At 70.1% G+C, this 112,144-nt stretch carries 112 protein-coding genes, 3 tRNA genes and 6 pseudogenes; 62 read left to right on the top strand and 59 right to left on the bottom strand.

The features are described from left to right. Positions 1-6 precede the first annotated feature (6 nt). Positions 7-129 carry a hypothetical protein gene (locus tag IEX31_RS19275; protein ID WP_268236975.1) on the top strand — a complete coding sequence of 41 codons (123 nt, stop codon included), beginning with the start codon at positions 7-9 and terminating at the stop codon, positions 127-129. A gap of 42 nt (positions 130-171) precedes the next feature. Here IEX31_RS19275 and IEX31_RS09635 read toward each other — a convergent pair whose 3' ends face one another. The 5 genes from IEX31_RS09635 to IEX31_RS09615 form a co-directional block, all read right to left on the bottom strand. Further along, entirely contained in the window at positions 172-2,292 is a 2,121-nt protein-coding gene (locus IEX31_RS09635) for a multicopper oxidase family protein (protein ID WP_229662235.1), read from the bottom strand. A gap of 198 nt (positions 2,293-2,490) precedes the next feature. Then, the gene (locus tag IEX31_RS09630; protein WP_188743208.1) at positions 2,491-3,399 is read right to left on the bottom strand and encodes a serine hydrolase; all 909 of its coding nucleotides are present in this window, start codon (positions 3,397-3,399) and stop codon (positions 2,491-2,493) included. A gap of 252 nt (positions 3,400-3,651) precedes the next feature. Further along, complete coding sequence (locus IEX31_RS09625) at positions 3,652-5,613, bottom strand: M13 family metallopeptidase (RefSeq protein ID WP_188743207.1); 1,962 nt, start codon at positions 5,611-5,613, stop codon at positions 3,652-3,654. A gap of 126 nt (positions 5,614-5,739) precedes the next feature. After that, positions 5,740-6,438: a potassium channel family protein gene (locus IEX31_RS09620; protein ID WP_229662234.1), complete on the bottom strand. Its 699-nt coding sequence runs from the start codon at positions 6,436-6,438 to the stop codon at positions 5,740-5,742. Beyond that, a complete protein-coding gene (locus IEX31_RS09615; protein WP_188743229.1) occupies positions 6,431-7,771 on the bottom strand; it encodes a TrkH family potassium uptake protein in 1,341 nt (446 codons plus the stop codon). Before IEX31_RS09615 ends, IEX31_RS09620 begins: the two co-directional genes overlap by 8 nt. A gap of 89 nt (positions 7,772-7,860) precedes the next feature. Here IEX31_RS09615 and IEX31_RS09610 point away from each other — a divergent pair, with 89 nt between their 5' ends. Both IEX31_RS09610 and IEX31_RS09605 read left to right on the top strand, forming a co-directional pair. Next, positions 7,861-8,235, top strand: coding sequence for a YccF domain-containing protein (locus IEX31_RS09610; protein ID WP_188743205.1), 375 nt, complete (start codon positions 7,861-7,863; stop codon positions 8,233-8,235). A 22-nt stretch (positions 8,236-8,257) separates the two neighbouring features. Further along, positions 8,258-9,595: an MATE family efflux transporter gene (locus IEX31_RS09605; protein ID WP_188743204.1), complete on the top strand. Its 1,338-nt coding sequence runs from the start codon at positions 8,258-8,260 to the stop codon at positions 9,593-9,595. A 20-nt stretch (positions 9,596-9,615) separates the two neighbouring features. Here IEX31_RS09605 and IEX31_RS09600 read toward each other — a convergent pair whose 3' ends face one another. The 4 genes and pseudogenes from IEX31_RS09600 to tdh all read right to left on the bottom strand — a co-directional run bounded on the left by IEX31_RS09600 (position 9,616) and on the right by tdh (position 14,331). Further along, entirely contained in the window at positions 9,616-10,836 is a 1,221-nt protein-coding gene (locus IEX31_RS09600; RefSeq protein ID WP_188743203.1) for an amidohydrolase, read from the bottom strand. A 35-nt stretch (positions 10,837-10,871) separates the two neighbouring features. Beyond that, complete coding sequence (locus tag IEX31_RS09595; protein WP_188743228.1) at positions 10,872-11,912, bottom strand: LacI family DNA-binding transcriptional regulator; 1,041 nt, start codon at positions 11,910-11,912, stop codon at positions 10,872-10,874. A gap of 194 nt (positions 11,913-12,106) precedes the next feature. Next, positions 12,107-13,285: a glycine C-acetyltransferase gene (locus IEX31_RS09590; protein WP_188743202.1), complete on the bottom strand. Its 1,179-nt coding sequence runs from the start codon at positions 13,283-13,285 to the stop codon at positions 12,107-12,109. Positions 13,286-13,288: 3 nt separating this feature from the next. Beyond that, a pseudogene (gene tdh / locus IEX31_RS09585) lies at positions 13,289-14,331 on the bottom strand (L-threonine 3-dehydrogenase). 352 nt (positions 14,332-14,683) lie between these two features. Here tdh and IEX31_RS09580 point away from each other — a divergent pair. From IEX31_RS09580 to IEX31_RS09570, 3 genes are all read left to right on the top strand, one after another. Continuing rightward, entirely contained in the window at positions 14,684-15,961 is a 1,278-nt protein-coding gene (locus tag IEX31_RS09580) for an MFS transporter (protein WP_229662233.1), read from the top strand. Positions 15,962-16,039: 78 nt separating this feature from the next. Then, positions 16,040-16,735 carry an endonuclease NucS gene (gene nucS / locus IEX31_RS09575; RefSeq protein WP_188743201.1) on the top strand — a complete coding sequence of 232 codons (696 nt, stop codon included), beginning with the start codon at positions 16,040-16,042 and terminating at the stop codon, positions 16,733-16,735. 83 nt (positions 16,736-16,818) lie between these two features. Continuing rightward, positions 16,819-17,505: an HAD hydrolase-like protein gene (locus IEX31_RS09570; RefSeq protein WP_188743200.1), complete on the top strand. Its 687-nt coding sequence runs from the start codon at positions 16,819-16,821 to the stop codon at positions 17,503-17,505. A 107-nt stretch (positions 17,506-17,612) separates the two neighbouring features. On the opposite strand, the gene IEX31_RS09565 is transcribed toward IEX31_RS09570, so the two are convergent. Beyond that, entirely contained in the window at positions 17,613-17,840 is a 228-nt protein-coding gene (locus IEX31_RS09565; protein WP_188743199.1) for an alpha/beta fold hydrolase, read from the bottom strand. Between the two features lie 22 nt (positions 17,841-17,862). On the opposite strand from IEX31_RS09565, the gene IEX31_RS09560 reads away from it, so the two are divergent. Further along, entirely contained in the window at positions 17,863-20,475 is a 2,613-nt protein-coding gene (locus IEX31_RS09560) for an immune inhibitor A domain-containing protein (protein ID WP_188743198.1), read from the top strand. A 124-nt stretch (positions 20,476-20,599) separates the two neighbouring features. On the opposite strand, the gene IEX31_RS09555 is transcribed toward IEX31_RS09560, so the two are convergent. Next, complete coding sequence (locus IEX31_RS09555; protein WP_188743197.1) at positions 20,600-21,361, bottom strand: TetR/AcrR family transcriptional regulator; 762 nt, start codon at positions 21,359-21,361, stop codon at positions 20,600-20,602. Between the two features lie 150 nt (positions 21,362-21,511). On the opposite strand from IEX31_RS09555, the pseudogene IEX31_RS19570 reads away from it, so the two are divergent. Beyond that, positions 21,512-21,772 (top strand): annotated as a pseudogene (locus IEX31_RS19570) (DUF2804 family protein); the annotation flags it as partial. 29 nt (positions 21,773-21,801) lie between these two features. On the opposite strand, the pseudogene IEX31_RS09545 reads toward IEX31_RS19570, so the two are convergent. Continuing rightward, positions 21,802-21,981: pseudogene (locus tag IEX31_RS09545) on the bottom strand (sugar ABC transporter ATP-binding protein); the annotation flags it as partial. A 168-nt stretch (positions 21,982-22,149) separates the two neighbouring features. On the opposite strand from IEX31_RS09545, the gene IEX31_RS09540 reads away from it, so the two are divergent. Further along, on the top strand, positions 22,150-23,259 hold the full coding sequence (locus IEX31_RS09540; protein WP_188743196.1) for a DUF998 domain-containing protein: 1,110 nt from the start codon (positions 22,150-22,152) through the stop codon (positions 23,257-23,259). Here the strand turns inward: IEX31_RS09540 and IEX31_RS09535 are convergent. From IEX31_RS09535 to IEX31_RS09520, 4 genes are all read right to left on the bottom strand, one after another. Next, positions 23,195-24,067, bottom strand: a complete 873-nt coding sequence (locus IEX31_RS09535; RefSeq protein ID WP_188743195.1) for a threonine/serine exporter family protein — start codon at positions 24,065-24,067, stop codon at positions 23,195-23,197. The two genes, IEX31_RS09540 and IEX31_RS09535, sit on opposite strands and share 65 nt — an antisense overlap. Before the next feature lie 417 nt (positions 24,068-24,484). Then, positions 24,485-27,490, bottom strand: coding sequence for a helix-turn-helix transcriptional regulator (locus tag IEX31_RS09530; protein ID WP_188743194.1), 3,006 nt, complete (start codon positions 27,488-27,490; stop codon positions 24,485-24,487). Between the two features lie 62 nt (positions 27,491-27,552). Next, positions 27,553-27,738 (bottom strand): hypothetical protein, encoded by a 186-nt coding sequence (locus IEX31_RS09525; RefSeq protein ID WP_188743193.1) that lies wholly within the window; start codon positions 27,736-27,738, stop codon positions 27,553-27,555. Positions 27,739-28,076: 338 nt separating this feature from the next. After that, entirely contained in the window at positions 28,077-28,811 is a 735-nt protein-coding gene (locus IEX31_RS09520; RefSeq protein ID WP_188743192.1) for a pyridoxamine 5'-phosphate oxidase family protein, read from the bottom strand. Between the two features lie 87 nt (positions 28,812-28,898). On the opposite strand from IEX31_RS09520, the gene pdxR reads away from it, so the two are divergent. The 4 genes from pdxR (at position 28,899) to IEX31_RS09500 (ending at position 33,548) form a co-directional block, all read left to right on the top strand. Next, the gene (pdxR, locus tag IEX31_RS09515) at positions 28,899-30,347 is read left to right on the top strand and encodes a MocR-like pyridoxine biosynthesis transcription factor PdxR (protein WP_188743191.1); all 1,449 of its coding nucleotides are present in this window, start codon (positions 28,899-28,901) and stop codon (positions 30,345-30,347) included. A 106-nt stretch (positions 30,348-30,453) separates the two neighbouring features. Next, complete coding sequence (locus IEX31_RS09510) at positions 30,454-30,909, top strand: LysM peptidoglycan-binding domain-containing protein (RefSeq protein WP_188743190.1); 456 nt, start codon at positions 30,454-30,456, stop codon at positions 30,907-30,909. 4 nt (positions 30,910-30,913) lie between these two features. Continuing rightward, positions 30,914-31,312 (top strand): hypothetical protein, encoded by a 399-nt coding sequence (locus IEX31_RS09505; protein ID WP_188743189.1) that lies wholly within the window; start codon positions 30,914-30,916, stop codon positions 31,310-31,312. 43 nt (positions 31,313-31,355) lie between these two features. Then, the gene (locus IEX31_RS09500; protein WP_188743188.1) at positions 31,356-33,548 is read left to right on the top strand and encodes a S9 family peptidase; all 2,193 of its coding nucleotides are present in this window, start codon (positions 31,356-31,358) and stop codon (positions 33,546-33,548) included. A 358-nt stretch (positions 33,549-33,906) separates the two neighbouring features. Here the strand turns inward: IEX31_RS09500 and IEX31_RS09495 are convergent, their stop codons facing one another. Next, positions 33,907-34,278 (bottom strand): ArsR/SmtB family transcription factor, encoded by a 372-nt coding sequence (locus tag IEX31_RS09495; RefSeq protein WP_373285514.1) that lies wholly within the window; start codon positions 34,276-34,278, stop codon positions 33,907-33,909. 129 nt (positions 34,279-34,407) lie between these two features. On the opposite strand from IEX31_RS09495, the gene IEX31_RS09490 reads away from it, so the two are divergent. Then, positions 34,408-35,745, top strand: a complete 1,338-nt coding sequence (locus IEX31_RS09490) for an NAD(P)-binding domain-containing protein (protein ID WP_188743187.1) — start codon at positions 34,408-34,410, stop codon at positions 35,743-35,745. A 335-nt stretch (positions 35,746-36,080) separates the two neighbouring features. Here IEX31_RS09490 and IEX31_RS09485 read toward each other — a convergent pair whose 3' ends face one another. Further along, complete coding sequence (locus tag IEX31_RS09485) at positions 36,081-37,508, bottom strand: FAD-dependent oxidoreductase (RefSeq protein WP_188743186.1); 1,428 nt, start codon at positions 37,506-37,508, stop codon at positions 36,081-36,083. 56 nt (positions 37,509-37,564) lie between these two features. On the opposite strand from IEX31_RS09485, the gene IEX31_RS09480 reads away from it, so the two are divergent. The 3 genes from IEX31_RS09480 (at position 37,565) to IEX31_RS09470 (ending at position 39,652) form a co-directional block, all read left to right on the top strand. Beyond that, entirely contained in the window at positions 37,565-38,485 is a 921-nt protein-coding gene (locus IEX31_RS09480) for a metalloregulator ArsR/SmtB family transcription factor (RefSeq protein WP_188743185.1), read from the top strand. A gap of 79 nt (positions 38,486-38,564) precedes the next feature. Then, the gene (locus tag IEX31_RS09475) at positions 38,565-38,978 is read left to right on the top strand and encodes an arsenate reductase ArsC (RefSeq protein WP_188743184.1); all 414 of its coding nucleotides are present in this window, start codon (positions 38,565-38,567) and stop codon (positions 38,976-38,978) included. A gap of 2 nt (positions 38,979-38,980) precedes the next feature. After that, complete coding sequence (locus IEX31_RS09470; protein ID WP_188743183.1) at positions 38,981-39,652, top strand: arsenate reductase ArsC; 672 nt, start codon at positions 38,981-38,983, stop codon at positions 39,650-39,652. Positions 39,653-39,681: 29 nt separating this feature from the next. Here IEX31_RS09470 and IEX31_RS09465 read toward each other — a convergent pair whose 3' ends face one another. Genes IEX31_RS09465 through IEX31_RS09455 form a run of 3 tightly spaced genes read right to left on the bottom strand, consistent with a single transcriptional unit; the run spans position 39,682 to position 40,874 of the window. Further along, positions 39,682-40,440 carry an MIP/aquaporin family protein gene (locus tag IEX31_RS09465; protein ID WP_188743182.1) on the bottom strand — a complete coding sequence of 253 codons (759 nt, stop codon included), beginning with the start codon at positions 40,438-40,440 and terminating at the stop codon, positions 39,682-39,684. Between the two features lie 50 nt (positions 40,441-40,490). Next, complete coding sequence (locus IEX31_RS09460; protein WP_188743181.1) at positions 40,491-40,688, bottom strand: hypothetical protein; 198 nt, start codon at positions 40,686-40,688, stop codon at positions 40,491-40,493. 30 nt (positions 40,689-40,718) lie between these two features. Further along, on the bottom strand, positions 40,719-40,874 hold the full coding sequence (locus IEX31_RS09455) for a hypothetical protein (protein ID WP_188743180.1): 156 nt from the start codon (positions 40,872-40,874) through the stop codon (positions 40,719-40,721). 179 nt (positions 40,875-41,053) lie between these two features. Here IEX31_RS09455 and IEX31_RS09450 point away from each other — a divergent pair, with 179 nt between their 5' ends. The 6 genes from IEX31_RS09450 (at position 41,054) to IEX31_RS09425 (ending at position 46,195) form a co-directional block, all read left to right on the top strand. Then, entirely contained in the window at positions 41,054-42,022 is a 969-nt protein-coding gene (locus IEX31_RS09450; protein WP_188743179.1) for a PstS family phosphate ABC transporter substrate-binding protein, read from the top strand. A gap of 101 nt (positions 42,023-42,123) precedes the next feature. Further along, positions 42,124-43,017, top strand: coding sequence for a phosphate ABC transporter permease subunit PstC (gene pstC, locus IEX31_RS09445; RefSeq protein WP_229662231.1), 894 nt, complete (start codon positions 42,124-42,126; stop codon positions 43,015-43,017). A 41-nt stretch (positions 43,018-43,058) separates the two neighbouring features. After that, positions 43,059-43,931 (top strand): phosphate ABC transporter permease PstA, encoded by an 873-nt coding sequence (gene pstA / locus IEX31_RS09440; protein ID WP_229662230.1) that lies wholly within the window; start codon positions 43,059-43,061, stop codon positions 43,929-43,931. A gap of 77 nt (positions 43,932-44,008) precedes the next feature. Next, positions 44,009-44,791, top strand: a complete 783-nt coding sequence (gene pstB, locus IEX31_RS09435) for a phosphate ABC transporter ATP-binding protein PstB (RefSeq protein ID WP_229662240.1) — start codon at positions 44,009-44,011, stop codon at positions 44,789-44,791. Then, positions 44,788-45,561, top strand: coding sequence for a winged helix-turn-helix transcriptional regulator (locus IEX31_RS09430; RefSeq protein ID WP_188743175.1), 774 nt, complete (start codon positions 44,788-44,790; stop codon positions 45,559-45,561). The genes pstB and IEX31_RS09430 overlap by 4 nt, the downstream gene beginning before the upstream one ends. A gap of 94 nt (positions 45,562-45,655) precedes the next feature. Continuing rightward, complete coding sequence (locus IEX31_RS09425) at positions 45,656-46,195, top strand: cation efflux transmembrane domain-containing protein (protein WP_229662229.1); 540 nt, start codon at positions 45,656-45,658, stop codon at positions 46,193-46,195. A gap of 3 nt (positions 46,196-46,198) precedes the next feature. On the opposite strand, the gene IEX31_RS09420 is transcribed toward IEX31_RS09425, so the two are convergent. The 3 genes from IEX31_RS09420 to IEX31_RS09410 all read right to left on the bottom strand — a co-directional run bounded on the left by IEX31_RS09420 (position 46,199) and on the right by IEX31_RS09410 (position 48,303). Further along, positions 46,199-47,188 carry an arsenate reductase/protein-tyrosine-phosphatase family protein gene (locus IEX31_RS09420; protein ID WP_229662228.1) on the bottom strand — a complete coding sequence of 330 codons (990 nt, stop codon included), beginning with the start codon at positions 47,186-47,188 and terminating at the stop codon, positions 46,199-46,201. A gap of 3 nt (positions 47,189-47,191) precedes the next feature. After that, entirely contained in the window at positions 47,192-47,524 is a 333-nt protein-coding gene (locus IEX31_RS09415) for an ArsR/SmtB family transcription factor (protein WP_188743174.1), read from the bottom strand. Between the two features lie 119 nt (positions 47,525-47,643). Next, a complete protein-coding gene (locus IEX31_RS09410; protein WP_188743173.1) occupies positions 47,644-48,303 on the bottom strand; it encodes a hypothetical protein in 660 nt (219 codons plus the stop codon). A gap of 119 nt (positions 48,304-48,422) precedes the next feature. On the opposite strand from IEX31_RS09410, the gene IEX31_RS09405 reads away from it, so the two are divergent. After that, a complete protein-coding gene (locus IEX31_RS09405; RefSeq protein WP_188743172.1) occupies positions 48,423-49,007 on the top strand; it encodes a GIY-YIG nuclease family protein in 585 nt (194 codons plus the stop codon). Between the two features lie 45 nt (positions 49,008-49,052). Here IEX31_RS09405 and IEX31_RS09400 read toward each other — a convergent pair whose 3' ends face one another. The 3 genes from IEX31_RS09400 to IEX31_RS09390 form a co-directional block, all read right to left on the bottom strand. Next, a complete protein-coding gene (locus IEX31_RS09400; protein ID WP_188743171.1) occupies positions 49,053-49,655 on the bottom strand; it encodes a DM13 domain-containing protein in 603 nt (200 codons plus the stop codon). Between the two features lie 9 nt (positions 49,656-49,664). Then, positions 49,665-50,582 (bottom strand): NAD(P)-dependent oxidoreductase, encoded by a 918-nt coding sequence (locus IEX31_RS09395; RefSeq protein ID WP_188743170.1) that lies wholly within the window; start codon positions 50,580-50,582, stop codon positions 49,665-49,667. Positions 50,583-50,729: 147 nt separating this feature from the next. Next, the gene (locus IEX31_RS09390) at positions 50,730-51,161 is read right to left on the bottom strand and encodes an MDR/zinc-dependent alcohol dehydrogenase-like family protein (protein WP_188743169.1); all 432 of its coding nucleotides are present in this window, start codon (positions 51,159-51,161) and stop codon (positions 50,730-50,732) included. Positions 51,162-51,479: 318 nt separating this feature from the next. Here IEX31_RS09390 and IEX31_RS09385 point away from each other — a divergent pair, with 318 nt between their 5' ends. Continuing rightward, a complete protein-coding gene (locus IEX31_RS09385) occupies positions 51,480-51,863 on the top strand; it encodes a YciI family protein (protein WP_188743168.1) in 384 nt (127 codons plus the stop codon). 40 nt (positions 51,864-51,903) lie between these two features. On the opposite strand, the gene IEX31_RS09380 is transcribed toward IEX31_RS09385, so the two are convergent. From IEX31_RS09380 to IEX31_RS19565, 3 genes are read right to left on the bottom strand one after another with little or no spacing between them, the layout of a single operon-like run. Next, complete coding sequence (locus IEX31_RS09380) at positions 51,904-52,662, bottom strand: EamA family transporter (RefSeq protein ID WP_229662227.1); 759 nt, start codon at positions 52,660-52,662, stop codon at positions 51,904-51,906. After that, entirely contained in the window at positions 52,659-53,780 is a 1,122-nt protein-coding gene (locus IEX31_RS18845; protein ID WP_229662226.1) for an FAD-dependent monooxygenase, read from the bottom strand. The genes IEX31_RS09380 and IEX31_RS18845 overlap by 4 nt, the downstream gene beginning before the upstream one ends. Then, positions 53,734-53,961 (bottom strand): FAD-dependent monooxygenase, encoded by a 228-nt coding sequence (locus IEX31_RS19565; protein ID WP_373285517.1) that lies wholly within the window; start codon positions 53,959-53,961, stop codon positions 53,734-53,736. The genes IEX31_RS18845 and IEX31_RS19565 overlap by 47 nt, the downstream gene beginning before the upstream one ends. Before the next feature lie 121 nt (positions 53,962-54,082). On the opposite strand from IEX31_RS19565, the gene IEX31_RS09370 reads away from it, so the two are divergent. Continuing rightward, positions 54,083-55,306: an AI-2E family transporter gene (locus tag IEX31_RS09370; protein ID WP_188743166.1), complete on the top strand. Its 1,224-nt coding sequence runs from the start codon at positions 54,083-54,085 to the stop codon at positions 55,304-55,306. Positions 55,307-55,329: 23 nt separating this feature from the next. Here IEX31_RS09370 and IEX31_RS09365 read toward each other — a convergent pair whose 3' ends face one another. Next, positions 55,330-56,190, bottom strand: coding sequence for a DNA/RNA non-specific endonuclease (locus IEX31_RS09365; RefSeq protein ID WP_229662225.1), 861 nt, complete (start codon positions 56,188-56,190; stop codon positions 55,330-55,332). A 275-nt stretch (positions 56,191-56,465) separates the two neighbouring features. Between IEX31_RS09365 and IEX31_RS09360 the strand changes: the two genes are divergently transcribed. From IEX31_RS09360 to IEX31_RS09350, 3 genes are all read left to right on the top strand, one after another. After that, complete coding sequence (locus IEX31_RS09360) at positions 56,466-57,845, top strand: pyridoxal phosphate-dependent decarboxylase family protein (RefSeq protein WP_188743165.1); 1,380 nt, start codon at positions 56,466-56,468, stop codon at positions 57,843-57,845. A gap of 183 nt (positions 57,846-58,028) precedes the next feature. Next, a complete protein-coding gene (locus IEX31_RS09355) occupies positions 58,029-58,373 on the top strand; it encodes an ArsR/SmtB family transcription factor (protein WP_188743164.1) in 345 nt (114 codons plus the stop codon). Beyond that, on the top strand, positions 58,370-58,846 hold the full coding sequence (locus IEX31_RS09350; RefSeq protein WP_188743163.1) for an SRPBCC family protein: 477 nt from the start codon (positions 58,370-58,372) through the stop codon (positions 58,844-58,846). Before IEX31_RS09355 ends, IEX31_RS09350 begins: the two co-directional genes overlap by 4 nt. Positions 58,847-58,978: 132 nt before the next feature. Here IEX31_RS09350 and IEX31_RS09345 read toward each other — a convergent pair whose 3' ends face one another. Next, a complete protein-coding gene (locus IEX31_RS09345) occupies positions 58,979-59,116 on the bottom strand; it encodes an acetylxylan esterase (RefSeq protein ID WP_188743162.1) in 138 nt (45 codons plus the stop codon). A gap of 166 nt (positions 59,117-59,282) precedes the next feature. After that, the gene (locus tag IEX31_RS09340; protein ID WP_188743161.1) at positions 59,283-59,444 is read right to left on the bottom strand and encodes a hypothetical protein; all 162 of its coding nucleotides are present in this window, start codon (positions 59,442-59,444) and stop codon (positions 59,283-59,285) included. Between the two features lie 198 nt (positions 59,445-59,642). On the opposite strand from IEX31_RS09340, the gene IEX31_RS09335 reads away from it, so the two are divergent. The 3 genes and pseudogenes from IEX31_RS09335 to IEX31_RS19445 all read left to right on the top strand — a co-directional run. Further along, entirely contained in the window at positions 59,643-60,194 is a 552-nt protein-coding gene (locus tag IEX31_RS09335; RefSeq protein ID WP_188743160.1) for a hypothetical protein, read from the top strand. Further along, on the top strand, positions 60,191-60,376 hold the full coding sequence (locus tag IEX31_RS09330; RefSeq protein WP_188743159.1) for a hypothetical protein: 186 nt from the start codon (positions 60,191-60,193) through the stop codon (positions 60,374-60,376). The genes IEX31_RS09335 and IEX31_RS09330 overlap by 4 nt, the downstream gene beginning before the upstream one ends. Before the next feature lie 88 nt (positions 60,377-60,464). After that, positions 60,465-60,767: pseudogene (locus tag IEX31_RS19445) on the top strand (hypothetical protein); the annotation flags it as partial. A 194-nt stretch (positions 60,768-60,961) separates the two neighbouring features. Here IEX31_RS19445 and IEX31_RS09320 read toward each other — a convergent pair. Beyond that, positions 60,962-63,247, bottom strand: a complete 2,286-nt coding sequence (locus IEX31_RS09320) for an LLM class flavin-dependent oxidoreductase (protein WP_188743158.1) — start codon at positions 63,245-63,247, stop codon at positions 60,962-60,964. Positions 63,248-63,461: 214 nt separating this feature from the next. Between IEX31_RS09320 and IEX31_RS09315 the strand changes: the two genes are divergently transcribed. The 3 genes and pseudogenes from IEX31_RS09315 to IEX31_RS18835 all read left to right on the top strand — a co-directional run bounded on the left by IEX31_RS09315 (position 63,462) and on the right by IEX31_RS18835 (position 64,775). Beyond that, positions 63,462-63,857, top strand: a complete 396-nt coding sequence (locus IEX31_RS09315) for an SHOCT domain-containing protein (protein WP_188743157.1) — start codon at positions 63,462-63,464, stop codon at positions 63,855-63,857. A 78-nt stretch (positions 63,858-63,935) separates the two neighbouring features. After that, positions 63,936-64,175 (top strand): annotated as a pseudogene (locus tag IEX31_RS19560) (FAD-binding protein); the annotation flags it as partial. Between the two features lie 330 nt (positions 64,176-64,505). Beyond that, entirely contained in the window at positions 64,506-64,775 is a 270-nt protein-coding gene (locus IEX31_RS18835; protein WP_229662224.1) for a BBE domain-containing protein, read from the top strand. Positions 64,776-64,835: 60 nt separating this feature from the next. Here the strand turns inward: IEX31_RS18835 and IEX31_RS09305 are convergent, their stop codons facing one another. The 3 genes from IEX31_RS09305 to IEX31_RS09295 all read right to left on the bottom strand — a co-directional run bounded on the left by IEX31_RS09305 (position 64,836) and on the right by IEX31_RS09295 (position 67,437). After that, positions 64,836-65,753, bottom strand: a complete 918-nt coding sequence (locus IEX31_RS09305) for a DNA-3-methyladenine glycosylase family protein (protein WP_188743155.1) — start codon at positions 65,751-65,753, stop codon at positions 64,836-64,838. Between the two features lie 58 nt (positions 65,754-65,811). Beyond that, on the bottom strand, positions 65,812-66,276 hold the full coding sequence (locus IEX31_RS09300; RefSeq protein ID WP_188743154.1) for a hypothetical protein: 465 nt from the start codon (positions 66,274-66,276) through the stop codon (positions 65,812-65,814). Between the two features lie 339 nt (positions 66,277-66,615). Further along, positions 66,616-67,437, bottom strand: coding sequence for a universal stress protein (locus IEX31_RS09295; protein WP_188743153.1), 822 nt, complete (start codon positions 67,435-67,437; stop codon positions 66,616-66,618). 191 nt (positions 67,438-67,628) lie between these two features. Between IEX31_RS09295 and IEX31_RS09290 the strand changes: the two genes are divergently transcribed. Together IEX31_RS09290 and IEX31_RS09285 are read left to right on the top strand one after the other, a co-directional pair. After that, positions 67,629-69,347 (top strand): sensor histidine kinase, encoded by a 1,719-nt coding sequence (locus tag IEX31_RS09290; protein ID WP_229662223.1) that lies wholly within the window; start codon positions 67,629-67,631, stop codon positions 69,345-69,347. Next, the gene (locus IEX31_RS09285) at positions 69,344-69,982 is read left to right on the top strand and encodes a response regulator (RefSeq protein ID WP_188743152.1); all 639 of its coding nucleotides are present in this window, start codon (positions 69,344-69,346) and stop codon (positions 69,980-69,982) included. Before IEX31_RS09290 ends, IEX31_RS09285 begins: the two co-directional genes overlap by 4 nt. Positions 69,983-70,032: 50 nt before the next feature. On the opposite strand, the gene IEX31_RS09280 is transcribed toward IEX31_RS09285, so the two are convergent. Beyond that, positions 70,033-70,479, bottom strand: a complete 447-nt coding sequence (locus tag IEX31_RS09280; RefSeq protein WP_188743151.1) for a pyridoxamine 5'-phosphate oxidase family protein — start codon at positions 70,477-70,479, stop codon at positions 70,033-70,035. A gap of 94 nt (positions 70,480-70,573) precedes the next feature. Beyond that, positions 70,574-71,029 (bottom strand): Hsp20/alpha crystallin family protein, encoded by a 456-nt coding sequence (locus IEX31_RS09275; protein WP_188743150.1) that lies wholly within the window; start codon positions 71,027-71,029, stop codon positions 70,574-70,576. Between the two features lie 159 nt (positions 71,030-71,188). Here IEX31_RS09275 and IEX31_RS09270 point away from each other — a divergent pair, with 159 nt between their 5' ends. After that, entirely contained in the window at positions 71,189-72,025 is an 837-nt protein-coding gene (locus IEX31_RS09270; protein WP_188743149.1) for a universal stress protein, read from the top strand. 8 nt (positions 72,026-72,033) lie between these two features. Here IEX31_RS09270 and IEX31_RS09265 read toward each other — a convergent pair whose 3' ends face one another. From IEX31_RS09265 to IEX31_RS09255, 3 genes are read right to left on the bottom strand one after another with little or no spacing between them, the layout of a single operon-like run. Further along, positions 72,034-72,864 carry a universal stress protein gene (locus tag IEX31_RS09265; RefSeq protein ID WP_188743148.1) on the bottom strand — a complete coding sequence of 277 codons (831 nt, stop codon included), beginning with the start codon at positions 72,862-72,864 and terminating at the stop codon, positions 72,034-72,036. Continuing rightward, on the bottom strand, positions 72,861-74,252 hold the full coding sequence (locus IEX31_RS09260) for an MBL fold metallo-hydrolase RNA specificity domain-containing protein (protein WP_188743147.1): 1,392 nt from the start codon (positions 74,250-74,252) through the stop codon (positions 72,861-72,863). Before IEX31_RS09260 ends, IEX31_RS09265 begins: the two co-directional genes overlap by 4 nt. Positions 74,253-74,257: 5 nt before the next feature. Then, positions 74,258-74,737: a universal stress protein gene (locus IEX31_RS09255; RefSeq protein ID WP_188743146.1), complete on the bottom strand. Its 480-nt coding sequence runs from the start codon at positions 74,735-74,737 to the stop codon at positions 74,258-74,260. A gap of 106 nt (positions 74,738-74,843) precedes the next feature. On the opposite strand from IEX31_RS09255, the gene IEX31_RS18830 reads away from it, so the two are divergent. The 4 genes from IEX31_RS18830 (at position 74,844) to IEX31_RS09240 (ending at position 76,743) form a co-directional block, all read left to right on the top strand. Then, positions 74,844-75,290 carry a hypothetical protein gene (locus IEX31_RS18830; RefSeq protein WP_229662242.1) on the top strand — a complete coding sequence of 149 codons (447 nt, stop codon included), beginning with the start codon at positions 74,844-74,846 and terminating at the stop codon, positions 75,288-75,290. Continuing rightward, a complete protein-coding gene (locus IEX31_RS18825) occupies positions 75,206-75,568 on the top strand; it encodes an iron-containing redox enzyme family protein (protein ID WP_229662239.1) in 363 nt (120 codons plus the stop codon). The genes IEX31_RS18830 and IEX31_RS18825 overlap by 85 nt, the downstream gene beginning before the upstream one ends. 272 nt (positions 75,569-75,840) lie before the next feature. Continuing rightward, a complete protein-coding gene (locus tag IEX31_RS09245; protein WP_188743145.1) occupies positions 75,841-75,993 on the top strand; it encodes a hypothetical protein in 153 nt (50 codons plus the stop codon). Positions 75,994-76,038: 45 nt separating this feature from the next. Next, a complete protein-coding gene (locus IEX31_RS09240) occupies positions 76,039-76,743 on the top strand; it encodes an SOS response-associated peptidase (RefSeq protein ID WP_188743144.1) in 705 nt (234 codons plus the stop codon). A gap of 451 nt (positions 76,744-77,194) precedes the next feature. Here IEX31_RS09240 and IEX31_RS09235 read toward each other — a convergent pair. Then, positions 77,195-77,281 (bottom strand) — tRNA-Leu (locus IEX31_RS09235). A gap of 348 nt (positions 77,282-77,629) precedes the next feature. Between IEX31_RS09235 and IEX31_RS09230 the strand changes: the two genes are divergently transcribed. From IEX31_RS09230 to pknB, 9 genes are all read left to right on the top strand, one after another. Continuing rightward, positions 77,630-78,493, top strand: coding sequence for an HAD family hydrolase (locus IEX31_RS09230; RefSeq protein WP_188743143.1), 864 nt, complete (start codon positions 77,630-77,632; stop codon positions 78,491-78,493). A gap of 41 nt (positions 78,494-78,534) precedes the next feature. Next, complete coding sequence (locus IEX31_RS09225; RefSeq protein WP_188743220.1) at positions 78,535-81,000, top strand: glycoside hydrolase family 65 protein; 2,466 nt, start codon at positions 78,535-78,537, stop codon at positions 80,998-81,000. Between the two features lie 66 nt (positions 81,001-81,066). Continuing rightward, entirely contained in the window at positions 81,067-81,810 is a 744-nt protein-coding gene (locus IEX31_RS09220; RefSeq protein WP_188743142.1) for an FHA domain-containing protein, read from the top strand. Continuing rightward, positions 81,807-82,358 carry an FHA domain-containing protein FhaB/FipA gene (locus IEX31_RS09215; protein WP_188743141.1) on the top strand — a complete coding sequence of 184 codons (552 nt, stop codon included), beginning with the start codon at positions 81,807-81,809 and terminating at the stop codon, positions 82,356-82,358. Before IEX31_RS09220 ends, IEX31_RS09215 begins: the two co-directional genes overlap by 4 nt. 3 nt (positions 82,359-82,361) lie before the next feature. Next, positions 82,362-83,594 (top strand): PP2C family protein-serine/threonine phosphatase, encoded by a 1,233-nt coding sequence (locus tag IEX31_RS09210; RefSeq protein ID WP_188743140.1) that lies wholly within the window; start codon positions 82,362-82,364, stop codon positions 83,592-83,594. Beyond that, positions 83,587-84,990 carry an FtsW/RodA/SpoVE family cell cycle protein gene (locus IEX31_RS09205; RefSeq protein ID WP_188743139.1) on the top strand — a complete coding sequence of 468 codons (1,404 nt, stop codon included), beginning with the start codon at positions 83,587-83,589 and terminating at the stop codon, positions 84,988-84,990. The genes IEX31_RS09210 and IEX31_RS09205 overlap by 8 nt, the downstream gene beginning before the upstream one ends. Beyond that, positions 84,987-86,441: a peptidoglycan D,D-transpeptidase FtsI family protein gene (locus IEX31_RS09200; protein WP_188743138.1), complete on the top strand. Its 1,455-nt coding sequence runs from the start codon at positions 84,987-84,989 to the stop codon at positions 86,439-86,441. The genes IEX31_RS09205 and IEX31_RS09200 overlap by 4 nt, the downstream gene beginning before the upstream one ends. Next, positions 86,438-88,153, top strand: a complete 1,716-nt coding sequence (locus tag IEX31_RS09195; protein ID WP_188743137.1) for a protein kinase domain-containing protein — start codon at positions 86,438-86,440, stop codon at positions 88,151-88,153. Before IEX31_RS09200 ends, IEX31_RS09195 begins: the two co-directional genes overlap by 4 nt. A gap of 28 nt (positions 88,154-88,181) precedes the next feature. Next, on the top strand, positions 88,182-89,876 hold the full coding sequence (pknB, locus tag IEX31_RS09190; protein ID WP_188743136.1) for a Stk1 family PASTA domain-containing Ser/Thr kinase: 1,695 nt from the start codon (positions 88,182-88,184) through the stop codon (positions 89,874-89,876). Positions 89,877-89,948: 72 nt separating this feature from the next. On the opposite strand, the gene IEX31_RS09185 is transcribed toward pknB, so the two are convergent. Genes IEX31_RS09185 through IEX31_RS09175 form a run of 3 tightly spaced genes read right to left on the bottom strand, consistent with a single transcriptional unit; the run spans position 89,949 to position 91,539 of the window. Then, a complete protein-coding gene (locus IEX31_RS09185) occupies positions 89,949-90,587 on the bottom strand; it encodes an anthranilate synthase component II (RefSeq protein WP_188743135.1) in 639 nt (212 codons plus the stop codon). Then, positions 90,588-90,743, bottom strand: a complete 156-nt coding sequence (locus IEX31_RS09180) for a hypothetical protein (protein ID WP_188743134.1) — start codon at positions 90,741-90,743, stop codon at positions 90,588-90,590. It abuts the gene before it with no gap. Between the two features lies 1 nt (position 90,744). Beyond that, on the bottom strand, positions 90,745-91,539 hold the full coding sequence (locus IEX31_RS09175) for a class E sortase (RefSeq protein WP_188743133.1): 795 nt from the start codon (positions 91,537-91,539) through the stop codon (positions 90,745-90,747). 71 nt (positions 91,540-91,610) lie between these two features. On the opposite strand from IEX31_RS09175, the gene IEX31_RS09170 reads away from it, so the two are divergent. Next, positions 91,611-91,850 (top strand): cell division protein CrgA, encoded by a 240-nt coding sequence (locus IEX31_RS09170; protein WP_188743132.1) that lies wholly within the window; start codon positions 91,611-91,613, stop codon positions 91,848-91,850. A gap of 186 nt (positions 91,851-92,036) precedes the next feature. On the opposite strand, the gene IEX31_RS09165 is transcribed toward IEX31_RS09170, so the two are convergent. Next, the gene (locus IEX31_RS09165) at positions 92,037-92,894 is read right to left on the bottom strand and encodes a rhomboid family intramembrane serine protease (protein WP_188743131.1); all 858 of its coding nucleotides are present in this window, start codon (positions 92,892-92,894) and stop codon (positions 92,037-92,039) included. A 7-nt stretch (positions 92,895-92,901) separates the two neighbouring features. Beyond that, on the bottom strand, positions 92,902-93,441 hold the full coding sequence (locus IEX31_RS09160; RefSeq protein ID WP_188743130.1) for a peptidylprolyl isomerase: 540 nt from the start codon (positions 93,439-93,441) through the stop codon (positions 92,902-92,904). A gap of 119 nt (positions 93,442-93,560) precedes the next feature. On the opposite strand from IEX31_RS09160, the gene IEX31_RS09155 reads away from it, so the two are divergent. Next, positions 93,561-94,073, top strand: a complete 513-nt coding sequence (locus IEX31_RS09155; RefSeq protein WP_188743129.1) for a DNA helicase — start codon at positions 93,561-93,563, stop codon at positions 94,071-94,073. A gap of 131 nt (positions 94,074-94,204) precedes the next feature. Here the strand turns inward: IEX31_RS09155 and IEX31_RS09150 are convergent, their stop codons facing one another. Beyond that, on the bottom strand, positions 94,205-94,939 hold the full coding sequence (locus tag IEX31_RS09150; RefSeq protein WP_188743219.1) for a helix-turn-helix transcriptional regulator: 735 nt from the start codon (positions 94,937-94,939) through the stop codon (positions 94,205-94,207). A gap of 62 nt (positions 94,940-95,001) precedes the next feature. On the opposite strand from IEX31_RS09150, the gene IEX31_RS09145 reads away from it, so the two are divergent. Both IEX31_RS09145 and IEX31_RS09140 read left to right on the top strand, forming a co-directional pair. Then, a complete protein-coding gene (locus tag IEX31_RS09145) occupies positions 95,002-95,295 on the top strand; it encodes a hypothetical protein (RefSeq protein ID WP_188743128.1) in 294 nt (97 codons plus the stop codon). Positions 95,296-95,958: 663 nt separating this feature from the next. Next, positions 95,959-96,210 carry a hypothetical protein gene (locus IEX31_RS09140; RefSeq protein ID WP_188743127.1) on the top strand — a complete coding sequence of 84 codons (252 nt, stop codon included), beginning with the start codon at positions 95,959-95,961 and terminating at the stop codon, positions 96,208-96,210. Positions 96,211-96,371: 161 nt separating this feature from the next. Here the strand turns inward: IEX31_RS09140 and IEX31_RS09135 are convergent, their stop codons facing one another. From IEX31_RS09135 to dnaA, 10 genes are all read right to left on the bottom strand, one after another. Then, positions 96,372-96,818 carry an NUDIX hydrolase gene (locus tag IEX31_RS09135; protein WP_188743126.1) on the bottom strand — a complete coding sequence of 149 codons (447 nt, stop codon included), beginning with the start codon at positions 96,816-96,818 and terminating at the stop codon, positions 96,372-96,374. Between the two features lie 113 nt (positions 96,819-96,931). After that, positions 96,932-97,004: transfer RNA gene (locus IEX31_RS09130), tRNA-Ala, on the bottom strand. Positions 97,005-97,048: 44 nt separating this feature from the next. Further along, positions 97,049-97,122, bottom strand: a tRNA-Ile gene (locus tag IEX31_RS09125). A 64-nt stretch (positions 97,123-97,186) separates the two neighbouring features. Next, a complete protein-coding gene (locus IEX31_RS09120) occupies positions 97,187-97,591 on the bottom strand; it encodes a DUF3566 domain-containing protein (RefSeq protein WP_188743125.1) in 405 nt (134 codons plus the stop codon). Between the two features lie 6 nt (positions 97,592-97,597). After that, entirely contained in the window at positions 97,598-100,120 is a 2,523-nt protein-coding gene (gyrA, locus tag IEX31_RS09115) for a DNA gyrase subunit A (RefSeq protein ID WP_373285516.1), read from the bottom strand. Positions 100,121-100,202: 82 nt separating this feature from the next. Then, a complete protein-coding gene (gene gyrB / locus IEX31_RS09110) occupies positions 100,203-102,215 on the bottom strand; it encodes a DNA topoisomerase (ATP-hydrolyzing) subunit B (protein WP_188743123.1) in 2,013 nt (670 codons plus the stop codon). Positions 102,216-102,338: 123 nt separating this feature from the next. Continuing rightward, positions 102,339-102,815 carry a DciA family protein gene (locus IEX31_RS09105; protein ID WP_188743122.1) on the bottom strand — a complete coding sequence of 159 codons (477 nt, stop codon included), beginning with the start codon at positions 102,813-102,815 and terminating at the stop codon, positions 102,339-102,341. Further along, the gene (recF, locus tag IEX31_RS09100) at positions 102,808-104,001 is read right to left on the bottom strand and encodes a DNA replication/repair protein RecF (protein ID WP_188743121.1); all 1,194 of its coding nucleotides are present in this window, start codon (positions 103,999-104,001) and stop codon (positions 102,808-102,810) included. The genes IEX31_RS09105 and recF overlap by 8 nt, the downstream gene beginning before the upstream one ends. 109 nt (positions 104,002-104,110) lie before the next feature. Beyond that, on the bottom strand, positions 104,111-105,259 hold the full coding sequence (gene dnaN / locus IEX31_RS09095; RefSeq protein ID WP_188743120.1) for a DNA polymerase III subunit beta: 1,149 nt from the start codon (positions 105,257-105,259) through the stop codon (positions 104,111-104,113). Between the two features lie 468 nt (positions 105,260-105,727). Then, entirely contained in the window at positions 105,728-107,074 is a 1,347-nt protein-coding gene (gene dnaA / locus IEX31_RS09090) for a chromosomal replication initiator protein DnaA (protein WP_373285515.1), read from the bottom strand. Positions 107,075-107,575: 501 nt separating this feature from the next. On the opposite strand from dnaA, the gene rpmH reads away from it, so the two are divergent. The 7 genes and pseudogenes from rpmH (at position 107,576) to IEX31_RS09055 (ending at position 112,063) form a co-directional block, all read left to right on the top strand. Further along, positions 107,576-107,713 (top strand): 50S ribosomal protein L34, encoded by a 138-nt coding sequence (gene rpmH / locus IEX31_RS09085; RefSeq protein ID WP_022889115.1) that lies wholly within the window; start codon positions 107,576-107,578, stop codon positions 107,711-107,713. Between the two features lie 7 nt (positions 107,714-107,720). Next, positions 107,721-108,092, top strand: coding sequence for a ribonuclease P protein component (gene rnpA, locus IEX31_RS09080; protein ID WP_188743118.1), 372 nt, complete (start codon positions 107,721-107,723; stop codon positions 108,090-108,092). Between the two features lies 1 nt (position 108,093). Next, positions 108,094-108,384: pseudogene (gene yidD, locus IEX31_RS09075) on the top strand (membrane protein insertion efficiency factor YidD); the annotation flags it as partial. Between the two features lie 156 nt (positions 108,385-108,540). Continuing rightward, positions 108,541-109,497 carry a membrane protein insertase YidC gene (gene yidC, locus IEX31_RS09070; protein ID WP_188743116.1) on the top strand — a complete coding sequence of 319 codons (957 nt, stop codon included), beginning with the start codon at positions 108,541-108,543 and terminating at the stop codon, positions 109,495-109,497. A 3-nt stretch (positions 109,498-109,500) separates the two neighbouring features. After that, positions 109,501-109,995 carry a Jag family protein gene (locus IEX31_RS09065; protein ID WP_188743115.1) on the top strand — a complete coding sequence of 165 codons (495 nt, stop codon included), beginning with the start codon at positions 109,501-109,503 and terminating at the stop codon, positions 109,993-109,995. Positions 109,996-110,011: 16 nt separating this feature from the next. Further along, a complete protein-coding gene (gene rsmG, locus IEX31_RS09060; protein WP_188743114.1) occupies positions 110,012-110,641 on the top strand; it encodes a 16S rRNA (guanine(527)-N(7))-methyltransferase RsmG in 630 nt (209 codons plus the stop codon). Positions 110,642-111,031: 390 nt separating this feature from the next. Next, positions 111,032-112,063: a transposase gene (locus tag IEX31_RS09055; protein WP_188743113.1), complete on the top strand. Its 1,032-nt coding sequence runs from the start codon at positions 111,032-111,034 to the stop codon at positions 112,061-112,063. The last annotated feature ends 81 nt before the right edge of the window (positions 112,064-112,144 follow it).

The raw sequence follows: 112,144 nt of genomic DNA, 5'->3' as shown, positions 1-112,144 counted from the left end.
GCTGATGTGGATCCACTCGTCACTCGCGAGATCTTCCCGCTCTTCGAGGCGATCGAGGAGGTCCGGCGGCGCTTCATCGAGCATCGGTTGCAGGCCGAGGCCATCACCGAGTGGTTCCCGTGCGCGTGACCGCGACGGCGGCGATCGCCCGCGGACGGTGTGAGCCACGCCTCAGGTCGGCTGACCGGGCTGCCCCGGTTGCTCGGGACCGATGCGATACGGCCGCATCATCTCGTTGTCCTCGTGCTCGACGATGTGGCAGTGCCAGACGAACTGGCCCGGACGCGCGAACGTGAGCCGCACGCGCGTGACCTCGCCCGGGTAGGAGATCACCGAGTCCTTCACCCCGGTCTCCCACGGCTCCGGGGGCCGGACCGACCCGTCGGGCAGCACGGGCACGGCGACCTCGCCCTCGTCGTCGAGGACGAGCCCTTCCCGCCCGACCACCTCGAACGCGGCCTCATGAATGTGCATCGGATGCGCGTCGCCGGTGGTGTTCACGAACTCCCACACCTCGGTGTCGCCGACCTGCGGGTTGTCGGTGACATCGTCGTCCCAGTCGCGTGGCACCGGCACGCCGTCGTCGACGATGCCGAGCACCGCCTCGGACGGACCCTCGACGGGCTGGCCGTCCGCGTCGAATCCGATCGCGGACTTCTCGATGAGGGCGAGCGGCCTGGTGAACGTCTCGGCCGGCAGCGGCGTCCGCGCCGGGAGGACGAGATACTGCGGCGGCGTCGTCGGATCCGGTTCGACGGCGGGGACGACCCGGAACTCCATGACCTGTCCCGTAGAGGCGGCATCCGAAGGCTCGAAGTCGACGCCGGGAACCCCGCCGCCGAACGGCTCATCCGGGCCGACATTGCCGAGGATGTACGACCCGACCGGGACGCCCGTGAAGTCGACGATCAGGTCGGCGCGCTCCGAGAGACCCATCAGCAGCCGGCCGCCGTGATCGGCGGTCAGGTTCACCGGCGCGGCGAGGTACCCACCCTCGTTGCCGATCTGCCAGACCTCTGCGCCGGGGATCGCGGAGAAGTCGAGGATCAGGAACCTCGACTGGCATCCGTTCAGGAACCGCAACCGGTACCGGCGCTGCTCGACGACCTGGAACGGCCAGGTGTTCCCGTTGGCCATGATCATGTTCCCGAAGAACTCCGGATTCCAGATGGGCGAGAACTCGCCGAGTGGGATGTAGTCGCCGACGATGCCGTCGAAGAACACCCGCGTGTCGGGATAGAAGAGCGACCCATCGGCGTTGAACGAGCGGTCCTGCACGGCGATCGGGATCTCGTAGTACGTCTTGTTCGGCGGGAACTTGTCATCCTCCTTCGGGGCGGGACCCGGGAGTACGGCCGTCGCACCCGAGCGGCTGTCGAGCACGGCATCCGAGCCCTCGGGACCACCGCGCACGAGGAAGAACCCTGCTGGGCCGGCGTACACGTTGAGCCGGGTCATCCCCAGCGTGTGGTCGTGGTACCAGAGGGTCGACTCGCGCTGATCATTCGGATAGTGGAAGACCGCATAACCAGGCCCCCAGTCCACCGCGTGCTCGGCGCTCGCCTTGCCGGCGAAGAACTCGTACCACGTGCCCTCGGTCGCGAAGCCGGCCGGGATGTCGCCGGTGGCCGGCAGGTACCACGCTTCGGGGTACCCATCGCTCTCGTCGCCGACGCCGGCCGCGCCATGCAGGTGGGTGACGATCGGCACCGGACCGTCGTAGGCATCCGGGGTCGAATCGAACGTGGGCCGTGAGTCCCGCCCGTCCACACCGCCGGGCGGGTTCGCCCAGTGCAGCGTGGGGTCGACCGGCAGGAGGTGCTGCAGGTGGTTCCCGTGCTCATCCACGAGATCGTTGATCCACTTGATCCGGACCGGGCGATTCCACCTCGACTCGATCGTGAGCGACGGCGCGTTGTGGAGGAGCAGTCCGCGCTTCTTCGCCGCGGCCACCGCACCGTAGCCCCACACGGTCGTTGCGGGCAGGCCCGCGGGCAGGATCTGCTGCGGGAACTGCCGCACCGAGATCTCGTAGTAATCGACGTTCTTGCCGCCGCGCGCGACGATCGTGCCGGCCTTCGGCATGACGGGCGGAATGAGCAGCGGCGTCTGGAACTTCGGCACCGCCTCGGGCAGCAGCGTGCCGCCCGGGATGTCGGCCACGGCGACCCGTTCCCCGCCGGGGAGCACGGCGTAGAGCACGAATCCCGCGCCGGCGGCTCCCGCGGCCGCGATGAACGCGCGGCGACTGATCGGCCGGTGCGCGCCCGCTTCATTGCGAATCTCTGTCACGGCTCTCACCCATCCGCTCGCGACGCCGAGCGCCCCCTTGCGTTCGGCCGCCGTATTCCTGAGGCGTGCTCAGTTTGACGTGGATCCGGTGCCGCCTCAAGTACCATTCCGGGTGACACCGCCGACGGATGCCACGGCGCCGGATGCCACGGCCGCGGGCCGCCACGCACGGCACGACCGCACGCCGCCGGGCGTGGCTCAGTGCACGTACTCCAGCAAGTCCAACCCGACCTGGTGCATGCCGTCGAGCACCGCGAGCCGCGACGACAGCATGGTGTCGGCGAAGTACATCGACACCGCGTAGGCCACGCTCGAGCGCGGTCCGCGGAGGACCCCCACCTCGCTGCGCACGCCACCGTCGGTGCCGGTCTTGTTCATGAGCAGCACGTTGTGGTCGGGCATGCGGTGCGCGAGCGGGTCGAGTCCGAACGCGCTCGCGACGAGCGACAGGTCGGAATTGAGCGAGAGCCAGCCGACCACGCGCTGCGACACCTCGGGGCTCACGATCTCGCCGCGCGCGATCGAGGCGAACAGCCACGTGAGCTCCTTCGCCGAGCCGATCGACAACTGCGGAGCGTCGTCGGGTCCGCGGTGGTCCCGCACGAGGTCGAGGAGCGCAGTGCGGGTGAGGCCCAGCGCCTCGGTGCGGGCGCGCACCGCCTCGAGTCCGATGTAGCGGATGAGCACGTTGGTGGCGAGGTTGTCGCTCGTCGCGCCGATGAGTGCGGCGAGATCGGCGATCGGCAGCGACGGCGACTGCAGGTGCTGCCAGATGCCGGAGTCGCCCACGGCATCGCGCGGCGCACGATCGAGCACCGTGAACGACTCGGGCGTCGTGCCCGACAGGCGGGAGGCCACCTCGACGAGCAGCAGCACCTTGCCGATGGAGGCCGTCGGCATCACGACGTGGTCGTCGACGGAGAAGAGCACCTTGCCGGTCGCGAGGTCGGTGGCCCGAGCCGACACCTGCACGCCCGCGAGCGCGAGTTCGCCGAGGACGTTGAACCCTCGCGTGAAGTTCTCGTTCGGCTCCTCGGTGCGATGCCGACCGCGCCGAACCGAAGCGTGGCGCGCGCGTCGCTCCGATTCCTGCGACGACGTCACCACGGTGGTTGCACGCTCTTCCTCGGACGGTCGGCGCTCCCCCACCGCGGTCTGCGGCGCGCTCGAGACGGGTGGACTCTACGGTTGCGGCGGGTGGGCTCCCAGACCGTCACCCGCTCGACCGGATCGAGCCGGAGGGCGTCGTCGGAAGTCACTCCGAAGCCAGTGTAGAACGCACGGATGCCGCTCCGAACGCACGGGCGGAGCGTGGCGCGGGCCGGCCCCCGGCCGCGCGTGCACGGAGGCACGCCCGTGCTACCAGATGGTGACGCGCTGGGCCTGATCGAGCCACAGCGCGTCGCGCTCGGTCACCTCGAACGCTCCGTAGAACTCGTCGATGTTGCGCACGATCTGGTTGCACCGGAACTCGTTCGGCGAGTGCGGATCGATTGCGAGGAGGCGGATGACCTCCTCGTCGCGACCCTTCATCTGCCACGCCTGCGCCCACGACAGGAAGAACCGCCGCGCGCCGGTCAGGCCGTCGATCACGGGTGGCTTCGCCGTGCCGAGCGAGAGCTGGTAGGCCTTCCAGGCGATCGCGAGCCCGCCGAGGTCGCCGATGTTCTCGCCGATGGTGAGTGCGCCGTTCACGTGGTGGTCGTCGCCGTCGAGCTGTTCCGGCTTCAGGGCGTCGTACTGGGCGATGAGTGCCTTCGTGCGCTCCTCGAACGCGGCCCGGTCGGCCTCGGTCCACCAGTCGACGAGCCGGCCGTGGCCGTCGTACTTCGAACCCTGGTCGTCGAACCCGTGCCCGATCTCGTGCCCGATGACGGCGCCGATCGCGCCGTAGTTCGCCGCGGCATCCCGCGTGGCGTCGAAGAACGGGTGCTGCAGGATCGCGGCCGGGAACACGATCTCGTTGAACCCCGGGTTGTAGTACGCGTTGATGGTCTGCGGCGTCATGAACCACTCGTCGCGGTCGATGGGCTTGCCGATCTTGCCGAGCTCGCGATTGAACTCGAACTCCGCCGTCGCCCGCACGTTGCCGATGAGGTTCGAGGGGTCGATCTCGAGCGATGAGTAGTCGCGCCACTTCACCGGGTAGCCGATCTTCGGCGTGAACTTCGCGAGCTTCTCGAGGGCCTTGGCGCGCGTCTCGTCGCCCATCCACTCGAGCGCCGAGATCGACCGCCGGTACGCCTCGACGAGGTTCGCGACCAGGTCGTCCATCGCAGCCTTGGCGGCGGGCGGGAAGTGCCGCTCGACGTAGATGCGGCCCACGGCCTCGCCCATGGCGCCCTCCACGAGCGAGACGCCGCGCTTCCACCGCTCGCGCAGCTGCGGCGTGCCGCTCAGGGTGCGGCCGTAGAAGTCGAAGTTCGCCTCGACGAAGTCGTTCGAGAGGTAGGCGGCGCTCGAGCGGATCACCTGCCAGGCGAGCCAGTCCCTCCACGCCGGAAGCCGCTCCTCAGTGAGCAGCGCGCCGAGCCCCTCGACGAACGAGGGCTCGCGCAGCACGAGCTCGTCGAACGCGCCTTCGGGCACACCCATCGAGTCCCGCCACACCAGCAGGTCGACGGATGCCGCGGCCGCGGCATCCGGCCATTGATACAGGTTGTACGTCTTGTGGCTGTCGCGCGTGTCGACGTTGGTCCAGTGCGCCTTCGCGAGGTCGGCTTCGAGCTCGTGCACCCGGGCGGCGCGCGCGGCCGGATCGTCGAGCTGCGCGAGGCCGAACATGCGCTCGAGATGCGCCCGGTAGGCCTCGCGGATGGCCTCAAAGCGCTCCTCGCGGAAGTAGCTCTCGTCGGGTAGGCCGATGCCGCCCTGCTCGACGAACACCAGGTAGCGCTCGGGGTCGCCCGGGTCGTTGTCGACGTACAGCTGCACGAACCCCGAGACGCCCTGCCGTTCGAGCCGGCCCAGGGTGCCGAGGAACGACTCGATCGAGCCGATCAGCGCCACGTCGACGAGTTGTCCGGCGATGGGCGTCGCGCCGAGCAGGTTCACGTGCTGCTCGTCCATGAAGCTCGCGTAGAGATCGCCGACCTTGCGGGCCTCCGTGCCGGGCTCGGCCTGCTGCGCCTCCTCGATGATCTCGCGCACGGCGTGCTCGGCCTCCTCGTGCAGCACGAGGAACGAGCCGTAGCGGGCCTTGTCGGCGGGGATCTCGGTGCGCTCGATCCACTTGCCGTTGACATGCCGGAAGAGGTCGTCCTGCGGACGCACCCCCTCGTCGAGTTCATCCAGCGCGATGCCTGAGGGGAGCTTCGTCATTCCCACAGCCTACGTGGGCGAGGGCTCGAGGCGGATGCCGCGACGGCGCGCCTCTGGGCCGACTCGCAGCGTCGGGGTCGGGGTCGGGGACGTCGCGGGCACGCGACGAGACCGCGGCGGAATCCCCTACCGCAGCTGCGCGAAGTTCTCGGCCGAGGAGGTGGGCCCGACCACGAGGATCTTGTCGCCCGCGGCCAGCACGGTGTCGGCATCGGCGTTCGTCCAGCCCTGGTCGTCGCGCTTGAAGGCGGCGATCGTGACCCCGTAGGCGTGGCGGAGCCCGGTGTCGCCGAGGCGCTTGCCGAGCAGCACCGCCGGAGCCGACGCCTTCACGAGCGCATAGCCGGGGTCGACCTCGATGTAGTCGAGCGCCGCGCCGCGCACGAGGTGCGCGACACGTTTTCCCATGTCCTTCTCGGGGTAGATCACGTGCTGCACGCCGAGCTGCTCGAGGATGAGACCGTGGCGGTCGTCGAGCGCCTTCGCCCAGATGACGGGCACCCCCATGCCGAGCAGCACCGAACACGTGAGGATCGACGCGGAGATGTCGTCGCCGATGGCGACGACGACGCGGTCGAACTCGTCGACCGCGAGCTGACGGAGCGCCTCCTCCTTGGTGGAGTCGGCGCGGACCACCTGCGTGAGCACGCCGTTCAGCGCCTGCACGATCTCCTCGTCGGCGTCGATGCCGAGCACGTCGGTGCCCTTGGCCATGAGCTCGAGCGCGAGCGAACGGCCGAACCGGCCGAGGCCGATGACGGCGACCGAGTCGGCTTCGGCGATGCGGCGCGACACGTCGCCGCCGAAGATCGGGAATCTAGCCAATTGCGGGCCTTTCCTTCGGGTACTCATACAGGATGCGGCGCTCGCGGAGCGCGATCGCCGAGCCGAGGGTCAGCGGGCCGAGCCGGCCCAGGAACATGAGGACGACGAGCACGAGCTTCGCGGCATCGGGGAGCTGCGCGGTGATGCCCGTCGACAAGCCGACCGTGCCGAACGCCGACACCGCCTCGAAGAGCACACGGTCGAGGTCGAGGCCCGTGATGAACATCAGCGCGACGACGCCGGTCATGACCGCGCCCAACGCGATGAGCGCGACCGTGATCGCCTGGCGGTGCACCGCGCGCGACAGCCTCTTGCCGAAGATGTTCACCGCGCCCTCGCCGCGCAGTTCCGTCAGGATGATGAAGAAGAGCACCGCGAAGGTCGTGACCTTGATGCCCCCGGCGGTGCCGGCCGGGCCGCCGCCGATGAACATGAGCACATCCATGCCGAGCCACGTCTCATCGTGCATCGCGCCGATGTCCAGGGAGTTGAAGCCTGCGGTGCGCGCCTGCACGGAATGGAAGAAGCCGGCGAGCAGGCGCGCCCCGGGGTCCAAGGCGCCGAGCGTGTCGGGGTTCTCCCACTCGATCGCGGTGATGTAGACGGTGCCGCCGACCAGCAGCACGAACGTCGCCCAGAGCACGAGCTTCGTGTTCATCGACCAGTGCAGCGGCTGGCGGAACTCGCGGCGCAGTTGCATGATCACGGGGAACCCGAGCCCGCCCAGGATGACCGCGGCCGCGATGGGCAGGCAGATGAACGGGTCGTCGACGAAGCCCATGAGGTTGTCGGTGTACAGCGCGAAGCCGGCGTTGTTGAACGACGAGACCGCGTGGAACATCCCGTGCCAGGCCGCTTCGCCGAGGTCGTAGCCATAGCCGAACAGGAACCTCGGGAAGAGCAGGAGGAAGGTCGCGGCCTCGATCGTCAGCGAGATGAGCACGATGCCCCGCACGAGGCCCCGCACGTCGTCGAATCCCACCGCCTTCGCCTCGGCGGCGGTATTGAGCCTCGAGCGCACGCTCATCTTGCGCGCCAGAACGAGGCCGATGAGCGATGCGAAGATCATGATGCCGAGGCCGCCGAGCTGGATCAGCAGCATGATGACCACCTGGCCGAACGGGCTCCAATCCGACGGTGTGTCGAGCACCGTGAGGCCGGTGACGCAGACGGCGGAGGTCGCGGTGAAGAGGGCGTCCACGAGGGACGGCGAGCGACCGTCCGTCGAGGAGACCGGCAGCCACAGGAGGATCGTGCCGGCCAGGATCGCGCCGGCGAAGCCGACCACGACGGCCTGCGCCGGGTGCAACGAGAGCGACCGGCGGCGGAGCATCCGTCGACCCGATCGCAGGCCCTCGCGAATGGTCACGGAGACACACTAGACCTCGGATGCCGGTGCGACGTGATTGGATGGAAGCCGACATGAACACCGTGCTGAACATCATCTGGTTCGTGCTCGCGGGCGTCTGGCTGTTCATCGGCTACGTCGTCGCCGGGCTCATCATGTGCGTGCTCATCGTCACGATCCCGTGGGGGCTCGCGTCGTTCCGAATCGCCTACTACGCCGCGTGGCCGTTCGGTCGCGAGGTCGTCTCGAAGCCCACGTCGGGCGCGTGGTCGTTCCTCGGCAACGTGGCGTGGGTGATCCTCGCCGGCTGGTGGCTCGCGCTCGAGCACCTGTTCACCGGCATCCTGCTGTGCCTCACGATCATCGGCATCCCGCTCGGCATCGCGAACTTCAAGCTCATCCCCGTCTCGCTCGCGCCGCTCGGCAAGGAGATCGTCGACAAGGGCTGAGCGGATGCCCCGCCCGCGCACCATGAGCACCACCGCCGCCCGCCGCGCGGTCGACCGCGACATCCTGCGCCTCGCCGTGCCCGCGCTGGGCGCGCTCGTCGCGGAACCGCTCTTCCTGCTCGCCGACACGGCCATGGTCGGCCACCTCGGCGCGACGCCGCTCGCCGGGCTCGGGCTCGCGAGCGCGATCCTGCAGACGATCATCGGGCTCATGGTGTTCCTCGCCTACGCGACGACGCCGGCCGTCGCGCGACGGCTCGGCACGGGTGACGAGCGCGGGGCGGTCGCATCCGGCATCGACGGCGTGTGGCTCGCACTCGGTCTCGGCGTGGTGCTCGCGGTCGCCGGATGGTTCGCCGCGCCCGTGCTGGTGGGCGCGTTCGGGGCGCCCCCCGACGTCGCGGCCGAGGCATCCGCGTACCTCGCGATCTCGATGGCGGGCCTGCCGGCCATGCTCGTGGTGTTCGCGGCGACCGGCCTCCTGCGCGGGCTGCAGGACACCCGCACGCCGCTCCGGGTGGCCGGCATCGGGTTCGCGGCGAACGTCGCCCTCAACTACGTCTTCATCTACGTCGCCGGGTGGGGCATCGCGGGGTCGGCGATCGGCACGGTCGTCGCGCAGTGGGGCATGGTGTTCGTCTATGTCGTCGTGATCACCCGGCACGGCGCTCGGGTCGGGGCGAGCCCATGGCCGCACCACGCGGGCGTGCTGCGCGGTGCGACGTCGGGCGGGTGGCTGTTCCTGCGCACCGTGAGCCTGCGCGCCGCGCTGCTCATCGCGACCTGGGCGGCGACGTCGCTCGGCTCGAACGAGCTCGCGGCCTTCCAGGTGGCCATGACGCTGTACTTCACCATCGGGTTCGCACTCGACGCGCTCGCGATCGCCGCGCAGGCCCTCATCGGTCTCGGCCTGGGCGCGGGCGACCTGGCGTCGGTGCGCGCGGTGCTGCGTCGCTGCCTGCAGTGGGGCACGGCGAGCGGGGCGGTGCTCGGAGCGATCGTCATCGCCACCGCGTGGGTGGTGCCCGCGGTGTTCACGAGCTCGTCCGAGGTGGCGGCGCTGCTGCCGCCCACGCTCGTCGTGCTCGGCATCTCGGCGCCGCTCGGTGGCGTCGTGTTCGTGCTCGACGGCGTGCTGATCGGCGCGGGCGACGCGCGATACCTCGCGTGGACGGGCCTCGTGAACCTCGCCGCGTTCGTGCCCCTCGCGCTGTGGGTCGTGGCGGTCGCCCCCGCCGGCGCGGCCGGTCCGGCGTGGCTCATGGCCGCGTTCGCCCTCGGCTACCTCGCGGCGCGGGCGGCGACCCTGTCGTGGCGCGCCCGCGGCAGCGCGTGGATGGTGACGGGCGCGCCGGCCTGAGCCGGCCGCCCGCCCGCCGCTCAGTCCGTCGCGAGCCACTCCCTCGCGGCCGCCACCAGGGCGGCGACACCCGTGGACAGCGTGGGCTCGATGAGCGGCGCGAAGTGCGGCGAGTGGTTCGAGGGGATGTCGTCCGGCATGCGCCCCGTCTGCAGCGCGTCGCCGAAGAACGACGGATCCATTCCGCCGAGCAACCAGTAGACCAGCGGAACACCGGCTGCCGACGCCAGCACTCCCACGTCCTCGCTGCCCGAGACGGGGCCCGGGTCGATGACACGCTCCGCGCCGAGTGCGGCGCGCAGCGCGCCGGCCGTGCGCTCGGTCGCGGCCGGGTCGTTGACGGTGACCGGGAATCGCTCGTCGTACACGATCTCGGGCTCCTTCGGGGCTCCGGATGCTGCGGCCTCGGCCCTGACGATCCGCTCGATCGACGCCAGCACCTTCTCGCGCACGACCTCGTCGAAGCTTCGTACGCTGAGGCCGAGCATCGCCTCCGACGGGATGATGTTGTGCTTCGTGCCCACGTGCAGTTGGCCGACCGTGACGACCGCGGCATCCGTCGCCGCCACCTCTCGCGCGACGATGCCCTGCAGGCGCACCGTCGTGGATGCCGCCAGGTAGACCGGGTCGACCGTGGTCTCGGGCCGCGAGCCGTGGCCGCCCGTGCCGTACAGGCGGATCGTGAGCGAGTCGGCCCCCGCCATGGCGGGCCCGGAGCGGACGCCGGCGAACCCGGCGGGGAAGGGCGCGACGTGCTGGCCGAGCACGATGTCGGGCTTCGGCACGCGGTCGAACAGCCGGTCGGCGATCATCGCCTCCGCCCCGCCGCCCCATTCCTCCGCGGGTTGGAACAGCGCGACGAGGGTGCCCGACCAGGACGCACTCTCGGCGACGAGGCGCTCGGTCGCCCCGAGGAGGCAGGTGACGTGCACGTCGTGGCCGCAGGCGTGCATGACCGGCACGTCGTTGCCATCGGGGTCGGTGCCGCGCGCGGTGCTCGCGTAGGTCAGGCCGGTCGCCTCCTCGACGGGCAGCCCGTCCATGTCGGCGCGCAACAGTACGGTCGGTCCATCGCCGTTCTCGAGCACGCCGACGACGCCCGTGCCGGCGATGCCGGACATGACGGCCAGCCCGAGCTGGTCGAGCGCGCCGGCGACGATGCCAGCGGTGCGGTGCTCCTGGAACGAGAGCTCGGGATGAGCGTGCAGGTCGCGGTAGACCGCGGCGAGGTCGAGGGTCATCCCGCCAGCCTACGAGCGAGCCCCGACCTGCGCCGTCATCTCGGCGGAGCCGTCGTGTCGCCCACGTGCAGCGTGCTCGTGAAGCACCGCGACGCGGGCGGCTCCCCGGCGAGCATGCTCACGACCGCCTCGCCGGCCGCGCGCCCCTTGTCGACCGACGGCTGCTCGAGGGTGGTGAGGTCGTGCTGCAGTCCGTCGACCCGGATGCCGTCGAAGCCGAGCACGCTGAGGTCGCCGGGCACCGAAAGCCCCAGCTCCTCGGCGGCGAGCACGACGCCCGTCGCCAGCAGGTCGCTCTGCGCGATGATGGCGGTCGGCCGGTGCGCCGGAACGGTGAGCAGGACCTTCCCCGCCTCGCGGCCCTCCTCGATGGAACTCGTCGCGGCGACGCGGCCGCTGATCTCGGGGAACACGTCGCGCGCACCGCGCAGCCGCTCGCTCGCGGTGTCGGCCGTGCTGCCGCGCTCGAGCTCGGGCGTGAGCGGCCCGCGGGTCCGGGCGGCGTCGAACGGAAGCGTGACGATCGCGACGTCCGTGTGACCGAGGTCCCGCAGGTACTCCGCACCGCGCCGTGTCGCCTCGCGGTTGTCGATGGAGATCTCGGGGATGTCCTCGCCGACGGCGCCCTCGATCGCCACCGACGGGATGCCGCGGCGCCGCAGCACCTCCACGGAGCGGCCGACGCGGGGGCTGCAGCCGATGAGCACGACGGCGTCGACCGGCGCGCTCTCGATGCCGACGGCGTTGCCGCCCTCCTCGCCCGTGTCGGTGAGGAGCAGGAGGCCCGCGCCGAGCGGCGCGATGCCCTCGGTGATGCCGTCGAGCATCTGGATGTTCACGGGGTCGAGGAATGCGGCCCGCACGCGTTCTGCCAGGACGACGGCCACGATGCCCGAGCGACCGCGGCGCAGCGAGCGGGCGCGCGGGTCGGGCCCGCCGTAGCCGAGCTCGGCGGCCGCGGCGAGCACGCGCTCCTTCGTGGCATCCGACACCGGACCCGAGCCGCTGAAGGCGAGCGACGCGGTCGACGCGGACACGCCGGCCTTGGCGGCGACGTCGGCGAGCGTCGGGCGCATGATGGCACTGGTCGTGGTGGCGGGTTCGCGGGTCACGCCTTCGATTCTACGGTCGAATCGATTCGAGCCGCCCCCGGCGCCGACGCACTCACGTTCACCCGCGCCCCTTCACCGGTTGAAGGACGATTCGGACGACACGCCGGCGCCCCTCGGGGCGGCGCGACGATGCTCCTGCGACTCGCGAACCCCGGACGTCACAGCACCGCGTCGCGCGCCCCGACGAACGCCGCGACGCAACGCCGGATCTCGTCCTCCGAGTGCGCCGCCGAGAGCTGCACGCGGATCCGCGCCGCGCCCGTCGGCACCACGGGGTAGCTGAACGCGGTCACGTACACGCCGCGCTCCAGCAGGGCGTCGGCGACGCGCGCCGTGAGCGCCGCGTCGCCGAACATGACCGGCACGATCGGGTGTAGGCCGGGCAGCAGGTCGAACCCCTCCGCGTCCATGAGCGAGCGGAACAGCGCCGCGTTCGCGGTGAGCCTCGACCGCAGCTCCCCTGAGCCCTCGACGAGCCGCAGCGCCTCGATCGTTCCCGCGACGATCATCGGTGCGAGCGTGTTCGAGAACAGGTACGGGCGCGCGCGCTGGCGCAGCAGGTCGACGATCTCCTGCCGGGCCGCGACGTAGCCGCCGGATGCCCCGCCGAGCGCCTTGCCGAAGGTGCCGGTCGTGATGTCCACCCGGCCCTCGACGCCGCAGTACTCGGGCGTGCCCCGGCCGTGCTCGCCGACGAAGCCGACGGCGTGCGAGTCGTCGACGAACACGAGCGCGTCGTACGTGTCGGCGAGGTCGCAGATCTCCCGCAGCGGCGCGATGTAACCGTCCATCGAGAACACGCCGTCGGTCACGATCACGCGGCGTCGGGCGCCGGATGCCGCGACGAGCTGCGCCTCGAGGTCGGCCAGGTCGCGGTTCTGATAGCGGAGGCGCTGCGCCTTCGAGAGCCGGATGCCATCGATGATCGACGCGTGGTTGAGCTCGTCGGAGATGATCGCGTCATCTTCGCCGAAGAGCACCTCGAAGACGCCGCCGTTCGCGTCGAAGCACGACGAGAACAGGATGGTGTCGTCGTAGCCCAGGAACTCCGAGACCCGTCGCTCGAGTTCGAGGTGCAGTTCCTGCGTGCCGCAGATGAAACGCACGCTCGCGAGGCCGTATCCCCACTCGTCGAGGCCGCGGTGCGCGGCTGCGACGATGCGCGGGTCGTTCGCGAGGCCCAGGTAGTTGTTGGCGCAGAAGTTCAGCACCTCGCGGCCGCCGACCTCGATCTCCGAGGACTGCGGCCCGTGGATGCCGCGCTCGCGTTTCGTGAGCCCCGCCGCCTCGATCTCGTCGAGTTCGGCGCGCAGCCCGTCCTTCACCGATCCGTACATTTCCTACAGCTCCGTCCAGTCGAGGATGACCTCGCCGACGCCGCCCGACCCGGCGGCATCGAAGGCGGCGCGCCACTGGCGCGTAGCGTAGCGGTTGCTGATGATCGACGCGATGCTCGCGCGCAGCGTCTCGCTGTTCTGCAGCATGGCGCGCATCGAGTTCCACGTCTCGAACATCTCGCGACCGTAGATGCCCTTCAGGGTCAGCATGTGCGTGACGACCTTTGCCCAGTCGACGGCATGGGGCTCGCTCGGAAGCCCGAGCAGGGCGATGCGGCCGCCGTGGTTCATGTTCTCGATCATCTCGGGCGGTGCCTTCGCAGACCCCGACATCTGGAAGCCGACGTCGAATCCCTCGCGCATGCCGAGGCGAGGCTGCACGTCGGCGATCCGCTCGCGAGACACGTCGACCGTGGCATCCGCCCCCATCTTCGCCGCCAGCTCGAGGCGCGCCGGACTCACGTCGCTCGCGACGATGAACCGGGCGCCGACGTGGCGAGCGACCGCGATCGACATGAGGCCGATCGGCCCGCAGCCGGTGACGAGCACGTCCTCGCCGACGACCGAGAAGGCGAGCGCGGTGTGCACGGCGTTGCCGAACGGGTCGAAGATGGCGCCCACGTCGGGATCGACGCCCGCGTGATGCACCCAGACGTTCTCGCCGGGGATGATGACGTACTCCGCGAAGGCGCCGTCGCGATGCAGGCCCACGCCCTTGGTGCGGATGCACATCTGGCGCCGGCCGGCACGGCAGTTGCGGCACATGCCGCAGACGATGTTGCCCTCGCCCGAGACGCGATCGCCGACGGCGACGTCGTGCACCGGTTCGCCGACCTCGACGACCTCGCCGGAGAACTCGTGGCCGGGGATGAGCGGCGCCCGGATCCCGGCGGCGGCCCAGTCGTCCCACCGCTCGATGTGCAGGTCGGTGCCGCAGATGCCGGTGCGGAGCACCGGATCCTCACCTCGGCCGGACCGGGCTCCGGCTCGGGACGGGCGACGTACTCCAGGCCGGCGCGGGGCGCGGGTTTGTACAGGGCCTTCATCGGCGGGTCCGTTTCGTCCGGGCACCGCGGGGTCTGCGGCGCCGAGCTCGCACACCGCGGTCACGGCGCGCGCGAGGTGACCCGAACATCGTAGTCACGAGCCCGAGCGGATGCCGCGTCGCGACGCACCGGGCGAGCGGATGCCGCGCGCCCGTGACGCGCGAACGGCCGGTCCGGGATCCCGGGCGAGCGGATACCGCGCACGCGCGCTGCGGGCTGGACCGTCCCGGCGGCATCCGCCGCTTGCAGGACGGGGCCACCCTCAGTATCATGGTCGAATCGATTCGAGTCGAATCGATTCGACCATCCGACCCCGCCACTCCCCGGGCCCGACTTCGACGACGAGGCAGCAATGTCGCAGTACGGAGACACCGCACCCGCCATGGCCGAGCGCCAGACCACCGAGCCCCGCACGCGGCGCGAACTCGTCGCGTGGCGGAACGCGATCTTCGCGGTCTTCTTCGTCTCGGGCTTCAGCATGGCGAGCTGGATGGCGCGCATCCCGGCGATACGCGACCACGCCGAGCTCACCACGCAGGGCGTCGGATTCGTCATCCTGAGCGGCTCGATCGCCTCCATCGTGGGACTCATCGCCGCGCCGTGGCTGCTCGCCCGGCTCGGTGCCCGTGTCGGCATGGCGGGGGTGATGGCGGTCGTCTCGGTCGGGCTCGTGCTCGTGGGACTCGGCGGCTCGGCGATCTCGTCGGTGCTGCTCGTGGTCGCGGGCCTCGCGCTCTTCGGATTCGGCAACGGCGCCGTCGACGTCATGATGAACGTCGAGGGCGCTGAGGCGGAGCGCGAGATCGGCCGCACGCTCATGCCGCTCATGCACGCCTTCTTCAGCTTCGGCACGGTAGCCGGCGCCGGGCTCGCGGCCGCGGCATCCGCCCTCGGCATCCCGCTCTCCTGGCACCTCGGCGCCATGGCGCTGCTCATCGCGCTGGCCGTCGTGGTGGCCGTGCGGTTCGTTCCGGCGCAGGCGCCCCACCACGACGAGGGCGAGGATGCGCCGCACCTTCCGCTTCGGCAGCGCGTGCGTGAGAGCCTCGCCGTCTGGACCGACGTGCGGCTGCTCCTCATCGGCGTCATCATGCTCGGCATGGCCTTCGCCGAGGGCAGCGCAAACGACTGGCTCGCGCTCGCGGTGGTCGACGGGCACGGATACGACGCGACGACGGGCGCCGCGGTGTTCACCGTATTCACGGTCGCCATGACCATCGCCCGGATCCTCGGCGGACCCGTGATCGACCGGTTCGGGCGCGTGCCGACGCTGCGCGTGCTCGCCGCGACGGGCGTCGCCGGCCTCGCCCTCTTCATCTTCGGCACCGACCCGTGGATGCTCATCGTCGGCACGGTGCTCTGGGGCATCGGCGCCTCGCTCGGGTTCCCCGTGGGCATGTCGGCCGCCGCCGACGTGCCCGAACGGCGGCTGGCCGCGGCGCGCGTGAGTGCGGTGGCGATCATCGGCTACTGCGCGTTCCTCGTCGGGCCGCCCGTCCTCGGATTCCTCGGGCAGCAGTTCGGGATCCTCAACGCGCTGCTCGCGCTCCTCGTGCTCATGGTGATCGCCGGGCTCGCGGCGCCGGCCGCGCGTGAGCGCACGGGGCCGCACGCCGGATCGGGGGTTTGACGGCGGGGCATCCGCCCGGCCGGCCCGCCGACGCCGCCCGGCGCCTCACGCGTCGGCGGCTCGCCGTACACTCGACAGGTGCGCCTCGTCATCGCCCGTTGCTCCGTCGACTACGCGGGGCGACTCTCCGCTCACCTGCCGCTCGCGACCCGGCTGCTCATGGTGAAGGGCGACGGCTCGCTGCTCGTGCACTCCGACGGCGGCAGCTACAAGCCGCTCAACTGGATGAGCCCGCCGTGCACCCTCGCGTCGATCGAGCCCGACGACGACCAGCAGGCGGCCGGCGTCGTCGAGGTCTGGAAGGTCACCCACCAGAAGACGGCCGACCAGCTCGTGGTGTCCATCCATGAAGTGCTGCACGACACGGCGCACGAGCTCGGCGTCGACCCCGGCCTCGTCAAGGACGGCGTGGAGGCGCACCTGCAACAACTGCTCGCCGAACAGATCGAGCTGCTCGGCGAGGGGCACCGGCTCGTGCGCCGCGAGTACATGACGGCCATCGGCCCCGTTGACATCCTGGCGACGGATGCCTCGGGCGCCTCGGTCGCCGTCGAACTCAAGCGACGCGGCGACATCGACGGCGTCGAACAGCTCACCCGGTACCTCGAGCTCATGAACCGGGACCCGCGGCTCGCGCCCGTGAAGGGCGTGTTCGCCGCACAGGAGATCAAGCCGCAGGCGCGCACGCTCGCCGAGGACCGTGGCATCCGCTGCGTCGTGCTCGACTACGACGCGATGCGCGGCATCGAAGGCGGCCACGCGCGCCTGTTCTGAGACAGCTCTTGCCTTCGCGGCGTCGGCATGAGAGCGTTCTTCTCCTGAGAAGGTCTCAGACTCCCTACCCGTAGGATGTCACGGTGACTTCCACTCTGCCCACCCAGACCATCGCGCCCCCGCGCACGTGGTCGCCCGTGCTGTTCGACCTCGACGGCACGATCGTCGACTCGGCATCCGACATCACCACGTCGCTCACGCACATGTTCACGGAGATGGGACTCGAGGCGCCGGCCGAGGAGGTGCTGCGCTCCTACGTGGGCCCGCCGCTCCTCGACAGCCTGCGCATGACCGCGGGGTTCACCGACGCCGAGGCGTGGGAGGCGCTCAACGTCTATCGCGACCACTACGGCGAACACGTGCTGCGCTCGCCCGTGTTCCCGGGCGTCGGGCACGTCATCGAGCGACTGCACGCCGCTGGCGTCCCGGTCGCGCTGGCCACCTCGAAGCCCGAGTCGATGGCGCGAGCGGTGCTCGATCACCATGACCTCAGCCGGTACTTCACGGTGATCGCCGGTGCGAGCGACGACGAGGAGCTGAGCACCAAGGCCGACGTCGTCGCCGAGGCACTGCGGCGCCTCGAGGATCTCGATATCGACACCGCCAACGCCGTCATGATCGGCGACCGGGGCTACGACACGCTCGGCGCGCTCGCCAACGGCGTGCCCACCATACTGGTCGAGTGGGGCTACGGCGGCCCCGATGAGGCGGGCGACGCCATCGCGACCGTGCACTCGACCGACCAGCTGCGCAACCTGCTCCTGGGCTGAGCGGCCGGCGCCGCCGCGGCGCCACGGTTCGACGACCCGCGGCGCGTCTCCGAGCGGATGCCACGCCCCCGCGTCGCACGGTGGCGCGGGTTAGCGGCACCCGGTACCTACTCGACGAAGCGCTGCACGAACGCGAGCGCCTCGTCGGCGACCGCGCGCCATCCCGAGTCGATCGTGAGCGAATGTCCCCGGTTCGGGATCGTGATCTCCTCGGCGGTGCCCGGGTTCTTCGACTGGATCCGGTAGCTGGCGTGCGTGATGGCCGGCGGCACGGCGTGGTCCTGCTCGCCGCCGATGATCAGCAGCGGGCCGCGCTCGGGGTTCTTCGAATCCACGGCGGTCTCGCCGCCGTAGGGATTGAAGTTCGCGAGCGCGGATTGGAAGAGCGGCGCCCCGGCCGCCGGAACGTGGAAGGTCATCACAGCGCTCGACCGCAAGTTCAGCCAGGGCAACCCGACGGCGGCGCGCGGGCTCGCCAAGCTCGAGGCGAAGTCGATCGAGACCGGCAAGAGCCCCAAGGAACTCAAGAACCTGAAGAGCTCGAAGTCGACGCAGGAGGCGAAGCTCCTCACGATCCTCGTCGAATTCAGCGAGGACGCCGCCGATGACTTCACCGGCCTGCAGGTGCCGACCGAGTTCGGGGCCACCGAGTGCAAGCCCGGCGACGTGCAGAGCGGTCCGCTCCACAACAGCATCCCCGATCCGGCCACGTACGAGCTCGAGGACAACAGCACGATGTGGGTGCCCGACTTCTCGTCGGAGCACTTCAACAAGATGCTCTTCACCGACGAGGGCATCACCGAGCGTGTACGCCTCGACCTCACCGGCCCCGACGGGCAGCCCGGCATCGACATCTCGGGCTACACCATGAAGGCCATGTACGAGGAGATGTCCCGCGGCGCCTACACCGTGACCGGTGCGGCGACCCCGTGGGTCACCGTGCCGCACTCCGAGGCGTACTACGGTGCGAGCCTCTGCTTCCAGAATGAAGCGGGCGAGTACGAGGCCGGCGCCATCCAGGACATGCAGGGTCACCCCGACAACCCGCTCGGCCCGGGCCAACTGCCCATCGACGCGGTTGCGGCGCTCGCCGCCGCGCAGCCCGAATTCCCGTGGTCCGACTACGACGTCGAGGACCAGGCGGACCGCGACGGCGACGGGAACTTCCTCGAGCCCGACGACGTGATCGACCACGTCGTGCTCGTGCACGCCGGTGAGGACAAGTCCGGGGGCGGCGGCGCCGAGGGCACCTACGCCATCTGGGCGCACTCCTCGGCGGTCGCCGGCGGCGCGCCGATCCCCGGCACCGACCTCACGCTGTCGAACTACATCGTGCAGCCCGAGGACTCGGGCGTCGGCGTGTTCGCGCACGAGTACGGCCACGACCTCGGCCTGCCCGACCTGTACGACACGTCTGGCGCCGGCAGCTCCGACGTCGACTTCTGGGACCTCATGTCCACCGGGTCGCACTCGGGACCGATCTTCCAGTCGATACCCACGCACATGGGCCTCTGGGACAAGTGGGTGCTCGGCTGGGCCGACCCGCTCGTCATGAACCCGGGCGGCGAGACGCGCGACGTGAAGGTCGGCCAGACCTCGCGGCCCAAGAAGGGCACGCAGGACGGCGTCAAGATCAACCTCCCCGACAAGGTCATCACGCTCACCGAGCCGCACAGCGGCGAGAACATGTGGTACACCGGGGCGGACCAGGACTGGGCCGACATCCGCCTGGGCCGCACCATCGTGGACGTGCCGGCCGATGCGAAGTTCTGGATGTGGAACGACTACGTGATCGAGGCGGACTGGGACTACGGCTTCGTCGAGGTCTCGACCGACGGCGGGTCGAGCTGGACCGAGCTAAAGGTCTACGCCGAGGACGGCACCGAGGTCTCCACGCCCGACGGCTACGCCGACCCGAACGGCCGCATGGCCGACTACGGCGGCAAGAAGTACGGCCTCACGGGCGACTCGCACGGTTGGGCGCACCACTACGTCGATCTCGCCGCCTACGCCGGCAAGACCGTCGACCTGCGCCTGCGTCAGGCGACCGATGCCGCCTACCTCGACCGCGGCTGGTTCAGCGACGACTTCTCGCTCACCAGCGGCGCAACCGCGGTGTGGGCCGACGACGTCGAGGGCGGCGAGAACGGCTGGACGACCGAGGTCGCCTCGTTCACGACGACGACCGGCCCCGGCTGGCGCATCGACACCGGCACCTCGGTGAAGGCACAGTACTACCTGGTCGAATGGCGCAACTTCGACGGCTTCGACGAGGGCCTGAAGTACGCCTACAACTCGGTGTACAGCGTGGACGCGTGGAAGGTCGAGAAGCTCGCCTACAACGCGCCAGGCGCCCTGGTCTGGTACCGCGACACGACGTACGGCAACTCGAACCAGATCCTGTCGAACGAGACCGCGCTGCCGAGCTTCGGCGCCAAGGGCGGCCTGCTCATCGTCGACAGCCACTTCGATCCGCTCCAGCGCACCGGGGCTGCAGCCGACGCCGACCCGACGACGATGAACGCGATGCCCTCGCGTGCGCAGTCCTCGAACGCCGCGTTCGGGCTCTCCGAGACGTACCCGTTCACGGAGTGCTTCACGGGTGCGGACGTCACGGTCGAGTACTGCACGGATGTCGCGGCGCAGGCGCCCGTGAGCACCTTCACCGACGACCAGGGCTGGGTGCCAGGCTTCGCCCTGCGCGAGTCCGACGGCGCGCTGTTCTACCGCGACCGTGACGCTTCGGCCGTGGTGCCCTCGGTCGGCAATGCGCAGTACTCGACGCCGCTGTACGACCTCGAGGGCAACCGACTCCCGGCGTACGACGGGCTCGACATCGGGCTCGGGCCGTTCGGGTCGGGCAACCCCGCCGACTCGGGTGTCGGCTACGGCACGGTCGTCGAGGTCCTGCAGGCCCTCAACGGCAACCGGGCGGCGATCATCCGGATCACCCCGCCGACCGCGGGGTGAGCTGACCCGCTCCACCGGCGAGGCGCCGGCCCCTCATGGGTCGGCGCCTCGTCGCGTCCGGCGGCAGCGGCGCACGCGGGTCCGGCCACGTGCGCGCACCCGCGATCAGGTGTACCCGATGAGATCAGGCTGACCTGACGAGATCAGGCGCGATCGACCCGGATCCGGCCTGATCCGGCGCCGTCGACCTCATCTCGAAGCCGTCGAGCAGCCGGTCGAGTCCCCAGTCGAGGCCGTCGCCGGCGAGGCCCGTGGTCGCCGCGGTGAGCGGGAATGCCGCAGCATCCGACCACAGCGTGTCGCCGGCCGCCGACGGCGACGCCCCGGCCGGACCACCCGCACGCTCGGCCGCGTCGAGCACGGCGACGCCGAGCACGTAGGCCCGCACGGCCCGCGCCGCGCGTGCGGCGTCGGCGTGCGGCATCCCGTCGGCGACGAACCCCGCGACGAGGGACTCGTTGAGGCCGAGCGCGTGCGGTCCGTCGAGGGGGCCCCTCGTCACGAGCACGATCGCGCCGACGTGCTCGGCGAGCCGCGCGCGCAGGGCGGCGGCGTGCGCGTGCACGCGGTCGCGCCATGCCGCGGCGACTCCGGAACGCCCGTCGACTCCGGAGCCCCCGTCGACTCCGGAACGCCCGTCGACCTCGGATGGCCCGTCGACCTCGGATGCCGCGTCGATGTCGACCGTCGACAGGAGCTGCTCCACCATGGCCCGCAGCAGCGCGTTCTTCGACGGGAAGTACGTGTAGAGCGCCGTCGGCGTGAGGCCGACCGACGCCGCTACCCCGCGCACCGACACGGCGGAGAAGCCCTTCTGCTCGACGATCTCGAACGCCGCGGCGACGATGTCGGTCTGGCTGATGCTGCGCCTCGGTCCGGGTCTCATGTGCTCCTCGTGGTCCACCCCACCGTACCGGCTCGGCCTCCACCGCACGCCGCGGCGGACGCCTCGCCGCTGGCGCACGCGCGCCCCCCTCTGCGATGATCCGGGCGGGAACCCGAGAAGGCGACGTGGGCGATCCCGGCACGAGGACGCGTGAGCGCGAGCTCACCGAACCCGTGGCGCGGCACCCGGTATCGAACGCGGACGCCGCCTCGGCCTGCAGCTCGGCGGCCTCTGGACCCGCGGCACCGGTCGACCGAGAACGCGATCTCGATCGACGGGCGACTGCACAAGCTCGGCGACGAGCTCGACCCGTGCTTCGACGCCGGCGACTGGCTCGCCCCGTGGTCGATCAGCGACCCGCGAGTCGACCTGCGGTTCCAGCCCTTCCACGATCGCTTCGCGCGCACTGCGCTCGCGGCCGTCGACCGCGCTTGGCCGGCTCATGCGGCGGCCGCGCCGGTCATGATGGCGACGGCGTCGGTCATGGGGTGCGACTCCGGCGTGATGGTCGCCGCCCGCTTTCCGAGCCGCCGGATGTGGATGCGGTCGGCCACGTCGAAGACGTGCGGCATGTTGTGCGAGATGAGGATCACGGGGATGCCGCGGTCTCCGCCCAGGCGGCCGAGTTCGAGGCGGCCCGAGCACGCGGCCGGAGGATGCCGCGCTGGAGCTCGCACTGGGCACCGGCGTTGTGGAAGCGGCGACGTAGCATGGGCCGTGCAATGAAGCTGACGTCAGGTCACCGTGGCGTCGCGGGAGAACGGCGTGCGCGGTCGTACGATGTGCCCATGCCAGCAGCTACGACGGCGGCCCCGGCCGCCGAATCCCACGAAGCCCCACCGCAGCGGCGGGTCGCCGTCGAGACCGAGGCCCTGGTCGCCGGCGCCATCGCCGCGGCCGCGAGCGGCATCGTCGCGGCGTTCATCTTCGCAGGTGGGCTCTGGCCGCTCTGGGGAGGGCTCTCGGTCGGGATCGTCGCCGCAGTGGCCGTGCTCGTCGCCGGCATCGCGCTCGGCGCGACCGGGTACTGGCGTGCTCGCAACCTGCCCGGCCAGGAGTGGCGGCACACCCTCCGACCCTGGAAGTTCACGATCGACATCGCCACGGTCTCGGCGGTGCACGCGATCATCGCCGCGATCCTCTCCGTCACGACGTTCGTGCTGCTGCAACGCAGCTTCGAGGGCCTGGTCGTCGATGCGTGGGTCGGCACGGGCGCGACCGCCGCCGCGGCGGGCCTCCTCGGGTACTGGACCTATCTGTCGGTCTCGTCGATCACCACGAACAAGCTCGCCACCCTCCTCGTCGTGTTCATGGCGACGTCGACCCTCGCGAGCATGGCCACGTCGCAGGACCCGCAATGGTGGGAGTACCACTTCAGCCAGCTCGGCATCTCCGACGACTTCTCGAGCTCGCTCTTCAACCTCGCACTCATCATCGCCGGCGCGTTCGTCACGACCTTCGCCATCTACGTCGACCGCGACCTGTCGACCCTCGTGCGACAGGGCGTGCTCGCGCACGCGTGGGCGCCTCGCATCGTCTCGATCGTGTTCATCGTCATGGGCGTGATGCTCGCCTGCGTCGGCCTGTTCCCGCTCAATGTCAGCATCCTGCTGCACAATTCGTCGGCCATCGGCATGTCGCTGTCGTTCCTCGGCCTGCTCATCTCGTCGCCGTGGGTGCTGCGCGGGATGCCCCGACGGTTCTTCGTGTTCTGCGGCGTGAGCATCGCCGTACTCCTCGGCGGTGCGCTGCTCTTCGAACCCGTGGGCTACTGGAACCTCACGGCGTTCGAACTGCTCGCGTTCTCGCTCATCTTCGGCTGGATCGCGGTGTTCATCCGATTCGTCGACGCGCTCGCGGCGACTGGCGGCGTCCCCGCCGAGGACTACGCGGTCTGAGCCCTCGGCGGTTCCACCGGTTGGCGGTCGGCGCGCATCGGGCGTCAGAGTGCAGCCAGAACGCCGGCACGAAGCTCACGAGCGCAGCGGGTCCCGACGGCTGCCGGGCGACGAGGGCGGTGACGGGGATGACCACGACGGCACCGGCGAACGCCGAGAGCACGCCGCCGAGGAAGACATCGCCGATGACCTGCGCGCCGTAGGCGACGTAGAAGACGAGCAGGATCCACGGGATCGAGCGGCGCGGCGCGCACTGGTGCACGGCGATCCCCACGCCGAAGACGGCGACGGCAATCCACGGCGCGATCGGGCCGAGCGCCTCGGGTTGCTCCGCGAAGTCGAAGTCGGGCACGCCGACGAGTGCACCTGCCGTCAGGATGCCGGCGGCGAGGAGCACCACGAGCGGCGCGATGAGCGCCGCCAGGATGCGCGGGCCGAACCCCGCGTCGAGCAGCAGGAACACCACGAGGGACACGGCCAGGGCCACGCCCACCGTGATGAGAGCGCCATAGCGGCTCGGCATCCGCTCGCTCACGAGGAGTGCCGCGCCCACCATCGCGCCGAGCACGACGGCGACCGCGACGCCGGTCCACGTCGTGCCGGGCATCACCGCGAGGGCGCCGCTGAGGAGCGCGTAGCCGATCACCCGCAGCGCCCGGCCGTACGGCGGCGCCATCTCGCGGATCCGCCGGATGCGGTCGATCGTGGATGCCGGGTCGAGTACGCCCAGGCGGGGCGGTGTCGACGGCGCACTGCAGCTCGTCGACCTGCTCGAGGAGCAGGGGGATCGCTCCCGCGAGCACCACAAGCACGCCCGCTCGCCAGACCCAGACGAGGGCGACCACCGGGAAGATCGGGTTGGTCGCGGTGCCGGAACCTGTCGCCTCGGGCAGCGAGAGCATCGCGATCCCGAGCGTGAGCGCCCCGATCGCGACCGTCGCGATGACCGAGATCCGGAGCAGCTTGGGCAGCGGCACTCGCGCAAGCGCCCAGACGACCATGCCGAGCGCGATCGCGACGAGCAGGGAGATGCCTCCCTCGAGCAGGTCGATCAGGCCGAACACCAGCAACGGCACGGTGATGAAGGCCGGCACGATCGCGATGATCCGTCGGGTTCGCATGTCAGGCGCCTTTCATGAGGGGAATCATGCGCCAAGCATCGCCGCACGCCCGCCGTCGGCGGCCCGGGACCATCGACCCAGGGTGTTTCGGCCCACCCCGCTGATCAGCGCAGTGCGCCGGCGCGATACGCCGCCTCGGTGCGGGTGGCCGCTCCGAGCTTGCGCAGGATCGCCGAGACGTGCACGCTCGCGGTCTTGCCGCTGATGAAGAGCCGCTCGCCGATCTGCCGGTTGCTGAGGCCCTCTGCGATGAGCTCGAGCACCTGCCGCTCGCGTGCGGTGAGCTCAGCGGTCGCGGCCGCGTCGTCGGATGCCACGGAGTCGGCGATGCCGCCCGACGGGGCGACGAGACCCGCGCCCCCGCCGACGCCCTCGAGGCCGATGCCGGCCGCCGCGGCGACGCGGAGGATGCGGTCGCGCACGGCTTTCACCCCGCCGGACTGCGCGACGTCGAACGCGGCCTGCAGCGAGGCACGGGCACCGATGCGATCGGCCGCGGCGAGCTCGGCCTCGCCCTGCCGGAGCAGCGCGTAGGGAGCCAGGAAGCCGGGCGCGCTCGGCGCCGCCGTCGCCGCGACGGCGGCCTTCCAGGCGTCGACGTCGGTGCCCGCGACGCCGGTGCCGGCGCCCTCGGATGCCTCGGCGAGCTCGGCCTCGAACATGGTCGACCACATGGACGCGGTCGGCCAGTACGCGAGCCGCTCGAGCAGGGCGCGGAATTCGGGCACCGCCGCCTCGACCTCGGCACGCACGGTATCGGTGACGGCGCCCGGGCGTGCGCGCAGGGCGGCCACGACGCGAGCCGCCACCCACAGGTACGGCTCCGCGTAACCGGGCAGCGGAAGCAGTTCTTCGTCGAGAATGGCTCGGGCCTCCCGCCACGCGCCCGGCAGGTCGTCGTTGGCGAGCGCGAGCTCGGCGGCGAGGCGACCCGAACCGAGTCGCGTCTGCATCTCGACCTCCATGACGCTCACGATCGACGTGCGCGCGCTGCGGTACAGCTCCGTGGCGGCGTCCGTGTCACCCTGCCAGAGCAGCGACCAGATCTTGCCGCGCAGGAGGTAGACCGCGAACGGCGTGGGCGGGTCGAGCGCCAGGGCGCGGTCGACGAGGGCCGCGGCGCGCTCCCACTCGTTGAGCGCGAGCAGCGGTTCGACGGCATTGGAGGCGAGGATGACGCCTGAGCTCCGCTCGACGCCCTGCTCACGCGACTGGGCGAGTCCCTCCTCGGCGAGGCGGACGGCCTCCTTGTGGTTCCCGATGAGGTGGTGCAGGTCGGAGGCGTTCACCCAGTACCGCAGCAGGGCGGCGCCGTCGCCGTCGGCGAGCTCGCGCGCGCGTTCCATGAGCTCGATCCCGAGCTCGACCTCACCCCGCGTCGCTCTGCTGCCGGCCGCGATGTTCAGTGCGATCGAGGAGTAGCGAGCGGAGCCGATCGCGGTCGCGGCCTCGAACGCGCGCTCGGCGACCTCGACCGACTCGTCGAGGCGTCCGTCGATCATGAGTCGACCGGCGAGGGCCGTGAGCGTCGTGGCGCGCAGCTCATTCGGGCCCGGGTCGCCCAGTGCGTCGAGCGCCGCGAGTGCCTCCTCCAGCACCTCGATCGATCCGGGCTTGCCGACGCTGGCGAGGTACAACGCCTTGTCTCGCAGCAGTCGCGGGTAGTTGGGGTCGTCACGGGGGCACTCGGCGAGCGCCGCCTTGACGAGCGCGAGGCTGCGCTCGCCCTCCCCGGCATTGCGCAGGTGCGAGGCCGTGCGCCCCATGAGTTCGAGCTTGGTCGTGCCCGAAGCCGCGACCGGGTCGGGCACGACATCCCAGAGGCCGAGGGCGCGCTCGCCGAGCTGCGCAGCGGTGGCGTATGCGGTCGCGGCTCGTGCCTCGCGCATCGCCTGCATGGTCGCCGGGAAGGCTCGACCCGCGTCGTGCGCGCCGAGCCAGTGGAACGAGATCTCGGCGGCGAGTCGGCGCGTGCCGGCGGCCGCGGCGGCCTCATAGGCCTCGGCGTACCGTGCGTGGAACCGCGCTCGTTCGCCCGGCAGCAGGTCGGCGAGGATCGCCTCGCGCACGAGCGCGTGCCGGAACGTGTAATCATCGCCGTCGATCATGAGCACACCGGTGAGCACGCTCTCGCGCGCGGCTTGATCGAGCTCGTCGGCGGTGCCCGTGTAGACGGCGGAGAGCATCGAGTGCGAGACGCACACGCCGCCGATGGAGATGAGCCGGAGCAACTCCTGCGCCGGCTCGGACAGGCGCTCGTAGCGGGCGAGCAGCAGTTCGCGGAGCGTGTCGGGCACGTCGCCCTCGTCGCGGCATCCGTCGATGCCCACGAGCTCCTCGACGAAGAAGGGCACGCCGTCGCTGCGGCGGAACACCGCGTCGAGCACGGTCTCGCTGGGGATCTTGTCGACGATGAGCGACTTCGCCATCTTGCGCACCTGTGCCCGCGAGAGCCGGCCGAGGTCGCGACGCTCGACCCACCGGTCGCGCTCGGCCTCGGACAGGAACGGGCGAACCGGATGCCCCCTGGTGACGTCTTCGGTGCGATAGCTCAGCACCGTGAGCACCCGGCTGGAGCCGAGGGCGCGCATCAGGAAGCGGAGCAGGGCGAGCGTCGCCGCGTCGATCCAGTGCAGGTCCTCGATGACGAAGACGATCGGTCGCTCACGCGAGAACGTCTCGAGGAGCACCGCGATGGCCTCGTGCAGCTGGCCGGTGGCGGCGCCCGCCGCGGCCTGCGCTGCGGGTGGCGACGCGCCGACGTCGGGCGAGGCGAGTTCGGGAAGCAGTGCGACGAGCGCGGCTCGCCCCGGCCCGACGGCGTCGAGCACGCGATCGGCGCCCTCTTCGGAGACGAGGGTGCGCAGGGCCGCCTTCACGGGCGCGTACGGCGCCGCCACGGTGCCGAGGTCGACGCACTGCCCGGCGAGCAGTCGCACATCGGAGGGAAGCCCGGCCTCGAACTCGCGGATGAGCCGCGTCTTGCCGATGCCTGCCTCACCTCCGATGATGACGGTGAAGGGCGCACCCGCGCGGACCTCGCCGAGTCGCTCGTACAGCTTCGCGAGGTCGGCGTCCCGACCGATCATGGCCGGCGCTGACGTGGTCACCATCCCATGGTGCCACTCACCGCCGACACCCCGCACAGGTGCGCCCACCGCGGCCGCGACGCTCACCGGAGGAGGGCGAGGCGCGGCGCGCGGCGATGGCTGCGGCGGCGCTCCGGAGCGGCCGTGGACGACGTCCCGTCGTCGTCGTCGCGCCCCTCGGCTCGCTTCCGCAGGCCGATCTCGTGCTCGGCGGCGCGCACGTCGGACTGGTACGTCCCGAGCGCGATGAAGTCGGCCGAGTGCTGCATGATTCCTCCTGAGCTGTCCGATACGTCCGACCGGATGCCTACAGCGTGCTCGCTAAGGCACCCGGCCTTCATCGGGCGATCGCCCTATTCCGGGCGGATGACGCTTCGAGCACCCGAGGTGCCCCGAGCGGTCCGGGCGGCAGGGGCCCGGACGTGCCGAACGACGGATCGTCGATCGGGAGGCGCGGTGGTTCGTCGGGTCGTGTGGGCTCAGCGCAGCACGGTGGGCGTACGGCCGTAGCCGTCACGCCGCAACTGCACGAGCGCGGTCGTGATCGCCGTAGCGGCGAGCAGTCCGAGCACGAGCAAGGTCGCGAACATCTCGCACCTCCTATCCATCAGTGAAGTCTGTGCTCGCCGGGGGGGCGGGTCCTCAGTGCGACCACGGATTTCCGGGTCGGGGTCGGCTCGCCCGTGGAGCGGGTCATGCGTGCGACCACGGAGTCCGGGATCGGCGTTCCCGCGGGCGTGAGCGCCGAGGCGCTGGGCGGTCCCCAGCTGCGAACGAGCGGCACCACCCCAGCCCAGGCGATGTGGTCCTCGCCGTCGTCGGGATCTTCGGATGCCCCACCCGCGCGGGCCTTCATGACCACGTCGTCGAGCGCGAGGCGAAGCACGCGGGTCGCCGCGGTCTCCTTGCGGGTGGTGCCACGTACCTCGGCCGGTCGGCCCGGCATGAGGCGCTCGGAGAGCGCGATCAGCGCGGCATCCGTCTCGTCGGCCGGAACCGTCTCGAGCACGCCGTACACGACGGCGCTGCGATAGTTCATCGAGCTGTCGAAGAGCGACCGGGCGTAGACGAGCCCGTCGAGCGCGGTCACCGCGAAGGCGACGGTGGCCCGCTCGTCCGCCGCGCGCAGGGCGAACCCGCCGCCCGTCGAGCCATGCAGGAGCAGGTGCTCGCCGTCGCGGGCGTAGCCCATCGGTACGACCACCGGCTCGCCGTCGACGACGGCGGCGAGGTGGCCGACGAGCTCGTCGTCGAGCAACGCGAAGAGGTCGATGCGGTCGGCGGTCTGCCGCTCGGGGAGTCGGCGGATGCGTCGGGGGGACGTGGCGTTCGTCGGGGTCACGCTGCTAGTCTCACGAGCACACTGGTTCGCCGAGTAGTCCAGTTCCTGCAACTTCCGGCAGTCCAGTTGACGATCTCGGGAGGACGCATGGACGGGCCGATCCTCGCCATCGACCGCGAAGCCGACCGACCGGTGGGCGTGCAGCTGGTCGAGGGGCTGCGCCGCGGCATCCTCGGTGGCGTACTGCGTCCCGGCGACGCGGTGCCGTCGACCCGCGCGCTCGCGACGGAACTCGGCGTCTCGCGCAGCGCGGTCGTCGCCGCCTACGAGCACCTCGCCGGCGAGGGCTACCTCGAGGTGCGCCAGGGGGCGCCGACCCGCGTCGCCCCGCTCGCGGAGGCCGGCCCCGATGCCGCGAGTCGTCACGGACGGCGGCCTCCGGGCCGGACGACCCAGCCACCCGTGACGACTCGACGACCAGTGGAGGCGTCCGATCCGCGCATCGACCTCCGACCCGGACGGCCCTCGACCGCGCGCATCGACACCCGAGCCTGGCGTTCGGCGTGGCGCCACGCCGCGGCGCTGGAGATCCCGTCCGACTCGCCGCCGCTGTTCGGCGTGCAACGCCTCCGCGACGAGATCGCCGACCACCTGCGCCAGGCCCGCGGAGTCGCGTGCGACGCCGACGACGTGGTCGTCACGGCGGGCACGAGCGAGGCGCTCGCACTCGCGGCATCCGCGCTCGCCCTCCTCGCCGGCCGTGCACCCGTGATCGCCGTCGAGCACCCTGGCTATCCGTCGGCCCGGCGCACCCTCGAGCGACGCGGTGCCCGGACCGTGCCGACGGCGGTCGATGCCGACGGGCTCGTCGTCGACGCACTGCGACGGATGCCGCACCCGCCCGACGCGGTCATGGTCACGCCGAGCCACCAGTACCCCCTCGGCGGACGCCTCCCGGTCGCCGCGCGACTGGAACTGCTGGAGTGGGCCCGTGCCGCCGACGCGATCGTGTTCGAGGACGACTACGACAGCGAGTACCGTCACCTCGGCCCGCCGCTGCCCGCGCTCGCCTCGCTCGACGAGGGCGCCCGGGTGGTGCTCGTCGGCAGCTTCTCCAAGGTGCTCACGCCGTGGCTGCGGCTCGGATACCTTGTGCTGCCGCAGAACCCGGCGCTTCGCGACGCTATGGCGCTCATCCGGACCGACGAGCGCTGCCCGGTACCCGGCGTCGCGCAGGATGCCGCGGCCGACCTACTCGCGAGCGGGGCGGTGCGGCGGCACATCGCGGTGACCCGCCGCGACTACGGGCACCGGCGCCGGCTCGTCATCGAGGCGCTCGACGGCATCCCCGGCGCGCCGCTCTCGGGGCTCGACGGCGGATTGCACGCCGTGGTGCGGTTGGCCGACCACGGGGCATCCGAGGCGGTGGTGGCGCGGCTCGCGCGCGAGGGCGTCGCGGTCGCGGCCCTCGCCGAGTACTCGGCCGTGCCCGGCGAGGTGGAGCCCGGGATCGTGTTCGGCTATGCCGGCGCGGCCGACACGCAGCTCGTCGAGGGGCTCGCGCTGATCCGCGCGGCGACCCTCGACGTGACGTGATCCGCCCTGTGGAATGGGGCCCGATCGTGTCCGGCGGGGTCGCTAGGCTGGCACGATCGGCACCCTGCGGACGGGGTGCCGTGAGGCACGTCGATGGGGAGGCTCGATGGCGCGTGGTATCAGCCTGGTGGCTGCATCCGCAGGTCTCGCGGCCGTGCTGCTGAGCGGATGCGCTGCGGCTCCCGTTCCCACCCCGCCGCCGGTCACGGTCACGGTCACGGTCACCGCGACGCCCACGGCCACACCCACGCCCCCGCCGCCGCCGCCGCCCCCGCCGCCGCCGCCGCCCGAGCCGGTCCCCAACGCACCCGCGCCCGTCGTGGAGTGGGGTCCGGCCTACGACACGGGCGTGCGGCCCGGCGCCACCGGCACCCCGGTACTCGACACCGCCGGCGTGCCGGCCAGCTACGCGGTCGTCGAGGGCGACAGCTTCTTCGACATCGCGCAGCGATTCGAACTGCCGCAGCAGCAGCTCCTGCGCATGAACCCGCAGGTGCACGACTTCGGCGAGACCGTGTACATCGGCGACGTCATCAACCTCGACTGGACGAAGACGGGGTAGGTGCATGGACGTCGCGACGGCGATGGTCACCATCGAGCCGTGGAACCCGTGGCCGCTCGCTTTCCCGACGATCGTCGTCATCGCATCGGTCATGGCATCGGTGGTCGGCTCCCGCTGCAGATCGCGACCGGTGCGGGAGGCCGGGTACGCCGGGTTCGTCGTCGGCACCCTCGCGGTCGTCTGGATGACGTGGTCGTTGTCAGGCCTCTGGGATTCCAGCGCGCGGGAGACGGCTTTGGCCTCGGCTGGCTACGAGTCGCCGACCTTCTCGGGCGGCACCGACGTGATGGCCGGCGAGCTGACGCCGCTGGCCTGGCAGGCGGTCCGCGACGGGGAACGCGTGCACGGAGTGCTTCGACCGCTCGGCGGCGACGGGTGGGAGCTGCGCGAGGCCGGCGACTGACGCCGGCACCTGCCCGACCACACCGAGGGCGTAGCGTGGATGCGTGCTCACTCCTCCCGTCACCGAGAAGCGACCGAACGAACGCGTGCACCACGGCGACGTGGTGCACGACGACTACGAGTGGCTCCGCGCCAAGGACGACCCTGCCGTCATCGCGCACCTGCACGAGGAGAACGCCTACACGAAGGCCCGCACCGAGCACCTCATGTTCCTCCAGGAGCAGCTCTTCGAGGAGATCAAGAACCGCACGAAGGAGACGGACCTCTCGGTGCCGACCCGCGAGGGCGACTGGTGGTACTACACGCGCACGGTCGAGGACATGCAGTACGGCATCCACTGTCGCGCGCCCATCGCGGCATCCGACGACTGGGAGCCGCCAGTGCTACCCGGAACGCCATCGCCGGCTGAGCCTGTCGAAACCCTGACGGATGCCTCGTACGAGCCGCTGACGGGCGAGCAGGTGCTGCTCGACGACAATGTCGAGGCCGACGGCCACGACTTCTACGCGCTCGGCAGCTTCGACGTCACGGCCGACGGCTCGACGCTCCTCTATGCGATCGACACCGACGGCGACGAGCGCTACACGCTGCGCCTGCGCGCCATCGACGGATCGGGTCGCGAGTACGACGACCTCATCGAGGGCACGGCCGGGGGCGCGGTCTTCGACCCGAGCGGGCGCTACGTCTTCTACGCCACGGTCGACGAGTCGTGGCGCCCCGACACGATCTGGCGGCACGAGGTCGGCACCGCGACATCCGACGACGTCCCGGTCTTCAAGGAGGAGGACGAGCGCTTCTGGCTCGGCGTCGGCCTCACGCGCAGCCGCCGGTTCATGGTCGTCGAGGCGGGCTCGAACGTGACGAGCGAGACGTGGCTGCTCGACGCCGACGACCCGACCGGCGAGTTCCGCGTCGTGTGGCCGCGCAAGGACGGCGTCGAGTACGACGTCGACCACGTCGTGGCCGGCGGCCGCGACCGCCTGCTCATCGTGCACAACGACGGCGCCGTGAACTTCGAGCTCGTGAGCGTCGCGGCATCCGACCCCCAGGGACCGCGACGGATGCTGCTGCCGCACAACCCCGCCGTGCGCCTCGAGGGCGTCGAGGCGTTCCGCGACTTCGTCGCCGTCGAGTACCGCCGCGAGGGCCTGCCGCGGGTCGCGATCGCGAAGGTGCCGCCGAGGGGGATACCAGCGGATGCCACTCCCGACGACACCCTGCACGAGCTGCCGTTCGACGAGGCGCTCTTCTCGGTGGGCGTCGGCGGCAACCCCGCCTGGGATCAGCCGACCCTGCGGATCGGGTACACGAGCTTCGTGACCCCGGCGACCGTGTACGACGACGTCGTCGCCACGGGCGAGCGGCGGCTCCGGAAGCGGCAGCCCGTGCTCGGCGACTACGACCCGGCCCGATACGCCCAACGCCGCGAGTGGGCGGTCGCCGACGACGGCACGCGGATCCCCGTGTCGCTCGTGTACCGGCCCGACCTCGTCGAGTTCGGCACGCCGGCGCCGACCCTGCTCTACGGCTACGGCTCGTACGAGCACTCCATCGACCCGGGCTTCGGGATCCCGCGGCTGTCGCTGCTCGACCGGGGCATGATCTTCGCGGTCGCACACGTGCGCGGCGGCGGCGAGATGGGCCGGCTCTGGTACGAGCACGGCAAGAAGCTCGCCAAGCGCAACACGTTCACCGACTTCGTGGCCGTGGCGCAGCACCTCATCGACAACGACATCACCGCACCCGACCAGCTCGTGGCGCAGGGCGGCAGTGCCGGCGGATTGCTCATGGGAGCCGTCGCCAACATGGCGCCGAAGTACTTCTCGGGCATCCTCGCCGAGGTGCCGTTCGTCGATCCGCTGACGTCGATCCTCGACCCGACGCTGCCGCTCACCGTGATCGAGTGGGACGAGTGGGGGAACCCGCTCGACGACGCCGAGGTGTACGCGTACATGAAGGCGTATTCGCCGTACGAGAACGTGCACGGCGGTACTGACGGGGGTGGGCACTACCCGCCGATCCTCGCCGTGACGTCACTGAACGACACGCGCGTGCTCTACGTGGAGTCCGCGAAATGGGTGGCCCGCCTGCGCGACGCCGGCGCCGACCCGCTGCTGAAGATCGAGATGGCCGCCGGGCACGGCGGCGTCTCGGGCCGGTACTCGGCGTGGCGCGAGCGGGCGTTCGCATATGCGTGGGTCATCGACCGGGCGAAGGCGCACCCGAGCGGCGAGTAGGGACCGGGCCGCATCGGCGCGAGCGCCACGCCCACGGCTCGCGCAGGAGAGCGAGTAGCTCGCGCAGGAGAATGGGCCTCATCCCCCGCCCTGAGGCGGGTTGAGTGCAGTTTTCCTGCACAACGTTTGGTGAGCCCGGCGTGCACGGGCTGCCCGGGCCGGGGCTGCACGCGACTCAGGCGAATGCGGCGATTCCGTCCTGAGCGAGGGCCACTGCCGGATCTCGTACGCCGGCGGCGGCGGCAACTTCGGCGGCGCGTTCTCACGGGTACGCCCCGGGCACGCCGTCGGCGACGAGCCCGTAGCCCGGGTCATCCGCCGGCAGGAACGGGGACCCACGCGACCGCCAGAACGGCGGTCAGACCGTGACGAGCGGCGCCGCAGCGGCGTCGAGCGAGCCCGGCACCAGCTTGTAGTATGCCCAGGTGCCACGCTTCGAGCGCGTGAGGAACCCGGCGTCCATGAGGATCTTCAGATGGTGCGACACGGTGGGTTGACTGAGCCCCACGGGTTCGATGAGGTCGCATACGCACGCCTCCTGACCATCGGATGCCGCGACGATCGACACGAGTCGCAACCGCGCCGGGTCGGCCAGCGCCTTGAGGCGGCGCGCGAACACCTCGGCGTCGGCCGCGCTGATGGTCTCGCGCGTGAGCGGGCCGCAGCACGCGACGGCCGCGGGCGCAGCTGCCTCGTCGCGGGTCACGAGCGTCAGGTCGGTCAGGGTCACGAAAGCCACTCTACCCTGAATATTGACAAACTTCGATGCAAGCGTGAACCTCGGTATATCGATGAACGTCAATATCGACGTCGCGACGACCACGACCACGACCACGACCACGACCACGAAGGATGACGGATGACCCTCCTCGACCTCACTCCCCCGAAGCTCCTCGCCTCCCGCCTGCAGGGCTTGCCCGTGGCGATCATCGGCGCCGGGCCCATCGGGCTGGCGACGGCAGCGAACCTCGCCGACCGCGGCATCGATTTCGTGCTGCTCGAGGCCGGCGACCGCATCGCCGACAGCATCGAGCAGTGGGGCCACATCCGCCTCTTCTCGCCGTGGCGGCACCTCGTCGACCCGGTGTCGAAGCGCCTCCTCGCCGAGACCGGGTGGCCGGAACCGCCCGCCGACTCGCTCCCGACGGGCGCCGAGCTCGTGCACGACTTCCTGATCCCGCTCGCCGACCTCCCGGCGATCGCCGCGCGCACGCGCCTCGGTGCAACGGTCACCGACGTCTCGCGGGAGGGCATGGACCGCACACGCACGAAGGGCCGCGCCCAAGCGCCGTTCCTCCTGCGTGTCGCGACCGCCGACGGCGTCGAGGAGCTCACCGCTCGCGCCGTGATCGATGCGTCGGGCACCTACCGCACGCCGAACACCCTCGGCTCGTCGGGCCTCGACCCGCTGGGGCTGGCCGAGGTCGCCGAGCTCGTGAGTCCGGCCATGCCCGACGTGCTCGGGCGCGAGCGCGACGCCTTCGCCGGCCGCCACACGGTCGTCGTGGGCGCCGGCCACTCCGCCGCCAACACGCTGCTGAACCTCGCGGACCTCGCCGACGAGGTGCCCGGCACGCGCATCACGTGGGCCATCCGCAACATCCAGGCCGTGCGCGTCAGCACCTCGCCCGACGACGAGCTGCAGGCACGGGCGTCCATCGGCGCACGCGTCGTCGCGCTCGTCGCCTCGGGTCGCATCGAGGTCATCGACCGGTTCGAGATCGTGCGCCTTGCCCGAGCGGGCGCCGGCGACCCCGAGGCATCCGGCGTTCGCATCACCGGTCGCCGTGGCGACGGACTCGAGACCGTCGGGGCCGATCGGGTGGTGAACGCCACGGGCTTTCGCCCGAACCTCGCGATGCTCCGCGAGATCCGCCTCGAGCTCGACGAGATCGTCGAGGCGCCGAAGCGGCTCGCCCCCCTCATCGATCCCAATGTGCACACGTGCGGCACCGTGGAGCCGCACGGCTTCGCCGAGCTCACCCAGCCCGAGCGTGACTTCTTCATCGTCGGCATGAAGAGCTATGGGCGTGCGCCGACGTTCCTGCTCGCGACCGGGTACGAGCAGGTGCGCTCGATTTCGGCCTGGCTCGCGGGCGACACGGCCTCGGCCCGCAACGTGGCCCTGACGCTGCCCGCGACGGGCGTGTGCTCGACGGGGGCGCCCGGCGCTTCGGGGTCGAACTGCTGCAGCTGAGTGGGGCCAAGGGCTGCCATGTCGCCATGGCTACGAGCTCACGGACTCCGGCAGGAGCATCGTCACGGCTCCGAACCGCCCGCGGCATCCGTGACCACCGCGGTACGTGCGTTCAAGGCGCGCTGCCCCGCGATCGCAAGCAGGAGGTGGACGACGGCGAGCGGGCTCCAGTGCCTGGTCATGGCCCCCAGTGTGGCGGATACCTCGCGGGAAGGCGCCGGCCCGCCGCGCGAATACCTCGGTCTATGGATGGGATCGAAACGGCACGCGGCATCCGGGTGCTGACCGACCCCACGAGGCTGCGCATCCTCCGGCCGCACGGGCCGTGGCGAAGGTCATCGGCTATCGGCGGGCTGATCGAGCGTCTCGACATCACTCACCCCGGCGTCTTGCTCGACGTGCATCCGCGTCCACGACTGGGCGGCGACCTGCACGGCGTCCCACGGCGACCCGAGGGGCGGGGTATATGAGAGGTCGAGTTCGGTGATGGCGGCGACCGTCATCTCGTGGTGCAGGGCGGTGGCGAAGACATCGACGCGCTTGGCGACTTCCGTGCCCCAGGAGCCGACGAGCTGCGCGCCGAGGAGGCGGCCGGTGCCTGCGTCACCGGTCACGCGCATCGTGATGGGCCTCGCCCCGGGGTAGTAGGCCTTGTGGTCGTCGGCGGCGGCAGTCGAACTCGCCGGCGTGAATCCGACCGCGGTCGCCTCGCGCTCACGCAGGCCGGTGCGGGCGGCGATCAGGTCGAAGACCTTGACGACCTGGGTGCCGAGGCTCCCGGCGAACCGCGCGTCGCCGCCGACGGCGTTCTCGCCCGCGACCCGGCCCTGCTTGTGGGCTGTGCTGCCGAGCGGGAGGTAGGTGGCACCGAGCTGTCGGTGGTGCGTGACGACCCCGTCGCCGGCCGCGTACACGTGCGGCAGCCCGGTGCGCATCGCCTCGTCGACCACGACGGCCCGCCCTGCACCGAGCGTCGCACCGGCACGTTCGAGGAGCCCGGTGTTGGGCGCGACGCCCACCACGACGAGCACCAGGTCGGCCATGCGCGAGAACGCCACACCGCCCGCGCCGGTGCCGGTGACCGTGAGGCCGTCGCTGGTGCGCGCGACCCGCTCGACGCGGCTTCCGGTCACGACCTCCACGCCGTTGCGTACGAGTTCGGCACGGATGAGCCCGCCGAGCTCTGCGTCGAGCGTCGAGAGCACCTCGGGTCCGCGCTGCAGCTGGGTCACGCGGATGCCGCGGACCGTGAGCGCCTCGGCCATCTCGAGGCCCACGTATCCCGCCCCGATGATGATCGCCGTCTGCGGGTCACGCTCCTCGAGTGAGCGCTCCAGCGCGAACGTGTCGCCCATCGAGTGCAGCACGTGCACCCCATGTTCGGGCCCGAGCTCGTCGAGACCGGCGATGCCCGCGGTCGACGGCGAGGCGCCGGTGCAGACGATGAGCTCGTCGTAGCCGAGCTCGGATTCTGCGCCATACCGGTCGCGGACGGTCAGTCGCCGACCCGCGACGTCGATGCGGGTCGCGAGCGTATCAAGCCGCAACTGCATTCCCGTGGCCGCGAGGTCGGCGTGGGTGCGGTGCGCGAGCGACTGCCACGGACGCACCTCCCCCGAGACGTAGTACGGGATGCCGCAGATCGAGAAGTTCGGGTAGGCGTCGGCGACGACCACGGTGACGTCGACCGACGGGTCGAGCTCGCGGGCGCGGAGGCCGGCGGAGATACCGGCGTCGCTGCCGCCGATCGCGACGATGTGCATGAGCTGCCTCTCGGTCGGGTGCTCTTCCAGCGTATTGGTCGAATAGACTTCGGTCTATGGATGTGATCGACACGGCACGCGGCATCCGGGTGCTCACCGACCCGACGCGGCTGCGCATCCTCGAGCTCATCAGCGAGAGTCCCGACGGCCGAGCGCTCGTCGGCCGGCTCGCCACCGAGCTCGGCCTCCGGCAGCCCACCGTGAGCCACCACGTGAAGACGCTCGTCGACGAGGGGGTGCTCGAGCGCGAACCCGAGGGCCGGCAGGTCTGGTACTCGATCGCACCCGACGCGGTCGAGCGCGTGAACGAGCTGTTGCCGCCGGATGCCGCGGCGCCCGCGTCCGACGAGGTGCTCGAGCGCGTGGCATCCGACCTCTCGGCGCGCTTCGCCGGCGTGTTCTCGCCCGAGACCGTGGAGCGCTACGTGCGCGAGAGCCACGAGTTGCTCGCCGGGCGCGCGCACATCACGCGACACCTGCCGTCGCTGACGTCGGCGTTCGCCGTCGACCGCCTGGACGCGCTCGCCCGCGAGGAGGCGCCGCACGGTGCCGAGCCACCCGAGGTGCTCTTCGTGTGCGTGCAGAACGCCGGCCGCTCGCAGATCGCAGCGGCGATCCTGCGGCATCTCGCAGGCGACCGGGTGCGCGTGCGCACGGCCGGATCGGAGCCCGCGAGCGCCGTGAAGTCGACGATCGTGCAGGCGCTCGACGAGATCGGCGTGCCGATCGGCGGCGAGTTCCCGAAGCCGCTGACCGACGAGGTGGTGCGCGCCTCCGACGTCGTGGTCACGATGGGCTGTGGGGACGCGTGCCCCATCTACCCGGGCCGGCGGTATCTCGACTGGGAGCTCGACGACCCGGCGGTGCTCCCGCTCGCTCGGGTGCGCGAGATCCGGGACGACATCGAGGCACGTGTGTGCGCGCTGCTGAGCGAGCTCGGCGTGAACGCACCTGAGAAAGGCATGAACGCTCGGTGAACGCGTGCGGCCACGGCATCCATTCGCTGGATAATTGATAGAGCACGGTCTATGCTTTCAGTGTCGGAAGTGAGGGACCATGTCTGAGAAGCCCACCGTCCTGTTCGTGTGCGTGCACAATGCCGGCCGGTCGCAGATGGCAGCCGGCTACCTGCGGGAGTTCGCGGGCGACCGCGTCGAGGTGCTCTCCGCCGGCTCGGAGCCGAAGGACCAGATCAACCCGGTCTCGATCGAGGCCATGGCCGAGGAGGGCATCGACATCGCGGGCAACACGCCGAAGATCCTCACGGTCGAGGCCGTCAAGGAGTCCGATGTCGTGATCACCATGGGCTGCGGCGACGCGTGCCCCGTCTTCCCGGGCAAGCGCTACGAGGACTGGGAGCTCGAGGACCCGGCCGGCAAGGACCTCGAGACGGTGCGCCGCGTGCGCGACGACATCCGCGGCCGCGTCGAGGCGCTCATCGCCGAGATCGCACCTGCCTCGGTGGCGTAGCCATGAACGATCTCGACAGCGCCACGGCCGGGCGTCGGGCGCTACCCGGCCTCAGCTATCCTGAGCGTTACCTGCGCGACCTGGCGCTCGAGCTCACCGAGCGGTACGACGGCACGTTCAACGCGGAGACCGTCGAGCGATACGTGCTCGAGTCCTATACCGCACTGCTGCGCACGGCGACCGTGAAGACCCACCTCGCGAACCGGGTCATCCGCTTCGCGAACGACCGACTCAAGGCGCTCGCCCAGGCCAAAGGCGCGGTCGTCAGCGGTGTGCCCGAGGTGCTCTTCGTCTGCGTGCAGAACGCCGGCCGATCGCAGATGGCCGCTGTGCTCACGCAGGCGCTGGCCGGCGATCGCGTTCACGTCCGCTCGGCCGGCTCCATGCCCGCCGCACGCCTCAACCCGGCAGTGGTCCAATCGCTGGAGGAACTCGGCCTCGACGTGACGCAGGAGTTCCCGAAGCCGCTCACCGACGACGTGGTGCAGGCCGCCGATGTGGTGGTCTCCATGGGCTGCGGCGACGCGTGCCCCGTCTACCCCGGTAAGCGGTACCTCGATTGGAAGCTCGACGACCCCGAGCAGCTCCCTCTCGACGAGGTGCGGCGGGTGCGCGACGAGGTCCGGGCGCACGTCGAGGCGCTGCTGGGCGAACTCGGGGTCGCCGCGCGCTGATCCGGAGTCGCGCGCCGTCGCCCAACCGCCTACCCGACGGCCGAGGCTCGTTCCCGCTCCTCGCTCGCCTCACCGACCGCGGCCGGAAACAGCAGCGAGGTGATGACCACGCCGATGGCGGCGCCGAGGAGCTGGGCGAGCACGAACCCGATCGCCGAATCCGGGGAGATCCCGGCGAAGGTGTCGGAGAAGATCCGCCCCACCGTCACCGCCGGATTGGCGAAGGACGTCGAGCTCGTGAACCAGTACGCGGCGCCGATGTAGGCGCCGACCGCAGGTGCGACGATCGCGGTGCGACCGGTGCGCACCAGTGCGAAGATCACGACGATGAGCCCGGCGGTCGCGACCACCTCCGCGACCAGGCTGCCGGCGCTCACGCGCTCGGTCGCCGAGATCGAGGTCTGCACGCCGAACATGACGTTGGCGAGCACGGCCCCGGCGACGGCGCCCAGCACTTGCACGGCGATGTACGGGCCGAGGTCACCGGCGGCCAGGCCGAGTCCGCCGCGGGCGCGCCGTCCCAGGAACCAGTCGGCGATCGACACCACCGGGTTGAGCTGGGCGCCCGACACCGGTGCGAGCACCGCGATGAGCACGCCGAGGCCGAGCGCCGTCGAGAAGCTGTTCTCGAGGAGCTGCAGCCCGGTGTCGTCGGGCGAGAGCGTCGACGCGGCAATGCCCGACCCGACCACGACGGCGACCAGGAGACCAGTCCCGATGAACTCGGCGAGCAGCCGGCGTGACAGCGGAATCGACGGGGCGGGGCGGGGCTCGGATCCGGCGCTCATGTCGCGGTGACTCCATTCCATAGATACGGGTCTATGGAATAGTAGCGCGATCAGGTCAGCCGCGCCGTCGCCCCCGCGACCACGGCCACGGCCACGACAGCCATGACCGCGGCCATGCCCGAGAAGGAGCCGACGCCGGCAGCGACGGCCGGCCCGATGGCTGGGGAGAGCGCCGCCGCGATGGTGATCGGCGCGGCGAACGCGCCGTTGATGGAACCGTAGTTGCGGGTCCCCCACCGATCCGCCACCGCCGACGCCTGCACGAGTGTGCACGCGCCTCAGACAGCGCCTGCGACGATGACGAGCGACGCCGGACCGGTCACGAGCGCGAGTGCGGCAAGCGCGGCCACCGTCGTGTCGAGCGCCCACGGCGGTGCGCGGTGCGGCCGCACGACGGAAAGCCGCCGGCCGATCAGCTGGCCGGCACGGAACACAGGCTGTATCGACGGTTGTCGATTTCCCGTGGGCACAAGGCTTGTTGAGACGTACGTCTCTGTGACACCGGACTGTGCCGCACTGTTCACCCCGAGTTCACTTAGACGATCTTCTATGTGTTGAGCCGGACGTCGGCATCACATTCAACCGAGGCCCCGCCTCCCCCGGAAGGATCACCGTGTCTTACCGTTCTCTGAAACTCGCAGGGCTCAGCGCCACCATCGCTGCCGCCGCCCTGCTGCTCACTGCATGTGGCGGCCAATCCGCCGACGGCGGCGGCTCGACCGAAGGGGCCGGTCTCAGCGGCTCGGTCGTCGCTGACGGCTCGTCGACAGTCGCCCCCCTCACCGAGGCCGCTGCCGACCTTTTCCGCGACGTCGAGCCCGACGTCAACGTCACCGTCGCCACCTCGGGCTCTGGTGGCGGATTCAAGAAATTCTGCGCCGACGAGACCGACATCTCCGACGCCTCGCGTCCGATAAAGGACGAGGAGGCCGCTGACTGCGAAGCGGCCGGCGTCGAGTTCACCGAGATCGTCATTGCGAACGACGGGCTCTCGGTCGTCGTGAACCCCGAGAACGACTTCGCCGAGTGCCTCACGGTCGAGCAGCTCAACACCATCTGGGCGCCCGAGGCCGAAGGCACGGTCACGAACTGGAACCAGGTCGACCCTTCGTTCCCCGACCTCCCGCTCACGCTCTTCGGCGCAGGCACCGACTCGGGCACATTCGACTACTTCACCGACGCCATCAACGGTGAAGAGGGCGCCATCCGCGCCGACTACAGCCCCTCGGAGGACGACAACATCATCGTCCAGGGCGTTGCCGGCGACGAGGGTGCCATGGGCTTCCTCGGTCTCTCCTACGTCGAGGAGAACCCCGACTCGCTGAAGGCCGTCGAGGTCGACAGCGGTGCCGGTTGCGTCGCCCCGAGCGCAGAGACTGTGCAGGACGGCTCGTACACGCCGCTCGGCCGGCCGCTGTTCATCTACGTGAACAACGCCTCGTACGCCGACAAGCCCCAGGTCAAGGCCTTCGTCGACTTCTACGTCGAGAACGAGGCCGAGGCCGCCGAGGCCGCACTCGTGATCGGCCTCACCGAGGAGCAGAAGGCAACGGCTCAGGACGAGCTCGCGACCCTCGGCTGACGACGCTGATGCTGGCCAACACCACAGCTTCGAAATCCGAAGCGGCAAGGACCGCCAGCACGGGTGGCCCGACGGACTCGTCGGGCCACCCGCCCCGGTCGATGTTCGCCGGGCGCGCGCGCCCCGGCGAAGCCGTCATCAAGGTCGTGCTGCGCGTGGCCGCAGCCGTCGCGATGGTCACGACCATCGGGATCGTGTTCGCACTGATCGTGCCGGCGATCGGCTTCTTCCGGGAAGTCCCGATCTTCGACTTCCTGCTCGGCGATCGTTGGGCGCCGAGGTTCGCGGATGCCTCGTTCGGCGTCGTGCCTCTCGTCACCGCAACGTTGTGGACCACCGCGATCGCACTGCTCGTGTCGGTACCACTCGGCCTCGGTGCCGCGCTCCTCCTCTCCGAGTACGCGACACCGGGCCTCCGCAAGACGCTCAAGCCCATCCTCGAGATCCTCGCCGGTGTGCCGACCGTCGTCTACGGCTTCTTCGCGCTCCAGTTCGTCCAGTCGACGGTCTTCCGCGAGTGGCTTCGACTCGACACAGGGGCCTTCAGCGTGCTCGCAGCCGGCCTCGTGATGGGCATCATGATCATCCCGACGGTTGCCTCGATCTCCGAGGACGCCATGTCGGCGGTACCCATGTCGCTTCGGCAGGGTTCTGCCGCGCTCGGGGCGAACCGAATGCAGACGAGCCTGCGAGTCGTCTTCCCGGCCGCCCTCTCGGGCATCATGGCCGCGATCGTGCTTGGGATCTCTCGCGCCGTCGGCGAGACGATGATCGTCGCGATCGCCGCGGGCAGCCAGGCGCGCATCGTCGGCGGCCCGCTCGAGCAGGGCCAGACGATGACGGGATTCATCGCCAGCGCCGCGCTCGGCGACTCCCGCGTCGGCTCACTCGAGTACAACACCCTCTACGCCGTCGGACTGCTGCTGTTCGCGATCACACTGACCGTGAACTTCATCAGCATCCGCCTCGTCCGCCGATTCCGACAGGCCTATTGACCATGATATCTCTCCAAGACTCCCTTGCCGGGGCCCCGACGATGCCGCTCAAGACCGGCGAGACACCGCGCGAGCGGCGACCGGCCCCGATGATCTTCCTCGTCGTCCTGTGGCTGAGCCTGCTCATCGCGATCCTCTCCCTCCTCACCCTCATCGTGAACATCGTCCTCGAGGGCGGGAGCAGGTTCGGCCTGCCGCTGTTCACGGAGTACCCCGCGTCGTCTCCGGATCGGGCCGGGGCGCGCCCCGCGATTCTGGGGTCGATCTGGGTGATCGGCGTGACGGCCGTGCTCACCATCCCGGTCGGCGTCGCCGCCGCGGTGCACCTCGAGGAGTTCGCTGACAAGAAGCACTGGTTCAACCGCGTGATCGAGCTGAACGTGCAGAACCTCGCCGCGGTCCCATCGATCATCTATGGTCTGCTCGCGCTCGCGTTCCTCGCGCTCATCGGCGTTCGCGACAAGAACATCGTGATCGGCGGAGCGCTCGCACTCAGCCTCCTGATCCTGCCGGTGATCATCATCGCGACGCGTGAGGCGATCCGCGCGGTGCCGTCCGAGATCCGCGACGGCTCCCTCGCCCTCGGTGCCACGCGGTGGCAGACCACCTGGCGGCAGGTTCTCCCGGCATCCGTGCCCGGCATCGCGACCGGCTCGATCATCGCGCTCTCCCGCGCGCTCGGCGAGGCCGCGCCCCTGCTGCTCCTTGGTGCGCTGGTGTTCGTGAGCTTCGACCCCAACGGACTGCTCAGCGGCTTCACAACGCTCCCCATTCAGATCTTCAACTGGACCGGCCGCCCGCAGGAGGGCTTCCACGAGCTTGCCGCCGCCGCGAGCATCATCCTGCTCGGGCTCCTGCTGCTCATGAACGGGCTGGCCATCTACATCCGCAATCGATACCAGAAACGGTGGTAATCCCCATGTCCAGTTCCGCAGATGCGGCGCCGATGCACCTGCGCGCGACAGGTCAACACCAGGTCGCGCCCGAGGTCATGCGACCCATCATGGAGGTCGAGAACGTCGACGTCTACTATGGCGACTTCCGGGCGGTCAGCGAAGTGAACCTCGACTTCGGCCTGAATGAGATCACGGCTCTGATCGGACCGTCGGGTTGCGGCAAGTCGACGATCCTCCGATCGCTGAACCGCATGAACGACCTCATCGAGGGCGCTCGCGTCGAGGGCGAGATTCGCTTCCACGGCGAGAACATCTACGGCAAGGACGTCGACCCCATCGAGGTGCGACGACGAATCGGCATGGTCTTCCAGAAGCCGAACCCGTTCCCCAAGTCGATCTACGACAACATCGCCTACGGGCCTCGCGTCACCGGCATGAAGGTCCAATCGATGGACGACCTCGTCGAGGACTCGCTCACGCGCGCCGCACTCTGGGACGAGGTGAAGGACAAGTTGAAGCAGTCGGCGCTCGGGCTCTCAGGTGGCCAGCAGCAGCGCCTGTGCATCGCCCGTGCCATCTCAGTGCGGCCCGACGTGATCCTCATGGACGAGCCATGCGCCTCGCTCGACCCCATCGCGACCATGCGCATCGAAGACCTCATGCAGGAGCTGCGCGAGCACTACACGATCGTGATCGTCACGCACAATATGCAGCAGGCCGCCCGTGTCGCCGACCGCACGGCGTTCTTCACGGCCCAGCCATCCGAGGGCAACGGCGATCGAACCGGACTGCTCGTCGAGTACGGCACGACGGCCCAGATCTTCGAGGACCCGCAGGACAAGCGCACCGAAGACTACATCTCGGGCCGCTTCGGATGACCACCGGGCACCCGGGCCTCCTCGGTTCGACGCCGGGGGAGCTCGCCTACGCGCATCTCGGCGCGACCCGCGTGGCCGGTTCGGCACCGAGGTGGCCGGCGCGACTGCTGTTCATCGAGTCGCCGTCCGCCCCCGGACATCCGGGCGACGGCCTCGCTCCGCACGGTCTGGAGGTGCGCGGGTACGATGACGGCATCGGCGCCCTCCTCGCGCTGGCCGAGGAGGACCCGGTTGCGCTCGTGGCGCCCACCGACCTAACGCACGTGGACTTCCTCAGTTTCGTCGAGGGCGTGACGGCCATGACGGAAGTCGCGGTCATCGTCGGCCTCGGCAATCACGATGCCGCGCACGAGCTCGCCTACCAGGCCCTGCAGCGCGGGGCCCGGTCGATCCTCGCGCTGCCGAGCACATCCGAGCAATTGCTGTCGGCGGTGAGGTTATGCGGCATCCGGGCCGTCGCGGCAGGCCGAGCGCTGGAGATCGGCGAGCTCCGGCTCGATCCGCAGTCGTTCCGCGCCGCGGTCGCGGGGCACGTCGTCGAGCTCACGCCGCGCGAGTTCCTGATGGTGCAGCACCTGATGCTCGAGAGCCCGCGCGTGGTCTCGGTCGAGGAGCTCTCGCGGGCGCTCGCCACCTATGACGACGGCAGCGTCTCGGCGACGCGCGTGCTCGTGACGCGGGTGCGCAAGAAGCTCGAGCGGGCTGCACCGGGCTCGGGCAAGGTCATCGAGACGGTTCGCAGCGTCGGCTACCGCATCAGCACCGACTGAGCGGATGCCCCGCGCCGGGCCCGTGGCCGCGGCATCCGCGCGATCAGGTTGACCGGCTAGCATCGGGAATGACGACCGCCGCCATCGCAGACGAGTGCAGCGCGACGCGCTCATCGGCTTCGGCCTGGACTCGGTGATCGAGGTGCTCTCGGCGGTCGCCGTCGCCTGGCAGTTCACGCATCGGGATCCCGAGCGCTGGGAGAAGCCGACCGTGCGCGCGATCGGCATCGCGTTCTTCGCCCTCGCCGCCTACGTGATCGTCGACGCGCTGCTCACGCTCGCGGGCGTGCAGGAGGTCGAACACAGCCCACTGGGCATCGGCATCGCGACCGTCAGCTTGCTCGTCATGCCGGCGCTCGCGTGGCTCGAGTTCCGCACGGGCCGCGAACTCGGCTCGCGCAGCGTCGTCGCCGATGCGAAGCAGCTGTTGCTCTGCATGTGCCTCTCGGGCACGGTGCTCGTCGGGCTGCTGCTCAACTCGCTGTTCGGCTGGATGTGGGCTGATTCGGTGGCCGCCCTGGTCGTCGCGGGGCTCGCGATCCGCGAGGGCGTCGAGGCGTGGCGTGGCGACGTCGAGTCGCCGCTCGAGGTGCTGGAGGCGCTCGGCGAGCGTGAGTCGCTCGATGAGCACTGACGGTTACGGGCGAGCGGATGCCGCGAGCCCGAGCTCGTCGACGAGCTCGTCGACATGGCGCGCGATCTGGTCGCGGATGGCCCGCACCTCGTCGATCGAGCGGCCGGCCGGGTCGCCGATCTTCCAGTCCAGGTAGCGACGACCCGGGTACACGGGACACGCGTCGCCGCACCCCATGGTGACCACGACGTCGGCGGCCTGCACGACCTCGTCGGTGAGCGGCTTCGGGAATTCGCTCACGATCGGCACGTCGATCTCGTCGAGCACGCGCACCACGAGGTCGTCGACGGCGGCGGCGGGCTGGGAGCCCGCGGTGCGCACGTGCACGCGATCGCCCGCCCGTCGTCGCAGCAGGCCCGCGGCGAGCTGCGAGCGTCCGGAGTTCTGCACGCACACGAACAGCACCTCGGGCGTGCCGGTGAGGTCGAAGCCCCGGGCGGCGGCGAGCGCGGCGAGACGCTCGCTCGCGAACCGGCTCGTGAGCGATGGCAGGTGTCGCGTGGTCTTGGCACGGGATCGCAGCAGTTCATAGCTCTCGGAGACGTACCGCTCGACGGTCTCGCGGGCGAAGTGGGCGCTGAAGCGGTACGCCAGCCGGTCGGCCGTGCGCCGGATCGGCGGTGGCACGTCGGCGATGGAGGTCGCCGACGCCGGAGAGGACATCAACGGCTCGACGTAGGCGGTCTTCCCCGCGAGCAGCCGACCGAACCGTACCCAGGCATCGGGCGAGGGGCCGAACCGCACGTCGGTGCCGCCCGGCCGCGTGACTACGAGGCCCGCCCCGGCCAGCGCCTCGAGGTGCGCCGCCACCACGGGCGCGTCCAGCTCGACGAGCGCGGCGATCGACGGCACGGTGTTCTCAGCGTCGGGCCGGTTGGCGAGCACGCTCATGATGCGCAGCCGGTCGGGGTCGGCGAGCGCTGTCACCTGGGCGGCGCGTTCGACTGCGCCCGCAGCGTCGAGCGGGGCCGGCCGGCCGGATGGCGCGGTCACCGCTCAGCCCAGGAGGTCGTCGATTTCCGCGATGCGTTCTGGCGCGACCGAGTACCACGCGAACTTGCCGCGCTGCTCCCGCACCACGAGGCCGTCGTCGGACATGAGCCGGAGGTGGTGGCTGATCGTCGGCTGGCGAAGTCCGAGGCGCTCCGAGAGCTCGCCGCTCGTGGCCTCACCATCGGGCGAGCTGCGGATGATGCTGAGCAGCTGCAGCCGGGTGGGATCCGCGACCGCGCGCAGCGTGCGGGCGAGCGACTCGGCCGCCGCTCGGTCGAGCCGGTGTCCGACGGGTTCTCGGGAGACTCCGTGCACATCGCTCGCTGCTGCCGCCATGCGTCGGAGTCTAGCCGAGGCGTGCGAACGGTTGTCATCCCGCTCCGAACCATAGATGGTAATCAATGGGAAATGCTATCGCTGTCGCATCCGCCGGTCAAACCAAGGCCGAAGCCGACTCACCACACCCCGAACGAGTCGTCGAGCTCGTCGCGCTCCTCGCGCCGGCGCACCACCTCGCGCAGGTCGCGCTCGAGGTCGAGCAACACGTCGCGCATGCGCTCCTCGCGCTCGCGCAGGTAGGCCTCGTCGACCTCGATCTCGGGCCACTCGCGCGCGAGCCGCTGCTCGATCACCCCGGCGATCTCGCCCCAGGCATCCTCCCGCGCCCGTTCGGCCAACCCGGCCAGGTACGCAGGGTCGCCCCGGAGCTCCGACAGGCGCGCGGCGACGGCCTCGTTCACGCGTTCGCGAAGCCGCAGATTCCTCGAGTCGGTGCGGTGATAGTCGTGCTGGTGTCGCGCACGCCCCTCGCGCCGCGCGGCCTCCTCGCGCTCGTGCGCCGACCACTCGGCGACCTCATCCATCTCCTGCACGAGCTCGTACAGCACCTCGCGGGCCGCCGCGGCCGTGCGGTCGGCGTCGAACGGCTCGTCGCCACGCAGCGCCATCACGATGATGCGGTTCTTCAACGCCATGCGGGCCGCGGACTCCGCGACGAGCAGCCCCTCGGCGAAGGACTCCTCGAAGGTGAGGGGCTCGGGTTCCGGCAGCTTCGCGCGGTCGAACGGCGTGAACTCAGCGCCCCTGCGCTTCCGCCGCCACTGCCAGATGGGCATCCGCTGCTTGCCTCTCGCCTCGAACGACCGTGTCCGCCGCCGCCGTGCGGTCGGAGATCGAGCCTATCGCGAGGCCGCGACCGGGAGGCGCTGTCAGCGGACGCGCGTAGCCTGCCCCCATGGGTGAGGCCGAGGTCGACGGACGCCGCTGCGGCATCGTCCAGGCCGACGGTCGCGCCTGCGCGCGGCCGGTCGAATCCGGCGCGCCCGTGAACCTCTGCACCGAGCACCTGCTCGTCGCCCACGACTGGGTCGCACGTGAGGCGGGAGTCACCGACCTGCTGCCGACACCGTGCGCGGCGTGCGGCTCGCCGGTCGGCGTGCGGTACGCGTCGGGATGGGTCTGCGCCGAGTGCGAGTGGCGGGTCGGCAACCGGCCCGACGACGAGCTCCTGCGGCCCGTGGTCGAGGTGGTCTACTACATCCGGTATCGCGACCAAGTGAAGATCGGCACGTCGACGAACCCGCGGATGCGGCTCGCGACCCTCCCCCACGACGAGCTGCTCGCGTTCGAGCGCGGGGGCCGCACGCTCGAGCAGCGTCGGCACGCGCAGTTCGCCGAGCACCGGTTCCCGGGCACCGAGTGGTTCGCCGTGCACGACGCGCTGCTCGCGCACGTCGGCGAGCTGCGCGAGGGCGTCGACGACCCGTGGTCGCAGTACGGCCGTTGGGTGAGCCGTGCGCTCGCGCGGGACGGGGCGTAGCGCGCCGCCGGTTCTTTGCCGACGCGCGCCGGCGAGTGAGCCCGGTCAGCTCGCGGCCAGCGCCGCGGCGCCGAACGACACCGCGAACTGCACGCACCACAGGTCGACCGTGGGGTACGCCGACAGGTCGACGTCGGCCGGGATGTCGTACACCTGGTTGCCCTGGTTGCCCTTGATCATGCCGAGGTCGACGTAGGGGTGCCCGCCCGCGGTGAACCAGCCGTCGAACCCCTCGACCACCGCGCCGGCGCTCAGCCACACGTGCACGTCGGGGCCGTTGGTCGTGTCGAGGTTCTCGAGCGCGAGCTGGCGCGAGCCGTCGGGCAGCTGGATCACGCGCACCGTGCCCGTCGTCTCGTGCTCGTGGCTGATGAGCGTGCCACGCGAGAGCTCCACCGGAGCGGCGGGCGCGGACGGCGTCGAAGGCGCGGGCGTGCCGCTCGCGCTGGGCGGCGCGGACGCGTTCGCACTCGGCTCCGACGTGGGCGCCGCCGACGCGATCTGGATATCGTCGTCGACGCGGACGTCCACGAACAGCAGCCACGGCTGGAACACGAGGGCGGCGGCGATGGCGAGCGCGACGAGCGCGCCGCCGCCGATCCACCACCAGAGACGGCGGCGACGCGCAGGCGCAGGCGCATCCGTCATCGTCGCTCCTCAGATGCCCGGATCGAAGCCGGCGACGTGACCGTCGCGCGGGACGAACTTCACGACCAGGCTGCAGTCCTTCTCGCCGTAGCCCTCCTCGATGAGCTGGTCGAACTGCCGCAGCGCGAGCCGTGCTGCGGGCGTGTTGAGCCTGCCGTGTTCGGCTGCCGCGAGCGCGAAGCGCAGGTCCTTGTCGGCGAGCTGCGTCGTGAACGTCGCGTCGAAGTTGCGGTTCGCCGGGCTCGTGGGCACCACGCCCGGAACCGGGTACCACGTGCGCAGAGGCCACGAGTCGCCCGACGAGACCGAGGCGACCTTGAAGAACGTCTCGGGGTCGAGCCCGAGCTCTGCCCCGAGCTGCGTGCCCTCGGCGACGCCGAGGAGCGACACGAAGAGCATGAGGTTGTTCGCGAGCTTCGCCGCGATGCCCATGGTCGGACCGCCGACCTGGAAGACGTGCCCGGCCATCGGCTCGACGAGCGTGGCCGCCTCGGCCACCGAGGCCTCGTCGCCGCCGAGCATGAAGGTCAGGCTCCCGGCGTGTGCTCCCGCGATGCCGCCCGAGATCGGTGAGTCGACGAAGCGGAATCCGCGCTCTGCCGAGCCGTCATGGCACCAGCGCGAGGTCGCGACATCCACCGTCGACGTGTCGAGCAGCAGGGCAGAGGCCGGCGCGTTCGCCCAGATGCCGTCGTCGCCGCCGTACACCGACCGCACGTGCTCGTTGCGCGGCAGCGAGGTGAGGACCGCATCGACGCCCTGCACCGCCTCGGCGATCGAGTCGGTGAGCTGCACGCCGCGCTCCGCCGCCGCGGTGCGCGCCTCGGCGACGGGATCGACGCCCCTGACGGTGTGGCCCGCCGACACGAGATGGCCCGCCATCGGACCGCCCATGTTGCCCAACCCGATCCAGGCGATCGTCGCCATGGCCCCTCCCGACGTCGTCGACGCGAAGCGCGTGCCCTGCGGGACCGACCGGTGCCCGCGCCTCCCACCCTACGGACGGCACCACGAGCGGGCAACGGAACCAGATGACAGAAGGATGACGGCGGCCGCGGACAGCGTCGGCTCGCGTCAGAACCGGATGACCTGCCGGATCGCCGCACCGTCGGCGAGGGTGTCCATGGCCGCGTTCACCTCGTCGAGCGCGATGTGCGACGCGAGGAGCGCCTCGGCGGGCAGCCGTCCCTGCCGCCAGAGTCCCGCGTACCGCGGGATTTCGCGCGACGGCACCGCCGAGACGAGGTAGCTGCCCACGATCGTGCGCACCTCGGCGGTGATCGTGAGCGGCGAGACCTGCGAGCGGGCGTCTGGCGGCGGGAGCGGTGGATGCCCCGAGCACGGCCGCGACATCCGGAGCCACATCCGCGCCCACCGCCACGGCCGAGCGGTGATCGACCACGGCGTGCGTCGCGAACCCCGAGACGCCCAGGTGGTGGTGCAGGGGCTCGACGCCGTCGGCGCGGCATCCGTCGCACTCCCGGCAGCGGGGAGGAACGCCGTCACCACGCGGTCGCCGACGGCGAAGCCCGCAGCGGAAGCCGCGGCGCCGACCTCCTCGACGACCGAGAGGTCGGAGTGTCGCGCCGGAGTTCCTCGAGCACCGCCCCGGTGATGACCCTCGACATGACAGCGGTCTCAGTGCGTCGGGAACCCGAGGTCGATCTGGCTCTCGCTCGGCTCGGGCCAGCGGGTGGTGACGACCTTGCGTCTCGTCGAGCGTCGGCAGGCAGCCCGTCAGGAAGGTCGTGACGCCCACCAGGATGATCGCGAGCTGCAGCAGCTCGCCGGTGAGCGTTTGTGCACATCGCTTACCATCGAGGAATGCCGCGCAATCCGGACATCCCCGACGCGTTCGACGTGTACACGGTCGTGGTCCTGCGGCGGCCGGCCGATGCGCCCGAGTTCTCGGACGAGGAGCTCGACGCGCTCCAGGCACGTCACCTCGCCTACCGCGCCGAGCTGGTGCGGCGGGGCGCCGTGGTCGCGAACGGCCCCTTCGACGAGCAGAGCGATCCGTCGTATCGCGGGATGTCGATCTTCGCCTGCGATCCCGCTGAGGCGGCCCGCCTCTCGGACGCAGACCCGCCTGTCATCGCGGGGCGCCTCGCCTACGACGTGATGGAGTGGTGGGTCGGGGCCGGATCGCTGGCATTCCCGCGCAGCGAGCGCCAGGTCGGCGACCGCCGCGCGATGCCCGACGACTGACGCCCCGCCTCACCGCACACAGGAGCGGATGTCGCGTGCACTATGCCAGGCCCGCCGCCGTCCGCTCGAGGTCGCTGCTCGGACGCTCGCGCTGAGTGGCGATGGCGGTGAATGCCGCTCCGCAGACGATGAGGATGGCCGCGATCTCCACGATCGTGAACGTCTCCGCCAGCACGAGCCATCCGAACAGCGCCGCGATCACCGGGCCGAAGCTCGTGATGATGGCGAACAGCCGCGGCGTGATACGGCGGAGGATGAACGTGTCGAGGCTGTACGGCAACGCCGACGCGAGCACCCCGACGCCGAGAAGCAGGCCCGCGACCCGCCAGTCGACGGCGGCCGGGTCGAAGGTCACGACCGCGAACGGCAGCAGCAGCGCGAGGCTCACGATGCTCGCCACGGTGAGTCCCTCGAGGCCCGGCAGCCCCACGGCGACGCGACGCGTGAGCACGATATAGGCCGCCCAGCTCGCCGCGGCCGTCAGCGCGAGTGCGAGGCCCCACGGATCGATCGCCGAGGCATCCGAGGACCCGGGGCCGATGAGGAGCATCACGCCACCGCCCGCGGCGAGCACGCACACGACATCGAGGAGGCGCCTCGATGTCGCGAGCGCCAGGACGATGGGCCCGAGGAACTCGATGGTCGCCGCGATGCCGAGCCCCAACAGGTGCACCGACTCGTAGAACGCGAGGTTCATGACCGCGAGCACGACGCCCAGCGCGAGCGCCGGCCAGAGGCGCCGCCAGGTGAGCTCGGCCCGCTTGGGCCGGTAGAACGGCAGGATCGCGAGCACGGTCACGAGCTGCCGCGCGGTGACGACGACGAACGATCCGACGATCGGAATGACAAGACCGGCCAGCGACGATCCGAAGCCGATCGACACCTCGGTGCCGATCTGCGTCGCGGCGCCCGTGAACCTCCGACGGCGGAGCGTGGCATCCTGGTCCTGAAGGTCGTTCGACGGCACCACACGACGATACGCGCCACGGGTGACGCGCGCGGCATCCGTGGCATCCGTTCGGTCCCTGCCCGGCGAATGTTTCCGTTCGCGCGCGATGTGCCCCGCACACCGGGAGCATTGCGCGCGAACGGAAACATCCGCGCCGGGAACGCGTGCGCCTCCAGGCCGAGCGAGTCGGGCGATCGCCCGCACCTCGGCTCGGGCTCGTACGAGCCGTAGCCGTGCACCTGCCACGTCATCGAGCGCAGCGCACCGAAGTTCGAGCCCGACCACTGCAGGCGGCGACCCACGACCCGGTCGCGGCGGCCCGCGGCCCGGGCGAACCGGGACTCCGACGTCACCTGGCCGAAGGGCCGATCGGTCGTGGCGACCAGCGTCCTGCCGACCGGGCGCCGTTCGGCCTCGTACCGGTCGAGCCGGCGGTCGGGCATGCCACCGACGGCCACGTCGGCGATGGCGCACGCGAGGTTGTGGGCCTCCTGCAGTCCCGTGTTCATGCCCTGCGCTCCCACCGGCGAATGGATGTGCGCCGCGTCGCCCACGATTAAGCACGGTCCGTCGCGGAACCTCGCGGCCAGCCGGTGGGACACCCGGTAGGTGGTGAACCACGACGCCTCCGAGTACTCGACGCCGAACTCACGGCGCACCAGCGACCGCACGTTCTGCTCGGGAAGCCGCCCGTCGTCGTCGAGGTCGACGTCGCGAACGACGCCGAGCAGGCGCATCCGCCCGCCGCCCATCGGGAAGACGAGCAGGAAGTGGTGTTCGGTGAACCGCATGTTGATCGATCCGTCGACCAGGCCCGTCACGTCGGCGGCATCCACGATGTAGAACGTGTACCGGGCGCGCACGACGGTCGCGCCGTCGAGTCCATCGAGCGTCGCGATGACGGATGCCGCGTCCGCACGGTCACCGCCCACGACCTCGAGCCGTTCGAGCCGGTGCCGCCACCGCACCTCGCGCCCGGACTCGGCGAGCGCATCGACGAGGAGGCGCTCGTTGCGGCGCCTGCACGCCGAGTGCGCACGACTCGCGCGTGGGCCCGTCCTTGCCGTCGGCGACCGTCACGTCGACGCCGAGCCTCGCCAGGCAGACCGCGAGCATGAGCCCGCCCGGGCCGGCACCCACCACGAGCACGTCGGTCCGGAGCTCCTCACCCGCCGCATCGGCGATACCCCAACTCCCGCACCACGCGGCATCCACTCGCTATGGTAGGCACGAGCGCGGGTCGGGGCGGCTCTCGCGGATCGGAGTCCTCATGTGGTGGACCAGGAGACGATCGGCGAACGAGGCGTCTGCGGCGAGGGCGGCCGACGAGACGATTCCCCTCGAGTCCGAGGGCCGCGAGCACCGCAACGCGTTCCTCCTCGCGGGGCTCGGCGGCGCGGTGCTCGCGGCGTTCGGGATCGCCGCCATCGGTTCGATCTTCGCGCCGGTGTTCTTTGCCCTCGTGCTCACGATCTGCGTGCATCCGCTCCGGGTCGCGCTCGAGCAACGCGGCATCCCCCGTGGCCTCGCCACCGGTTCGGTCATCACGACGGTGTTCCTGCTGCTCCTCGCGTTCGGGTACGCCGCCCTCGTGGCGTTCGGCCAGTTCGCCGACCTGCTGCCTCAGTACGCACCGCAACTCCAGTCGGCGGCCGAGGCGTTCGCCGTGTGGCTCGAGACGATCGGGATCAGCGCTCAACCGGTCGCGGATGCCGCGGCCGAGTTCGACCCGCTCGCCATCGTCGGGTTCGTGGGCGAGCTCTTCGGAAGCCTCACCGGCCTGATCTCGGTGCTCGTGATCATCTTCACGATGCTGCTGCTGATGGCAATGGATGCGGCGTTCCTGCCGACCCTGCTGCGGCAGATGCAGCCGTACCGCCCACTCGCAGTCAGGGCGCTCTCGGACCTCGCGGCGAACGTGCGCCGCTACATGGTGGTGACGACCCTGCTCGGGATCGCCCAGGGACTCATCAACTGGTTCGCGCTCGTGCTACTCGGCGTACCCGGCGCGTTCATCTGGGGGCTGCTGTCGTTCCTCTGCAGCTTCATCCCCAATGTCGGCTACTTCATCGCGATCATCCCGCCGATCGTGTTCGGCGCGCTCGAGGGCGGTTGGCCCACGGTCATCGCCATCATCGTCGTCTACGGCATCGTGAACGCGGGCGTGCAGTCCGTCGTGCAGCCGCGGGTCGTCGGCAACGCCGTCGCGCTGAGCCAGAGCATCACCTTCTTCTCGGTGCTGTTCTGGGCGATCGTCATCGGCCCGATCGGCGCGATCCTGGCGATCCCGCTCACCCTGCTCGTGCGAATGCTGCTGGTCGACTCCCATCCATCGATGCTCTGGATGCGGCCCGTCCTCGGCGACCTCGGCGAGACGAAGGTGATCATGGCCGAGTCGGACGCGGAGCTGAAGGCCGCCCGCAGGGCGCGGAAGGCCGGGCAGCTGCCGGCTGGGCAACCGCCGGCTGGGCAGCCGCCGGCCGACGAGGGCTGACCGACGGGCGCTCGAGGCGGAGCTCAGAGCAGGATGTCGCCGGGCTGCTCGATGCGCCGCCAGCCGACCTCCGCGATCGCGGAAGGCATCCGGTCGGCGACGACGAGGTCGGGCATCACGAGCCCCGTGAGCGCGGCGATGTCGGCGATCGGCACCTGGAACGTGCGGAACGGGCCGAGCGGAGGCGCCTCGCCGGGCTCGGGCTCTCGCGCCTCGGCGGTGTCGACGAGCGGGGCCTGGTCGACCACGAATCCGACGGAGGCGAGCTGGGCGCCCGTGCTCTGGACGCCCGTGCTCTGGGCACCCGTGTTCTCGGGGCCCGTGCGCTCGGCGCCCGTGCTCCATGCGGCGATCTTCCAGAACCTCAGGGGCACCCGGATGCCGCGGTACGGCGGATCCCCGGCCGCGAGCACCGGGGCCGTGAACACGCTGAGCCGCATCCGGTGCGCACGGGCGTGCTCGAGCACGTGGTCTTCGAGGCCGAGCCACAGCTCCTTCGACTGGTTGAAGTCCGACGCCTGCGGCGCCGCGTTCGGGTAGCGGAACGTGTCGGCGTTCGCGCGCGTCGCCACCTCGGGGCTTCCCCACACCGGGTCGCGGCGGCGCACGAGATGGCCGCGGTCGAGGTCGTTGGCGGCGTAGATCTCAGGCCCCGCCTGCCAGTCGGCCGGGATGCGCTCGTCGAGCTGCCAGCGATCGCCGCGCTCGATCTCCACGAGCTGAGCGCCATCGACGTTCACGCCCGTGACCCGCGCGAGTCGCCGAGCGCAGTCGAGCACCACGGTGAAGTGCAGGTAGTCGAGTTCGCCGGATGTCGCGGCATCCGCTTCATCCACCCGCGGCATCGCCGCGGCCACCCCCAGGAACTGCGCGTCGAAGCCCATGCTCACACTCGACCATGGACCCCCGACACGGGCGCGACCAGCAACTGCGGCGTGCGCCGGAAACCTGCGTGCGGCAAGCAGGGAGCGCACGATCAGTGCGCCTGTGGCAGCATCCGTTGGCCGATCTTGCAGCCGCGGCATCCCTCGTGCGACCCTTCTCTGGGCCCGCGGGCGTCCACGCCCCCGCCCCCGCCCCCGCCGACCCGCCGCCACGCCGCCACGCCGCCACGCCGCCACGCCGCCACGCCGCCACGCCGCCACGAGAGGATCACCCCATGGAATCGCAGGCCACCCGCATGCACGCGGTCACCGCCGAGACCGCGAAGATCGTCGACCTCGTGCTCGACTACTCGCGCCGCCGCATCCTCGCGAGCGACACCCCGCTCGACAAGCCGATCTCGGAGTTCGAGCTCGACCGGCTCGCCGGCCGCACGATCGACGAAAACGGCATCGGCGCCCGGCGCGCCCTGGCGCTCTTCGAGCACGTGCTCGCCCCGGCGTGCATCACGACCGACCACCCGCAGTACCTCTCCTTCATCCCGACGGCACCGACGAAGGCCGCGATCGCGTTCGACCTCGTAGTCTCGGCGAGCGCGCTCTACGGCGGGTCGTGGCTCGAGGGCGCTGGCGCGGTGCACGCCGAGAACGAGGTGCTGGCCTGGCTCGCGAACGAGTTCGGGCTCCCGTCCACGGCGGGCGGCGTGTTCGTGCAGGGCGGCACGCTCGGCAACCTCTCGGCGCTCGTCGCGGCCCGCGAGCAGGCGCGCCTCACCCTGCGCGAGGCGGGCACGGATCACCCGGGCCGCTGGAAGGTCGTGTGCAGCGCCGAGGCGCACTCGTCGATCGCGTCCGCCGCGCGCGTCATGGACGTCGACGTGGTACCGGTGGACCCGGGCCCCGACGGCGTTCTGCGGGGCGACGCCGTGCGGGCCGCGCTCGAAGAGCACGGGGCATCCGTCTTCGCCGTGGTCGCCACCGCGGGCTCGACGAACTTCGGCATCGTCGACGACGTCGCGTCCATCGCCGCCCTCAACGACGAGTTCGGCTTCTGGCTGCACGTCGACGGCGCCTACGGCCTCGCGGCCATGCTCTCGCCGCTCGCGCGCGACCGCTTCGCGGGAGTCGAGCGCGCCGACTCGCTCATCGTCGACCCGCACAAGTGGCTGTTCGCGCCGTTCGACGCGTGCGCGCTCATCTACCGCGACCCCGAGACCGGGCGCCGCGCGCACACGCAGCACGCCGAGTACCTCGACACGCTCACCGAGACGAGCGAGTGGAGCCCGTCGGATTACGCCGCGCACCTCACCCGGCGCGCGCGCGGCCTGCCGCTGTGGTTCTCGCTCGCCACCTACGGCGGTGCGGCGTACCGCGACGCGATCACGGGGTCGCTCCAGCTGACGCAGGACATCGCCCGCGAGATCTCGTCGCGCGACGGCGTGCGGCTCGTGCGCGACCCGCAGCTGTCGGTCGTGGTGTTCGAGCGCGAGGGCTGGTCGCGTGAGGACTACGCCGCGTGGTCGGCGCGGCTCCTCGACGAGCAGCGCGCCTTCGTCACGCCGAGCTCGCACGCCGGCCGGCCCAACACGCGGTTCGCGATCGTCAACCCGATGACCACGTTCGAGCAGCTCGTGGGCATCCTCGACACGATGGCGTGAGCCGAGCTGATGCCGCGGGCTCCCCGCCCCTGTTCAGAATTCAGGACCTCGCACCCGACTTCCCGCACTGCGGTGCTCCGAAACCCCGCCTGACCGCTCGGTACGCGCCTGTCCTTCCCGAATTCTGAACACGGAGCGACCGTGATATTGAACATTTCGGTTCAGTGATATACACTGAACCAGATGGTTCAGCAACAGGCACTCGATCGGGCGTTCGCCGCCCTGTCCGACGAGACGCGCCGCGGCATCCTGACCCGCCTCGGCGACGGACCGGCGACGATCACCGAGCTCGCGGATCCGGCGGGCATGACCCTCACCGGCATCCGGAAGCACGTCGACGTGCTCGAGGCCGCTGGCCTCGTCACGACCGAGAAGGTCGGCCGCGTGCGACAGGTGCGGCTCGGCACCGAGCGTTTGGACGACGCGATGGCATGGATCACCTTCTATCAACGGCTCTGGGAGCGTCGACTCGACGGTCTCGAGACCTACTTCACCCTCCGGAACGGAACGAAAGGAACGGAATCATGAGCGAGACCAGCGAGACGACAGAGACCATCGGCCTGCGGCTGCAGCGACAGCTGGCCGCCACGCCCGAGGAGGTCTTCGACGCCTACACCGACGCCGAGAAGCAGAAGATCTGGTTCTCGATCCTCGACGAGGAGCCCGGCGTCGTCGAGATCGAGGTCGACCTGCGGGTCGGCGGCACGCAGACCGCCGTCTGGGGCCCCGACCGCGACACGCTCTTCCGCGAGACGCAGACGTTCCTCGAGATCGATCGCCCGAACCGGCTCGTCACCGAGTCGACGGGCAGCGAGCCCGATGGCAACTCGATGACGACGCACATCGTCATGACGTTCGAGGCCAACGACGGCGGCACGCTCGTGACCGTCGAGCAGACCGGATTCCCGACGCCCGAGGTGCGCGACTTCTTCGAGACGATGGCCTGGGTCGGCGGCTTCGACCGCCTCGAGGTGTACCTCGTGCGCTACGCGGGGGCCTGAGGCCGCGGCATCCGCTCGCCTGGGCCGGGCGGCGACGCGCCCGCGCGGGTCTCAGCCGAGCCGCTCGGCGAGCCCGCCGACATCGTCGAATACGCGTTCAACGAGCACGAGGGCGGCGCGGCAGCGCACTGGCTATGGCAACCGGTCGGTGAGGCCGACCGAACGCTCGACGTGGCACAGGAACGGCACCTCGGGCATCGCCGCCAAGAGTCCCTCCGAGAGGCCCGCCGCGGCGATGGCGATGCCGCCGCCCTGGCTGCCGCCGCACACCGTGACGTGCGCGGCGTCAACCCGGTCGAAGGTGCGCGGCGTCGACCGCCGTAGACGCGGAGCTCATCGACGGGCAGATCGAAACGGGGCACGACTCATCCTTCCGGTCGGGGCGCGGCGGGACACGCGCTGCGGCGGTGTGCGGCGTCGCTCAGCGTAGCGGAGGTCACCGTTGCCGGTCGACGGGATGCCTGCCACCCCCGAGCGCCGGCGTCGCGCGACGCACGACCATCGTGCCGCTGATCCGGTCGTACGGCGTGCGCCCACCGGCGACGAACAGCGACACGATCCAGACCAGCGGGATGACGTAGGCCGCGGCCGTGAGCACCCAGGCACCCACCGATACGCACGACTCGACCCTACCGGCGCCTGGACATCGGCGTATCGTGGCGCGATCGTGGCGCGCATCCGGCTCTAACGAGGAGGGAACCCATGCTGTTCATGCGCGAGCGAGCGGATGCCTCGACCGACGACGTGGACTGGAACGAGACCGCGGTGGACCGCGCCCGAGTCCGGATCGATCGCCGTGACCGCCACCCCGGCCCGAGGCCCGGCCACGGTGACCACGTTCCAGGTGGTGCCGCCCGATTCGATCCGGATGACCCGGGCGGTCGTGAATCCCATTCCCGCCGGACAGGCGGGCGCCGACATGCTGACCGATGTCGACTTCGGCCACCACGAGGTCAGCTTCTCCCGGGTGCAGTGGTTGGAGGTTCCCGGCCCGCCCAGCGCCGTGCACGGCTACTTCCGCTTCGGCAACGGCACGGCCATGGACCTCGAACACCACCCGAACCCGAACTTCGTCACGCTCCGCCCCGACAACCACTTCCTCCACGACCAGTGCGGCAGCGGCTTCCCACTCGCGCCGCCCTTCCGACGGTTCTTCCCGCCCCCGAGGTTCTTCGGCGGGGGATGGTTCTGGTCGATCCCCAATCGGTTCAGGATCGTGGGCGGCGCTGGCGGCGGCACGCCGTTCGTCACCACGATCCAACTCTTCCTCGTGGATTCCTCAGGCACCACGACGGTGAGCAAGCAGGGTGCGAACACCACCCGGACATCGGTGGGGGCGGTGACGTGAACAAGTCGAGGGGGCTCGAGCTCGACCTGCACGTCGAGATCGCTCGCGGAGCGGGGCGCCGCACGCTGCTCGAGGTCACGTTGCGCCTCACCAATACCGGCGGGACCCACCGCATCGCCGTGCGTCTCGGCGAGCAAGTCAGCCCCACCGTCGAGTTCGAGGTGCAGCAGGCGACAGAATGATCGGGTGACCGATCACATCTTCATCGCCTGACCCGCCTCCTGGAACCACATCGTCGAACTCGACCGGCTGCCGGAGCCCGTGCCGCACATGCAGTTCGCACTCGGCGATTGGGAGACGGTGGGAATTCCACCGTCCCTTCATCGAGGCGGCAGACGCGATCTTCATGAACACCGACCGCATCGGCGACGACCCGCTGCCGTTCAGGGGGCGGTGCATCGAGGGCGACGCGTCGCTCCTGGTCTGCACGCTGGGGGCCGACGGCGCGATCGCGGTCGAAGAGCGGATGACCCGCCACGCCGTCGCCGCGGCCCCGTCGAAGTGCTCGACACCAACGGTGCGGATGACGCGTTCATGGCGGGCGTTCTCGATGCGACGCTCGCAGGGTCGCCGCTGCCCGAGGCGTTGCAGGCGGGGGCACGGCACGCGGCATCCGTGCTCACGACGCGGCACCTGCGCCCGCGCCTCGACGCGCTGATCGGCGGAGCGCCGGCGAGAGTCCTCCATTCCGAAGTGCCGACACTCCGGCACCCCGGCACCCCGGCACCGACATCCGAAGCGAAACAGTCGACGACTAGCGAACCGCGTTACATCGGCCGCACGTTCGCGTTGTCGCGGAACAGGTTGTCGGGGTCCACCTCCGCCTTGATCGACCGGAGCCGCGCGAGCGTCGCGGGCGGGAACACCGCCTCGACCTGCTCGTCGTCCTGCCGGGTGTCGAAGCTCAGGTAGGCGCCGTCGACGTGCGGGGCGATCAACTCGCGCCACAACTCGTCGGTGCGAAGGCGCGCGGTGCCGAGCGCCACCACGGAGAACTCCGACGAGCGGTGCGCGAAGGCCGTGGCATCCGCCGCCACGTCGTGCACCGCGCCGCCGACCGCACGCAGCTGGAAGAAGTACGTGCCGCCGTCATCGAGGAACCGCGCGGCGTCGCGGGCGAACTCGGGCGTGACTCGGCCGATGAGGCCCGAGAGCGACAGTGGCTCCCCCTCGGCGCCGTGGGCATCGTCGGAGGAGTTCGAGATGACCTGCCGATAGCTCGTGATGCGCACGTCCTGCGCAAGGAGCGGCGCCACCTCGGCGAGCGGCTGCAACCGCTCGAGCACCGTCGCGGGGTCATCGGAGTCGACGACGGCCATGACCTGCGCCACCCGAGTCTGCCCGGGAGCCGCGCCGCCCATGATGAGGAAGCTCGTCAAGTCGCGCGGCGCGTCGACGACCCAGTCGCCCCACGCCTGCAGGAACCCGACCGTGTCGCTCGCGTCGAAGGCGAGCTGGGCGAAGCCGACGTCACCGACCTCGTCGACCTCGAACTCGAACGCGGTGACGATGCCGACGTTCGCGCCGGCGCCGCGCACGGCCCAGAAGAGCTCCGGATGCTCCGCGGCATCCGCTCGCACGATGCGACCGTCGGCGAGCACCAGCTCGGCGGCGCGCAGATGGTCGATCGTCAGGCCGTGCTCGCGCACGAGCCAGCCGATGCCGCCCGCGGTCGCGAGTCCCCCCACGCCGACCCCGCCGTAGTCGCCCGACGAGAGCGCCCAGCCGTGCGGGGCGAGGAACTCGGCGACGTCCTTCCATCGTGCGCCCGCACCGATGCGCACGAGCCGCGACGACGCGTCGAGTACCTCCATGCCGTCGAGACGCGACACATCGATGACGATCCCACCGTCGTTGGTCGAGCGGCCGCTGATCCCGTGGCCGCCGCTGCGCACGCCCAGAGGCAGGCCGCGATGCGTGCGTGCGTACCCCACGGCGAGTGCGACCTCCTCGGGGGTGCGGGGCCGGAGCACGAGTCCCGGTGAGCCGCCTCGCAGGTACGTCGACCGCACCCGCGTGTAACCGGCGTCGCCCGGCTCGATGGCATCCGCGGCGAGCGCGGGCGGGAGTCCGTCGTAGTCGATCCCGTCGCGGCGCTTCGCGCGCACCGCCGAGCTGCGGGCGACCCAGGTGGACGGCGCGACGACGGTGGCGGCATCCGATCGCCTCAGCTCTCGGGCGACCGCCTCCCGGAGGGCTGGCGCCACCTCCACGGCGAAGTGCTGGATCGTGCCGGGATCGTCGCTCGCAAGGATGAAAGTGCCGACGCCGTCGTCGACCACGTACGGCAGCAGCTGGTCGACCCACTGCTCGGCCGGTCCGTCGAGGAATCCGCCGCCAGAGCCCGCCGAGAACCGCCCGCCGACGTTCACGATGCGGCGGATCTCGCGGGGGTCGCGCCCGGCCGCCCGGGCGGCCTCGTCGATGGTCGCGTTGCCCTTGGCGAAGTCGCCCGGCTGCAGGTACGCGAGCGAGGGGAGCCAGCCGTCGCCCTTGCGCCCGACGAGGCGCAGCATCCGGGGCTTCAGCGCGCCGATCCAGATCGGGATGTTGTGCGCGGGTGCCGGTCCACGCTTCGCACCGCTCACCCGGTGGTACCGGCCGTCGACCTCGAAGCGCGTGCGGTCGCCCTGGTCCCAGATTCCGCGGATGATGTCGATCGCCTCCGACAGTGCGTCGACGGCCTGCCCCGGCGTGAGCCGGCGACCACCCATGGCCTCGATTGCGTCCCAGAACCCACCGGCCCCCAGCCCCAGCTCGAAACGACCGCCCGAGAGCAGGTCGAGGCTCGCCGCAGCACGAGCGAGCACGGCGGGCGGGCGAAGCGGCACGTTCGCGACGTTCGCCGAGAGGTGGATGCGCTCGGTGCGTGCCGCGACCCACGTGAGCAACGTCTGGGTGTCGTGGAACGCCGGCTGGTAGGGGTGGTCCTGGAAGGTGACGAGGTCGTAGCCGGATGCCTCGCTCAGCTCCGCGAGGCGAACGGCCGCATGCGGCGGGCCGTTGCGCGGCGTGATGAAGGTGCCGAACTGCAACTCGTGGCCGTAGTACATCGTGCTCCGATCGATTCGTGGCGAGTGTGCGCTGCTCCCATGGTGGTGCACCGCGGTCGGCATCGCGAGGCGGTGGCTAGCCGCCGCAACCGGAACGGCGCGACGCGGGGCTTGAGTCGACGGGCTCAGCCTCTGGCCTCCGGCCTCGCGACTGCGCTACGTTGACGCCAGGGGACCGGGCCACCCGGCTCGGCGGGACGAGAATGGACTCCACATGAACTTCCTGCAGGGCATCTGGGACTGGTTCTGGCTGCTGTTCTGGATCTTCGCGTACATGGTCTACCTGTTCGCGCTCTTCTATGTCATCTTCGACATCTTCCGCGACCGATCGCTCAACGGCTGGCTCAAGGCGGTCTGGCTGATCTTCCTGGTGTTCGTCCCGTTCATCACCGCGCTCGTCTACGTCATCGCGCGCGGCAAGGGCATGGCGGAGCGGTCGGCGCGCAAGCAGGTGGAGTACCAGGAGTACAGCGACGCGTACGTCCGCTCGGTGTCGTTCGCGAGCCCGACCGACGAGATCGCCAAGGCGCAGGCGTTGCGCGACCAGGGCGTGATCACGCAGGGCGAGTTCGAGGCGCTGAAGGCGAAGGCACTGGGCGACAAGTACTGAGACGACCGTGCCGGCGTTCGACCGCCGCACGTTCCTCCTCGCCGGAACGCTCGCCGTAGCCGGCGTCGGGCTCGCGGCGTGCACGGACCGCCGCTCACCGTGCGCGGGGGCGGCCACAACTATGCCGGGCTGTCGACGACGACCGGCCTCGTCATCGACCTGTCGCGGCTTTCGTCGGTACGGGTCGGATCCGACGGCCGCATGACGGTGGGCGGCGCTGCGACGAACGCCGACATCCTCGCCGCGACGCGCGACGGCGGGTGGCTCCTGCCCGGCGGCACGTGCCTCAGCGTCGGGGTCGGCCGGCTCGTGCACGGCGGCGGCATCGGGTTACCACTCGCGCTGGGCGGGCCTCACGAGCGACCGTCTCCGTTCGGTATCCAGGCGACCCCGGCCGGCGACGACGGGCCGCGAAAGACGTCTTCGTACGCGGCCAGTTCCTCGGCTCCGAGGACGACTTCATGGCGATCGTGGCGCCGCTCCTCGACGAGGCCACTCCCCCGCCGTCGAGCCGCGACATCCGCGTTGAACCGTTCTGGGAGGTTGCACCCCGGTTCACGAATCCCGAGTCCGAGGACCACTCGTGGGGTGACATCTCGCGGTACGCCGATGCACCGTTGCCCGAGGCGGCGCTGCAGCGCATCGTGGATGACCGAGTTGCTGCGTCCGACGCCGGTCTGGGCGAACCTCACGGATGCCGCGCTCGTCGCCGACCTCGAGGGGTGGACGAGCGCCGCGACCGATGTGCTCGAGGCGCACACCCCCAGAGAGAGTTACCAGAACTTCCCGAATCGGGCCATCGAGGACTGGCCGCAGCAGTACTTCGCCGAGAACCTCGGCCGGCTTCGCGCGGCGAAAGCCGAGTGGGATCCTGCCGGGGTCTTCACGTCCGCCCAGGCGCTGACCGGCGGCGACTGACGGCGAGGTCCGACCGACGGAGCCTGACCGGCGCGGACCCGCTTCGGCCGGAGGGTCGGCTCAGATCGCGCGGTGATCCACGAACGGCATGCGCGGCCCGCGCCGCGGCCGGTCGCGAACCCCGGCCGCGCCGAGCAGGCGCACGACGCGGTATCGATGCCCGGCCCACGGCGCCATGGCCTCGACCATCTCGGCATCGGTCATGTCGCGGCCCCACAGGGCGTGGCCCACGTAGTTCGACAGGTGGTAGTCGCCCACCGAGAGGGCATCCGCGTCGCCGAGAGCGCGCTGCGCCACCTCGGCGGCCGTCCAGGCCCCGATGCCGGGCAGCAGGGTGAGGCGCGCCGCGGCATCCTCCGGGCTCATGCCGACCGCCTCCTCGAGCCGGGCCGCGTAGCGCGCTGCGTTGACGATCGTGCGGGCCCGACGCGGGTCCACGCCGGCGCCGTGCCACTCCCACACGGGAATGGATGCCCAGCGCTCGGGGGTCGGGACGACCACCATTCGGCGCGGTGTGGGCCCGGGCGCGGGCTCGCCGAACCGCCACACGAGTCGCCGCCACGAGTCGTGCGCCTGCAGCGTGATGACCTTCTGCTCGAGGATCGCGGGCACCAGGGCGTCGAGCACGCGCCCGGTGCGCGGGATGCGCAGGCCGGGATTGCCCCGGTGCGCGTCGTCGAGCATCCGGATGCCGGGGTCGAAGCCGGTCGGATCGTCACGTTCCCCGAGGAGCTCGGGCGCCGACGCGACCGCCGCGCGCGCCCCCGCGCCCCAGCCCTCGCAGCGCAGCTCGTCGGGGGCCGGCTGCGTGTACCGGAGCGCGGCCGCGCCCTCGTCGGTGCGGGTCGTGCGCCATAGCCCGCCGGCGGCGTCGACGTGGAAGGTGGGGTCGCCGGGCCCCCGCCGCAGCGACCCGATCGTCTGGTGCAGGTCGGTCGGATGCCGCGGGCTCCAGGTCAGGGCATGCTCGGCGATCACTGCTCCAGTGTGCCCCACGCGCCTGACAGCGACCGACGGGCATATGCCGCCGCAATCGTCACTTCCAGTTGTGGCGAACCGACTTCCGGCGCGGGTACTGGGCCTGAATGAAGGCCATCACGATCCCCGCTGCGATGAGGGCGGCGCCGAGCGGCGGGAGGATTCCGCGAACGAACAGCAGGGCGAGTTCGAGCGCGATGCGGATGGTCTGGCCCAGCCCGACGGCGCCGAGATCCAGCTGGTCCAGGAACACCGGCCCGAAGACGAGCAGCAGCGCCCCGACCACGGCTACCACGATTCCCCACCAGAGCACCTTCGCCGGCGCCCCCTGCATGGAGAACTGCTTCGGCTTCTCTGCGATGGATTCGGTGTCGATTGCCCCCATGATCCAGCACCATACCGGGCGAAGCGACCTGCTGTCACCGAATCGGGGGGCGGACGACCGGCGGCCGAACAGGCCGAGCAGCAGCATCACGAACCCCAACTCCTCGAGGCCGAGCGCGAAATACACCGCCAGCAGCACGCTGAACGGGATGAACACCATCTGACACGAAGATCCGGATGAGCGTCGGGAACCCGGCCGCAGCGGCCAAGAACAGGGCGCGGGGCATCCGTCGGGAGAGCTGCCGTCGCGCTCGCGTCGTCCTGCGCCCTGGGCATTGCCGTGGCGTCGGTGGCCCCCTCGGCGCGCACCGCCGAGATCGTGTCGGTGGCGGCCGTGTTCCCCCTCGTGCACGTGCAGCACGGGCTCACCGCCGCATGAATAAGGATGCCGCGACGGTGCCGTGGTTCGACCTGGCCGTGCTCGCGGCGTGGGGCGCGGCGGCCGGCGCCGGTGCCCTCCTGCTGGAGCGGCGACGCGTCAGGCGGTGACGGGCGCGGCGGCTCGGAACGGGACGATCATCACCGGTCCGCCGGCGTTCATGAGCAGATCGTTGTTCGTGCGCCCCAGCGGCCGGAAGCCCTGCACGCCGGGGGCGGTCGGCCGCCCGCTCACCGTGACCACGGCGCGGCGTGACACCGCGGCGAGCGCCTCGCCGGGCGACGAGGTCGACCGGCGCACCACGATGCCGGCCTCGAGCTCGCTCGTCTCGGGGAGTTCCCGCACGAGGCCGAGGGCCCGTTCGTCGTCGGTCGAATCCGGCCCGCCCGAACGGATGAGCATGAGGCGCTCCCCGAGTCGCACGGCCTCGTGCGCGGCGAAGCGCACCGGGTCCATCCAGCCGGGCTCGTCGCCGACGCCCACGGCCACGCCGCTGCGGCCGGGTGACGCCGAGACGGGAACGATCGTCGTCGGCACGGGCGCCATTGCCGCGAGCTGCAGGCTCCGGGAGCCCAGCGCATGGCCGTGGAAGGACCCCGCCTTGTGCGTGCCGATCGCGACCGATTCGAACGCGGACGCCTCGGAGGCGAGCACCAGCATGGGCGCCCCCACGGCCACGCGGGCGCTCACGGCGACGGCACCGGCCTGCTCGCGCGCGTACTCGAGCTCGCGCGCGGCGGTCTGCTCGGCAGTGCTGCGGAGTTCCGTGAGGTCCCGATCGCTGATCGTGCCCCACTCGTCGTCGACCACGAACAGCAGCGTGACATCCGCCCCGATGTCCTCAGCCCGTTCGATCGCCCACGCCACCGCCGCCCGGCTCGCGATCGAGCCGTCGACGCCGACGAGGATCGCCCGTTCCATGCTTCACCGTCTTTCCTGCGATGCGACGCGGCGAAGGCGCTGCCGCGATGTTACCGATCGCTTCGTCCCAGCATCACCTGATCGCGCATCGCGCATCGGGCCATTGGTCCCTCCGATGCCCGGCCGCGCCCTCGTGCGTGACGCGAGACCGGTGATAGCCTGCGGACAACCCGCGAATCGGAGGGGGAGCCGTGCCGGAGCGGATGCTGCCGCCTTCCGACCAGCCGAGGTCGGAGCTGGACCGAGCGCTGCACGATCTCGTCGACCGCGCCGACGACGTGACCGCCACGCAGGGCCGCCTGCGGGCGTTGCTGCACGCCACCCAGGCCGTGGTGGAGCCCATCGAGCTGCCCATGGTGCTCGAGCGCATCGTCCGGGCCGGCGTCGAACTCGTCGACGCGGAGTACGGTGCGCTCGGCGTCGTAGCGCCCGAGGGCGGGCTCGAGGAGTTCATCCACGTGGGCATGGCTCCCGATGCGGTGGCGCGGATCGGTCACCTTCCCGAGGGCCACGGCGTGCTCGGGGCACTCATCGACGACCCGCGTCCCATCCGGCTGCGGCACATCTCCGACGACCCGCGCTCGGTGGGCTTCCCCAAGGGGCATCCGGCGATGGAAGCATTCCTCGGCGTGCCCATCCGGGTACGCGACGACGTCTTCGGCGACCTCTACCTCTCGAACCCGCGAGCGGGCGAGTTCACCCTGGAGGACGAAGACCTGGTCACGGCTCTCGCGGCGACCGCGGGCTTCGCGATCGCCAACGCCCGGCTGTACGACGAGACGCGCGTGCGGCAGTCGTGGACCGCGTCGTCGGCGCAGATCACGTCGGCGCTGCTCGGCACGGCGAGCGCCGCGGCGGTGCCGATGCTCGCAGACGAGCTCATCGCGCGCACCGGGGCCGACCGCATCTGCATCGTCGTTCCGGGCCCCGACCCGCTCACGGTCCGCGTCGCCGAGGCGCGCGGCCTCGGTGCCGAGACGCTCGGCGGTGCGGTGATCCCGTGGATGCGCACCGCCGCCGCGGTGGTGTTCGAGAGCGGGGAGTCCCGCGCGCGACCGGGCGGGCGGGCGGGAAGCACCAGCGATGCGTTGGCCGTCATGGACGGCGACGGCGTCGGACCGACGATGTTCCTGGCCCTGAAGAACCCGTCCTCGGCTTGGGGCGTCGTGGCCGTGGGCCGGGCCCCGGGCAAGGGGCACTTCACGCCGGCCGAGCTCGGCATCGGCGACGACCTCGCCAATCAGGTGGGCCTGGCGATCGAACTGGCGCGCGCCCGCGAGGAGCGCCAGCGGGCGCTGCTCGCCGACGACCGTTCCCGCATCGCGCGCGACCTGCACGACCACGTCATCCAGCAGCTGTTCGGCGCCGGTCTCGAACTCCAGGCGCTCGCGGGCTCGACCCCGGAACGGGAGCTCGCCCGGCGACTCCAGTCGGCGGTCACGACGCTCGACGACACCATCACGCAGATCCGCACCATCATCTTCGCGATGTCGCCGCGCCCCGAGGCCGACAGCTCGCTCCGCCGCCGCCTCCTCGACATCGCGGCCGAGTGCTCGCCATCGCTGCCCCAGCCCATCGCGGTGAGCTTCAGCGGACCCGTCGACCTCATCGTCACCGGCGATGTCGCCGAGGACGTCGCCGCCGTGTCGCGGGAACTGCTCACCAACGCCGTCCGGCATGCCTCTGCCTCCACCGTGCGGCTCTCGATCGTGGCGAACGAGACCGCCGTGCGCGTCACCGTCGACGACGACGGCACGGGCATCCCCGCCTCGGGCCGGCGCAGCGGCCTCGCGAACGTGCAGACCCGCGCCGAACGCCGCGGTGGCCGCCTGCACATCGATTCCGAGCCCGGTCGCACCACGGTGCGCTGGACGGTTCCCGCGGACCCGGTGGATGGAGTCGACGCATGACGCGCGTGTTCCTTGTGGACGACCACGAGATCGTGCGGCGGGGGGTCGCCGAGCTGCTGCGACGCGAGGACGACCTCGAGGTGGTCGGCGAGGCGGGCGACGTCGCGCGGGCCCTCTCCCGCATCGACGCCACCCTGCCCGACGTCGCGCTGCTCGACATGCGGCTGCCCGACGGCGACGGCGTCGCGCTGTGCCGCGAGATCCGGTCGCGGCATCCCGAGATCCGGTGCCTGATCCTCACGGCGTACGACGACGACGAGGCCGCGATGAGCGCGGTGCTCGCGGGGGCGTCGGGTCACGTGCTGAAGGACATCAACGGCTCGAAGCTCGTCGACCACGTACGAGCCGCCGCGGGGGGGCGGAACCTGCTGCATGCCGCCGCCACGAAGCGGGTGGCGGCGAGCGCCGCGGCCGAGGATCGTGACGACCCGCGCTTCGGCTCCCTCAACCTGCGCGAGCGGCAGGTGCTCGCCCTCATCGCCGAGGGCCTCACCAACCGGCAGATCGGCGAGCATCTCGACCTCGCCGAGAAGACCGTCAAGAACTACGTCTCGGGCCTGCTCCGCAAGCTCGGGTTCGCACGGCGCACGCAGGCAGCCGTCTACCAGCTCGAGCACCGCGACCAGCCGCGGTGAGCGGATGCCACGAGGTCGACCCCGCGGCATCCGTCGTCCGGGCCACGCGGTCAGCCGACCGGCGCGACCCGCCGTCGCTGGAACGTGCGACCACTCACCTCGCGTGGGGTGATCCGCACCCACCGGGTCTTCTCCTCGGGAGCCCACGGGGTGACGCCGAGCTTCTCGGCGGCCTCGACCTCGCCCCGACGGTCGAACTGCTCCGCCGTGCCCTTGACGACCACGCTGAACGCCTCGGCGTCGGTGAACCCGTCGACCTCGAATGCGACACCCTCGTGGATGGTCAGCTCGATGAGCTTGGTGCCCGGCGACGTGCGGAACACGATCGTGCGGGCATCGGCGCCGTGCGAGTCGACCGCGTGATTCACGGGGAAGATGTCGACCTCGCCGGCCGCCGCCGCCGCGACACGCCCGAAGGATGCCTCGGCGATGCGTTGCCAGCACTCGTCTTCGGTGAGGGCTCGAGTCGGCGGTCGGTCGTCAACGTCGTCTGTCATTCCTCGAGTCTCGCGGGCGGATCATCCGTCGGCAAGGCCCAAGGTCCCGAGACCGGGCCGGACAGGCCCAGGACCCCTGTCAGGCCCGCGAACGTCACGAGGCCGCGCCACCTCCGGCGTCGGACGGCCCGCCGCGGTTGATCGAGATCTTCCGCGGGCTCGGCAGTTCCTTGAACGGCACCGTCACCCGCAGCACGCCCGTCTCGAACAACGCCGTCACGGCGTCCTCATCGGCCTGCTCGGGCAACTGGATGCGGCGGTAGTAGCTCGAGCTCGATTCGCGCACGACGTACTTCTTGCCCTTGTCCTCTTCCTTCTCGTGCTTCTCGGCGCGGATGACGAGCGCGCCCTGGTCGACGTCGATCTCGATGTCGCCCTCCGCGAATCCGGGGAGGTGCGCCTCGACGGTCAGCTTCGAGTCGTCCTCCGTGAAGATGTCGGTGGTCGGCAACGGCCGTCGGCCCAAACCGAACAACCCCTCGGAGAAGAGTTGCTTCTGCAGCGCCGAGAGCTCGGCGAACGGGTCGAAGCGGCTGAGTGATCCAGCCATGGTGGCTCCCTTCATGAGCGATGCTCAACCGGTGTGCTTCGAACGTACGAGCCCACGGATGCCGGGGCCGGGCCGAAGGTCCCTCGTCGGCGCCCCTGGGCCAAACCCATGTGACCTTCGACCCGATGTCGGCGCCGCCTGCTGGGGCAGCCTGCCGTCATGTTCACACGCATCGTGGTCGGCTGGGACGGCACGCCGGAATCGGAGGCCGCACTCGAGTGGGCGGTCGCCCGCGGAGTCGGAACGCCGCTGAAGATCGTGCGTGCGATCGGCGGCACGGCCACGTCGGGCGAGTACCAGCGGGCGGGCGGCGAACTGTCGACCGAGCGCGTCCGACTCATGGAGGTGGCCGAGCGGCTTCGTGCCGGCCGGCCCGACCTGAGCATCACGACCGAGACCGAGCATGGCTCGCCGAGCAGCGCGCTCGCCGAGGAGCTCGGCCCCGACACGCTGGTCGTCGTGGGCGCACCAGCGACGCATCGGGGCTCCCGCTGGACCGTGGGATCCCGACTGGCCGGCCGTCACGGCGGGGGAACCGTGGCGGTCATCCCGTCGGCTCCGACGACGGGCGCACGTTCCGCCGTCGTCGTCGGAGTCGACGGCTCCCCCGCGTCGATGCGAGCCGTCGAGACGGCCGCCGCCGAGGCGAAGCGCCTCGGCGCCGACCTCGAGGTCGTGCACGCGTGGAGCATCCCACCCGGGTGGAACGCGGCCTACGGCGAGTACGTGGGCGACGTCGAGGCCCTCGAGGACATGCACCGCGGCGTCCTCGACGAGGCGGTCGAGTTCGCCAGGGGCCTCCACTCACGCGCGACCGGCCGGCTCGAGCCCGGGCCTGCCGCCGAGGTGCTGCAGCGGGTCGCGGAGGGCTCGGCGCTGCTCGTGGTCGGCAGCCACGGCGGTGGCAACGTCGTGAGGTTCCTCCTGGGCTCGGTGAGCCACGAGCTGCTCGTCTCGCTACCGGTGCCGCTCATGATCGTCGGGCCGCGGGACTGACCCTCGCGTCACATGAGGTCCTCATCCTCGAGGCCCGGCGACACGTCGATCGGCTCGGCGGGCACCGGCGCGACGGCGACGGGCACCGACGACCTGGCGAGCACGTGTTCGCTCACCGACCCGAGGAACAGGTCCTCGAGCGGGCCCCGACCGCGCGATCCCACCACCACGAGGGCGGCGCCGCGCGCGGTCTCGAGGATCGCGTCGGCGGCCGACCGCTCGTTCGGCACCACGTTCACCGGGGTTTCGGGGTGACTCGCGCGGATCCGCTCGGCCGCGAGTTCGAGGTCGCGTGGCAGGTCGCCGTGGCCGGCGTGCACGATGGTCAGCGCGGATGCCGCGTGCCGCGCCTCGCGGGCGGCGAACGCCATGGCGGCCTCGCCGGCGGCATCCATATCCCACCCGGCGACCACGCCGGTGCCGCCGCCCTCCCACGCGGTCGGGACCACGACGAGTACGCCCTTCGTGCGGCCCGCGAGGCGCAGTCCGAGCGGCAGGTGCGCGAGCTCGTCGATGGCGTCGACATAGGTCATGCCGATGACGACGAGGTTGGCCGACCTCGAGGCGTCGAGGAGCTCGTCGACGATGTCGCCCTGGCGCATGACGACGCGCACCGTGGCATCCGGAAGCCGCTCGCGCAACCGCTCGGCGACGCGATCCAGCCGCTCCCGACGTCGGTCGCGCTCGACGTCGGGGTATCCCGCCGCCAGCGGCACGTGCTCGAGCACGGTCGTCACCTCGACGTCCACGCCGAAGTGCCGCCACCGCTCGGCCACCCAGCGTTCGGCGACCGCGTTGGCGGCGCCGCCGTCGAGGGCGAGGATCACGTGATCGGTCATGATGCGACCTCCTGTCGTTCGGGTGCGTCGATCCGCACGCGTTCCAGGTGCTCGGGCACGCGCACCTGCCAGTGGAGCTCCCGCTTGATGCGGGCGCGAAGGGTGTCGGACGCGACGGCCTCGCCGTGCGTCACGTAGACCATGTCGGGCGGCTCGTCGACGGTGCGCATCCACGCCATGAGCTCGTCGGCGTCGGCGTGCGCGGACATGCCGTCGATGGAGACGACCTCGGCGCGGATCGGCACGTCCTCGCCGAAGATGCGCAGCGACGTCGCACCGCCGAGGAGCGTCGAGCCGCGGGTGCCGCCCGCCTGGTAGCCCGTGAGCACGATCGCGTTGCGGCGATCGGGTCCGTAGGCGACGAGGTGGTGCAGGATGCGGCCGCCGGTCAGCATGCCGCTCGCCGAGACGATGATCATCGGTCCGCCGCGAAGGTTCAGGAGCTTCGAGTCGTCGACCGTGTGCACGGGCGTGGCGAGCCCATACATGCGCGCGAGCTCGTCGGAGTCGAGCCGATGCTCCTCGGGGTGGCGTCGGTAGATCGCGGCGGCGTCGACCGCCATCGGGCTGTTCAGGAAGATGGGGAGGTCGGGGATCTCGCCGCGATCCCGGAGGCGCGACAGGTGCAGGAGCACGGTCTCGGTGCGGCCGACGGCGAACGCCGGGATGAGCACGACGCCGCCTCGCTTCGCGACTCGGCGCACGACGCTGCCGAGCTCTTCCTCGACGTCGGCCGGGGGATGCAGTCGGTCGCCGTAGGTGGACTCGGCCACGAGCACGGATGCCGACTCGAGCGGACGTGGAGGGTGCATGAGCGGGTCGTTCGGCCGGCCCAGGTCGCCCGTGAAGTGCACGACGGATCCGCCGACCCGCACGCGGACGCCCGCGGCCCCCAGGATGTGGCCGGCCGGCACGAGGGTGAATACGAGCTCTCGCCCGATCCGGCGGGTCTCGTCGAAGTCGACGGGGACGAACCGCTCCAGCGACCGCGTGGCATCCGCCGCCGTGTACAGCGGAGTCGGGTCGCGGTGGGAGGACCAGCGGCCGGATGCCGCGTGCCTGGCCTCCTCCTCGAGGAGGTACCCGCTGTCGGGCAGGATGACCCCGCACAGCTCGGCGGTGCCGCCGGTCGTGTACACAGGTCCGTGGAATCCGTTGCGTACGAGCGCGGGAAGGTACCCCGAGTGGTCGAGGTGGGCGTGGGTCAGCACCACCGCATCGATGGACTCGGGCGGCACGGGGAACGGCGCGCGGTTGCGCTCGCGGAGCACCTTGAAGCCCTGGAACAGCCCGCAGTCGACGAGCACCCGGGTGTCGCCGGTGTCGATGAGGAACTTCGAACCGGTGACGCTGTCGGCCGCGCCGAGGAACCGCAGGCGTGCCGCCATCGGGATCAACGCCCGTGCACGACCAGCACCGGGCAGTGCGCGTGCTCGGCGCACGCGGCGCTGACCGATCCGAGGAGCAACCCGGCGAACCCTCCGTGTCCGCGGCTGCCGACGACGAGCATCTCGGCGTACCTCGACTCGTCGATGAGCGTCTCGGCCGGGCGCCCCAGACGGATGCGGGTCGCGAACCACTCGGGCAGCTCGGTGCCGAACACCTCCTCGGCCGACCGCGCGACGATGCGCTCGGCGTCGTCCTCGGGCGTCCAGTCGATCTGCGGGTAGTACCCGCCGTAGATGAACACCGGGTAGTTCCACACCGCGAGGGCACGCACACGGAGGCCCAGCTTCGGCGCCAGGTCGGCCGCGTACCGCAGGGCCGCCACCGACGACTCGGATCCGTCGACGCCGACGATCACGCCCGGGGGACCCGGTTCGGGCTCATGGCTCGGCTCTGGTGGATTCGGATCCCTCGGTGTCTCCGCCATGTCCGAATCATCGCCGCAGGGGAGCGTGGGAGATCGGGCCGAAGGTCACATGGGGTTCCCGGTCAACCCCTGCGGCGCCGGGCGGCGACCTCCGTACGGTGGGGGCATGACCGACCGAGGGGGCAGTCATGACCATCACCCGACGACCGAAGGGCTCGCGGCATCCGTGGACCTGCTCACCGACGACGACGTGCAACTCGCCCTCTTCCTCATGTACGAGCTGCACTACGGCGGGCTCGAGGACGTGTCCGACTCGTGGGAGTGGGATCCGCGCCCGCTCGCCGTGCGCGTGCCGATCGAACGCGAGTGCGAGTTCGAGGAGACGCTCCGGCGCTCGGTGCGGCAACCGGTCGCCACGCGTGGCGTGCCCGAGGCCCTGTTCGCGCTCGTGGGCGACGACGGATCGCCGGGCCTGTCGGCGTTCGTCGAACGGGATGCCACCGCAGCGCAGGTGCGCGAGATCCTCGCCTGCCGCTCGATCGGTCGCTGTTCGGCCTGCACCGGCGGCGCTTACGCGGCGCGATCGTCGGCCACCTCGCCGCATACGAGATGACGTCGTCGTTGCCCTGCCGCGCCTACGCGAACGGCTTGCGGCGGCTGGGCTTCGGCGAGGACGTCGCCGACCACTTCGACGAGCACGTTGAGGCCGACGCGGTGCACGAGCAGCTTGCCGCTCGCGATCTCGCCGGTGCGCTCGCGGAGGAGGAGCCGCACCTGGCCCGCGACCTCCTGTTCGGCGTGGCGGCGTGCCTCTCGGTCGACGGGCGGCTCTGGGGCGGCCTGCGCGAGCGGTTCGAGCGTGGCGAGTCGGCGCTGCGGAGGCCGCTGTGACGGGCGCCGAGGCATCCGCTCGCTAGGCATCCGCTCTGCACGCTCGCCCCGCTGGCCCGTTCTCGATCACGGCGTGCCCCGACGGGCCGCTGCTGGTGCGCGGGCCGAGCCGGGCGTCGATCCCTGACTGATTGCGACACGGATGCTGTCCTGGCATCAATGCCGGAGTCCACCCCAGCGGCTCCATCGATGACGGGCCGTGAGGTGGGCAGCCGGCGGTTCGCGAACGAGGCGCGAGGGCTGAGCGGCATCCGTCGTACGCTGAAGCCACCATGCGCTTCGGAACGCTCGAGTTCGCTCCCGCCCGCGAATCCCCCTCGCTCCTCGCCGCGCCCACCGCCGCCGCCCTCGAGACCGCAGCGGCCGCGAGCGGAGCGGATACCGCGAGCGGAGCGGAGGTGCTGCCGATCGCCCGGCCCGGCTGAACCCGAGGCCGTGCGCATGTCGGCGGACGGGTGCAGACTGGCAGCATGTGCGGACGCTTCGCCAACGACGCCAAGGTCGACGAGATGATCCAGGAGTTCGTCGCACAGGGCGGCGACTACCGCGACTGGCGGCCGCAGTACTCGATCGCCCCCACCCAGGTCATCCCGATCGTGCGCGAGCGCCAGAATCGCGACACCGGCGAGGTCACCCGCTCTGTCGATGCGGCCGTGTGGAACTTCCACCCGTCGTTCATGAAGGAGTCCAAGCGGCCGCAGTTCAACACCCGCATCGAGACGGTGGCCAGCAACGGGCTCTGGAAGGGCGCGTTCGCGTCATCGCGCTGCCTCGTGCCGATGCGGGGCTACTACGAGTGGACGGGCGAGCCCGGGCACAAGCAGGCCTTCTTCCTGCACGGCGAGCAGCCGATGCTCGCCGCGGCCGGTATCTACACGGCGCGGAAGGTGGGCGACGGGTGGGAGGTCTCGACCTCGATCGTCACGCGCGAGGCCCGGGATGCCTCGGGCGAGGTGCACGACCGCATGCCCGTGTTCCTCGACCGCGACGCGTGGGACGAGTACCTCGCGCCCGTGAAGCTCGACGACGCCGGCAAGGAGCACATGGTGGCGCTGCTCGATGCCGAGTCCGAGAAGGTCGCGTCGACCATCGCCAGCTACGAGGTCGACCGCAAGGTCAACAACTCGCGCACCGCCGACCCCGAGGATCCGTCGCTCATCGAGCCGCTCGACTGATATGTAGCTCGTTTTGTCAGGGGCAGGGTGAAGCGGCGGCCGGGCTGGCTGCTCGGCGGCCGCTTCGTCGTTCGTCTCGGGGGGTCCCGGTGAACGAGTCTTCGGTCGGTCCATGCTGGCCAGGGACCAGCACCAGCCGGCGAGCTCGCGCGCGATCGCGGTGTTCGCGACGGTGTGCTTCTTGCGGGACGAGGTCAAGACCTTCCAGCGGTGGTGCAGGCGCCGGTTCCCGGCGTCCCCGCGTGCGGCCGCGTCGTGGGTGCTCCTCGCCCACCGGTCGGTCATCGTCTTCCCGGCGACGTCATCGCGGCGCCGGTCCATGCTGACCAGGAAGTCACCCTCACTCATCTGGCACGACGCCACCGCCATCACCAGCCCGATTCGCCCCGGCGGCGGACCTTCACCCCCCCGACAGCGAACGGCGGTATCCCAAGGTGCCACCGTTCCGTTGTGGTGCGCGAGGGGGGACTTGAACCCCCACACCCTTGCGAGTACTGGCACCTGAAGCCAGCGCGTCTGCCAATTCCGCCACTCGCGCACGTGGGGCGCACCGGAGTGCGCCAACCAACCGAGGTTATCACCTCGACCCGGGCAATCGCCATTCGGCGACCGGCAGGCGGCGGCCCGCGACATCCGCCGCTCGCCCGATGCTTCCGTTCGCGCGCAGTGCGACCGCTACAACGAGCACCCCGCGCGGGAACGGAAACATGGGGTGACAGGGGTGAGGTACAGGCCCGGCCCCGGTGACCCTTCAGGATTGCTTCGAGTTCCACTGCCACTTGCGCTCGCCCCGTCGCACGGGAATAGCATCGATCAGCGGGTCCGGTGCCCCGACCGACACGACGAGAGGACGACCGTGACCGCGCACGACACCTCCCCCCATTCCATGAACCCCCCTTCCGAGTCCACCGTGCCCCAGAACCTCGACCTCAGCGGCATCCGCGGCTACCTCTTCGACCTCGACGGCGTGCTCACGCCGACCGCCGTCGTGCACATGCACGCCTGGTCGCGCCTGTTCACGCCGTACCTCGAAGAGCACGGCGCCGCGCCGTACACCGACGCCGACTACTTCGCCCACATCGACGGCAAGCCCCGCTACGACGGCGTGCGCAGCCTCCTCGCCAGCCGCGGCATCGTGGCGCCGGAGGGCGAGGTGACGGATGCCCCTTCCGACGACACCGTGCACGGCCTCGGCAATCGCAAGAACGACGCCTTCAACGCCACGCTCGCTGAAGAGGGCGTCGAGGCCTACCCCGCGAGCGTCGCGTTCCTCGACGCGGTACAGGCGAGCGGATGCCACGTGGCCGTCGTCTCGAGCTCGAAGAACGCGCCCGCCGTGCTCAAGGCCGCCGGCCTCGCCGACCGGTTCGAGGTCGTCGTCGACGGCGCCGTGGCCGCGCGCGGGGGCCTCCCCGGAAAGCCCGAGCCCGACACCTTCGAACGCGCCGCCGAGCTCCTCGGCCTGCCCACCACGGCCTGCGCCGTCGTCGAGGACGCCGAGTCGGGCGTGAAGGCGGGAGCTGCCGGCGAGTTCGGCATCGTCATCGGGGTCGATCGCGGTGTCGGACGCGATGCCCTCGAGAAGCTCGGCGCCGACGTGATCGTCGACGAGCTCGACGAGCTCATCCCCGCCGTCGAGCGCGCCGCCGCGACATCCGCGGATCTCGATACGCGTCCGGCTGCGCCGGGCGGCGCTACTCGACCAGCGAACGACCCCTCCCCCAGCACCGCCCGAGAGGAACCCGCGTGAGGTTCGCCGACCACGACCCCCTGAACCGCACGCGGTTCCCCATGGATGAATGGGCGCTCGTCGAGCACGAGTTCGGCGTCGACGACATGGGTCGCACCGAGACGCTGTTCGCCGTTGGCAACGGCTACCTGGGCCTCCGCGGCAACGTCGAGGAGGGCCGCGACGGCCACTACCACGGCACGTTCGTGAACGGATTCCACGAGACCTGGCCGATCCGGCACGCCGAGGAGGCGTTCGGGTTCGCACGCGTCGGGCAGACGATCGTGAACGTCCCCGATGCCAAGATCATCCGGCTCTACGTCGACGACGAGCCGCTCGTGCTGACCGAGGCGGAGCTCCTCTCCTACGAGCGACGCCTGGACTTCCGGCTCGGGGTGCTGAGCCGGTCCATCGAGTGGCGCACGCCGTCGGGCAAGCGCGTGCTCATCACGAGCCGGCGCATGGTGTCGTTCACCGACCGTCACCTCGCGGTGCTCGACTACGAGGTGGAACTGCTCGACGCGGATGCCGCGGTCACGCTCACGAGCCACATCCTGAACCGTCAGGACGGCCGCGACGAGTACCGGTCGGGTGTGCCCGAGACCGCTGCCGGGTTCGACCCGCGCAGGGCCGAGCAGTTCAACGAGCGCGTGCTCCAGCCGCGATTCAAACGGGCCGAGAACGCCAGGTACGTGCTCGGCTACCAGACCACGAACTCGAACATGACCCTCGCGGTCGGCGCCGAGCACTCGATCGCGACCGAGAATCCGTACACCGAGACCGGCTCGATCGGCGACGACCTCGCGAAGCACATCTACCGGGTGCACGCGAGCCGCGGCAAGCCGATCCGCATCACCAAGACGATCAGCTACCACACCGCCCACAAGGTGCCCTCCCGGGAGCTCGTCGATCGCTGCGATCGCACCCTCGACCGCGCGGCCGAGCTCGGCGTCGCCGAGGTGTTCGACCAGCAGCGCTCCTGGCTCGACGACTACTGGACCCGCTCCGACGTCGAGATCGAGGCGCAGCCGGCGATCCAGCAGGCCGCCCGCTGGAACCTGTTCCAGCTCGCGCAGGCCACCGCCCGCACCGACGGCGGCGGCGTCGCCGCGAAGGGCGTGTCGGGCTCGGGGTACGGCGGCCACTACTTCTGGGACAGCGAGATCTACGTACTCCCGTTCCTCAGCTACACCGCCCCGATCGTGGCACGCAACGTGCTGCGCTTCCGGCAGCGGATGCTCGACGCCGCCCGCGGCCGGGCGATGGAGCTGAACCAGCACGGGGCCCTGTTCCCGTGGCGCACGATCAACGGCCAGGAGTCGAGCGCGTACTACGCGGCCGGAACCGCGCAGTACCACATCGACGCCGACATCTCCTATGCACTGTGCCAGTACGTCGCAGCCACCGGCGACGAGGATTTCCTCGCCCGCGGCGCGATCGACATCCTCGTCGAGACGGCCCGCATGTGGGAGGACCTCGGCTTCTGGCGCTCGAACGCCGACGACGTGTTCCACATCCACGGCGTCACCGGGCCCGATGAGTACACCACGGTCGTCAACGACAACCTCTACACGAACGTCATGGCGCGTGCGAACCTCGCCTCCGCCGCGAGCGCGGTCGACAACCTGCAGATGCTCGACCCGATCGCATACCACAAGCTCGTCGAGCGCCTGGGGGTCACCCCTGGCGAGGTCGCGAGCTGGCGTCGCGCGGCCGCGCACATGCACATCCCCTACGACGAGCAGCTCGGCATCCACCCCCAGGACTCCGCGTTCCTGCAGAAGGAACTCTGGGACCTCGAGAACACGCCCGAGGACCGCCGGCCACTGCTGCTGCACTACCACCCGCTCGTCATCTACCGCTTCCAGGTGCTCAAGCAGGCAGACGTCGTGCTCGCGCTCTACCTGCAGGGCGACCGGTTCTCCAGCGAGGACAAGCGCGCCAACTTCGAGTACTACGACCCGCTGACCACGGGCGACTCGACGCTCTCGGCCATCGTGCAGTCGATCATCGCCGCCGAGGTGGGCTACCACGAGCTCGCCATGCGGTACTTCCGCTCGGCGCTGTTCGTCGACCTCGCGGACCTGCACCACAACGCCGCCGACGGCGTTCACGTCGCGTCCACTGGCGGGGTGTGGAGCGCCCTGGTCTCGGGCTTCGGCGGGTTCCGCGACCACAACGGCGTCTTCACGATCGATCCGCGGCTCCCCGACGACTGGACGCGTCTCACCTACCGCGTCACGCTCCGGGGCACGCGGCTCCGCGCCACGCTCGAGCCCGAGTCGATCACGTTCACCGTCGAATCTGGCGACGGCGCGCACGTGAAGGTCCGCGGCCTCGATGTCGTCATCGGCGCCGGTGCCCCCGTGACCGTGCCGCTCGAGGGGCAGGGGCCGCGCCTCTACGGCGCCCCTACCATGCGAGACGTCACCGGATCGCGCCGCGCCGACGGCACGCTGCTCACGGCGTCGATCCCGACCCTCTCGCTCGACGTCGACGAGGAGGAACTGCCGGTCGCGGTGGACTGATCGCGGGTGTTCCCAGCCGCTCGGGCTACCATGTCACACAATCACGGAAACCGGATCGGGAGACCTGTGGGCCTACTGGACAACTTCGAGAAGGGTCTCGAGCGCGCCGTCAACGGCGCATTCGCGAAGACCTTCCGCTCGGGGCTGCAGCCCGTCGAGATCACCGCGGCGCTCAAGCGCGAGATCGACACGAAGGCGGCGGTCGTCTCGCGTGACCGCGTGCTCGTGCCCAACATGTTCTCGGTGCGGATGTCGCCAGCCGACCATGACCGGATGGCCGGGCTCGGTCCCGCGCTCATCGACGAGCTCACCGACCTCGTGCAGAAGCACGCCGCGAGCCAGCGCTTCCAGTTCGCGGGCGGCATCTCCATCGCGCTCCAGGCCGACCCCGGCCTCACCGAGGGCATAGTGCAGGTGGACTCGCGCAACGTGAAGGGCCAGGTCGCGTGGACCCCGGTCCTCGACGTGGGCGGCACCCGCCATCCGATCCTCAAGGGCCACACGGTCATCGGCCGCGGCAGCGAAGCCGATGTCACGCTCGACGACTCCGGTGCTTCGCGGCGCCATGCCGAGGTGCAGTGGGACGGCACCCGCGCCCGCGTCCGCGACCTCGGCTCCACGAACGGCACGCAGCTGAACGGCGCCCCGGTGAAGGAGGCCGTGCTCGAACCCGACTCCGTCATCACCATCGGAAGCACCCGCATCGTCTTCCGCGTGCTCGCCCAGGCATCCGCTCCGGCCCCCGGTGGCCGACCCGACCCGGCAACCCAGCGCCACGACATGGGCGGATTCTGGGGGCCCGGCGAATGAGCGAACTCACCCTCCTTGTCCTCCAGCTCGGATTCCTCCTGCTGCTCTGGGTCTTCGTGTTCGCGATCGTGTACGCCCTGCGCAGCGACCTCTTCGGCCAGCGGGTGCGCAAGCTCCAGCCCGATGCTTCCGCCGCGGCGCCGGTCGCGGCATCCGTCTTCCCCACCGCCGGCACCTCCCCGGGGGCTCCGACCGCGGCCGCCTCGCACCCGGCTGCGCCCGCATCCGGTCCGGGCGGCGAGACCGCGTCCACCGAGAACGCGACGCGGCTCGTGATCACGAGCGGCCAGAAGTCGGGCGCCGAGTTCCCGCTCGGCCGCGACGAGATCACGATCGGACGCTCCAGCGACTCGGCGATCATCATCCGCGACGACTACACCTCCACCCACCACGCCCGACTCATGCTGTGGAACGGCCGCTGGATGATCCAGGACCTCGACTCCACGAACGGCACCTTCCTCAACGGCTCCCGAGTGACCGTGCCGACGCCGATCCCGCTCGGAGCCACGGTGAAGGTCGGAGCGACGACATTCGAGCTGCGGCGGTAGCCCATGGCGACGGTCAAGGCGAGCGCCGCGGTCTCGCACGTCGGGCGAGTCCGCTCGAACAACCAGGACTCCGGCTACGCCGGGCGCCACCTGTTCCTCGTCGCCGACGGCATGGGCGGTCACGCGGGCGGTGACGTGGCGAGCGCGATCGCGACGAGGCGCATCGCCGAGGCCGACGACGAGTACCCCTCGGCACCGGATGCCGCGGCGGCCCTCGAGGGCACACTGGTCGCCGCCAACCGCCGACTCGCCGAGACCGTCGCCGAGCACTCCGAGCTCACCGGCATGGGCACCACGGTGAGCGCGCTGCTGGTTCAGGGCGACCGCGTGGTGATCTCGCACATCGGCGACTCCCGCATCTACCTGCTGCGCTCGGGCGAACTCAGCCAGATCTCCACCGACCACACGTTCGTGCAGCGGCTCGTCGACGCCGGACGCATCACCGCCGAGGAGGCGATGGTGCACCCTCGGCGCTCGGTGCTCATGCGCGTGCTCGGCGACGTGGAGAGCTCGCCCGAGATCGATTCGATGGTGCTCGACACGCGCCCGGGCGACCGCTGGATGCTCTGCTCCGACGGCCTCTCCGGCGTCGTCTCGTTCGAAGACCTGCACGAGTTCCTCTCGGCCGACGCCGGCGCGAAGCAGGTGGCCGACCGGCTCGTGAAGGCCTCGCTCGACGGTGGTGCGCCCGACAACGTCACCGTCGTGATCGTCGACATCGGCGAACCGCCCGCTCCGGCCACGCCGCCCCTCGTGGTCGGCTCGGCGGCAGCCCCGCTCGCGTTCGGTGCGGCGGCGGAACCGGTGCGACCCCGCGGCATCCGTCTCGCCCCGTTCCGGCCGCACCCCGTGCAGGAGACGCACTTCGAGCCCGACTCCGAGGACTACTTCGACGAGCTCATCGAGGAGGACGAGCGCCGCCGCCGGCGTCGGCGCTGGGTGTGGACCTTCTGGATCGTGCTGCTCATCGGCGCCATCGCGACCACGTTCGTGCTCGGCTACCAGTGGACGCAGACCCGCTACTACGTGGGCGAGTCGAACGGCCGCGTCGCGATCTTCCAGGGCATCCAGCAGGACCTCGGTCCCATCTCGCTGCACGAGCTGCACACCGAGACCACGATCGACGTCGCCGACCTGCGCACCTACGACCAGCAGCGCGTCGAACAGACCATCAGCGCGGGCTCGTTCGCCGAGGCCGACCGCATCGTGCAGCGACTGGAGGAATCCGTTGACTGACCAGCGAACCGCGGGCGGAGTCTCCACCGGCACGCCACCGGGCGGCGTACGCCGCATCCGACTCCCCCAACGACTCCGCAACACCGAGTTGTGGCTCCTGCTCCTCGCGAGCCTCATCAACATCGGCGCCATCCTGCTCGTGCAGTTCGGCACCCTGGGCCACGTCGACACGCAGGTCGCGCTGCTCGGGGTGGGCCTCGCGGTGCTCGCGTTCGGGCTGCACATCGCGATGCGGTTCGTGGCGCGCGATGCCGACCCGTTCCTGCTCCCCGTGGCGACCGTGCTCAACGGCCTCGGCATCGCCATGATCTACCGCATCGACATAGCCGACAACGAGGCCGGGTGGGAGAGCGCGTCGGTGCGCCAGATCGTGTGGAGCGCGATCGCGATCGCCGCTGCAATCGCGACGATCCTCCTGATCCGCAACCACCGCGTGCTGTTCCGCTACACGTACCTCTCGGGGCTCGTCGCGATCGTGTTGCTGCTGCTCCCCCTCGTGCCCGGAATCGGTCGCGAGGAGAGCGGCGCGCGGGTGTGGATCGGGATCGGCGACATCGCCACCTTCCAGCCCGGCGAGATCGCGAAGATCGCCCTCGCGGTGTTCTTCGCGGGCTACCTCGTGCGCAACCGGGACTCGTTGTCGATGGTCGGCAAGACCTTCCTCGGCATGCGATTCCCGCGCGCTCGCGACCTCGGGCCCCTGCTCGTGGTGTGGGCGCTCTCGATGGCCGTCATCGTGTTCCAGCGCGACCTCGGCACCGCGCTGCTGTACTTCGGCCTGTTCCTCGTCATGCTCTACGTCGCGACCAGCCGGCTCTCGTGGGTCGTGCTCGGGCTCGGCCTGTTCGTCGCCGGCGCCCTGGTGGCGAGCCAGACGCTCGACTACGTGGGCAACCGCTTCGCGAATTGGCTCGACCCGTTCAACCCCGAGCGGTTCGACCAGGACTTCGGCGGGAGCTACCAGCTGGTGCAGGGCATGTTCGGCCTGGCGAACGGCGGCCTCATCGGCACCGGCTGGGGACAGGGCCGGCCCGACATCACCCCGGTGCCGCAGAGCGACTACATCATCGCGAGCCTCGGCGAGGAGCTCGGCCTCGCCGGCATCTTCGCGATCCTCGCGCTGTACGTGCTGTTCGTCGCCCGCGGCTTCCGCATCGGGTTCGCCGGCCAGGACGACTTCGGCAAGCTCCTCGGCGTCGGTCTCGCGTTCGTCATCGCGCTGCAGGTCTTCATCGTCGTCGGCGGCGTCACGCGCGTCATCCCGCTCACGGGCCTCACGACGCCGTTCCTCGCGGCGGGCGGTTCCTCGCTCGTGGCGAACTGGATCATCGTCGCACTGCTGCTCAGGCTCTCCGACACCGTTCGCAACCATCCGAGGCTGGTGATCGAAGGATGAACCGCGAACTCAAGCGCGTGACGATCGTCGCGCTTCTCATGTTCCTCGCCCTGTTCGTGTCGACGACGATCATCCAGTACGTGCAGGCCGAGAACCTCGCCGCCGACCCGCGCAACTCGCGCACGCTGTACGAGAGCTACTCGGTCGAGCGTGGGCCGATCCTCGTCGACGGCACGCCCATCGCGTTCTCGCAGCCGTCCGACGACAACTACAAGTTCCAGCGCGTCTACGCGAACGGCCAGCTCTTCGTGCCCGTCACCGGATACATCCCCGTGAACGGCGAGGCGACCGGCCTCGAGGCGTCGCTCAACGATTACCTCAGCGGCCAGTCGTCGAGCCAGTTCTTCGACCAGCTGAACCGGCTCATCTCCGGGCAGGATCCGATGGGGGCATCCGTGGAGGTGTCGATCGATCCGGTGGCGCAGCAGGCCGCGTGGGACGCGCTGGGCGGCTACACCGGCGCCGTGATCGTGACCGAGCCGGCGACCGGCCGCGTCATCGCGATGGTCACGAAGCCCACCTTCGACCCGAACTCGATGGCGGTGCACGACGGGTCCCAGGTCGAGGCCACCTACGAGGGCCTCCTGGCAGACCCGAGCGACCCGCTGTTCAACCGCGCGACGGGCGGCGACATGAACCCGCCCGGTTCGACCTTCAAGCTCGTCGTGACCGCCGCCGCGCTGGAGTCGGGTCGATACACGCCGCAGTCGACCTTCCCGAACCCCGCGACGCTGACGCTGCCCGGAACCGACACGGTCGTGCGCAACTCGGGCGGCGGCACGTGCGGCGGAGGCGCGGAGGTGACGCTCGCCGACGCGCTGCGGCTCTCATGCAACATCCCGATGGCAGAACTCGGCATGGAGCTCGGCGACGCCGCCATTCGGGAACAGGCCGAGAAGTTCGGGTTCAATACCGAGTTCGAGATCCCCAACGCGACCGAGGCCAGCACCTACCCCCGCGTCCTCGACGAACCGCAGACCGGACTCAGCGCATTCGGCCAGGGCGACGTGCGCGCGACGCCGCTCCAGATGGCCATGGTGTCGGCCACGATCGCCAATGGCGGCATCGTGATGAACCCCAATCTGGTCGACGCCATCACGGCCCCCGACTTCACGCCGCTGCAGGAGTTCTCGGCCTCGGAATTCGGCCGCGCCATCAGCGAGCAGACTGCCGCCGCCATGGTGCAGATGATGGTGAACGGCGTCGAGAACGGTGCCGCGAGTAATGCAAGAATAGACGGCGTCAGCGTGGCCGGTAAGACGGGTACAGCAGAGAACGGTGAGAGTGACCCCTACACTCTCTGGTTCACGGGTTTTGCCCCCGCCGACGACCCTCAGTATGCGATCACGGTACTCGTGGAGGATGGCGGGGGACTTGGTCAGGAGGGGTACGGCAATCTCATCGCCGCACCCGTCGCAAAGCAGGTACTAGAGGCGGTGCTGAACAAATGAGACCGAGCGCAGGGCTCACCTTCGGTGGGCGCTACGAACTGCAGTCCCGGATCGCCATCGGCGGCATGGGCGAAGTGTGGCAGGCCACCGACCTGGTCATCGGCCGTCAGGTCGCGATCAAGATCCTGAAGGACGAGTACCTCGGCGACCCGGGCTTCCTCGAGCGCTTCCGCGCCGAGGCCAGGCACGCCGCGCTCGTGAACCACGAGGGCATCGCGAACGTCTTCGACTACGGCGAGGAGGAGGGCAGTGCCTACCTCGTCATGGAGCTCGTGCCTGGCGAGGCGCTCTCGACCATCCTAGAGCGCGAGCACGTGCTCTCCACCGACAAGGTGCTCGACATCGTGGCGCAGACCGCGGGCGCGCTGCAGGCCGCCCACGCCGCCGGCCTCGTGCACCGCGACATCAAGCCCGGCAACCTTCTCATCACCCCCGACGGGCGCGTGAAGATCACCGACTTCGGCATCGCGCGCATCGCCGACCAGGTGCCCCTCACCGCCACCGGCCAGGTCATGGGCACGGTGCAGTACCTCTCCCCCGAGCAGGCATCGGGACACCCCGCCTCGCCGACGACCGACATCTACTCCCTCGGCATCGTCGCCTACGAGGCGCTGGCCGGCCGCCGGCCCTTCACGGGCGAGTCGCAGGTCGCGATCGCCATGGCGCAGATCAATGAGACTCCGCCCGACCTGCCGGTCACGGTGTCCGAGCCGGTGCGGAATCTCGTCTACTCGTCGATCGCGAAGAACCCGGCCGACCGACCGCAGTCGGCGGCGCATCTCGCGCGTGCCGCGACGGCCCTCCGCCGGGGCGACGTGCAGGCCGCGGCCGCGGCCGTCCCCGCCGTGCTCGGCGCCGCCGGCGCCACGGCGGCGACCATGCTCATGCCCCAGCAGGGGGCCACGGCGGCGACCACGGTGCTGCCTTCGGCCGCCGGCGGTGCGGGCGGCATGAGCACGACCGAGACCGAGGAGGAGGAGGAGATCGAGCGCAAGCGCAGCCCGTGGACCTGGCCGCTCATCGTGCTCATCGCGATCCTCGCGATCGTACTCATCGGCACGATCATCGCGCTCGCACTCAACCAGGGCGACCGGAACGACCCCCCGACGACCACGACCCGCCCGACTGCGACGGCGACGCCGACGCCGACGCCGACCACTCCGCCCACGACCGAGGCGCCGCAGACGATCCAGATCGACCGGAACTCCTACATCGGCATGAACATCGACGAGGCGGCCGCTGCGATCGAGGGGCTCGGCCTCCCGGTCACGCGCCAGGCCGGTTCTCCCGCCACCGAGCCCGGACTTGCGAACACCGTCTCGGAGGTGAACCCGAGCGGACCGGTGCAGCCCGGCACCACCATCACGCTCACCTACCTCACCGATCCCGTCGCCCCGAGCGCCCCGAGCGCCCCGCCGACCACCGACGTCAACCCGGTCCCGGCAGACGTCGGGCAGATCACCGTCAGCTGGAACGTCCAGTCGTGCCCCTCCGGGCAGACCCTGAGCGGGTACGAGGTCGCCGTCACGGGCGACGCGTCCGTGCCGAACAACCCGGTCTTCGGACCCGGCACGACGAGCGCGCAGATCAACGTCGACGACGCGCCCGGCGGTTCGTTCGACGTCACCTTCCGCTACTTCTGCGGCCAGCTCGACTCCCCGTTCTCGCCTGCCCTCACGGTGCAGATCGAGCAGGCCAACGGGAACGGCTGACGGGGACGGGTCGGAGCGGAGCTGCAGGATGAGCGATGAAGGACGCGTGCTCGCGGGTCGATACCGCGTTGGTGCGCTCATCGGTCGCGGCGGCATGTCCGACGTGCACGTCGGAACCGACGCCCGTCTCGGCCGTCAGGTCGCGATCAAGCTCCTGAAGCCGCAGCTCGCGACCGATCCTGCGTTCCGGATGCGGTTCCGCCAGGAGGCTCAGTCGGCCGCTCGCATGGCGCACCCGACGATCGTCCGCGTCTTCGACGCCGGCGAGGAGACGGTGGTCGATTCCGCCGGACACGAGGTGCAGTTGCCGTTCATCGTCATGGAGTTCGTCGAGGGCCGGCTCCTGAAAGACATCGTCCACGACGGTCCCCTCGAGCCGATCGCTGCCGTGCGCGTGATCGACGGCGTGCTCACCGCCCTCGAGTACTCGCACCGTGCGGGAGTCGTGCATCGCGACATCAAGCCCGGCAACATCATGATCACGTCCACCGGACAGGTCAAGGTGATGGACTTCGGCATCGCCCGCGCGGTCTCCGACTCGGCGACGACGGTCGCCCAGACCACGGCCATCCTCGGCACCGCGTCGTACTTCTCGCCCGAGCAGGCGAAGGGCGAGACCGTCGACGCCCGCACCGACCTGTACTCGACGGGCGTCGTGCTCTTCGAGATGCTCACCGGTCGACCGCCGTTCCGCGGCGACACTCCCGTCGCCGTCGCATACCAGCACGTCAGTGAGCGGCCGGTCAAGCCCAGCGTCATCAACCCGAAGGTCTCCCCGGCTCTCGACGCCGTCGTCATGCACGCGCTCGCGAAGAACCGTGACGAGCGCTACCAGACGGCCGCCGAGTTCCGCGCCGACGTCGACGTCGCGGCGACCGGTCGGGTCCCCGTGCACCAGCAGCCCGACGAGGCGACGCTGCTGTTCGGCGCGCCGACAGCCGCCCTCTCGACATCGGAGCTCGCGCTTCGCCAGCTCACCGAGGACGAGACGATGACGCGCACCCAGCGGCGTCCGCCTGCGATCTGGATCTGGTCGGGCATCATCGGCGTCGTCGTGATCGTCGTCGCCGTCATGTACTGGGCGTTCAACCTGCAGCCGAGCGACGACCTCCCCTCGAATGCGCGCGAGATCCCGGCCCTGGCCGGCGTGACGTACGAGGAGGCCGTGCAGCAGCTCCAGGAGCTCGGCCTGCCGGCGAGCCGCATCGATGAGACGAGCGAGACCGTTGCGGCCGGCCAGGTGATCCGCACCGACCCGCCCGCGGCCGAGATCGTCGACGCCGGGACGGCGGTGACGATCTGGGTGTCGTCCGGTCGCGAGGCGGTGACGGTGCCCGACGTGCGCAACAAGTCGCTCGAGCAGGCGAAGGCCGACCTGCAGGCGGTGGGGCTCACGCCCGGCGCCGAGACGCGAGAGAACTCCCCCTCCGTGCCCGCCGACACCGTGCTCGGCACCTCGCCCGAAGGCGGCAGCTCCGTCGAGGCGGGGTCGAGCGTCGACTTCCGCATCTCGAGCGGCATGGTCACGCTCACCGACCTCACAGGGCAGACGCTGTCGGCGGCGTCATCCTATCTGTCGGCCGAGAACCTGCAACTCAACCCGATTCCGAAGCCCGACCCGTCGTGCAAGTCGCAGCCCGGCTCCCCCGTGACGCAGCAGTCGCTGCCGCCGGGCGATGTGCCGCAACGATCCGACGTCGAGCTCACCTACTGCGCCGGCTGACCGCGGCGACACCTGGGACAGACGAGCCGCGAAGCGGCGTTCGAAATCGGGCACGATACGCGGGCGCCCCGTTCAGCTTGCGCGCACCAGCGGGTTGAGGTGCTTCGAGCGCTCGCGCGCGTCGGGCAGCCCGGCCACCGCGAGCCAGTTGCCGAGCATGCGATAGCCGCCTTCGGTGAGCACCGACTCGGGGTGGAACTGCACGCCGTAGATGGGCGCCGACTCGTGCCGCAGGCCCATGATCACGCCGCCCTGCGTCCGGCTCGTGACCACGAGCTCGGGCGGCACGGTGCCGTCGACGACGGCGAGCGAGTGATATCTCGTGGCGGTGAACGGCTGCGGCACGTCGGCGTAGAAGTCACTGGCGTCGTGCGTGATGCTCGAGGTCTTGCCGTGCATGAGCTCCTCGGCGTTCGTCACGACGGCGCCGAACGCTTCAGCGATCGCCTGGTGCCCGAGGCACACCCCGAGGAGCGGCTGACCCGTCGCGAGCGCGGCCTCGACCACCGGGATCGACACCCCGGCATCCGACGGCTTGCCTGGCCCGGGTGAGATGAGCACGGCGTCGTACTCGGCGATGCGCGCCGGAACATCCTCGGGCGCGATCGCGTCGTTGCGCACGACCTCGGTCTCGGCGCCGAGCTCCTGCAGGTAGCCGTTCAGCGTATAGACGAAGCTGTCGTAGTTGTCGATGACGAGTACTCGGGTCATTCACTCCACCGTGACTTCGAACGGATTGACGATGCCGTCGACCCACGGGAACACCCACGTGAAGAGTGCGAACACGACGGCCGCGGCGATCAGCAGCAGCAGGATGACCCGCAGCCGCGCGGGACCGGGCAACACCCGCCAGAGTGCAGCGTACATCTCAGGACTCCCAGCTTGCGACGACGTCGGTGATCTCGGCGGGCGGTCCGGTGCTGCTCGGCTGCCATGACTCCAGCACGCCGTACGCGATGATGCGCTCCGCCGTCGAGTACAGCGGATAACAGCTGGTGAGCGTGATGAGGCGATCAGTCGGCTGCAGGTCGGGGATGTTCGGCACCGGAGCGAGCACCTCCACGGTCTCGGGCGTCACGTATTCGAGGTCGCGGAACCGGTAAGTATACCAGTCATCGCGGGTCCGGATGTAGATGGCGTCACCGAGTCGGAGCTGCTCGATCTCGTGCATGCCGCCGCCGTAGGCGCTGCGATGCGACGCAATCGCGAAGTTGCCCACCTGACCCGGCATCTGCGTTCCGGGGTAGTGGCCGACCGCGAGCTCGAAGCTGTTGAGCACGTCGAGGCCGGTACCCTCGGCGATGCTGTGTTGCGAGCCATCGCCGAAGCGCGGCACGTACATGACGGCGAAGGGCGTGCCGTTGGCGTATGACTCGGGACCCACCACGGGCTCACCGGAGTCCGTCGGCTCGGCGGCCGGAGCGTCGGTGCGGTCGGCCCGGGCCTCCTCGAGGCATCCGGTGCTGAGGTCGGATGCCGCGGTCGGCTGCTGGCCCGGCATGATCGCGTCGTTCCACCACAACCGCCAACCGAGGAACTGCAGGATCAGCGCGCCGGCCATGAGGAGGAGCTCGCCCAGCGCGCCGACCACGCTGATGCGCCGACGTTCGCCGGCGGTCGATGCGCCAGGCGCAGCAGGCTGCTCGGGCTGCTCGACGGACATGGGAGCGATTCTATTGGCGCCGCCCCGAACCCGGCTGGGAGTCCCCAGCCCACTCGGATAGAATCGCCCGCATGGCACGTACGAAATCCACGAAGCCCGCGCGCGCAGAACAGGTGAGCGGCGAAGATGCCCCGAACCCCGTCTGGTTCAAGCCGGTGATGTTCGGCTTCATGCTCGTCGGTCTCGCCTGGATCATCGTGTTCTACGTGAGCCAGGGCCGGCTGCCCGTCGCCGACCTCGGCTCGTGGAACATCCTCATCGGCTTCGGCATCGCCTTCGTCGGCTTCCTCATGACGACACGCTGGCGCTGAACCGGCTGATTCCGACCGGTCGGCGGGTGCTGTGGCATCCGCCCACAGCCGTGTTCTCCACAGGTTCTGCACACCTCGCCCACCGGGTGTCCCCTGAATGGGCGTCAACTACAGGCGTGTAACTCTCCCCAACTGTGGACGGTGTTGTGGATAACTCAGCCGGCGGCAGGGCGGCCGGACCCCGCCTCAGGCGATCGGAAGGTAGAAGTAGCGCAGGCTCAGCACGACGAGCACGGCGACGAGCGCGACGAGGAGCCACACCTGCAGGGCCTGCTGCGAGCGCTTGCGGGTCTCGACGTAGATGAGCCCGATGAGCGCTCCGGCCACGAGCCCGCCGAGGTGGGCCTGCCAGGCGATGTTGAAACCCGGCACGAACCCGATGACGAGGTTGATGCCGAGCAGCACGAACAACTGCGTGGTCTGCCCTCCGAGCCGTCGCTGGATCACGAGGAACGCCCCCATGAGCCCGAAGATGGCACCGGATGCCCCGACCACGCCCGTGCGCGGGTCGCCGAGCCAGAGCACCCCGACCGACCCGGCGAATCCGGCGATGAGGTAGAGCGCCAGGAATCGCCAACGGCCGAGGAGCCCCTCGAGCAGTTGGCCGAAGATCCAGAGCGTGTACATGTTCAGCAGCACGTGGAACAACAGGGCGGTGGAGTGCACGAACACCGACGTGAGCATGCGCCACGGTTCGAAGTTGAACGGCAGTGAGTAGACGCCGGCGTAGAGCAGCCGCTCGGTGACCGCGAGACCCGGGATCAGTTGCAGCAGGAATACCGCGAGCGTGATGCCGATGAGCGTATACGTCACGACCGGTGCGCCCCGGCCGGCGGCCGAGCGGGCGCGCGTGATGACTGCCGGCTTGGTGCGAGGCGCGGCGGAGCGCTGCTCGCGCATGCACTCGGGGCAGATCACCCCGACAGGTGCCTGCGTCTGGCATTCGGGGCAGATCGTGCGCCCGCACCGCTGGCAGAGGATGTAGCTCGGCCGATCGGGATGCCGGTAGCAGAATCCCGTGCGGCCGGCGTCGGCGTCGCTCACCGCGGCGTCAGGCCTGCTCGACGGTGACGCTCTCGATCACGACGTCCTCGAGGGGGCGGTCGCGCCCGTCGGTCGGAATCGAGGCGAGCTTGTCGACGACGGCCTGGCTCGCGGCATCCGTCACCTTGCCGAAGATGGTGTGCTTGCCCTGCAGCCACGTGGTCGGGCCGACCGTGATGAAGAACTGCGAGCCGTTGGTGCCGCGGCCGCCCTGGATTCCGGCGTTGGCCATGGCGAGCATGTACGGCTCGGTGAAGTCGAGCTCGGGATTGATCTCGTCGTCGAACTGGTAGCCGGGGCCGCCGATGCCCTGTCCGAGCGGGTCGCCGCCCTGGATCATGAAGCCGGGGATGATGCGGTGGAAGACCACGCCCTCGTACAGCGGGTCGGTCGTCTTGGCCCCGGTGCCGGGATGCGTCCACTCGATCTCACCCGTCGCGAGGCTGACGAAGTTCTTGACGGTCTTCGGTGCGTGGTGCCCGTAGAGGTCGACCTTGATCGATCCGTGGTTGGTGTTGAGCGTCGCGACTGCGGTGTGGATGGGCATTCTCCTATTCTGTCACGCGCGGATTCGTCAACCGGCATGCAGGTTTCTCACTCCCACCATGTTTCCAGCCGTTTCGGTGGCAAGATGGAGGGGTTCGCTGCACAACGATGGAGGTCGAGATGAGCCTGTCACGCAAGCGCCGGAAGGAACTCAAACGACTGCGCAGCAGTGCGGAAGAACTCTGGGAGGACCAGCAGCGCGTGCTCGCGGAGGCGAACGCCGTCGCGCGGGATGCCAGCCGTGCGCTCGGCAACCTCACCCGCGAGGAGGTCGTTCCACGTGTGCGCACGGGCTACGAAAGCTATGTGCGTCCCGGCGTCGAGCAGGCGCGGGGCGCGATCGAACGCACGTTCGGCAATGCGCTCGGCTCGGTGCTGTCGATCGGCGACGTCGCGAACGACACCCGGGTGCGTCGGGCGCTTGCGCGGGTGTCGCCGCGAGCGGCAGTGGTCGTCGAGCAGAAACGAGGGCCGGGCGTCGGCACGTACCTGGCGATCGGTGCCGCAGTGGTCGTTGCGGCCGGCGTCGCCTACGCGGTGTGGCAGACGTTCCGCGCCGACGACGAACTCTGGGTCGCTGACGACGAGCCCATGCCGACTGCTGCGCCATCGGCCGCGCCTCCCGTCGCCTGACCCCGGGTTCCTCAGCGATTTTCGCGAGGCCCCGCCCCTCCTCGGGGCAGGGCCTCGTCTCATCCGCGCGGTTGCGGTGACTCAGGTCACGGATGGGAGAGCCACCTGGTGCGATGGTCGGCGAGCGCGACTCACAGGGCTCTGGCCGTCGCCTCGCCCGCGGCGAGGAACTGGTCGTCACGGCGGAGTCCGAACTGATCGGGCAGGAGGCGGATGTCTCTGATCCTGTCGATCCTGAAGGTGCGAACATCGTCGCGCAGTCGATCCCACGCGAGCACGTACCAGACCGGCACGCTGTAGTAGGGGTACTGAAGCTCGATCTCACGGTCGGTGATGCTGGCCTGCTGATCCTGATACCTGATGATGGCGATCCGTCGGTTGGCGAAGGCGTCGAGCAGCGGCCCGGTGACCGAGTCCGGTGGCGCGGCGTGACTCGCGAGCACCGCTCCCGACGCGTGGGAGCCGACCAGGATCCGAGATCGGACGGCACGGATACGTCGCGCCTGCGCGGGCGCGAAGGACGTGGCGATCTTGCGCGCGATCGCACGCGTGTCTCCCAGGAGGGTGGGTGATCCGACCTTCTCGGCGACGGTCAGGCTCACCAGCAGGCCGATGGCTTCGAGCTCGTTGAGGTGCACCCGGCCGAGCGACCAGCCGTGTTCCAGTCGCAGCCCGCCGCCTCGTCCACGATCGCCGTCCACCGGAATGCCCTGGTCGCGAAGGAACGCCAGGTCCCGGTGCAGCGTCCGCACGCTCACGTCCAGCTCGGAGGCCAGTTCGGCGACGGTCGCGTGATCCCGACCGCCCAGCAACGACTTCAGAACCTCCAGCCGCTCGGCTCTGCTCGTGTGACGGTGGCCGCCCATCCCATATGACATTGAACGGAATATTCACCGATACCATCCCGGTGAAGACGAAAGGAGAAGCCATGCAGATCGCACTGGCGCGGTTCACGCTCAAGCCCGGGGTCACCGAGGAGGGGTTGCTCAGTGCATCGGACGAGTTCGAGGACGGATTGGTACAGCACCAGGACGGGATCATCCGACGGGTCCTCGTCCGCGACCTCACCGGCGGATACGCCGACATCGTGTTCTTCGAGAGCAGCGAGGCGATGGAGCGGGTCATCGCCGCCGAACAGGACGACGAGGTGTGTGCGCGGTACATGTCGATGATCGAAGACGGCCAGCCGGACGAGTTCGAGATCCTCAAGACCTACGAGTGACGGCCCCGCCGCGGGTCGTGTCGAGGGATCGGCTCGTCAACCGCGACGGGTCGCCCTGATCGCGGTCCGATCTCGGCGGGCGGTGGGCCTCGGTCCCAGGTTCACCGCCCGCATCCCCGCGCCGGGCGACCCATCCGCCGCCACCTCGCCGTCGTCCGCGATTTCGACGAATCTGGGAAATCACCTTGCGTTCGCGCTGAGATTCCCGCTAGTGTCTTGATTCGGCAGTTTGAGCCGAAACCAGAGAGGAGTTGACACCCATGATGACCAGCCACATCTTCGTTGAGCCGCACACGGGAGTCCTCCTCGCGTACACGGCGGCCTGCTAGCCCGCTCCGACGTCACGCGCTTCGGCGCCTGATCGTCACTCCGCCCCCTCGGGTGTGACCAGCGGCTTCAGCTGCGGCATCCGACGACCTCGTCGTCACGGTCGAACCGGCCACGGATGCCGCGACCGCATGAGTCTCGCGGTCCCGCAGCCCATCTCGCGGCGCGCTCTCGCGCGCCCTCGCCAGCCTCACCAACGCGCGCCTGCGCTGATCCGTCCGGACGCACGCTTCTCGCTCCACCGCTCCACCGCTCCACCGCGGATCGCTCCATCCCGAACCGGCACCAGCCGTTCGGACCATCCACATCACGACATCCGAACCAGAAGGAATCATCGTGAACGCGAATCCCCTCACCGCCGGCACGACCCGCGTGGGTCGACCCGTCGAACTGAGTCCCCAGGCGCCCCAGCTGTACGGACGCCTGGCACGGCGCGCAGGCCTCGCGCTGCTCGCGTGGAGCCGGCGCCAGGACGAGCGCCGCACCTCCAGCGCCATGCAATTGCGTCGGCAGGCCGAACTCGCGGGCACCCGCGCCCGTGACGACCAGTTCCAGCGGCTCGCCCTGCTGGGCAGCCCGATGGCGTGACGGCCATGGGCACCGACACCACCGAACCCCCGTGGCACGCGACCCCGTCGACGATTGGGATCGCTCCGCGGGGGCCTCGGCTGCACACGGCGTCGTCGGGAGCGCATCGACCATCCGGTCGCTGCGTTGTCGTCGTCGCCGTGCTGCACTGCTGAGGTCGCTCAGGATGCCGCAGGCGGCACCCCGTCGGGCGGCTCCTCGGCGTTCAGGCGAAGCGCGATGTCGAGCAGGCTCACCCGATGCAGGTTCGGCACCTGCTCGAGCGGGAACCACCTTGCCTCGTCACTCGAGCCGCCGATCTCGCTGCGCGGTTCACCACTGACGACGCTCGCGCGGTAGACGACGCGCATCGCGTACAGCGGCGCCCGGCCGGTGTGCCGCTTCGTCGCGGGCACCACCAACGTGTCGATGCCGAGCAGGCGGTCGATGGCGGGCACGTAGCCGGTCTCCTCGAGGATCTCGCGCCTGGCGGCCTGCACCGGATGCTCTGCGCCGTCGACTCCGCCGCCTGGCAACGTCCATCCGGAGCGACCGTGTTCGTTCCAGTGGGACAGCAGGATCCGCCCGTCACGGATGATCACCCCGTACGCGGCGATGCGGATGTCCATCTCGTCACTGTACCCCGCAACCTGCGGCGCGCCGGCGTGATCCCCCGGAAGCCCGCTATCACAGCTTGATCGGCTGGATCATCGTCTCGGCTGGATTCATCGTGATCTGAATGTGGAGCCTAGGAGAATCGAACTCCTGACATCCTGCTTGCAAAGCAGGCGCTCTACCAACTGAGCTAAGGCCCCGAGGACGGAGGCCGCGGCATCCGCCGGTGTGGAATTGTTCGGAGTGGGGATACGAGGACTTGAACCTCGGACCTCTTCGTTATCAGCGAAGCGCTCTAACCGCCTGAGCTATATCCCCGAATTCGGCCGAAGGACAGACTACCCGACCGTGGGGCGATCTCCGAATCGAGCCGACGCGCGGGTCAGCTGTTCGTGAAGCCGACGAGCAGGCCACCCGTGATCTTCACGCTGAGGTTGTACAGCACCGCGACGATCGCGCCGAGCGCGGTGGTCACGACCAGGTTGAGCAGCGCAGCCACGACCGCGAAGCCCATCACGTTGCCGAGCGAGAGCACCGCCGTGAGGTCGCCGCTCGAACCGGCGACATCCTGAACGAGCGAGTTGACCTGCTCGAAGATGCCCGTGGAGCTCAGCACCGTGTGCACGAGGAACGTGACGACGATGCTGATCACCGCGAGGGCCACCGCCACGAGGAAGGACAGCTTCACCGCCGACCAGAAGTCGATGTAGACGAGGCGCAGACGCACCTGCTTCGCCGGGGGTCGGCGGTTCGACTTGCGGGCCAACTTCTCGGCGACGCTACTCATGGACGGTTACTCCTCTCCCGCGGGCTCGGCCGCTTCGGTGTCTGCGGCGTCCTCCACGAGATTCCGTTCGGAATTCTTCGCGATGGCGATGATCCGGTCGTCATCCGCGAACTTCGCGAACACGACGCCCATCGTGTCCCTGCCCTTGGCGGGAACCTCGGCGACGTCAGAGCGTACCACCTTGCCGCTGGCAAGAACCACCAGCACCTCGTCGCCGCTGGAGACGATGAGGGCGCCCGCGAGGTCGCCGCGGTCCTCGCTCAGCTTGGCCACCTTGATGCCGAGTCCGCCGCGCTGTTGCTTGCGATACTCCTCGACCCGGGTGCGTTTGGCGTAGCCGCCCTCGGTGACGACGAACACGTAGGTGTCGGTCGCACTGAGCTTCTGGCCGTTGTCCTCAGGCGTCGACCCTGCGGCATCCGCGTCTGCCGCGGCATCCGACCGATCGACGACGGATGCCTCGAGCAGGCTGTCCCCGTCGCGGAAGCTCATGCCCTTCACACCCGAGGTCGAGCGCCCCATCGGGCGGAGCGCGTCGTCCGTCGCCTCGAACCGGAGCGACATGCCCTTGCGCGAGACGAGCAGGATCTCGTCGTCGTCGTCGGCGAGCATAGCGGAGACGAGCTCGTCGCCCTCGCGGAGGATGATCGCGATGACGCCGCGCGAGCGGTTGGTGTCGTACGCGGTGAGGTCGGTCTTCTTCACGAGGCCATCGCGCGTCGCGAGCACCAGGTACTTCGTCACCTCGTAGTCGCGGATGTCGAGGATCTCGGCGATCTGCTCATCGGGCTGCATCTCGAGGAGGTTGGCGACGTGCTGGCCCTTCGCGTCGCGGCCGCCCTCCTGGATCTCGTACGCCTTCGCGCGGTAGACGCGACCCATGTTCGTGAAGAACAGCAGCCAGTGGTGCGTCGTGGTCACGAAGAAGTGTTCCACGACGTCATCGGCGCGCAGCTGCGCGCCCCGCACGCCCTTGCCCCCGCGGTGCTGCGAGCGGTAGTTGTCGCTCCGCGTGCGCTTGACGTAGCCGCCGCGCGTGACGGTGACCACCATCTCCTCCTCGGGGATGAGGTCCTCGACCGACATGTCGCCGTCGTACCCCGGGAGGATGTGCGTGCGGCGCTCGTCGCCGTACTTGTCTACGATCTCGGCAAGCTCCTCCGAGACGATGGTGCGCTGGCGCTCGGGCGAGGCGAGGATCGCCTGGTAGTCGGCGATCAGTGCGGCGAGTTCCTCGGACTCGTCGATGATCTTCTGGCGCTCGAGCGCGGCCAGCCGGCGCAGCTGCATCTCGAGGATGGCGCGCGCCTGCAGGTCGTCGATGTCGAGGAGCTTCATGAGTCCCTCGCGCGCGTCGTCGACGGTGGGCGACCGGCGGATGAGCGCGATGACCTCGTCGAGCGCGTCGAGCGCCTTGAGGTAGCCGCGCAGGATGTGCATTCGCTCCTCCGCCTTGCGCAGGCGGTACTGCGTGCGCCGCACGATCACGTCGACCTGGTGGTCGACCCAGTGCGCGACGAAGCCGTCGATCGAGAGCGTGCGCGGCACGCCGTCGACGATCGCGAGCATGTTCGCGCCGAAGTTCTCCTGCAGCTGCGTGTGCTTGTACAGGTTGTTCAGCACGACCTTGGCGACCGCGTCGCGCTTCAGCACGATCACGAGGCGCTGTCCGGTGCGGCCGGACGTCTCGTCGCGGATGTCGGCGATGCCGCCGATCTTGCCGTCCTTCACGAGGTCGGCGATCTTGATCGCGAGGTTGTCGGGGTTCACCTGGTAGGGCAGCTCGGTGACGACGAGGCAGGTGCGGCCCTGGAGCTCCTCCACCGAGACCACGGCGCGCATGGTGATCGAGCCGCGTCCGGTGCGGTAGGCGTCGTTGATGCCCTTCACGCCGAGGATCTGCGCGCCCGTCGGGAAGTCGGGTCCCTTGATGCGCCGGATCAGCGCATCCTGCAGCTCCTCGCGCGACGCCTCAGGGTGCTCGAGGTACCACTGCGCACCGGATGCCACTTCGCGGAGGTTGTGGGGCGGGATGTTGGTCGCCATGCCCACCGCGATGCCGACCGAGCCGTTGACGAGGAGGTTCGGGAACCGCGACGGCAGGATGGACGGCTCCTGGGTGTGACCGTCGTAGTTGTCCTGGAAGTCGACGGTGTCCTCGTCGATGTCGCGAACCATCTCGAGGGCGAGCGGCGCCATCTTCGTCTCGGTGTATCGGGGGGCCGCCGCCCCGTCGTTGCCGGGCGAGCCGAAGTTGCCCTGGCCGAGTGCCAGCGGGTACCGGAGGCTCCACGGCTGCACCAGGCGCACGAGCGCGTCGTAGATCGCGGTGTCGCCGTGCGGGTGGTACTGACCCATGACATCGCCGACCACACGGGCGCACTTCGAGAACGCCTTGTCGGGCCGGTAGCCGCCGTCGTACATGGCGTAGATGACCCGGCGATGCACCGGCTTCAGCCCGTCGCGCACCTCGGGGAGCGCGCGGCCGACGATGACGCTCATGGCGTAATCGAGGTACGACCGCTGCATCTCGAGTTGCAGGTCGACTTGGTCGATCCTGCCGTGCACGCCGAAGCCCTCGCGGTCGTCGTCGGCGCCTGGGTTGATCACGTCAGATGTCAAGGAAGCGCACGTCCTTCGCGTTCTTCTGGATGAAGTTGCGACGACTCTCGACGTCTTCGCCCATCAGGGTCGCGAAGATCTCGTCGGCCGCGGCCGCGTCCTCCATGGTGACCTGCAGGAGCGTGCGGGTCTCGGGGTTCATCGTGGTCTCCCAGAGCTCCTGGTGGTTCATCTCGCCGAGACCCTTGTAGCGCTGGATTCCGTTCTCCTTGGGAACGCGCCAGCCCTTCGCGGTGCCGTCGGCGACGAGCAGGTCGCGCTCCTTGTCGGAGTAGACGAACTGGTGCTCGGCGTTCGACCACTTGATGCGGTAGAGCGGCGGCTGCGCGAGGTACACGTAGCCGAGCTCGATGAGCGGGCGCATGTAGCGGAACAGGAGGGTGAGCAGCAGCGTGGTGATGTGCTGGCCGTCGACGTCGGCGTCGGCCATGAGCACGATCTTGTGGTACCTGGCCTTCTCGGCGTTGAAGTCCTCGCCGATGCCGGCGCCGAACGCCGTGATCATGGCCTGCACCTCATTGTTCGCGAGTGCCCGGTCGAGGCGCGCCTTCTCGACGTTGAGGATCTTGCCGCGCAGCGGCAGGATCGCCTGCGTCTCGGGGTTACGGCCCTGCACGGCCGAACCGCCGGCCGAGTCGCCCTCGACGATGAAGATCTCGGAGACCGACGGATCCTTCGACGAGCAGTCCTTGAGCTTGCCTGGCATGCCGCCGGACTCGAGCAGTCCCTTGCGGCGGGTGGCCTCGCGCGCCTTGCGGGCGGCGAGTCGGGCCGTCGCGGCCTGGATCGCCTTGCGGATGATGTCGCGCGCAGGACCCGGATTGCGCTCGAACCAGTCGCCGAGCTGGTCGGCCGTGACCTTCTGCACGAACGACTTCGCCTCGGTGTTGCCGAGCTTCGTCTTCGTCTGGCCCTCGAACTGCGGCTCGGCGAGCTTCACCGAGATGACGGCGGTGAGGCCCTCGCGCACGTCCTCGCCGGAGAGGTTGTCGTCCTTCTCCTTGAGGATCCCCTTCTCGCGCGCGTACCGGTTGACGAGGGTCGTCAGCGCCGCGCGGAATCCCTCCTCGTGGGTGCCGCCTTCGTGTGTGTTGATGGTGTTCGCGTAGGTGTGCACCGATTCGGTGTATGCGGTGGTCCACTGCATCGCCACCTCGAGGGCGATCTTGCGCTCGGTGTCCTCCGACTCGAAGGAGATGATCTCCTCGTTCACGAAGTCGGACTTCTTCGAGCGGTTGAGGTACTCGACGTAGTCGACGAGCCCGCGCTCGTAGCGGAAGGTGTCGGTGCGCGGGTGGATCGTGATCGCACCAGTCGTCGGCGTGTCCTCGGGCTCGATCTCCTCCTTGCCCGCGCGAAGGTCGGTGAGCGTGATGCGCAGGCCCTTGTTGAGGAAGGCGTACTGCTGGAACCGGGTGCGGAGCGTCTCGTAGTCGAACTCGACGGTCTCGAAGATGTCGGGGTTCGGCCAGAAGGTGATGGTCGTGCCCGTCTGGTCGGACGCGCCGCCCTTCGCGAGCGGGGCATCGGGCACGCCGACGGTGTACGACTGCGTCCACACGAAGCCCTGGCGGTGGACCTCGACGTCGAGCCGCGACGACAGGGCGTTGACGACGGATGACCCGACACCGTGCAGACCTCCCGACACTGCGTATCCCCCACCACCGAACTTGCCGCCCGCGTGCAGCACCGTGAGCACGACCTCGACGGTCGAACGGCCCTCGGTCTTGTGGATGTCCACCGGGATGCCGCGGCCGTTGTCGATCACGCGGACTCCGCCGTCGGGAAGGATCGTCACGTCGATCGCGGTGGCGTAGCCGGCCAACGCCTCATCGACGGAATTGTCCACGATCTCGTACACGAGGTGGTGCAGGCCACGCGGACCGGTGGAACCGATGTACATGCCCGGCCGCTTGCGAACCGCTTCGAGGCCCTCGAGAACCTGGATGTCATCGGCGCCGTACGCCGGCTTCTGTTGGGCCTTCGCGGGTTCGGCTGTCATGTGTGAATCGGGCTCCTGACCGTCATTCTGTCGACCCTTGATCCTATCAAACGGAGGCTCGCCCCCGGCCCGGAAGCGCCGATCTGAGGCGATGACGCAGGCACGGTGACCGAATTTGCCGTCTCAGCCGTAGGTATCGCGCGGACCACGCCCTGGAACCGATCTGGGACCCCTTTTCCAGGTGGGGGCATCCGGGCCCTGGAAGCGTATGGTCTCGACGCCCGCCTCCGGGCTCCGGTCGAGGATGCGCGTGACGAGTTCGGTACGCATCAGGCGCAGCTGCGTCGCCCACGCCGTCGACTCGCAACGCACCTGCAGCACGCCGTTCTCGATCGCGATCGCCTCGGAGTGCCTGGCGATCTCCTCGCCCGCGACGTCGGCCCACGACGCGAGCACCTCGTGCTGCGAGAGCGGAGCCGTCCACCCGAGCTGGGTCGTGAGCCCGTCGATCGCGTCGCCGAGCGGCCGCGGGTCGCGGCCCGGTGTGAAGGGCTCGCTTCCGGATGCCTCGCGCACCCGGTTCCGGGCGCGACCCGGGCGCGGGCGGGTGTCGCCGAAGATCTCGCGGAAGTGCTGGTAGACCCGAGCCGCCTCAGACATCGGTGGTCTCACTCTCGACGATGCGGCCGGCGTCGATATGCACGATGCGCTTCGTGAGCGGCTCGGGCACGTCCTCGAGCACGGCCGCCGTGACGAGCACCTGCTCGAATCCGCCGACCGCAGCGGCCAGACGCTCACGGCGCAGCCGATCGAGTTCGGCGAACACATCGTCGAGCACGAGCACCGGGTCGCCCGTCGACGAGTCGCGGCGAAGCAGCTCGGCAGAGGCGAGTCGCAGGGCGAGCGCGAACGACCACGACTCGCCGTGGCTCGCGTAGCCCTTCGCGGGCAGGCCGTTGAGGAGCAGCACCACGTCGTCGCGGTGCGGCCCGGCCAGGGTGACACCGCGATCGAGCTCCTTCGGCCGCAACCGGCGCACGGCCTCGGCGAACCGTGCCGCGGTGCCGGCGGGCTGCTTCACCGTGTCGCCGCCGGTGGTCGAGTCGGCGTGAAGCGCGGTATCGAGATCCTCCCCATCAGGGTCGCCCCCGTCGACCGACAGGAGCGGCCGGAGCTCGGGCCCGTGGTCGGCATCCACGATGGAGCGATAGGCCGCCGCGAGCGGAGCACCGAGCTCACCGATGAGCGCCACGCGCTGGTCGATGATCTCCGAGCCGAGTCCGACGAGGCGTTCGTCCCAGATGTCGAGCGTGGGCAGCTTCGCGGCCGCGAGCCCCCGGGCACGGGCGCTCTTCAGCAGCGAGTTACGTTGCTTCAGAACCCGCTCGTAGTCGCCCATCACGCCGGCGAGTCGCGGCGTGCGCTGTACCAGCAGCTCGTCGAGCATGCGGCGCCGCACCGACGGCTCGCCGCGCACGATCGCGAGGTCTTCGGGCGCGAAGAGCACGCTGTGCGCGTACCGCGGCAGCTCCCTCGTCTTCACCGGCGAGCGATTCAGTTGCGCGCGGTTGGCGCCCTGGCGGTTGAGCTGCAGTTCGACGAGCACCTCGCGGCCGCCGTGCGTCAGGAGTGCACGGATGATCGCGGCATCCGACCCGGCCCTGATGAGCGCCTGGTCGCCTGAAACGCGGTGCGAGCCCAGCGTCGAGAGGTAGCCGATGGCTTCGACGAGGTTGGTCTTGCCCTGACCGTTCCGCCCGACGAACACGGTCGCGCCCGGCCCGAGGTCGAGTTCGGCGCGCTCGTAGTTGCGGTAGTCGATGAGGGAGAGGCGGGCGACATGCACGGCTGGACTCCCTTCGATCACGCGGCATCCGGGGCTTCCCACGCTACCGGCCACCGCCGACCTCCCGGTGGTCGAGGAGCCGCGAAGCGGCGTCTCGAGAACCCTCCGGTCAGCGAAGGAGGAGATTGGGCTGCAGCAGGTATCGGTACGTGTCGGAGCCGGCCTGGTCGCGCGACGACTGGCTCGTGATGAGCACCGGGCCGGGCTTGTTGGGATTCTCGGTCTTCGTGAACGAGATGCGCACGAACTCGGAGTGCACCGCACCGAGCCCGTCGAGCAGGAACTGCGGCTTCAGCGAGACGACGGTGTCGTCGCCGGTGAGGATCGCGTCGATCGACTCGGACGCCTGCGCCTGCTCGCTGCCGATGGCCTCCAGCGTGAGGCCCTCGGCGGTGAACGTGTACCGCAGGGCGGCCTCGCGCTCGAGCACGAGGGCGACCCGGCGGGTCGCCTCGATGAGGTCTGCCGTGCTCATGACCGCGTAGTTGTCGACCGTCTCGGGGAAGAGCCGTCGAACGGGCGGGAAGTTGCCCTTGATGAGCAGTGAGGTGACCGTCTTGCGGTCGGCGCTGAACGCGATGAGCTCGCGATCGTCGCGGCTGGTGATCGAGATCGAGATCGTGCCCGAGTGGCCGAAGGTCTTGCCGACCTCCTGCAGAGTGCGCGCGGGAACGAGTGCGGTGAGGGTCTCGTCGCCGGCGACGGCTCCGCCGTCCCAGTCGATCTCGCACACGGCCACACGGTAGCGGTCGGTCGCGACGAGCCCGAGGTGGTTCTCACGCACCTCGAGTTGCACCCCCGTGATGACCGGCGTCACGTCGTCACGGGATGCCGCGACCGCGACCTGTGCGACGGCGGTGGCGAACTCCTCGGCCGGCACGACTCCGGTCTCGCCCGAGATCTCGGGGATCGACGGGTATTCCTCGACCGGCATCGAGAGCAGGGTGAAGTTGGAGGAGCCGCAGCTCACTGAGATGCGGGCATCCTCGGTGGTCACGCGCACGGGTGCGTTGGGCAGGCGGCCCGCGATCTCGGCGAGGAGGCGGCCGGAGACGAGCACCGCGCCGGGCTCCTCGACATCCGCCTGGATCTCGGTCTGGGACGACACCTCGTAGTCGAAGGACGAGAGCACGAGCCCGTCGGCGTTCGCCTGGATGAGGATGCCCGAGAGGATCGGCAGCGTCGTGCGCTGGGGCAGCAGCTTGACGGCGAAGGAAACGGCCTCACTGAAGACGTCCCGATTGACCTGGAACTTCACGGTTCTCCCGTCGTGGATGGCGCAGTCGTGGGTTCCCATGCTATCCGCAGGCACCCTGCCGCGCCGGGAGATTCGGCGCCACGGAACTCGGGCGGCCCGGCCGCCGACTCGAATGTTGTGGGGTCCCCTGGTTAACCGGTTCTCTCTTAACGGTGTTAACCGCTGTGGAAACTGTGGATGGCGCGCAGCGATCGGCGGAATGAGGCCCGAGACGGGGCATCCGATCTGTGCACAGTGTGTGGGTTTCGCAGCGGATGACGCGTACCGCTGGTTCGTTCGATCGCGAGTTGTGCACAGGGTGCGACGTTGTCTCAACAGCGTTGACGGGGTTGCTCGCGAATAATCCACAAGTTCTCCACAGCTGTGGGAATCGCCGTCAGCGCGGCTCCAGGGCGTCGGAGAGCAGGGTCGGCGAGGGGATCGAACGCGCTCGCGCCGAGGGCCGACCGTGCCGGCCGCGGCATCCGATCAGCGGTAGCGGCTCGTCTGCTTGATGCGCGCCGTGAGCTCGGTGACCTGGTTGTAGATCGACCGGCGCTCCTTCATGAGCTCGGAGATCTTCTTGTTCGCGTACATCACCGTGGTGTGGTCGCGGTTGCCGAAGAGTTGGCCGATCTTCGGCAGGCTCAGGCTCGTGAGCTCGCGGCAGAGGTACATCGCAATCTGGCGGGCTGTGGCCACGGCCTGCGAGCGGCTCGAGCCGTAGAGGTCGTCGACCGTGAGCTTGAAGTACTCGGCGGTCACCGTGATGATGTCGACCGGCGCGACGACGTTGTCGGAGTCGTCCGAGATGAGGTCCTTCAGCACGGTCTGCACGAGGGGCATGTCGACCGGAGTGCGGTTGAGGCTCGCGAAGGCGGTGACGCGGATGAGGGTGCCCTCGAGTTCACGGATGTTGCTCGACACCTTCGAGGCCATGTACTCGAGGATCTCGTCGGGCACCTGCAGGCGCTCGGACTGCGCCTTCTTGCGGAGGATGGCGATGCGGGTCTCGAGGTCGGGCGCCTGCACGTCGGTGATGAGGCCCCACTCGAACCGGCTGCGCATGCGGTCCTCGAAGCCCGTCAGGTGCTTCGGCGGCACATCGCTCGTGATCACGACCTGCTTGTTGTGATCGTGCAGCGTGTTGAAGGTGTGGAAGAACGCCTCCTGCGTCTCCGCTTTGCCCTGCAGGAACTGGATGTCGTCGATCAGCAGGATGTCGATGTTGCGGTACCGCTGCTGGAAGAGGGAGCCGCGATTGTTCGCGATCGAGTTGATGAAGTCGTTCGTGAACTCCTCGCTGGAGACGTACCGCACCCGGATGCCGGGATAGAGGCTCATCGCGTAGTGGCCGATCGCGTGCAGCAGGTGCGTCTTGCCGAGTCCGGAGTCGCCGTAGATGAAGAGGGGGTTGTACGCCTTCGCCGGCGCCTCCGCCACGGCCACCGCCGCGGCATGTGCGAAGCGGTTGGACTGGCCGATCACGAAGCTGTCGAACGAGTACTTCGGGTTGAGGCGCGCGTCGCGCGGCCGATCGGGACTCGTGTTCCCGAACACCGACTGCGGCGACGCGGGCAGCTCGACGGGGTTCGGATAGTCGCCGAGCGGGATGGACTGCGGCTCGGGGGTCCGCGCCTCCTCGAGCTCGGGATTCACGACGACGTAGAACGATGTCACCGCGGACGGGGACTCGATGACGCTCATGGCCGACAGCAGGGAGACCCGCATGCGTTGGTTGAGCATGCTGGCCGTGAAGTCGTTCGGCACCTCGAGGTAGAAGGTACCGGCGGCGATGCCCTTGGGCTCGACGAGGCTCAGGAACCCCTGGAGCATCGGCGTTATGGCCTCGTCGTCCGAAAGCCGGTCGAGGACGGTGGCCCATGTTTCCGAGATGGGCTGCTCTGTCATCGTTCCCCGCAATCGTTCCGGTGCCGTCGTGTGCCGCCCATCGATCCCCCGATCGACATGCGAGCGGCGCGACGCGAAGTGTTCACTGCGTTATCCACGTCCTGTGGGCAGATTCGGAGAGAGGCCCGAGATTCTGCGTGCGAAGCTGGGGATAACTGGTCTCACACGGTAGCGAATCCAGCCCCCGGGGACAAATGCCGGAGCAGGGATTCGACGGGATGGGCGTGTCGGTCCACAGGGGATCCGGAGGGAAGCGGGATACTGTCGTGTTTGCACTATGGTCGGGCGCGAGGTGCGCCCGGTTTGACCCCGGCACTCCGAGGCCGTAGTTTTAGTAGGTTGACCCAAGCCCAATGGGCACCCAGTTTTCCCGTCGGCGCATCGCATGGCTGCACGACACGGAGATCCGAAAGCCGGAGAAGAAGAATGAGCAAGCGTACGTTCCAGCCGAACAACCGTCGTCGCGCCAAGAAGCACGGCTTCCGCCTTCGCATGCGCACCCGCGCCGGCCGTGCCATTCTGTCGGCACGCCGCGCCAAGGGTCGCACCGAACTCTCCGCCTAGTCGCTCGGTGCTCGCCAAAGCCAATCGCATCACGAGCGCGGACGACTACCGAGTCATCGTGCGCAGAGGTGCGAAGGTCGCCGGTGCCCACACCGTGAGCTATCTGCGCTCACGGGAGTCGGGCACCGACGCGCGTTTCGGCTTCATCGTCTCCAAGAAGGTCGGCACTGCAGTGCGGCGAAATCTCGTGCGCCGCCGCCTCAAGGCAGCCTGTCACGAGGCCGTCGTCGACGGCGTTCGAGGTGTGGACGTCGTCGTTCGTGCACTTCCGGGCGCGTCGGATGCCGCGTGGCCAGTGCTGCGGGCCGAGGTGCTCGACGCGCTTCGCCGGCGGCCGCCACACGCCGGTGCGTCGACGCTCGTCTCGAAGGGCGCCTGAGATGCGCAACCTCCTGCTCTTCCTGCTCCTCTTCCCCCGCAACCTCGGCGTGCTGCTGCTCCGCGGCTATCGCGCGGTGATCTCGCCACTGTACGGCGACGTCTGCCGGTACTACCCATCGTGCTCCGCGTACGGCCTGGGCTCGGTGCAGCAGAGCGGACTGCTCGTCGGGTCGGCACTCACGGCTTGGCGCATCCTTCGGTGCAACCCGTGGACGGCCGGTGGCATCGACGACGTTCGCCCCGCTCGCCACGGCCGTTACGCGGTGACTCCGTTCGGCTGGGTGGTGCCGCGCGGCATGTTCCCGAAGGCCGAAGCGGATGCCGCGGCCGCTCGACTTGTGCACGAGCACACGCATCGCGCCGCCGATCATGCTTCAGCCCCTGCGCCGGCAACGGAGACCACGAACTCGTCCCCCATCCTGTCCCGAAAGGACTGATCCGCACCCATGGACTTCATTGGTCTGATCCTCTGGCCCATCAAATGGGTCATCGAGCTGATCCTCGTCTCGTTCCACTCGATGTGGACGTTCTTCGGGCTCGATCCCGACTCGGGCATCACCTGGGTGTTGTCGATCGTCGGACTCGTCATCGTCGTGCGTGCGGCGCTGATTCCCATCTTCGTCCGCCAGATCAAGAGCCAGCGACGCATGCTCGAGGTTGCGCCGCAGCTGAAGAAGATCCAGGACAAGTACAAGGGCAAGAAGGACCAGTTCTCCCGCGAGGCGATGTCGCGCGAGACCATGGAGCTCTACAAGCGGACGGGCACCAACCCGCTGTCGTCATGTCTCCCGTTGCTGTTGCAGATGCCGATCTTCTTCGGTCTGTTCTCGGTGCTCAACGACGCGTCGGTGAAGGACCAGGCCGGTGTCGGGGCGTTGAGCCAGGACCTCGCCGATTCGTTCGCCAACGCGGTCTTCCTCGGCGCGCCGCTCAACTCGACCTTCATCAACGCCATGAACGCCGGTGGGCCGTGGCAGGTCATGGTGGTCGCGGCCATCATGATCGTGCTGATGACCGCGTCGCAGTTCATCACGCAACTGCAGATCGTCTCCAAGAACATGTCGCCCGAGACCAAGGCGAGCCCCATGTTCCGGCAGCAGCGCATTCTCCTCTACCTGCTTCCCCTGGTGTTCGCCGTGTCAGGCGTCGCTTTCCCGCTCGGCGTGATGTTCTACTGGCTCGTCTCGAACTTCTGGACGATGGGCCAGCAGTTCGTCGTGATCCGCAACATGCCCACGCCCGGCAGCGAAGCGGCGCGCGCTCGGGAGGCGCGTCTCGCCAAGAAGGGCAAGCTGGTGGTCGAGGAGAAGCAGGACAGCGCCGTCGCCGTCGAGGAACCGAAGAAGACCCAGCGCCAGCAGCCTATGGGCAAGTCGCGTGCGAAGAAACAGGGCGGGAAGTAAGCCATGACGAACGTTCACCAGGACGAGGACCGTTCCATCGCGCAGCTCGAGGAGGAAGGCGACATCGCCGCCGACTACATCGAGGAAGTCCTCGACATCTGCGATCTCGACGGTGACATCGATATCGACGCTCGCAACGGCAGGGCGTACGTCTCGGTGAATGCCGGTGAAGGGGCGAATCTCAACGTGCTGTCGAAGCCCGAGACCGTGAGCGCGCTCCAGGAGCTCACCAGACTTGCGGTGCAGACGAAGACCGGCGTGTTCTCTCGCCTGATCCTCGACATCGGCGGGTCGCGCGATGCACGCCGCAACGAGCTCGCGACGCTGGTGTCGCGGGCAATCGAGCGCATCGACGGGGGCGCCGCCGAGGCCGCGCTTCCGGCGATGTCGTCGTACGAGCGCAAGCTCGTGCACGATCTGGTGAGCGAGCGCGGCTTCCACTCCGAGTCCAGGGGCGAGGGTTCCGAGCGTCACGCGGTCATCACGCGCGGTGCCTGACGTTTCACGTGAAACAATGACCGACGCACTCGAGCCGGAGCCCGCGGTCGCACTACGGATCTTCGGTGAGCATCTGGAGCGCGGTCGCGCGTTCACAGAATCGCTTGCGCGCCACGGCGAGGAGCTCGGGCTCATCGGTCCACTCGAGCTCCCCCGGCTGTGGACTCGCCATATCCTCAACAGCGCGCTCGTCGCACCGTTGCTGCGCCCGGGTCGGGTCGGCGACATCGGCTCCGGTGCCGGGCTTCCCGGCCTGGTGCTCGCGATCATGCGACCGGATGTCTCGTTCACCCTGATCGAGCCGATGGAGCGGCGAGTGGCGTGGCTCGAGCGTCAGGCCGGGGAGCTCGAGTTGGCCAACGTCGACGTCGTGCGCGCGCGGGCGGAGGAGGCGAAGCTGAAGGGCGCTTTGGATCAGGTGACCGCGCGCGCGGTCAGTGCCCTGCGCACCTTGATCCCGATCAGCGCTCCGCTCCTGCGGCCGGGAGGTGAGCTCGTGCTCATGAAGGGCGCTGGCGTGGACGCCGAGATCGCTGCCGCCGAGAAGGCGATCCGTAAGTTCCACGTCCATGACCACGAGGTGCTCGTGCTCGGCGAGGGTGTGGTCGACGACGTCACCAGGGTGTTCCTCGCGACCGTCGGCTGACGCCGTTGGCCACCTGCGTCGATGTTCGCGTTGACGAGTGGTGTGGACGAGCCGAGAGTGTGCTTCGAACGCCTCCGTTCAGGTTCCGTGACAACTCGGCAGTGTTGCTGACAGCTGACGTCTGCCGGGTGGCTTGTGGTTCGGCTCCGTTGAACGCTGCACCGAGCCACGGCAGGTGGGGACCATGCGCCTCGCGCGAGAGTCGGTCAGACCGACTCGAGGCCACCCACTCCCCCGATTGAGCTCGCCGCGCCGCGCATCTTGACCCACCTTCGTCTGACCCAGATCCGCGAGTAGTGCTTGGCGGGTCGTGACGGGCAGATGCCCTTTGCCTTGGAAGTATGAGGTTTGTCGAGGACTTCATGTATCCAGGCGAAGGGCATCTGTTCGGTGGCAACTCTACGCAAGGGCAAGCAGGGTGGGAAGCAGCGGTCGCGGGCGCGTCGGGTGCGGGTCGGCGCGCCGGACGCGCGGCTGACTTCGTCCGCGGGTGTGGGGGCGGTCCGTGAGCTGGACCGGGTGTTGGGGATCACCGCGGCGCTCGAGGAGGGCATTGGCGCGGTGAAGGTCCGCCGCCGGGGCGTATCGGGCGGCGGGCTGGTGATGGCGGTGGCGTCGTGCCAGATGAGCGAGGGTGACTTCCTGGTCAGCCTGGACCGGCGCCGTGATGACGTCGCCGGGCAGCTCCTTGAGCCGGTCCCGACCCCGGCGGCGACGACCGCGACCGGGATCGCCCGGCGGTTCCCCGACGAGCAGTTGCGCGGGATCGAGACCGCGATCGGCGCGATCAACACCCGAATGCTGGGATTGGTGGGGCCGGTGCGGCGGTTGTCGTTGTTGAAGGTCGCCACGATCGACGGGGACACCACCGACGTGGAGGTCTACGGGCGGACGAAGGAGCGGGCGGAGTACAACCACACCGGCCAGCGCAATCTGCGCCCGCACATCGCGCACTGGGCCGAGGCTGGGGTGCCGCTGGCCGCGGAGCTGATGGCCGGCGCGGCGGACCCGCGGTCCAACAGCGTGGCGATGCTCGACCGGGCCATCGCTGCCCTCCCAGCCGGGGTGGGGCAAGTGCGGGCCCGGTGGGACGCGGGCTACTTCGCCAAGGACCTCGCCCACGCCTGCGTGGAGCGCGGGGTGCAGTTCGCGATCGGGGTGACCCGCACCGCCCCGGTCTTCGCGGCCGCCTCCCATATCCCCGATCACCAGTGGACGCCGGCGATCGGGATGGAGAACACCGAGCTGGCCGTGATCGACTACCTGCCCGGCGCCTGGCCAACCGAGGGCGTGGTGTGCATCGCGCGGCGTACCAGGATCACCGCGGACAAGGTCCCGACCGGGCGGGCCCGCAAGCGCCGCACCATCCCCAAGGACCAGCTGACCCTGGCGCTGGGCGGCGGCAATCCCCTGAAACCGTAGAGACATGATTTTGGGGGATCCTTCCCCCCCGATAGCGGCCGCCTGGTGGCGCCCGGAGCCGGCGTCAAGGCTGGCCGGAGG

The sequence above is a fragment of the Agromyces bauzanensis genome, assembly GCF_014645655.1.
Taxonomy (GTDB): Bacteria; Actinomycetota; Actinomycetes; order Actinomycetales; family Microbacteriaceae; genus Agromyces; species Agromyces bauzanensis.
Note: the sequence above shows the minus strand (reverse complement) of the source record. Positions and strands in the feature narration are given on the sequence as shown.

Bases quoted from the DNA above. Each gene is read 5' to 3' on its own strand.
- IEX31_RS09385 (WP_188743168.1), top strand. From the start codon at position 51,480: ATGCCGCGCAATCCGGACATCCCCGACGCGTTCGACGTGTACACGGTC.
- IEX31_RS09260 (WP_188743147.1), bottom strand. From the start codon at position 74,252: ATGGCGGCACGCCTGCGGTTCCTCGGCGCGGCCGACAGCGTCACCGGT.
- rpmH (WP_022889115.1), top strand. From the start codon at position 107,576: ATGAGCAAGCGTACGTTCCAGCCGAACAACCGTCGTCGCGCCAAGAAG.
- IEX31_RS09365 (WP_229662225.1), bottom strand. From the start codon at position 56,190: ATGGGCTTCGACGCGCAGTTCCTGGGGGTGGCCGCGGCGATGCCGCGG.
- IEX31_RS09395 (WP_188743170.1), bottom strand. From the start codon at position 50,582: ATGGCGACGATCGCCTGGATCGGGTTGGGCAACATGGGCGGTCCGATG.
- IEX31_RS09210 (WP_188743140.1), top strand. From the start codon at position 82,362: ATGGCGACGGTCAAGGCGAGCGCCGCGGTCTCGCACGTCGGGCGAGTC.
- IEX31_RS09470 (WP_188743183.1), top strand. From the start codon at position 38,981: ATGAACGATCTCGACAGCGCCACGGCCGGGCGTCGGGCGCTACCCGGC.
- IEX31_RS09490 (WP_188743187.1), top strand. From the start codon at position 34,408: ATGACCCTCCTCGACCTCACTCCCCCGAAGCTCCTCGCCTCCCGCCTG.
- pstA (WP_229662230.1), top strand. From the start codon at position 43,059: ATGCCGCTCAAGACCGGCGAGACACCGCGCGAGCGGCGACCGGCCCCG.
- IEX31_RS09410 (WP_188743173.1), bottom strand. From the start codon at position 48,303: ATGCCCATCTGGCAGTGGCGGCGGAAGCGCAGGGGCGCTGAGTTCACG.
- IEX31_RS09605 (WP_188743204.1), top strand. From the start codon at position 8,258: ATGAGCACCACCGCCGCCCGCCGCGCGGTCGACCGCGACATCCTGCGC.
- IEX31_RS09415 (WP_188743174.1), bottom strand. From the start codon at position 47,524: ATGGCGGCAGCAGCGAGCGATGTGCACGGAGTCTCCCGAGAACCCGTC.
- IEX31_RS09485 (WP_188743186.1), bottom strand. From the start codon at position 37,508: ATGCACATCGTCGCGATCGGCGGCAGCGACGCCGGTATCTCCGCCGGC.
- IEX31_RS09430 (WP_188743175.1), top strand. From the start codon at position 44,788: ATGACCACCGGGCACCCGGGCCTCCTCGGTTCGACGCCGGGGGAGCTC.
- gyrA (WP_373285516.1), bottom strand. From the start codon at position 100,120: ATGCAGCGGTCGTACCTCGATTACGCCATGAGCGTCATCGTCGGCCGC.
- rsmG (WP_188743114.1), top strand. From the start codon at position 110,012: ATGACCGACGCACTCGAGCCGGAGCCCGCGGTCGCACTACGGATCTTC.
- IEX31_RS09120 (WP_188743125.1), bottom strand. From the start codon at position 97,591: ATGAGTAGCGTCGCCGAGAAGTTGGCCCGCAAGTCGAACCGCCGACCC.
- IEX31_RS09135 (WP_188743126.1), bottom strand. From the start codon at position 96,818: ATGGACATCCGCATCGCCGCGTACGGGGTGATCATCCGTGACGGGCGG.
- IEX31_RS09245 (WP_188743145.1), top strand. From the start codon at position 75,841: ATGCGCTTCGGAACGCTCGAGTTCGCTCCCGCCCGCGAATCCCCCTCG.
- IEX31_RS09590 (WP_188743202.1), bottom strand. From the start codon at position 13,285: ATGTACGGATCGGTGAAGGACGGGCTGCGCGCCGAACTCGACGAGATC.
- IEX31_RS09185 (WP_188743135.1), bottom strand. From the start codon at position 90,587: ATGACCCGAGTACTCGTCATCGACAACTACGACAGCTTCGTCTATACG.
- IEX31_RS09625 (WP_188743207.1), bottom strand. From the start codon at position 5,613: ATGACGAAGCTCCCCTCAGGCATCGCGCTGGATGAACTCGACGAGGGG.
- IEX31_RS09150 (WP_188743219.1), bottom strand. From the start codon at position 94,939: ATGGGCGGCCACCGTCACACGAGCAGAGCCGAGCGGCTGGAGGTTCTG.
- IEX31_RS09255 (WP_188743146.1), bottom strand. From the start codon at position 74,737: ATGGCGGAGACACCGAGGGATCCGAATCCACCAGAGCCGAGCCATGAG.
- IEX31_RS09275 (WP_188743150.1), bottom strand. From the start codon at position 71,029: ATGGCTGGATCACTCAGCCGCTTCGACCCGTTCGCCGAGCTCTCGGCG.
- IEX31_RS09295 (WP_188743153.1), bottom strand. From the start codon at position 67,437: ATGGAACGGGCGATCCTCGTCGGCGTCGACGGCTCGATCGCGAGCCGG.
- IEX31_RS18835 (WP_229662224.1), top strand. From the start codon at position 64,506: ATGACCGAGTTGCTGCGTCCGACGCCGGTCTGGGCGAACCTCACGGAT.
- IEX31_RS09370 (WP_188743166.1), top strand. From the start codon at position 54,083: ATGTGGTGGACCAGGAGACGATCGGCGAACGAGGCGTCTGCGGCGAGG.
- dnaA (WP_373285515.1), bottom strand. From the start codon at position 107,074: ATGCTCCAGGGGTTCCTGAGCCTCGTCGAGCCCAAGGGCATCGCCGCC.
- IEX31_RS09505 (WP_188743189.1), top strand. From the start codon at position 30,914: ATGGACGTCGCGACGGCGATGGTCACCATCGAGCCGTGGAACCCGTGG.
- IEX31_RS09475 (WP_188743184.1), top strand. From the start codon at position 38,565: ATGTCTGAGAAGCCCACCGTCCTGTTCGTGTGCGTGCACAATGCCGGC.
- IEX31_RS09315 (WP_188743157.1), top strand. From the start codon at position 63,462: ATGAACTTCCTGCAGGGCATCTGGGACTGGTTCTGGCTGCTGTTCTGG.
- IEX31_RS09510 (WP_188743190.1), top strand. From the start codon at position 30,454: ATGGCGCGTGGTATCAGCCTGGTGGCTGCATCCGCAGGTCTCGCGGCC.
- IEX31_RS09600 (WP_188743203.1), bottom strand. From the start codon at position 10,836: ATGACCCTCGACCTCGCCGCGGTCTACCGCGACCTGCACGCTCATCCC.
- IEX31_RS09265 (WP_188743148.1), bottom strand. From the start codon at position 72,864: ATGACCGATCACGTGATCCTCGCCCTCGACGGCGGCGCCGCCAACGCG.
- pstB (WP_229662240.1), top strand. From the start codon at position 44,009: ATGCGACCCATCATGGAGGTCGAGAACGTCGACGTCTACTATGGCGAC.
- IEX31_RS09270 (WP_188743149.1), top strand. From the start codon at position 71,189: ATGTTCACACGCATCGTGGTCGGCTGGGACGGCACGCCGGAATCGGAG.
- IEX31_RS09465 (WP_188743182.1), bottom strand. From the start codon at position 40,440: ATGAGCGCCGGATCCGAGCCCCGCCCCGCCCCGTCGATTCCGCTGTCA.
- IEX31_RS09195 (WP_188743137.1), top strand. From the start codon at position 86,438: ATGAGACCGAGCGCAGGGCTCACCTTCGGTGGGCGCTACGAACTGCAG.
- IEX31_RS09610 (WP_188743205.1), top strand. From the start codon at position 7,861: ATGAACACCGTGCTGAACATCATCTGGTTCGTGCTCGCGGGCGTCTGG.
- IEX31_RS09360 (WP_188743165.1), top strand. From the start codon at position 56,466: ATGGAATCGCAGGCCACCCGCATGCACGCGGTCACCGCCGAGACCGCG.
- IEX31_RS09480 (WP_188743185.1), top strand. From the start codon at position 37,565: ATGGATGTGATCGACACGGCACGCGGCATCCGGGTGCTCACCGACCCG.
- IEX31_RS09595 (WP_188743228.1), bottom strand. From the start codon at position 11,912: ATGCGCCCGACGCTCGCCGACGTCGCCGCCAAGGCCGGCGTGTCCGCG.
- IEX31_RS09105 (WP_188743122.1), bottom strand. From the start codon at position 102,815: ATGTCTGAGGCGGCTCGGGTCTACCAGCACTTCCGCGAGATCTTCGGC.
- IEX31_RS09180 (WP_188743134.1), bottom strand. From the start codon at position 90,743: ATGTACGCTGCACTCTGGCGGGTGTTGCCCGGTCCCGCGCGGCTGCGG.
- gyrB (WP_188743123.1), bottom strand. From the start codon at position 102,215: ATGACAGCCGAACCCGCGAAGGCCCAACAGAAGCCGGCGTACGGCGCC.
- yidC (WP_188743116.1), top strand. From the start codon at position 108,541: ATGGACTTCATTGGTCTGATCCTCTGGCCCATCAAATGGGTCATCGAG.
- IEX31_RS09615 (WP_188743229.1), bottom strand. From the start codon at position 7,771: ATGCTCCGCCGCCGGTCGCTCTCGTTGCACCCGGCGCAGGCCGTCGTG.
- IEX31_RS09280 (WP_188743151.1), bottom strand. From the start codon at position 70,479: ATGACAGACGACGTTGACGACCGACCGCCGACTCGAGCCCTCACCGAA.
- IEX31_RS09240 (WP_188743144.1), top strand. From the start codon at position 76,039: ATGTGCGGACGCTTCGCCAACGACGCCAAGGTCGACGAGATGATCCAG.
- IEX31_RS09230 (WP_188743143.1), top strand. From the start codon at position 77,630: ATGAACCCCCCTTCCGAGTCCACCGTGCCCCAGAACCTCGACCTCAGC.
- IEX31_RS09355 (WP_188743164.1), top strand. From the start codon at position 58,029: ATGGTTCAGCAACAGGCACTCGATCGGGCGTTCGCCGCCCTGTCCGAC.
- IEX31_RS09350 (WP_188743163.1), top strand. From the start codon at position 58,370: ATGAGCGAGACCAGCGAGACGACAGAGACCATCGGCCTGCGGCTGCAG.
- IEX31_RS09155 (WP_188743129.1), top strand. From the start codon at position 93,561: ATGAGCCTGTCACGCAAGCGCCGGAAGGAACTCAAACGACTGCGCAGC.
- IEX31_RS09160 (WP_188743130.1), bottom strand. From the start codon at position 93,441: ATGCCCATCCACACCGCAGTCGCGACGCTCAACACCAACCACGGATCG.
- IEX31_RS09580 (WP_229662233.1), top strand. From the start codon at position 14,684: ATGTCGCAGTACGGAGACACCGCACCCGCCATGGCCGAGCGCCAGACC.
- IEX31_RS09145 (WP_188743128.1), top strand. From the start codon at position 95,002: ATGCAGATCGCACTGGCGCGGTTCACGCTCAAGCCCGGGGTCACCGAG.
- IEX31_RS09215 (WP_188743141.1), top strand. From the start codon at position 81,807: ATGAGCGAACTCACCCTCCTTGTCCTCCAGCTCGGATTCCTCCTGCTG.
- IEX31_RS09175 (WP_188743133.1), bottom strand. From the start codon at position 91,539: ATGTCCGTCGAGCAGCCCGAGCAGCCTGCTGCGCCTGGCGCATCGACC.
- IEX31_RS09405 (WP_188743172.1), top strand. From the start codon at position 48,423: ATGGGTGAGGCCGAGGTCGACGGACGCCGCTGCGGCATCGTCCAGGCC.
- IEX31_RS09555 (WP_188743197.1), bottom strand. From the start codon at position 21,361: ATGAGACCCGGACCGAGGCGCAGCATCAGCCAGACCGACATCGTCGCC.
- IEX31_RS09525 (WP_188743193.1), bottom strand. From the start codon at position 27,738: ATGCAGCACTCGGCCGACTTCATCGCGCTCGGGACGTACCAGTCCGAC.
- IEX31_RS09225 (WP_188743220.1), top strand. From the start codon at position 78,535: ATGGATGAATGGGCGCTCGTCGAGCACGAGTTCGGCGTCGACGACATG.
- IEX31_RS09400 (WP_188743171.1), bottom strand. From the start codon at position 49,655: ATGACGGATGCGCCTGCGCCTGCGCGTCGCCGCCGTCTCTGGTGGTGG.
- IEX31_RS09170 (WP_188743132.1), top strand. From the start codon at position 91,611: ATGGCACGTACGAAATCCACGAAGCCCGCGCGCGCAGAACAGGTGAGC.
- pdxR (WP_188743191.1), top strand. From the start codon at position 28,899: ATGGACGGGCCGATCCTCGCCATCGACCGCGAAGCCGACCGACCGGTG.
- IEX31_RS09285 (WP_188743152.1), top strand. From the start codon at position 69,344: ATGACGCGCGTGTTCCTTGTGGACGACCACGAGATCGTGCGGCGGGGG.
- IEX31_RS09065 (WP_188743115.1), top strand. From the start codon at position 109,501: ATGACGAACGTTCACCAGGACGAGGACCGTTCCATCGCGCAGCTCGAG.
- IEX31_RS18830 (WP_229662242.1), top strand. From the start codon at position 74,844: ATGACCGACCGAGGGGGCAGTCATGACCATCACCCGACGACCGAAGGG.
- IEX31_RS09320 (WP_188743158.1), bottom strand. From the start codon at position 63,247: ATGTACTACGGCCACGAGTTGCAGTTCGGCACCTTCATCACGCCGCGC.
- pknB (WP_188743136.1), top strand. From the start codon at position 88,182: ATGAGCGATGAAGGACGCGTGCTCGCGGGTCGATACCGCGTTGGTGCG.
- IEX31_RS09540 (WP_188743196.1), top strand. From the start codon at position 22,150: ATGCCAGCAGCTACGACGGCGGCCCCGGCCGCCGAATCCCACGAAGCC.
- IEX31_RS09200 (WP_188743138.1), top strand. From the start codon at position 84,987: ATGAACCGCGAACTCAAGCGCGTGACGATCGTCGCGCTTCTCATGTTC.
- pstC (WP_229662231.1), top strand. From the start codon at position 42,124: ATGTTCGCCGGGCGCGCGCGCCCCGGCGAAGCCGTCATCAAGGTCGTG.